122 protein-coding genes and 2 pseudogenes (1 of these 124 cut by a window edge) are annotated in these 112402 nt (G+C 44.7%); 50 read left to right on the top strand and 74 right to left on the bottom strand.

Annotation, left to right across the window (positions count from 1 at the left end; all coding sequences use genetic code 11):
* From ACQCV8_RS10595 to ACQCV8_RS10625, 7 genes and pseudogenes are all read left to right on the top strand, one after another.
* Positions 1-537 (top strand): annotated as a pseudogene (locus ACQCV8_RS10595) (hypothetical protein); the annotation flags it as partial.
* A 505-nt stretch (positions 538-1042) separates the two neighbouring features.
* On the top strand, positions 1043-1522 hold the full coding sequence (locus ACQCV8_RS10600) for a hypothetical protein (RefSeq protein WP_426844899.1): 480 nt from the start codon (positions 1043-1045) through the stop codon (positions 1520-1522).
* Between the two features lie 176 nt (positions 1523-1698).
* Positions 1699-3453: a hypothetical protein gene (locus ACQCV8_RS10605; protein WP_426844601.1), complete on the top strand. Its 1755-nt coding sequence runs from the start codon at positions 1699-1701 to the stop codon at positions 3451-3453.
* Positions 3443-4147: an ABC transporter ATP-binding protein gene (locus ACQCV8_RS10610; protein WP_426844602.1), complete on the top strand. Its 705-nt coding sequence runs from the start codon at positions 3443-3445 to the stop codon at positions 4145-4147. The genes ACQCV8_RS10605 and ACQCV8_RS10610 overlap by 11 nt, the downstream gene beginning before the upstream one ends.
* Positions 4134-5327, top strand: a complete 1194-nt coding sequence (locus ACQCV8_RS10615) for an ABC transporter permease (protein ID WP_426844603.1) — start codon at positions 4134-4136, stop codon at positions 5325-5327. Before ACQCV8_RS10610 ends, ACQCV8_RS10615 begins: the two co-directional genes overlap by 14 nt.
* Entirely contained in the window at positions 5324-6382 is a 1059-nt protein-coding gene (locus tag ACQCV8_RS10620) for a hypothetical protein (protein ID WP_426844604.1), read from the top strand. Before ACQCV8_RS10615 ends, ACQCV8_RS10620 begins: the two co-directional genes overlap by 4 nt.
* A 20-nt stretch (positions 6383-6402) precedes the next feature.
* A complete protein-coding gene (locus ACQCV8_RS10625; protein ID WP_426844605.1) occupies positions 6403-6951 on the top strand; it encodes a DUF4825 domain-containing protein in 549 nt (182 codons plus the stop codon).
* 53 nt (positions 6952-7004) lie between these two features.
* On the opposite strand, the gene ACQCV8_RS10630 is transcribed toward ACQCV8_RS10625, so the two are convergent.
* Together ACQCV8_RS10630 and ACQCV8_RS10635 are read right to left on the bottom strand one after the other, a co-directional pair.
* Entirely contained in the window at positions 7005-7982 is a 978-nt protein-coding gene (locus tag ACQCV8_RS10630) for a ring-cleaving dioxygenase (RefSeq protein WP_426844606.1), read from the bottom strand.
* Between the two features lie 100 nt (positions 7983-8082).
* Positions 8083-8703 carry a hypothetical protein gene (locus ACQCV8_RS10635; protein WP_426844607.1) on the bottom strand — a complete coding sequence of 207 codons (621 nt, stop codon included), beginning with the start codon at positions 8701-8703 and terminating at the stop codon, positions 8083-8085.
* Positions 8704-8912: 209 nt separating this feature from the next.
* Here ACQCV8_RS10635 and ACQCV8_RS10640 point away from each other — a divergent pair, with 209 nt between their 5' ends.
* The 4 genes from ACQCV8_RS10640 to ACQCV8_RS10655 all read left to right on the top strand — a co-directional run bounded on the left by ACQCV8_RS10640 (position 8913) and on the right by ACQCV8_RS10655 (position 12781).
* Positions 8913-9335 (top strand): YfmQ family protein, encoded by a 423-nt coding sequence (locus ACQCV8_RS10640; RefSeq protein WP_426844608.1) that lies wholly within the window; start codon positions 8913-8915, stop codon positions 9333-9335.
* 239 nt (positions 9336-9574) lie between these two features.
* Positions 9575-9898 carry a nucleoside triphosphate pyrophosphohydrolase gene (locus ACQCV8_RS10645; RefSeq protein WP_426844609.1) on the top strand — a complete coding sequence of 108 codons (324 nt, stop codon included), beginning with the start codon at positions 9575-9577 and terminating at the stop codon, positions 9896-9898.
* Positions 9899-12334 (top strand): DEAD/DEAH box helicase family protein, encoded by a 2436-nt coding sequence (locus ACQCV8_RS10650; RefSeq protein WP_426844610.1) that lies wholly within the window; start codon positions 9899-9901, stop codon positions 12332-12334.
* Positions 12335-12523: 189 nt separating this feature from the next.
* Positions 12524-12781: a hypothetical protein gene (locus ACQCV8_RS10655; RefSeq protein ID WP_426844611.1), complete on the top strand. Its 258-nt coding sequence runs from the start codon at positions 12524-12526 to the stop codon at positions 12779-12781.
* 18 nt (positions 12782-12799) lie between these two features.
* On the opposite strand, the gene ACQCV8_RS10660 is transcribed toward ACQCV8_RS10655, so the two are convergent.
* Positions 12800-13618: a class I SAM-dependent methyltransferase gene (locus ACQCV8_RS10660; RefSeq protein ID WP_426844612.1), complete on the bottom strand. Its 819-nt coding sequence runs from the start codon at positions 13616-13618 to the stop codon at positions 12800-12802.
* Positions 13619-13935: 317 nt separating this feature from the next.
* Here ACQCV8_RS10660 and ACQCV8_RS10665 point away from each other — a divergent pair, with 317 nt between their 5' ends.
* From ACQCV8_RS10665 to ACQCV8_RS10675, 3 genes are all read left to right on the top strand, one after another.
* Positions 13936-14403, top strand: coding sequence for an RDD family protein (locus ACQCV8_RS10665; protein ID WP_426844613.1), 468 nt, complete (start codon positions 13936-13938; stop codon positions 14401-14403).
* A gap of 101 nt (positions 14404-14504) precedes the next feature.
* Positions 14505-15533 carry an ion channel gene (locus ACQCV8_RS10670; protein WP_426844614.1) on the top strand — a complete coding sequence of 343 codons (1029 nt, stop codon included), beginning with the start codon at positions 14505-14507 and terminating at the stop codon, positions 15531-15533.
* Positions 15523-15876: a hypothetical protein gene (locus tag ACQCV8_RS10675; protein ID WP_426844615.1), complete on the top strand. Its 354-nt coding sequence runs from the start codon at positions 15523-15525 to the stop codon at positions 15874-15876. The genes ACQCV8_RS10670 and ACQCV8_RS10675 overlap by 11 nt, the downstream gene beginning before the upstream one ends.
* Before the next feature lie 42 nt (positions 15877-15918).
* Here the strand turns inward: ACQCV8_RS10675 and ACQCV8_RS10680 are convergent, their stop codons facing one another.
* The 10 genes from ACQCV8_RS10680 to ACQCV8_RS10725 all read right to left on the bottom strand — a co-directional run bounded on the left by ACQCV8_RS10680 (position 15919) and on the right by ACQCV8_RS10725 (position 28341).
* Positions 15919-16473, bottom strand: coding sequence for a PilZ domain-containing protein (locus ACQCV8_RS10680; protein ID WP_426844616.1), 555 nt, complete (start codon positions 16471-16473; stop codon positions 15919-15921).
* Positions 16474-16483: 10 nt separating this feature from the next.
* Positions 16484-18055: a GAF domain-containing protein gene (locus ACQCV8_RS10685; RefSeq protein WP_426844617.1), complete on the bottom strand. Its 1572-nt coding sequence runs from the start codon at positions 18053-18055 to the stop codon at positions 16484-16486.
* A gap of 12 nt (positions 18056-18067) precedes the next feature.
* The gene (locus ACQCV8_RS10690) at positions 18068-19639 is read right to left on the bottom strand and encodes a DUF342 domain-containing protein (protein WP_426844618.1); all 1572 of its coding nucleotides are present in this window, start codon (positions 19637-19639) and stop codon (positions 18068-18070) included.
* A gap of 208 nt (positions 19640-19847) precedes the next feature.
* Positions 19848-21308, bottom strand: a complete 1461-nt coding sequence (locus ACQCV8_RS10695; RefSeq protein ID WP_426844619.1) for a protein adenylyltransferase SelO — start codon at positions 21306-21308, stop codon at positions 19848-19850.
* A 101-nt stretch (positions 21309-21409) separates the two neighbouring features.
* Positions 21410-21820, bottom strand: coding sequence for a hypothetical protein (locus ACQCV8_RS10700; protein WP_426844620.1), 411 nt, complete (start codon positions 21818-21820; stop codon positions 21410-21412).
* Between the two features lie 1029 nt (positions 21821-22849).
* Positions 22850-24541 carry a methyl-accepting chemotaxis protein gene (locus ACQCV8_RS10705; RefSeq protein ID WP_426844621.1) on the bottom strand — a complete coding sequence of 564 codons (1692 nt, stop codon included), beginning with the start codon at positions 24539-24541 and terminating at the stop codon, positions 22850-22852.
* Between the two features lie 135 nt (positions 24542-24676).
* Entirely contained in the window at positions 24677-25927 is a 1251-nt protein-coding gene (locus tag ACQCV8_RS10710) for an MFS transporter (protein ID WP_426844622.1), read from the bottom strand.
* A 319-nt stretch (positions 25928-26246) separates the two neighbouring features.
* Positions 26247-26966, bottom strand: a complete 720-nt coding sequence (locus tag ACQCV8_RS10715) for a VCBS repeat-containing protein (RefSeq protein WP_426844623.1) — start codon at positions 26964-26966, stop codon at positions 26247-26249.
* A 147-nt stretch (positions 26967-27113) separates the two neighbouring features.
* Positions 27114-27695, bottom strand: coding sequence for a plasmid pRiA4b ORF-3 family protein (locus ACQCV8_RS10720; RefSeq protein WP_426844900.1), 582 nt, complete (start codon positions 27693-27695; stop codon positions 27114-27116).
* 82 nt (positions 27696-27777) lie between these two features.
* Positions 27778-28341: a Uma2 family endonuclease gene (locus tag ACQCV8_RS10725; protein WP_426844624.1), complete on the bottom strand. Its 564-nt coding sequence runs from the start codon at positions 28339-28341 to the stop codon at positions 27778-27780.
* 349 nt (positions 28342-28690) lie between these two features.
* On the opposite strand from ACQCV8_RS10725, the gene helD reads away from it, so the two are divergent.
* Positions 28691-31042 (top strand): RNA polymerase recycling motor HelD, encoded by a 2352-nt coding sequence (gene helD / locus ACQCV8_RS10730; protein ID WP_426844625.1) that lies wholly within the window; start codon positions 28691-28693, stop codon positions 31040-31042.
* Positions 31043-31096: 54 nt separating this feature from the next.
* Here the strand turns inward: helD and ACQCV8_RS10735 are convergent, their stop codons facing one another.
* A complete protein-coding gene (locus ACQCV8_RS10735; protein WP_426844626.1) occupies positions 31097-31750 on the bottom strand; it encodes a hypothetical protein in 654 nt (217 codons plus the stop codon).
* Positions 31751-31802: 52 nt separating this feature from the next.
* Positions 31803-32465 (bottom strand): hypothetical protein, encoded by a 663-nt coding sequence (locus ACQCV8_RS10740; RefSeq protein ID WP_426844627.1) that lies wholly within the window; start codon positions 32463-32465, stop codon positions 31803-31805.
* A gap of 456 nt (positions 32466-32921) precedes the next feature.
* Here ACQCV8_RS10740 and ACQCV8_RS10745 point away from each other — a divergent pair, with 456 nt between their 5' ends.
* The 6 genes from ACQCV8_RS10745 (at position 32922) to ACQCV8_RS10770 (ending at position 38447) form a co-directional block, all read left to right on the top strand.
* Positions 32922-34400, top strand: a complete 1479-nt coding sequence (locus ACQCV8_RS10745) for a methyl-accepting chemotaxis protein (RefSeq protein ID WP_426844628.1) — start codon at positions 32922-32924, stop codon at positions 34398-34400.
* A 297-nt stretch (positions 34401-34697) separates the two neighbouring features.
* Entirely contained in the window at positions 34698-34994 is a 297-nt protein-coding gene (locus ACQCV8_RS10750; RefSeq protein WP_426844629.1) for an HMA2 domain-containing protein, read from the top strand.
* An 18-nt stretch (positions 34995-35012) separates the two neighbouring features.
* Positions 35013-35552, top strand: coding sequence for an HMA2 domain-containing protein (locus ACQCV8_RS10755; RefSeq protein ID WP_426844630.1), 540 nt, complete (start codon positions 35013-35015; stop codon positions 35550-35552).
* Positions 35549-37711: a heavy metal translocating P-type ATPase gene (locus ACQCV8_RS10760; protein WP_426844631.1), complete on the top strand. Its 2163-nt coding sequence runs from the start codon at positions 35549-35551 to the stop codon at positions 37709-37711. Before ACQCV8_RS10755 ends, ACQCV8_RS10760 begins: the two co-directional genes overlap by 4 nt.
* Positions 37617-38189, top strand: a complete 573-nt coding sequence (locus tag ACQCV8_RS10765; protein WP_426844632.1) for an HMA2 domain-containing protein — start codon at positions 37617-37619, stop codon at positions 38187-38189. The genes ACQCV8_RS10760 and ACQCV8_RS10765 overlap by 95 nt, the downstream gene beginning before the upstream one ends.
* Positions 38190-38216: 27 nt before the next feature.
* Positions 38217-38447 carry a hypothetical protein gene (locus ACQCV8_RS10770; RefSeq protein ID WP_426844633.1) on the top strand — a complete coding sequence of 77 codons (231 nt, stop codon included), beginning with the start codon at positions 38217-38219 and terminating at the stop codon, positions 38445-38447.
* Between the two features lie 55 nt (positions 38448-38502).
* On the opposite strand, the gene ACQCV8_RS10775 is transcribed toward ACQCV8_RS10770, so the two are convergent.
* The 5 genes from ACQCV8_RS10775 to ACQCV8_RS10795 all read right to left on the bottom strand — a co-directional run bounded on the left by ACQCV8_RS10775 (position 38503) and on the right by ACQCV8_RS10795 (position 43801).
* Positions 38503-38937: a hypothetical protein gene (locus ACQCV8_RS10775; protein WP_426844634.1), complete on the bottom strand. Its 435-nt coding sequence runs from the start codon at positions 38935-38937 to the stop codon at positions 38503-38505.
* A 32-nt stretch (positions 38938-38969) separates the two neighbouring features.
* Positions 38970-39242, bottom strand: coding sequence for a hypothetical protein (locus ACQCV8_RS10780; RefSeq protein WP_426844635.1), 273 nt, complete (start codon positions 39240-39242; stop codon positions 38970-38972).
* Between the two features lie 195 nt (positions 39243-39437).
* Positions 39438-41012, bottom strand: coding sequence for a limonene hydroxylase (locus tag ACQCV8_RS10785; protein ID WP_426844636.1), 1575 nt, complete (start codon positions 41010-41012; stop codon positions 39438-39440).
* Between the two features lie 270 nt (positions 41013-41282).
* Positions 41283-43091, bottom strand: a complete 1809-nt coding sequence (locus ACQCV8_RS10790) for a sensor histidine kinase (RefSeq protein ID WP_426844637.1) — start codon at positions 43089-43091, stop codon at positions 41283-41285.
* Entirely contained in the window at positions 43091-43801 is a 711-nt protein-coding gene (locus tag ACQCV8_RS10795) for a response regulator transcription factor (RefSeq protein WP_426844638.1), read from the bottom strand. The genes ACQCV8_RS10790 and ACQCV8_RS10795 overlap by 1 nt, the downstream gene beginning before the upstream one ends.
* A gap of 256 nt (positions 43802-44057) precedes the next feature.
* Here ACQCV8_RS10795 and ACQCV8_RS10800 point away from each other — a divergent pair, with 256 nt between their 5' ends.
* Positions 44058-45020, top strand: coding sequence for a CPBP family intramembrane glutamic endopeptidase (locus ACQCV8_RS10800; protein WP_426844639.1), 963 nt, complete (start codon positions 44058-44060; stop codon positions 45018-45020).
* 231 nt (positions 45021-45251) lie between these two features.
* On the top strand, positions 45252-45968 hold the full coding sequence (locus ACQCV8_RS10805; protein ID WP_426844640.1) for a CPBP family intramembrane glutamic endopeptidase: 717 nt from the start codon (positions 45252-45254) through the stop codon (positions 45966-45968).
* A gap of 236 nt (positions 45969-46204) precedes the next feature.
* Here the strand turns inward: ACQCV8_RS10805 and ACQCV8_RS10810 are convergent, their stop codons facing one another.
* The 5 genes and pseudogenes from ACQCV8_RS10810 to ACQCV8_RS10830 form a co-directional block, all read right to left on the bottom strand.
* On the bottom strand, positions 46205-46666 hold the full coding sequence (locus tag ACQCV8_RS10810) for a stress protein (RefSeq protein ID WP_426844641.1): 462 nt from the start codon (positions 46664-46666) through the stop codon (positions 46205-46207).
* 601 nt (positions 46667-47267) lie between these two features.
* Entirely contained in the window at positions 47268-48116 is an 849-nt protein-coding gene (locus tag ACQCV8_RS10815; RefSeq protein ID WP_426844642.1) for a sialate O-acetylesterase, read from the bottom strand.
* A gap of 23 nt (positions 48117-48139) precedes the next feature.
* On the bottom strand, positions 48140-48946 hold the full coding sequence (locus ACQCV8_RS10820; protein WP_426844643.1) for a HEAT repeat domain-containing protein: 807 nt from the start codon (positions 48944-48946) through the stop codon (positions 48140-48142).
* Between the two features lie 22 nt (positions 48947-48968).
* Positions 48969-49730, bottom strand: coding sequence for a hypothetical protein (locus ACQCV8_RS10825; RefSeq protein WP_426844644.1), 762 nt, complete (start codon positions 49728-49730; stop codon positions 48969-48971).
* 77 nt (positions 49731-49807) lie between these two features.
* Positions 49808-50582 (bottom strand): annotated as a pseudogene (locus tag ACQCV8_RS10830) (phosphotransferase).
* Between the two features lie 299 nt (positions 50583-50881).
* Between ACQCV8_RS10830 and ACQCV8_RS10835 the strand changes: the two are divergent.
* The gene (locus tag ACQCV8_RS10835; RefSeq protein WP_426844645.1) at positions 50882-51307 is read left to right on the top strand and encodes a hypothetical protein; all 426 of its coding nucleotides are present in this window, start codon (positions 50882-50884) and stop codon (positions 51305-51307) included.
* A 98-nt stretch (positions 51308-51405) separates the two neighbouring features.
* Positions 51406-51537 (top strand): HAMP domain-containing protein, encoded by a 132-nt coding sequence (locus ACQCV8_RS10840; RefSeq protein WP_426844646.1) that lies wholly within the window; start codon positions 51406-51408, stop codon positions 51535-51537.
* Positions 51538-52209: 672 nt separating this feature from the next.
* Here ACQCV8_RS10840 and ACQCV8_RS10845 read toward each other — a convergent pair.
* Entirely contained in the window at positions 52210-53160 is a 951-nt protein-coding gene (locus ACQCV8_RS10845; protein WP_426844647.1) for an SDR family oxidoreductase, read from the bottom strand.
* 394 nt (positions 53161-53554) lie between these two features.
* Positions 53555-54043 carry a TetR/AcrR family transcriptional regulator gene (locus tag ACQCV8_RS10850; RefSeq protein WP_426844648.1) on the bottom strand — a complete coding sequence of 163 codons (489 nt, stop codon included), beginning with the start codon at positions 54041-54043 and terminating at the stop codon, positions 53555-53557.
* A 309-nt stretch (positions 54044-54352) separates the two neighbouring features.
* On the opposite strand from ACQCV8_RS10850, the gene ACQCV8_RS10855 reads away from it, so the two are divergent.
* Both ACQCV8_RS10855 and ACQCV8_RS10860 read left to right on the top strand, forming a co-directional pair.
* Complete coding sequence (locus tag ACQCV8_RS10855) at positions 54353-54817, top strand: DUF1456 family protein (protein WP_426844649.1); 465 nt, start codon at positions 54353-54355, stop codon at positions 54815-54817.
* An 8-nt stretch (positions 54818-54825) separates the two neighbouring features.
* Positions 54826-55533, top strand: coding sequence for a M48 family metallopeptidase (locus ACQCV8_RS10860; RefSeq protein WP_426844650.1), 708 nt, complete (start codon positions 54826-54828; stop codon positions 55531-55533).
* A gap of 320 nt (positions 55534-55853) precedes the next feature.
* Here ACQCV8_RS10860 and ACQCV8_RS10865 read toward each other — a convergent pair whose 3' ends face one another.
* From ACQCV8_RS10865 to ACQCV8_RS10900, 8 genes are all read right to left on the bottom strand, one after another.
* Positions 55854-56228, bottom strand: coding sequence for a hypothetical protein (locus ACQCV8_RS10865; protein ID WP_426844651.1), 375 nt, complete (start codon positions 56226-56228; stop codon positions 55854-55856).
* A 159-nt stretch (positions 56229-56387) separates the two neighbouring features.
* Entirely contained in the window at positions 56388-57095 is a 708-nt protein-coding gene (gene rluF / locus ACQCV8_RS10870) for a 23S rRNA pseudouridine(2604) synthase RluF (protein ID WP_426844652.1), read from the bottom strand.
* 71 nt (positions 57096-57166) lie between these two features.
* Positions 57167-57907, bottom strand: coding sequence for a type I methionyl aminopeptidase (gene map / locus ACQCV8_RS10875; RefSeq protein WP_426844653.1), 741 nt, complete (start codon positions 57905-57907; stop codon positions 57167-57169).
* A 253-nt stretch (positions 57908-58160) separates the two neighbouring features.
* On the bottom strand, positions 58161-59069 hold the full coding sequence (locus tag ACQCV8_RS10880) for a Gfo/Idh/MocA family protein (RefSeq protein WP_426844654.1): 909 nt from the start codon (positions 59067-59069) through the stop codon (positions 58161-58163).
* 109 nt (positions 59070-59178) lie between these two features.
* Positions 59179-60147: a tRNA dihydrouridine synthase gene (locus ACQCV8_RS10885; RefSeq protein WP_426844655.1), complete on the bottom strand. Its 969-nt coding sequence runs from the start codon at positions 60145-60147 to the stop codon at positions 59179-59181.
* 488 nt (positions 60148-60635) lie between these two features.
* Positions 60636-61421 (bottom strand): ABC transporter ATP-binding protein, encoded by a 786-nt coding sequence (locus ACQCV8_RS10890; RefSeq protein ID WP_426844656.1) that lies wholly within the window; start codon positions 61419-61421, stop codon positions 60636-60638.
* Positions 61418-62443, bottom strand: a complete 1026-nt coding sequence (locus ACQCV8_RS10895) for a FecCD family ABC transporter permease (RefSeq protein WP_426844657.1) — start codon at positions 62441-62443, stop codon at positions 61418-61420. The genes ACQCV8_RS10890 and ACQCV8_RS10895 overlap by 4 nt, the downstream gene beginning before the upstream one ends.
* Before the next feature lie 102 nt (positions 62444-62545).
* Positions 62546-62917, bottom strand: coding sequence for an ABC transporter substrate-binding protein (locus tag ACQCV8_RS10900; RefSeq protein ID WP_426844658.1), 372 nt, complete (start codon positions 62915-62917; stop codon positions 62546-62548).
* Positions 62918-62947: 30 nt separating this feature from the next.
* On the opposite strand from ACQCV8_RS10900, the gene ACQCV8_RS10905 reads away from it, so the two are divergent.
* Entirely contained in the window at positions 62948-63304 is a 357-nt protein-coding gene (locus tag ACQCV8_RS10905) for a DinB family protein (protein WP_426844901.1), read from the top strand.
* Positions 63305-63548: 244 nt separating this feature from the next.
* On the opposite strand, the gene ACQCV8_RS10910 is transcribed toward ACQCV8_RS10905, so the two are convergent.
* From ACQCV8_RS10910 to ACQCV8_RS10930, 5 genes are all read right to left on the bottom strand, one after another.
* A complete protein-coding gene (locus ACQCV8_RS10910; protein ID WP_426844659.1) occupies positions 63549-63761 on the bottom strand; it encodes a hypothetical protein in 213 nt (70 codons plus the stop codon).
* A 26-nt stretch (positions 63762-63787) separates the two neighbouring features.
* Positions 63788-63922, bottom strand: coding sequence for a hypothetical protein (locus ACQCV8_RS10915; RefSeq protein WP_426844660.1), 135 nt, complete (start codon positions 63920-63922; stop codon positions 63788-63790).
* Between the two features lie 189 nt (positions 63923-64111).
* Positions 64112-65803, bottom strand: coding sequence for a DUF262 domain-containing protein (locus ACQCV8_RS10920; RefSeq protein ID WP_426844661.1), 1692 nt, complete (start codon positions 65801-65803; stop codon positions 64112-64114).
* A 275-nt stretch (positions 65804-66078) separates the two neighbouring features.
* Positions 66079-67488: a 23S rRNA (uracil(1939)-C(5))-methyltransferase RlmD gene (gene rlmD / locus ACQCV8_RS10925; RefSeq protein WP_426844662.1), complete on the bottom strand. Its 1410-nt coding sequence runs from the start codon at positions 67486-67488 to the stop codon at positions 66079-66081.
* Position 67489: 1 nt separating this feature from the next.
* A complete protein-coding gene (locus ACQCV8_RS10930; protein ID WP_426844663.1) occupies positions 67490-68374 on the bottom strand; it encodes a DNA-3-methyladenine glycosylase family protein in 885 nt (294 codons plus the stop codon).
* 332 nt (positions 68375-68706) lie between these two features.
* Here ACQCV8_RS10930 and ACQCV8_RS10935 point away from each other — a divergent pair, with 332 nt between their 5' ends.
* Entirely contained in the window at positions 68707-69078 is a 372-nt protein-coding gene (locus tag ACQCV8_RS10935) for a VOC family protein (RefSeq protein WP_426844664.1), read from the top strand.
* A 682-nt stretch (positions 69079-69760) separates the two neighbouring features.
* Here ACQCV8_RS10935 and ACQCV8_RS10940 read toward each other — a convergent pair.
* The 3 genes from ACQCV8_RS10940 to ACQCV8_RS10950 all read right to left on the bottom strand — a co-directional run bounded on the left by ACQCV8_RS10940 (position 69761) and on the right by ACQCV8_RS10950 (position 71106).
* Positions 69761-69925: a hypothetical protein gene (locus ACQCV8_RS10940; protein WP_426844665.1), complete on the bottom strand. Its 165-nt coding sequence runs from the start codon at positions 69923-69925 to the stop codon at positions 69761-69763.
* Between the two features lie 18 nt (positions 69926-69943).
* Entirely contained in the window at positions 69944-70426 is a 483-nt protein-coding gene (locus ACQCV8_RS10945; RefSeq protein ID WP_426844666.1) for a hypothetical protein, read from the bottom strand.
* A 347-nt stretch (positions 70427-70773) separates the two neighbouring features.
* Positions 70774-71106 (bottom strand): hypothetical protein, encoded by a 333-nt coding sequence (locus ACQCV8_RS10950; RefSeq protein WP_426844667.1) that lies wholly within the window; start codon positions 71104-71106, stop codon positions 70774-70776.
* Between the two features lie 117 nt (positions 71107-71223).
* Between ACQCV8_RS10950 and ACQCV8_RS10955 the strand changes: the two genes are divergently transcribed.
* Positions 71224-71766 carry a GNAT family N-acetyltransferase gene (locus ACQCV8_RS10955; RefSeq protein WP_426844668.1) on the top strand — a complete coding sequence of 181 codons (543 nt, stop codon included), beginning with the start codon at positions 71224-71226 and terminating at the stop codon, positions 71764-71766.
* A gap of 31 nt (positions 71767-71797) precedes the next feature.
* On the opposite strand, the gene ACQCV8_RS10960 is transcribed toward ACQCV8_RS10955, so the two are convergent.
* From ACQCV8_RS10960 to ACQCV8_RS10980, 5 genes are all read right to left on the bottom strand, one after another.
* On the bottom strand, positions 71798-72658 hold the full coding sequence (locus ACQCV8_RS10960) for a PPK2 family polyphosphate kinase (protein WP_426844669.1): 861 nt from the start codon (positions 72656-72658) through the stop codon (positions 71798-71800).
* A 555-nt stretch (positions 72659-73213) separates the two neighbouring features.
* Positions 73214-73738: an NAD(P)H-dependent oxidoreductase gene (locus tag ACQCV8_RS10965; protein WP_426844670.1), complete on the bottom strand. Its 525-nt coding sequence runs from the start codon at positions 73736-73738 to the stop codon at positions 73214-73216.
* 2 nt (positions 73739-73740) lie between these two features.
* Complete coding sequence (locus ACQCV8_RS10970) at positions 73741-74391, bottom strand: SDR family NAD(P)-dependent oxidoreductase (protein WP_426844671.1); 651 nt, start codon at positions 74389-74391, stop codon at positions 73741-73743.
* Positions 74392-74439: 48 nt separating this feature from the next.
* On the bottom strand, positions 74440-74874 hold the full coding sequence (locus ACQCV8_RS10975; protein WP_426844672.1) for a MarR family winged helix-turn-helix transcriptional regulator: 435 nt from the start codon (positions 74872-74874) through the stop codon (positions 74440-74442).
* Positions 74875-75037: 163 nt separating this feature from the next.
* Positions 75038-75619 carry a LysE family transporter gene (locus ACQCV8_RS10980; protein WP_426844902.1) on the bottom strand — a complete coding sequence of 194 codons (582 nt, stop codon included), beginning with the start codon at positions 75617-75619 and terminating at the stop codon, positions 75038-75040.
* A 116-nt stretch (positions 75620-75735) separates the two neighbouring features.
* On the opposite strand from ACQCV8_RS10980, the gene ACQCV8_RS10985 reads away from it, so the two are divergent.
* From ACQCV8_RS10985 to ACQCV8_RS10995, 3 genes are all read left to right on the top strand, one after another.
* A complete protein-coding gene (locus ACQCV8_RS10985; RefSeq protein WP_426844673.1) occupies positions 75736-76290 on the top strand; it encodes a helix-turn-helix domain-containing protein in 555 nt (184 codons plus the stop codon).
* 69 nt (positions 76291-76359) lie between these two features.
* Positions 76360-77709, top strand: a complete 1350-nt coding sequence (locus ACQCV8_RS10990; RefSeq protein WP_426844674.1) for an MFS transporter — start codon at positions 76360-76362, stop codon at positions 77707-77709.
* A 47-nt stretch (positions 77710-77756) separates the two neighbouring features.
* Entirely contained in the window at positions 77757-78401 is a 645-nt protein-coding gene (locus ACQCV8_RS10995; RefSeq protein WP_426844675.1) for an ArsR/SmtB family transcription factor, read from the top strand.
* A 30-nt stretch (positions 78402-78431) separates the two neighbouring features.
* Here the strand turns inward: ACQCV8_RS10995 and ACQCV8_RS11000 are convergent, their stop codons facing one another.
* Entirely contained in the window at positions 78432-78755 is a 324-nt protein-coding gene (locus tag ACQCV8_RS11000; protein WP_426844676.1) for a winged helix-turn-helix transcriptional regulator, read from the bottom strand.
* A 114-nt stretch (positions 78756-78869) separates the two neighbouring features.
* On the opposite strand from ACQCV8_RS11000, the gene ACQCV8_RS11005 reads away from it, so the two are divergent.
* Entirely contained in the window at positions 78870-79364 is a 495-nt protein-coding gene (locus ACQCV8_RS11005; protein WP_426844677.1) for a lactoylglutathione lyase family protein, read from the top strand.
* 134 nt (positions 79365-79498) lie between these two features.
* On the opposite strand, the gene ACQCV8_RS11010 is transcribed toward ACQCV8_RS11005, so the two are convergent.
* Genes ACQCV8_RS11010 through ACQCV8_RS11020 form a run of 3 tightly spaced genes read right to left on the bottom strand, consistent with a single transcriptional unit; the run spans position 79499 to position 81706 of the window.
* Positions 79499-80014 carry a GNAT family N-acetyltransferase gene (locus tag ACQCV8_RS11010; RefSeq protein ID WP_426844678.1) on the bottom strand — a complete coding sequence of 172 codons (516 nt, stop codon included), beginning with the start codon at positions 80012-80014 and terminating at the stop codon, positions 79499-79501.
* On the bottom strand, positions 79998-80624 hold the full coding sequence (locus ACQCV8_RS11015; RefSeq protein WP_426844679.1) for a hypothetical protein: 627 nt from the start codon (positions 80622-80624) through the stop codon (positions 79998-80000). The genes ACQCV8_RS11010 and ACQCV8_RS11015 overlap by 17 nt, the downstream gene beginning before the upstream one ends.
* 41 nt (positions 80625-80665) lie before the next feature.
* Positions 80666-81706 (bottom strand): IS1595 family transposase, encoded by a 1041-nt coding sequence (locus ACQCV8_RS11020; protein ID WP_426844680.1) that lies wholly within the window; start codon positions 81704-81706, stop codon positions 80666-80668.
* Positions 81707-81876: 170 nt separating this feature from the next.
* Here ACQCV8_RS11020 and ACQCV8_RS11025 point away from each other — a divergent pair, with 170 nt between their 5' ends.
* Positions 81877-82347, top strand: a complete 471-nt coding sequence (locus ACQCV8_RS11025; protein WP_426844681.1) for an AraC family transcriptional regulator — start codon at positions 81877-81879, stop codon at positions 82345-82347.
* A 49-nt stretch (positions 82348-82396) separates the two neighbouring features.
* Here the strand turns inward: ACQCV8_RS11025 and pdaA are convergent, their stop codons facing one another.
* Positions 82397-83176, bottom strand: a complete 780-nt coding sequence (pdaA, locus tag ACQCV8_RS11030; RefSeq protein WP_426844682.1) for a delta-lactam-biosynthetic de-N-acetylase — start codon at positions 83174-83176, stop codon at positions 82397-82399.
* A gap of 128 nt (positions 83177-83304) precedes the next feature.
* On the opposite strand from pdaA, the gene ACQCV8_RS11035 reads away from it, so the two are divergent.
* The 3 genes from ACQCV8_RS11035 (at position 83305) to nagB (ending at position 85722) form a co-directional block, all read left to right on the top strand.
* On the top strand, positions 83305-83625 hold the full coding sequence (locus ACQCV8_RS11035; protein WP_426844683.1) for a hypothetical protein: 321 nt from the start codon (positions 83305-83307) through the stop codon (positions 83623-83625).
* 161 nt (positions 83626-83786) lie between these two features.
* Positions 83787-84998 (top strand): N-acetylglucosamine-6-phosphate deacetylase, encoded by a 1212-nt coding sequence (gene nagA / locus ACQCV8_RS11040; RefSeq protein ID WP_426844684.1) that lies wholly within the window; start codon positions 83787-83789, stop codon positions 84996-84998.
* On the top strand, positions 84985-85722 hold the full coding sequence (nagB, locus tag ACQCV8_RS11045) for a glucosamine-6-phosphate deaminase (protein ID WP_426844685.1): 738 nt from the start codon (positions 84985-84987) through the stop codon (positions 85720-85722). The genes nagA and nagB overlap by 14 nt, the downstream gene beginning before the upstream one ends.
* A gap of 269 nt (positions 85723-85991) precedes the next feature.
* Here the strand turns inward: nagB and ACQCV8_RS11050 are convergent, their stop codons facing one another.
* From ACQCV8_RS11050 to ACQCV8_RS11060, 3 genes are all read right to left on the bottom strand, one after another.
* Positions 85992-86807, bottom strand: coding sequence for a pentapeptide repeat-containing protein (locus ACQCV8_RS11050; RefSeq protein ID WP_426844686.1), 816 nt, complete (start codon positions 86805-86807; stop codon positions 85992-85994).
* 63 nt (positions 86808-86870) lie between these two features.
* Positions 86871-88406, bottom strand: coding sequence for a fumarate hydratase (locus tag ACQCV8_RS11055; RefSeq protein WP_426844687.1), 1536 nt, complete (start codon positions 88404-88406; stop codon positions 86871-86873).
* Positions 88407-89205: 799 nt separating this feature from the next.
* Positions 89206-89547, bottom strand: a complete 342-nt coding sequence (locus ACQCV8_RS11060; RefSeq protein WP_426844903.1) for a winged helix-turn-helix transcriptional regulator — start codon at positions 89545-89547, stop codon at positions 89206-89208.
* Between the two features lie 108 nt (positions 89548-89655).
* On the opposite strand from ACQCV8_RS11060, the gene ACQCV8_RS11065 reads away from it, so the two are divergent.
* On the top strand, positions 89656-90039 hold the full coding sequence (locus tag ACQCV8_RS11065; protein ID WP_426844688.1) for a RidA family protein: 384 nt from the start codon (positions 89656-89658) through the stop codon (positions 90037-90039).
* A gap of 28 nt (positions 90040-90067) precedes the next feature.
* Here ACQCV8_RS11065 and ACQCV8_RS11070 read toward each other — a convergent pair whose 3' ends face one another.
* From ACQCV8_RS11070 to ACQCV8_RS11095, 6 genes are all read right to left on the bottom strand, one after another.
* Complete coding sequence (locus tag ACQCV8_RS11070) at positions 90068-90214, bottom strand: hypothetical protein (RefSeq protein ID WP_426844689.1); 147 nt, start codon at positions 90212-90214, stop codon at positions 90068-90070.
* Between the two features lies 1 nt (position 90215).
* Positions 90216-90542 carry a hypothetical protein gene (locus tag ACQCV8_RS11075; protein ID WP_426844690.1) on the bottom strand — a complete coding sequence of 109 codons (327 nt, stop codon included), beginning with the start codon at positions 90540-90542 and terminating at the stop codon, positions 90216-90218.
* 2 nt (positions 90543-90544) lie between these two features.
* A complete protein-coding gene (locus tag ACQCV8_RS11080; protein WP_426844691.1) occupies positions 90545-90739 on the bottom strand; it encodes a helix-turn-helix transcriptional regulator in 195 nt (64 codons plus the stop codon).
* A 247-nt stretch (positions 90740-90986) separates the two neighbouring features.
* The gene (locus ACQCV8_RS11085; protein WP_426844692.1) at positions 90987-91868 is read right to left on the bottom strand and encodes an ROK family protein; all 882 of its coding nucleotides are present in this window, start codon (positions 91866-91868) and stop codon (positions 90987-90989) included.
* Positions 91869-91899: 31 nt separating this feature from the next.
* Positions 91900-92847 carry a mannose-6-phosphate isomerase, class I gene (manA, locus tag ACQCV8_RS11090; RefSeq protein WP_426844693.1) on the bottom strand — a complete coding sequence of 316 codons (948 nt, stop codon included), beginning with the start codon at positions 92845-92847 and terminating at the stop codon, positions 91900-91902.
* Positions 92848-92962: 115 nt separating this feature from the next.
* Complete coding sequence (locus ACQCV8_RS11095; protein ID WP_426844694.1) at positions 92963-93160, bottom strand: SE1561 family protein; 198 nt, start codon at positions 93158-93160, stop codon at positions 92963-92965.
* Positions 93161-93287: 127 nt separating this feature from the next.
* On the opposite strand from ACQCV8_RS11095, the gene yfkAB reads away from it, so the two are divergent.
* Both yfkAB and ACQCV8_RS11105 read left to right on the top strand, forming a co-directional pair.
* A complete protein-coding gene (gene yfkAB / locus ACQCV8_RS11100) occupies positions 93288-94409 on the top strand; it encodes a radical SAM/CxCxxxxC motif protein YfkAB (RefSeq protein WP_426844695.1) in 1122 nt (373 codons plus the stop codon).
* A gap of 52 nt (positions 94410-94461) precedes the next feature.
* Positions 94462-94674, top strand: a complete 213-nt coding sequence (locus tag ACQCV8_RS11105) for a hypothetical protein (RefSeq protein WP_426844696.1) — start codon at positions 94462-94464, stop codon at positions 94672-94674.
* Positions 94675-94706: 32 nt separating this feature from the next.
* Here the strand turns inward: ACQCV8_RS11105 and ACQCV8_RS11110 are convergent, their stop codons facing one another.
* A complete protein-coding gene (locus ACQCV8_RS11110) occupies positions 94707-95501 on the bottom strand; it encodes a YfkD family protein (RefSeq protein WP_426844697.1) in 795 nt (264 codons plus the stop codon).
* 169 nt (positions 95502-95670) lie between these two features.
* On the opposite strand from ACQCV8_RS11110, the gene ACQCV8_RS11115 reads away from it, so the two are divergent.
* Positions 95671-96240 (top strand): copper resistance CopC family protein, encoded by a 570-nt coding sequence (locus tag ACQCV8_RS11115; protein ID WP_426844698.1) that lies wholly within the window; start codon positions 95671-95673, stop codon positions 96238-96240.
* A gap of 1 nt (position 96241) precedes the next feature.
* On the top strand, positions 96242-97315 hold the full coding sequence (locus ACQCV8_RS11120) for a copper resistance D family protein (RefSeq protein ID WP_426844699.1): 1074 nt from the start codon (positions 96242-96244) through the stop codon (positions 97313-97315).
* A 154-nt stretch (positions 97316-97469) separates the two neighbouring features.
* Here the strand turns inward: ACQCV8_RS11120 and cax are convergent, their stop codons facing one another.
* A complete protein-coding gene (cax, locus tag ACQCV8_RS11125; protein WP_426844700.1) occupies positions 97470-98525 on the bottom strand; it encodes a calcium/proton exchanger in 1056 nt (351 codons plus the stop codon).
* Positions 98526-98640: 115 nt separating this feature from the next.
* On the opposite strand from cax, the gene ACQCV8_RS11130 reads away from it, so the two are divergent.
* Together ACQCV8_RS11130 and ACQCV8_RS11135 are read left to right on the top strand one after the other, a co-directional pair.
* Complete coding sequence (locus ACQCV8_RS11130; protein WP_426844701.1) at positions 98641-99063, top strand: pyridoxamine 5'-phosphate oxidase family protein; 423 nt, start codon at positions 98641-98643, stop codon at positions 99061-99063.
* Positions 99064-100199: 1136 nt separating this feature from the next.
* Complete coding sequence (locus ACQCV8_RS11135) at positions 100200-101216, top strand: nuclease-related domain-containing protein (protein WP_426844702.1); 1017 nt, start codon at positions 100200-100202, stop codon at positions 101214-101216.
* A gap of 432 nt (positions 101217-101648) precedes the next feature.
* Here the strand turns inward: ACQCV8_RS11135 and ACQCV8_RS11140 are convergent, their stop codons facing one another.
* Positions 101649-102032, bottom strand: coding sequence for an OsmC family protein (locus ACQCV8_RS11140; protein ID WP_426844703.1), 384 nt, complete (start codon positions 102030-102032; stop codon positions 101649-101651).
* Between the two features lie 92 nt (positions 102033-102124).
* On the opposite strand from ACQCV8_RS11140, the gene ACQCV8_RS11145 reads away from it, so the two are divergent.
* The gene (locus tag ACQCV8_RS11145) at positions 102125-103318 is read left to right on the top strand and encodes an MFS transporter (RefSeq protein ID WP_426844704.1); all 1194 of its coding nucleotides are present in this window, start codon (positions 102125-102127) and stop codon (positions 103316-103318) included.
* Between the two features lie 110 nt (positions 103319-103428).
* Positions 103429-103575 carry a BH0509 family protein gene (locus ACQCV8_RS11150; protein WP_426844705.1) on the top strand — a complete coding sequence of 49 codons (147 nt, stop codon included), beginning with the start codon at positions 103429-103431 and terminating at the stop codon, positions 103573-103575.
* Between the two features lie 47 nt (positions 103576-103622).
* On the opposite strand, the gene ACQCV8_RS11155 is transcribed toward ACQCV8_RS11150, so the two are convergent.
* The 5 genes from ACQCV8_RS11155 to ACQCV8_RS11175 form a co-directional block, all read right to left on the bottom strand.
* Complete coding sequence (locus tag ACQCV8_RS11155; protein WP_426844706.1) at positions 103623-103760, bottom strand: hypothetical protein; 138 nt, start codon at positions 103758-103760, stop codon at positions 103623-103625.
* 538 nt (positions 103761-104298) lie between these two features.
* On the bottom strand, positions 104299-105135 hold the full coding sequence (locus tag ACQCV8_RS11160; RefSeq protein ID WP_426844707.1) for a YihY/virulence factor BrkB family protein: 837 nt from the start codon (positions 105133-105135) through the stop codon (positions 104299-104301).
* Between the two features lie 14 nt (positions 105136-105149).
* Complete coding sequence (locus tag ACQCV8_RS11165; protein WP_426844708.1) at positions 105150-105479, bottom strand: hypothetical protein; 330 nt, start codon at positions 105477-105479, stop codon at positions 105150-105152.
* A 19-nt stretch (positions 105480-105498) separates the two neighbouring features.
* Positions 105499-105972 carry a low molecular weight protein-tyrosine-phosphatase gene (locus ACQCV8_RS11170; RefSeq protein WP_426844709.1) on the bottom strand — a complete coding sequence of 158 codons (474 nt, stop codon included), beginning with the start codon at positions 105970-105972 and terminating at the stop codon, positions 105499-105501.
* 75 nt (positions 105973-106047) lie between these two features.
* Positions 106048-106491: an N-acetyltransferase family protein gene (locus tag ACQCV8_RS11175; protein WP_426844710.1), complete on the bottom strand. Its 444-nt coding sequence runs from the start codon at positions 106489-106491 to the stop codon at positions 106048-106050.
* A gap of 118 nt (positions 106492-106609) precedes the next feature.
* Between ACQCV8_RS11175 and ACQCV8_RS11180 the strand changes: the two genes are divergently transcribed.
* Both ACQCV8_RS11180 and ACQCV8_RS11185 read left to right on the top strand, forming a co-directional pair.
* A complete protein-coding gene (locus ACQCV8_RS11180) occupies positions 106610-106831 on the top strand; it encodes a DUF1128 domain-containing protein (protein ID WP_426844711.1) in 222 nt (73 codons plus the stop codon).
* Between the two features lie 57 nt (positions 106832-106888).
* On the top strand, positions 106889-107059 hold the full coding sequence (locus ACQCV8_RS11185) for a hypothetical protein (RefSeq protein ID WP_426844712.1): 171 nt from the start codon (positions 106889-106891) through the stop codon (positions 107057-107059).
* Positions 107060-107106: 47 nt separating this feature from the next.
* Here the strand turns inward: ACQCV8_RS11185 and ACQCV8_RS11190 are convergent, their stop codons facing one another.
* The 3 genes from ACQCV8_RS11190 to ACQCV8_RS11200 all read right to left on the bottom strand — a co-directional run bounded on the left by ACQCV8_RS11190 (position 107107) and on the right by ACQCV8_RS11200 (position 110019).
* A complete protein-coding gene (locus ACQCV8_RS11190) occupies positions 107107-107622 on the bottom strand; it encodes a type 1 glutamine amidotransferase domain-containing protein (protein WP_426844713.1) in 516 nt (171 codons plus the stop codon).
* A 77-nt stretch (positions 107623-107699) separates the two neighbouring features.
* On the bottom strand, positions 107700-108980 hold the full coding sequence (locus tag ACQCV8_RS11195) for a lysine N(6)-hydroxylase/L-ornithine N(5)-oxygenase family protein (protein ID WP_426844714.1): 1281 nt from the start codon (positions 108978-108980) through the stop codon (positions 107700-107702).
* A 103-nt stretch (positions 108981-109083) separates the two neighbouring features.
* Entirely contained in the window at positions 109084-110019 is a 936-nt protein-coding gene (locus tag ACQCV8_RS11200; protein ID WP_426844715.1) for an alpha/beta hydrolase, read from the bottom strand.
* 241 nt (positions 110020-110260) lie between these two features.
* Here ACQCV8_RS11200 and ACQCV8_RS11205 point away from each other — a divergent pair, with 241 nt between their 5' ends.
* The gene (locus ACQCV8_RS11205) at positions 110261-111754 is read left to right on the top strand and encodes an FAD-dependent oxidoreductase (protein WP_426844716.1); all 1494 of its coding nucleotides are present in this window, start codon (positions 110261-110263) and stop codon (positions 111752-111754) included.
* 314 nt (positions 111755-112068) lie between these two features.
* Here the strand turns inward: ACQCV8_RS11205 and treR are convergent, their stop codons facing one another.
* On the bottom strand, positions 112069-112402 hold the end of the coding sequence (gene treR / locus ACQCV8_RS11210) for a trehalose operon repressor (RefSeq protein ID WP_426844717.1). 386 nt of this gene lie beyond the right edge of the window; the window shows 334 of its 720 coding nt (coding positions 387-720); its start codon lies beyond the right edge, outside the window — the gene reads right to left on this strand; its stop codon occupies positions 112069-112071.

Below are 112402 nucleotides of genomic sequence, written 5' to 3' on the forward strand. Positions count from 1 at the left end.
AAAAGAACAAAACATTTCGGATACTTGAAGCACCACAAACCTTACGGTTTTCAGTGGTACTCCGTATCCGACCTCACTTTCATCCCACACCTGAAGGAATGGGCTTTCCCGTTCGGAAAATCTGTAAATGGGAACCAGATCTTTAAGGACGCCGTTATTGTGTCAACAGGTAAAACACGGGACAAAATAGCAGAATCGTTCAGCCTGAAGACCAACGAGGAACAAAAAACCAGTTTGGAAGCTTATATCCAGCAAACGGAAAAGCGCATCGAAACGGAAAAGGACAGACAGCTTCTCCATGATCTGACAATGGATGCTGCTGTCAAACGCATGCTAAAAGGTGCGATGGATATTCTCGAGCCTTCCCTGCCAACCATGATGATAGAGGACCGGCTTGTCCTGGAGTGCAGCGAGCGGAAGGTTGAGCTTCATTGCTTTGGGGGAGGCCATACAGACAGCGATCTCTTCATGTACCTCCCTGAAGAAAAGGTGCTGTTTGCAGGGGACCTCGTTCTCGTGATTCCAAATACTGGATGATGAAATATAACAGTAATGTCATACTAGTACAGCTAGAAATCATTCCTCAGGTAAAGCAGAAGAGCCCTCCTCAACGGAAGGCTCTTTTTATGAGCTGTAAAGTTAAATTTAGGGGGAGTTTTGCACGATTAATTTTTATTCAAGATGTATCGAAATACTCTGTATTTCTTAATATCCAGTCTTATATTCAGAGATTTATTCTATGTTTATGCTTTGTAAATAGTCTATCAGAAACCGCTCTTATTGAATTTTCATTTCAAGGCTTAACACTTCGTTTACATGTCTTTTCCTGCCTCTACCCTATTTCCCCTTTTTAAAAAAATCTTTTTCGATCTGAGTACCAAACGTCCCCCTTAGTCGACTTTAATCTTTCTTTTTTGACAATATACGACAATATTTTCCCTTGGCTGAGACAGCTATTAAAAACTATGGGAAAATAACTGGAAAATTGATGCTATACTTCAAATTGGTTACAGCGAATCAAATAGGAGGAACTAAATTGAAGATGAAGAAAAAGGTTAGTGCATTTATTGGTACATTAGCAGTGGCAGGAGCCCTTACATTCGGCGGAGGAACGAGTGCAAGTGCCTATTCAGATTCCACAACTGAGCCTATTCCTCAATTGTCCGGAAACAGTATTCAATCAAATGCATGGATGAGCAACACTGCTTTCTATCAAAAGCAAAGCTATCAAGTAAGTGCTAAATTTCTTGGTACGAATCCTCCAAACGCTGATTGGGTAAAAACTGCATGGACGATTAAAGCTAACGGTCTGGGAGTTTCAATCGGAGGTATCAGCGGCGGTACTTCTAATGGGAGCACGCTAACCGGAACATGGACAAACAGCAATACATGGATTTCTGACTATGCAGGCTCTTATTCCATCTCAGGTGTTCCAATCAGCGGCGGCACTGACAATACGGCCTCTTTCCTTGCTAAAGGAGTAAAACGTTCAGCGTCCGCTTCTATTTTCCGATTCTATTAAAAAATGTATAGAACATAGATGCAAAGCAGCATGCATGTTCTATACATAATCCCGTACAACTCAATCTAATCTGACTAAACTAAAACACTGATGAGCTGTAACCATATGAAAGTGAATACAACCCACATTGTATTCACTTTCTATTATAACCAATATACCCGGTAGGAGGAAAAATAATGCGGTATAAATGGACGATATTGTTAATATTTTCTCTTGCGGCTATAAGCCTATCCATCTATTTTTCCCTATTTGGGTCGAATATAGAAGGAAAAGATGTAAAAATAGACAAGGAATTATTTACAGAATTACAGGAACAGCAGCTTGAGAGCTCACTCAGAATGATGAAGAGCTGGGGAGACGAAAATCTTTATTCACCTTCCAATGCGATGGAGGGTTCAAAAGATGAGTACGTTTCTTATTATGCCTATCAAACCGCTGATCTTCTAGGTGAAAATCCACATGAGCCCTATTGCCGTACTGTTATTGAATTCCTTAAAAACGATTCCTTTGCAGATGAGGAGGATCAGTTAATCTTTACAGGAATTGAAAGAGTCTACCGGGCAGATCAATCATTGTCCCTTTGCAGTTACGAAGCAAGCCAGTCGAAAGCCTACATGGAGAAGCACGTTCAGCACTTATTGGACACAACGTATATTCCAGATGGATATTTTATATCAAATGAATTCAAAGAATACCGGGACAAGCCCGGCTACGAATTAGTAAAAGTACAGCAAACAAGAATGATGCTAAATATGGCCTCCAAATATGGATTTATGGAAGCACTTGACCAAAAGGCGATCCGCTCATGGGTGAAAAGCCTTGAACTTAACGAACTTCAAACTTTGGAAGCCGCAGCTGAAATGAATCAAATCATGGGGATTGAAACTGCACGAAAGATTCCTTCAGCTGATATCGATAAACTGATTCATAAAAGGACATACGATTTCAATGATTTAATGGATTTAAACAGCCTTGCCGCTCTTCAGAAGCTTCAGCCTGAACTGCTTCAGCCTGATGAGATGGCTGAAATAGCTGAGAAAGTAAAAAAGCAATTCTATGGGCTATCGGACATTCAGAGCGAATATTTAAAGATGAACCTCCTTCATCAGTTCCATTCTCTTCCTGATCCGCAGCACAAGGATATGATTTTAAAAGATTTATCCGTTTACAGGTATGAGGATGGGATGCTGCCGTCATTCAGCACCTATGACAACCAGTTCAGTCCTGTATTAATTGGGAAGGTATCCGAGGAGTATGCGGGAAGATCCAATCCTGCTCATGATGAAGCGATCCTGAAACGGGTGCTTGCTGCAGATATAGATGAACTGATGAAACAGGATCCTTTTGAAGTTTACAGCTTTGTGTCGCTCCTTTCCAAGACGGGCGGAAAGCTTCCCGATGAAAAAAAAGAAGCGCTGAACGCTGCCCTTTTGAAGAAAATGGAGATGCCAATTGTCCGTTCGAGTATGATGGGGTTCACTTTTTATGCAAAAGCTCTTAAACAGCTGAACGGCAGCATCACCAAAGAGATGCTCCCGCCAAATACAGAGGCCATTTTAAATGAAATTATTCAAAAGCAAGCGAGCTATTTCGGGGAAAAGGACCAGGTTTCCTCCCTTGCATTTTTAGAGACGCTAAGCAGCATCGGGCTGTATACAGATCAGGTAAGAAAAGCAAAGCCCTTTGCCGATCAGGTGAAAACGGACCCCGACTCTGAAATCGGTGCCTATCTCATCTATTATAAAGCAGCTCTTATGCACAATTCAGGCATGCCTTACGATCAAAATAAAACAGGACGGAACATCTCGCAATTATATAAACGGACAGGCTATGCGCTTAACAGCAGCAAGTCGTTTCCGGATATCTACTCAACCTATTTTTTAATGGCGATTAACCACAATTTAACGGAGGACTTCCACCATGAATCATAAGCCTTTATTAAGACTGGAGGATGTAGGAAAATGCTACAAAAGCAAAGAATCATCGCTCCGCATTCTTCAAAACATCCATCTGACTGTGAGAGCGGGTGAATTGAATGTGATTATGGGCCCGTCAGGCTCCGGGAAAAGCACACTGCTGAATCTGATGGGACTGCTCGATGATCCAACTGAAGGAACCATCCATCTCGATTCACAGCCTGCAGCACAATTGACTGAGAAAGAGAAATCCCGACTGCGCTCCAAAACAATTGGTTTTGTGTTTCAGGACTTCAACCTGTTTCCTAACCTCTCTGCCCTTGAAAATGTGACGATGCCATTATTGATCCATAAAGACATCAGCGTTCAGGCGAGAGATAAAAAAGCGAAGGAACTTTTGGAACTTGTCGGTCTAACCCACCGGATGGAGCATATGCCGAGCTCCTTATCCGGTGGAGAAAAACAAAGAGTTTCCATAGCCCGGGCGCTTGCCGCTAATCCTAAAATGCTTCTTGCGGATGAACCTACCGGAAACGTAGATGATGAAAACGAAGAAAAAATCATCGAATTGTTCAAAAAGCTCTCCTCATCCGGAGTCGCCTTAATTGTTGTCACTCACAACTCCATTTACAAGCAGCATGCAGATCGCTTTTATACGATGCAAAAAGGAACATTATTGGAGGGAGAGCAAAAATATGAGGCTAAGTGACTACCTGAAATTGGGGGGCAAAAATTTCAAAAGAAATGGATTCAAAACAGCTGCGCCGATTGTCATTATTACAATGGGGATCATCGTTTTTAATGTGGTGGCGGGATTTTTCTCCGGGATCACAAGCAGCATGAACGAGACGGTTATGGAAAATGACAGCCTGAAATTCATTGAAGTCGTCTCTACCCCTGACAAAGCACTTAAGCAAGAAGACTTCAATGAACTGAAGCAAATCGATGGGGTCAGCACGTCCTTCCCCAAAGTCCAGGCATTTGTAGGTCTTGAATACGGAAAAAACAAAATCACCACAAATCTGATTGGAGTCGATGGTCCCGCCCTCTCTTACATGACAGCAGGGAAAGCAAATTCGATAAAAGACGGAGACATCGTCCTGAATTCAGCACTGGCTGATGACCTCAAGCAGGGAGACGAAGTGAATGTCAGCTACACCGTTAAAGTCAAAGAGGGAGAAGGCGTACGTGAATCGACCAAAGGAACGATTCAATCGCTGTACGATCAATTTTACATAACAAATTTTCCAGATGATCTTTCTCTTGCCACCATTGATTATGTAGAAAATTTGAATGCGCAATTTGAAGGACTTACATTGGAGCAGTACCGCAGCGGCTTAACCTATGACTTTGGGACAGTCGTCGTACAAAATGTAGAGGATGTAACGCCAGTCGCCCGGCAAATCGAAGAACTGGGATTGGATACCATTTACTCGCTTAAGTCCTCCCAGTCAATTCCAATGGTCGCTCAGATCATTATGTCAATCGGCGGGGTCATCATTGTACTGCTCTTGATTTTTTCGGGCATCAGCATTGCCTCCATCATTGGCCAATCCCTTCGCGGACGCTATAAGGAAATTGGCATTATGAGAGCCGTCGGCTATGAGAAATCCCATCTTATTAAACTGTTTTCCGTCGAGGTCCTTTTTATATCAGTCCTGTCCTTTGCAGCCTCTATTATATTAAGCTTTCTTATTATCAGCGGGCTGGAATACTTCCTTAACCAGTCGGAAGCCATTGACTACACGTTTACGATTGATATGACCATTCAGCAAGTGCTGCTCAGTCTCATATTAATTCTTGCAGTAAGTTTTCTGGCAAGCTTCCGTCCGATTGTGAAAGCATCATCTGCAACGATTACTGATATTATTAGAGGGAATGCATCATGAAGAAAAAAACAGCCCTGCTCATCGTCCTGCTGCTTATGGCAGCTGGAGGCGGATACTTCATTTTCACTCAATCGAGTGCCGAAACAAGTACGAAAATTGAAGATAATGAAGGAAATTCCATCAGCTATCTGTCTGAAAAATACGGGAAATCCGTATTGAATACCTTTAATTTTGACAAGCAAAAAATAACGAAAAGCTTTAAACTGAATCAAGATCAAGATCTTTATGCTGTTTCCTATTACCATCCCATCGAGAAGAAAACGCTGATTATGAATCAGCAGTCCGAACCTTACGGCTATCAAGTTTACATGCAAAACCCAACTGGTATTCAAAAACTCGGATTCTTGGAAAACAGCATACAGGAGGCTCTCTATACAGATGAATTTGCCTATGTCCTTGTTTATTCAAGGGATGCTGGACAAAGCGTAAAATTGAATCAGTATAAGCTTGATAATTGGGAAAAACCTGTTCAGACTTGGGAAATACCTGGCTCTCCTAAACGGATGCTCGCCAATCACGAAAGCGGTAAGATATTCATTCTTACAGCAGAAGCCGGAACGGCCATGCATACTTTAGACGAAAAATCTGGAGAACTAACCAGTAAAGTGATAGCGGAGGATCCATATGACCTGAACGCATCCGTAATCGATGGGAAGCTTTGGATCCTTCCCAGAGAAAAGCTTGATTCATCCGGGATGAAAAGCAAGAACAACCAAGCCGTACGGTCCGTCATGCAGCTGGACACAGAAACAGGGGAAACTCTCCAAACCGCTAAGACTAAGCATCCTCCCAAATTCATGGCGCAGGATTCAAATTACACCTATATTATTTCAGGGACTCCCAACTCCTCTTATCTGGAGCTGTACGAACACAAAAACATGAACAAGCGAATCGGCACAGTGAAACTCAAAGCCGATGCCATCAATGGATTTGTTTCGACTGAATCCGGTAATTTTCTTTTCACGAACAAGGGAGTGTTTAAAGCAGAGGGCACAAAGGTGCAATCTGCAGCAGATGAAGAGATTTCCCCTAAAACAGACCTGCGTATTCATTAGAGAAGGAAAGGATGAACACCATGAAAAAACCATTGATCGCAGCATTCTTATCAGCAGCCCTCCTCACAGGCTGCAGCACCGATGCCGGCATTAAAACCATCAAGGATGTAAAGATGGATGAATTAAGTTCGCTGAAGAATACATCAGCAGGAAGCAATTCAGATGTCACCTCCATCATCAGCTCCCTTCCTGGAGGGGAAAGCTACAAGGAAGTGGCGATCAACGGGACTTCCATAGGCACAACATATGGCATTAAAGATGGCTCTACTTTGACTGAAGAACAGTTTTCCGATTACTGGCTAAATGATGACGCAATAAAGAGAAACTTCCTTTATAATGCTGCCTCCATCTTTACTCTCATTCCAAACGCAGACAAAGCAGCCTTTACTGTGGAATCTGAGATGAACCAATCGTTTTCCATCTCAAGAGACCAAATGGAAAAAGAGCTGCCCCATTCGTTTGATGAGTATGCCAATGATCAGGAAATGTGGAAAAAAGAATTAACAGAATTTGTGAACTCAGAGGAAAAAAGAACAGCGTTTTTTGAAAAATATCCAATTAGCGAATAAACGGTTAAAAAGGAACCCTGCTCATAAGCCGGGTTCCTTCTATTATGAAGACATTATTCCTTTACGAACTCCTTCGTACTCCTGACCGTATCGATTGGCCGGACCAGCCCTTCAATCTCTGCTCGCTTCGGTTCGAGGAATGGGGGAAGAGATAATTTTTCGCCAAGCGTTTCATATGGTTCGTCCCCCATGAATCCAGGTCCGTCGGTCGCGAATTCAAAGAGAATCTGTGGAGCGACTCTTGCATAAAGGGATTCGAAGAAATGGCGGTTCACATAGCCGGAGTTCGGAAGACGGAAGCTTGAAAGCCTGTCTGTCCATTCATCCAGGACGGTGCGGTCTTCCACCCGGAATGCTGCATGGTGAACCGTACCGAAGCCTTGTACTGCTTCTGGAAGATCCGGGTTTTCCTCAACGATGACCTGAGCTCCGTTTCCGCCCTTTCCGACTTCAAACAGGTGGAATGACTCTTCCTGTGCCACTTCTTTAAATAGAAGAACTTTTTCAAGCATTTGTTTAAAAAAGTCAAACTGTGCAATCCGGACGAAAATCGGTCCGAGTCCGGTGATTGCATACTCCAGTGGAATCGGCCCCTTTTGCCACGGTGTACCAGATTCGATTCCTTCGTTATTCTCATCGGAAATGAGCTGATACTTTTGATCATCAAAATCAGCAAATGAGAGCGTCTTTTTCCCGAATTGCTCCGTAATCCCCTCGTGCTTCACGTCCAGCCGGTCAAAACGCTTCACCCAATAGTCAAGCGCCGCATCCGTTGGCACACGAAACGATGTTTTGGAGATTTCGTTCGTTCCGTGCACACCCTTCCGAATACCCGGGAAATCAAAGAACGTCATATCCGTTCCCGCACTACCTTTATCATCTGCGAAAAACAGATGGTACGTCTGGATGTCATCCTGGTTTACTGTCTTTTTGATCAATCTCATTCCAAGTACATATGTGAAAAACTCATAGTTCTTTTCAGCACTGCTTGTAATAGCCGTAACGTGGTGAATCCCTTTTAGATGGTTCATGATTTACAGCTCCTTTTATTTATCTTGAATTCAAGATAAATTTATCATGAATCTAAACGCACGTCAACAGACTAGCATAAGAGGCAGCAAATCAGCCCTTTTACATACTCTTATTTTTACTCAATAGTTTTCCATCTTGAAATTCAAGAAAAATATTGCGCGATTCTTCTTCACTTTTGTAAACATATATAGTCCCCTTGAATTCTCCCTCCGCTCCTCCACTCTGCTGAGTTATGACTCCTTCACCGCCAAGAATCTCTGTCGTCTCTTCATAGGTCATGCCAATATTCACCTGATTTAGCTTGGCTTCCGTTGCAGTTACTTCAGGATCTGGCTGAATAGTAAATTCTTGAAGATTATCCAGCTTGTCATCAATGAACCCCCCCTGGACGAAACCAAAACCCTCTGAATCTCTCCACGTGTAAATTTCAATCTCTGTTGCCGTACCTTTTTCCCCTTTTGACCCCATGATGTCAGCTATTTCCTCATAACTCATGCCGGCTTTTAACTGAAGAAACTTGTCCAGTGTAGCGGCACCCTCCTCATTCCCGGCCTTAGCTGCATCCTTATTTTCGCTTTCCTGATTCTTCTCTTCCTTAGGCGCTGTTTCTTCCGCGCCGGCAGACTCGGAGCTCTTCCCGCCTTCACTCTCTCCACAGCCCGCTAAAACTGCCATTCCGAGTACAGTTGCTGATACCCATCCTAATTTGCCGAAATTCATCGTATCTCTCCCTTTTCTAACATTTAAGTAAAATAATAACAACAAATTTTCTTTTTCCACAGATTAACTAAACATAAACCAGAATGGATAAACAAATCAGTTCTTCCCAGCACGAAAAGGTTCATCTAATCGACAAACCTTATCGAGCTGCTCTGTGGTACGATAATCATTGTAATCAACCATTTTACAGCACTGGAGATGAATGAAGGATGACGACCGGATTTATCATTTTGCTGATTATCCTCGCCGGCCTTAAAGTTGTGTTAGCCAGTCCTCCCACCTTTGTCGTAGAATGGATGCTCAGCAAATTCGCCATGCATCCGAAGCTGGAAGAACCCGCTACTACTGTAACCTTTGACGGAAAACACCTCGAAGGCCATGATAAAGCTCAATTTATTGATCAGTTTAACGAAGCCATCTATTACGATCAGTATGAAGAACTCCCTTCCAACGACGGAAAGCCCCTGATCATTGACACGAAAAAGGGGAAAAAGGATGTCAGACTGTTCGTCTACATTTACAACGACCGAATCGATGTCATTAAACAATATAAACAGAAAACAGCCGCATACAGCCTGCTATCTGACAGTCTTCAGGAGCGTTCAATGATGATGGCCAAAGAAATTGGGTAAAAAAGACCGTCACGGAGACGGTCTTTTTTTATTGGATGATGGAACCATTGCAGCTGTTGAAGCTCACTCTGTCATTCTTATTACACTCTGTTTCCCAGCAAAACTAACCCTATAAATACCTGAGAACCATAAAATATAGCAATAACCAGATAGGTTAAAAAATTTCTGTAAGAGGCTATTGAAAGCGAGCGTTCAATTAATGGTAAAATAAGAGAAACGATACGAACGGAGGAACCCTGATGCCCATTTACAACAAACTCGTACGCGACAACATACCGCATATCATTGAAGCAACCGGCAAATCCTTTGAAACCCGCATTTTAGAGAACGATGAATACGTTAACGAATTGAAGAAAAAGAGCTTTGAAGAACTCGATGAATACATGACTGCGGAAACGAATGCAGAAGCAGTTGAAGAGCTCGCCGATCTCATGGAAATCATCAAGGCGTTTGCAGAGGTGCACGGCTCAAGCCTGGCCGAAGTAGAAAAGATCCGTCAGGAAAAAGCTGAGAAGCGCGGAGGGTTTGAGGAGAAGGTTTTTTTGGTTCGGGTAGAGGATTAGATGCAGATATCCTTATATACAGAGAAGCTGCTGATTCCAGTTCTTGACCGGATTCAGCAGTCCAGCACGATTTATATTCTGACGGCCTTTGCGATGAAATCAGGAGTATCTTTGCTTAAGTCCGCTTTGGCAGAAGCTGCTGAACGGGGTGCAGATATCAAGCTTCTGACCGGAGACTACTTATATGTTACACAGCCGGATGCGTTAAAAGAATTGGCTTCCATTCATGAAAAAATTGAAGTCCGGCTATGGCGGAGCAGTGGAATCAGCTTTCATCCGAAGGCTTATTTATTTGAGTCAAAAGCGCAGGGCCATTCGATTATCGGCTCTTCCAATCTATCAAGATCCGCTTTAACGAATGGAGTGGAATGGAGTGTCGGCATCTTTGAAAATGAGGAAAAGCTTCTATTTGAAGAAGCAAGCCGAAAATTTATTGATCTGTTTCAAGCTGAAAACACCATTGCGGTTAACCTGGAAACCGCCAAACGGTACGAGGATGAATACATAGATTTTCACCAGCAGCATCCGAACTTAGCCAGAACCTGGACGAAGCAGGAAGAGCAGGAGCTCATGCTTCCAGGGGAAGAGAAGCCTGATCCCGATTCTATGGTGCTGGAAACACAGGAAAACTATTCCGTCCTAGCCCCCCGCTTCGCTCAGATTGAAGCACTTGAACAGCTGCACAGTACAGTGGAGGACGGCTATAAAAAAGCCATGGTCGTTATGGCAACCGGACTGGGGAAAACCTACCTGGCCGGGTTCTTTGCTCAAAATTTTGGGAAGGTTCTTTTTATTGCCCATTTAGAAGAAATCCTTCATCAGTCGGCAGAATCCTTTTTAAACGTCATGCCTGACAAAACCGCCGGCATTTATAACGGGCGCCAAAAAAATCCCGATGCGGATCTGCTGTTTGCTTCCATTCAAACGTTAAGCATGAAACGCCATTTAGAAGTATTCGATCCAGAGGAATTCGACTTAATCGTAGTCGATGAATTCCATCATGCGGCGGCTGCCTCTTATCAGAAGGTGCTGGATTATTTCAAGCCTTCCTTCTTGCTCGGTGTGACAGCTACACCTGACCGAGCCGATAACCGGGATGTTTACGCCTTATGTGAAGGAAATGTCGCCTACAAAATCGATTTTCTTGAAGCCATTCAAAGAACATGGCTCTCCCCCTTTCAGTATTATGGGGTATATGATGAAACAGACTACTCGAAGCTGACATGGCGAGGCACAAAATATGACCAGGAAGAGCTGATGGCCGTTCAGCTGAAGACGGAGCAGGCAGCCCATATTTTGCAGTCATGGAAAACCTACAGGAAAACCAGAACACTCGTCTTTTGCTCCTCCATCCGCCAGGCTGATTTCCTGTCTTCATATTTTGCAGACAATGGCTATCGGACGGTGTCTCTTCACTCCAGGCAAAAGCAAGTCAATCGGAAGGACGCCGCCCAAGCGTTAGCTGATGGTGAACTCGATGCCATATTTACAGTGGATCTTTTCAATGAAGGCGTTGATATCCCAGCCGTGGATACCCTTCTATTCGTAAGACCTACCGAGTCTCTCACCATCTTTACTCAGCAAATCGGCCGTGGCTTGAGGCTGCATCCTGAAAAGGATCACTGTGTCATCATCGACCTCATCGGAAATTACCGGAATGCCGATATTAAGCTGAGCCTGTTTGACACACGTCCTTCAACAGAGAAAAAGGAAAAAATCATAGAGCCGGTTGTCCCTTTATCCTGCTCCGTTGACCTGGATATGCAAGTGATTAATCTGCTGAAAGAATTAACAAAAAAAAGACAGCCACGCAAGGAACAGCTCCTAAACAACTACCAGATGGTGAAAGAAGAGCTGGGCAGAAGACCCTCATATTTGGAGCTTCACTTATATGGAGAGCTTTCGGCTCAAGACTATAAATCCGAGTTTAAAACGCTTTTCAGCTTTCTAAACTGGGCAAATGAACTGACTGCCGCTGAACAGGAGGTATTTCTCCAGCATGAAAATTGGCTGCAGGAAGCAGAGGGCACCGGAATGAGCAAAAGCTATAAAATGATTGTCCTGCTGGCAATGCTGGAACGGGGAATGGATGATTGGTATAAACCGGTAACAGCCCTTGAAATTGCTCAATTCTTCCATACATATCTCATGTCTAAGGAGTATCGAAAGAGAATAGATTTTTCGGATGGGCAAAGCACGAAGCTGTGGGATTACAATCAGCAGAAGACAGCGGGACTAATTGAGCGGATGCCGATGACAAAATGGAGCGGAAGTTCTAAAGGACTTGCAGTATTCAACGAGGGGGAATTCTTCTTTCTTATAAACCCGGATAGCAGTGAAAAAGAAACCCTTTATTCCTGGACGAGGGAAATTTGTGAGTATCGGCTTCATCAGTATTTTGAGAGAAGGACTGCCTTAACCTTTACAGTGAGCTGAAAGTCAAATTCTCACCCCAGCACAAATTCAATTTAAAACTATTAACACATTCCCGCTCTTATTAACGTGTTAAATAGTTTCCCAATCCCAAAAGAAAGGTATAAGTAACATATCAACCCAAAAAGTCAGCACCACTACCCATCAGCCATCTTTCCCTATTACACAGGACACTTCAGGAGGTCATGAACCATGCTGACTGTACAGCTCACTGTTTTTGCCGTGATTCTAGCTATTTTGCTCCTGGCTGCGATCTTTCTTTCGAAAAGGTTAGGGATCAGCAAGGAGATTGTTTTGTTTGGATATTTGATTTTTCTTTTTATTGGTCTCTTGGTTCTGAATTTGCTTCAGGCCGGACCGCTCGTTCTGATTGTGCTGCCGATTCTGCTTACGGCACTTTCGATAGGCGGATTAGTTCGGGCCATTATTAAAACGAAATACGAGGGATGAAAAGGTCAAAGCAATGCCTCATTGCTTTGACCTTTTTTCCGCCTCCTTCATTCCGAGAATTAAATTGAGGCCGATGTGTTCCTGAAATTCGTTTTTCTCGTTTAGCTTTTGCAGCGCACGATGCAGATCTTTTTCGAATGCTCCTTTGAATTCATTCACGTATACTGGTCTGCCGCAGGATGTTGAGTAGAGGTTGCCTATGATGGATTCTATACTCCACTTAACTGTGTGGACGGGCAGGTGGATGACTTCTGTTTGGAATGGTGATTGGTTCATTCTCTCCTCATAGCTGATCGGTGGATGTGCGTATACCGTGTTTCCCGCTTTCCGCTCTTCCCCGTACCATTTCTTCACAATTCGCTCTGTTTCTTCCTGCCAAGGTTCAAGCTGCTGCCCGGGATGATAGGCGTCGATGATCGCTACTCCCCCGCCGGGAGCAATGGCTTCGTAAAGTTGGCCAAGGACCGTCTGCTGGTCCATCCAATGGAAGGCTTTGGCGATCATCACGAGGCGGATCGAATCATGAGAGAGGCTTCTTACATAGTCTTCTGCCCTTCCTCCTATCCATTCACAGTGGCCGATTCTAGCATCCTCGCTTCTGCGCTTCGCTTCTATCAGCATTTCTTCCTCCGGATCAATCCCGGTGATCCGTTCAAACCAATCTGCAAATCGGAGTGTGAGCTGACCGGTGCCGCAGCCGAGGTCCAGCAGCCGGCCGGTCCCATCAAGAGAGTACCGGTTTACAAGGAAGCGGACTAATTCAGGAGGATAGACGGGGCGGTATTTGGCATAATAGGATGCTGTGCCTTTGAACAGGTCTTTTCCATAGTTTTTCACGATAGGGTTTCCTCCCTGAGCATAAGAAAGCATCAGCCTTTTTAGTAGATAGCAGCTGATGCTTCTGTGGTTAGGTATAGTTTACTTTTTTAAGAAAGAATACGTAAAGCATCGTGTTGATTTTTTTACTCTTGTTGATTGGAGTGGAAGGCGTGGGACTCCGGGCTCGCCCTCTAGCTGCAATCAACATCTACGTTTTGTAAAAGAGAACACCTTTTACTTATTTGGACTCAATTGTAATAAATTGGTTTATTCATCATCCGAAAGTGGTAAGGAATCAGAGGCAATAAGACTTAATTTATTGGAGGGAACGGTGTATGTACGCAGGATTTTGGCAGCGGGCGGGTGCCTATTTGCTAGATGGAATTGTTGGTAATCTCATTATCTTCGTTTTTCTATTTTTTATGGCCGGGGTGGACTTGCTGGTCCGTTCTACTGGAATGGATGAGAGCGTGAGGCAGTTTGTCATCGGGTCAATCAGTTTCGTTGTTTATCTTTCTTCTAATTGGCTGTACTACGCTGTGATGGAATCATCGGGAACGCAGGCCACGCTTGGAAAGATGGCTGTCGGAATCGTCGTAACGGACCAGGAGTATAAGCGCATCTCTTTTGGGAGGGCTACTGTCAGGTACTTTGCCTCCCTGTTGTCTATCCTCATTTTCTTCATCGGCTTCATTATTGCAGGCTTTACGGAAAAGAAACAGGCGCTTCATGATTTCCTAGCCGGCACCTATGTTTTGAAAAAGGAAGCCGGTCAGGCGGCAGACAGGCCAGCAGCTTCTTAAGCTATCCAGACTTCGCCTTTGCTGAAGTCTCTTTTTTTCTCTGTAAGATTCACCTAAAAACCTTTATGATAAAGGAGAGATTATCTAAAAGGAGAAAATGCATGATCTTATTTAGAAAACTGTATGTAAAAGCAATGAAGGTCAAATTCCTCACCCTCCTTGCGGTAACGCTCTTATTCCTGATTATCAACACCTGGATCATGAGGGTCCTTGAACCGGAGACATTTGAGAGCAATCTTCACGCTGCCTGGTGGCTGATGACAACGATGACAACGGTAGGCTACGGGGATGTATCCCCTGTTACCGCAGCTGGACGGGTGTGGACGATGCTCGTCATCTATCCGTTCGGGATCGGCATTTTCGGAATCGTAATTGGCATGATCGTCGATTCGTTTTCTAAGCATAAACAAATGAAGGAAGAGGGAAGGCTTATGTATCGGGGACAGCACCACTATGTTTTGATCGGCTGGACACAAAAGTCTAGGGAAGCAGCGAAGGAATTGATGCTGGAGGAGCCGGAAGCGGATCTCGTTTTGATTGACGAGCTTGAAAAGTCACCTATGACTCACGAACGGTTCCATTACATACAGGGAAGTGCCACAGACACGGCCATCCTGGATCAGGCCGGGGCTGCCCGGGCAAAGGCAGTTCTCATCTTTGCCCCTGCCCATGTGGAGGATATGGATCTTGCCGATGGCAGGACACTTCTGATTGCTTCAAGCATTGAGGAGTATGATACAGGTACGGAATCCAATATTTATACGATTGCCGAAATTCTCAATAAACAGCACGTGAAAATGTTTAAGCATGTTAGCGTAGATGAATTCATCCTTTCTGAACATGCCGCCTCCCATCTGATGGCAAGGTCCGCCCGTCATCATGGAACGAGCACGATTTTCGGCAAGCTATTGAACAACGGCCGGGGCGGGGAAGAGCTTCATGAAGTTTCCGCTCTTCCGGAATGGAAAACCTATCGCGACGCGTTTGAAAGCCTAAAGGATAAAAATGCGCTGCTGCTGTCGGATCAGGAGCATATCAACGTGCTGCAAAAGCTTGATCACCCGCTCGCTCCCGGCACAAAGCTGTATGTCGTATGCGATAAAGAGAGCAGGAAACGGATTGGACAATAGGCGGACGCGTTTTGCCATTAAAGCGGGATGGCTTGGATTAACAGGTCTTGTTAACATTTTGGCGGGCTTCCTCTTTCTTTATCTATCCATTCTTTGGATGATCACCTTTATGTATGCCGCAGAGGCATTCGGCTGGACGCTCGACCCGACGCTCGATGAAGGACTGCTCCTTCCTTGCCTTATGCTTTCCGGGACGGCAATCATCTTTTATTTTCCGGCGTTGATTATGGGCAACAGGCATTTGCGGAGTAAAGGGAAGCTCGGAAAACCGTATGATGTGCTGTATTTTGTGATGATGTTTGCGATTGGAATCGGTCTCGCCCTGAAAGAACGCGGATTTTAACAAAGATGGAAAGAGAGGAAAGCGGCTGTTTCCCTCTCTTTGTTATCCATTTTCGTTCAGCTGCTCATTGATTATATATTTTCGTAACAGAAATAGGTTTTCCTTGCTGAGAAATTGGATTTGAGAGCCGCACCGGTAAAGGCTGGACGGCAGCGTCATCGTGTTCTGAATGGAGATCCGGGCATGGATGACTTCTTCTCCGGCGAAGATTTGCAAGGAATAGGCTTCATTCATAGTCAGCGGGCGGGTCGAGATGAACCCGAACCCGTTGAAGCTGAGATCGATGATTGTCACTTTGCGTTCCGGTCCGGCTTCTGAAGTGATTACTCCATTCAGCTGGCACGGATGCCTGTAAAACCTTCTGCGCTCATTCGGTGCTTTCCGTTCCTGAAGCGGCAGGTAAAGGTACAGGTTGAATTCCTCCTGTTTAAGGACATAGGCGTGAAAGGATTGCTGATTGTATTTGCATGTCAGCTTGTCCCCCAGGCTGATTCCGGTCTTATCCTTAACGACCACATTCATCAGCTCGCCTTTAATTTCATGAAGGCCTGCGGTGAGGGTCCTGTGGTCTTTTGTCACGATTGTAATATATTCCATTGAGTTCCCCTTATTTTCCTCCATTTAACACCCTCTGGGAATCCAGATCCTCCAGTGTATCTCTGCGGTCCATGTGGTAGATTAGCGGTGTGATATTCCTCGTGATGGTGTCAATCAAGACAATTTCTTCTTCCTTCAGATTCTCGGTCGTTTCGGTGACAACCAGGTAACCATAAGGAGTATGCTCCCATGTAAGCCCAAAATCCCCCGTGCTCCACTGAATGGGAGAAACGACCACCCCTGATGATTCTCCCAAAATTGCTCGAAAGCGTTCATCAGGAAAATAATAGGATAGGCGGTCCGATTTAAAATCATAGTGGGTTTCGTCCTTCAGCTTTTCCTGCATGGCTTCATCAAATGAAAAGGATTCTCCCGCCATGCCGGATCCAATGGACGCAGCCACCTTGTACGCTTCCCCATTCTTAAAGGCGAAAAAAGCTTTTTTTATCCCGAATCCCAATTCCAGCGTAGTCAGGGAAAGGTTCAAAAGCTCCTCCCTTGTCCGGCATGAATTGATTGTCCTGATCAGCCGGTTATACATTTGAAGGACGCCAAGCTTTGCTTCCGCCTCCTTCTTCTGCTTTTCCTGTTTCTCAAAAAGCTGGGCGTTGCTGAGGGCAATGTACGTAGAGGAAGCCAGGGTTTCAATGAGTTCGATTGTGCCTCCGTCGTAGGTGGACTGCTGGCGGGAGTCGCTCAGCGTTACGAGGCCGATCAGCTTTTCCTTCTGAATGAGAATAACATAGTGTGTTTCAAGCTCTTGAAGTGCAGAAGCGTTCATGAACGCCCGCTCTGCCCAATTATCTTCTTCCTTTAAATGAATGACCGTCCGGCCAGAAAAGCATTCCGGATCGCTGATCTCCAACTCAGCATATAAATTCTGGAAGGAATGGACATTGCGATACCCTTTTATTTTTATTTTTTTGGAGAGAGGGTCATAAATTCCAAAACTCGTGACCCGGCTTCCTGAAATTTCACTGAACACATCGGTGGCCATTTCATACAGCTTTTGGACATTCAGCTCAGAGAGGAGCGCCTTGATGCTTTGATTTAAAACAAAAAGATTAAAGATTTTCCGGTCCAGCTGGGAATTCACTTCCTGAAAGTCAAGGAAACGCTGGTTGTTTTCAAGGGATGAATTCACAAGGCTCATCATGATTGTCGAGCTGATCTGATCATCCTTCGTCATCTCCCCCATCGACTTTCCATCTGTCACAATAAACCCGGCAAGAACGGTGTCATTGATCAGGGGGATTACGTAATGAGCAGAGAAATCCTGAATAAAGCAGTCTGGAAAATAATCCTTCAGCTGCTCGGCTGCAAGCGGCCTGCCATGATAGAGAGGAAGCTCATCAAGCTTTTCGGAAGCCGGAAAAGTATAGTCCGTAAACCCGTAGATTCTCGTATGCACAAGGCTAAAATGGTTGTTTTCCCTTTGAAACAGGGCGGACCGGTTTAAAGTCAAAAGTTCATTGGCAAAATCAAAAGCAAATTTAAGCAGCGAATGAACGTCATATCTCTGTGTAAAAACCTCTATTGCCTGAAGTAAAATTTCATATCGATATGATTTTTCAAAGCTCATCACAAATGCTCCTTATTCATATTTCAATTCCCGTCCGGTAACATAAAAGGTTCCTCTCGTTAAAGACTCCACTTTTTTCTTCATGTTTTTGATCTCGATGTACGTTTCCGGATAGGCGCTGCGGCAAATGGAAATTTCCCCGTCCCCCTTAATTTTCAGCATCTTCATCAATGTTTCCCGGTGCTGATCGTGTGTGGAGATCTCTTTCAGCTTTTCATCATAAGCTTTCTTCAAATTTTGAAGATGGGCCTGCTGCCGGTCATTCAAATTCAAGGAAAAGCTTTCATACACATCTATGTGGCGCTGAATCTCTTCGATCATCTGGACCGACTGCTTGTATTCTGTCAGCAGCGCGACATAGTCCTCCTGCAGGCGGATGCGGTCAAACCCCTCTACTTGAATAATCGTTTTGAGCTCAATTTTATTTCCGATTTCATTCGCAAAGACCCGGCCTTTCGCTTCGATCACCCCGCCGAAGATTTTCCCCTTATGCTCTTCTGTAATAACGTTTTTAGCGATAAGCCGGCTGCCTTTAGAATAGAATCCAATGTGAATGTCCTCCCCTGCTTCCAAGGTGCATTCATTGGCATGCTTAACGAAAATGGTTTTTGCGGCTCTGATGATTCCTTTTCCGAACACACCGCCCTTGATAAAGATATCGCCGTTTAGGGATTCAATCCGTTCCACCTCACGAACCCCCATTTCTGAAAGAATCGCGATATCGACACCTGCCTTAACTGAAAACCCCTCATGCACGGTCCCGTTAACCGTCACAGAACCATCGAATTCAATATTGCCGGTGGCGATCCCTACATCCCCATCGATCCGTAAATGATTGGCGACAGAAATTTTGCCGGCGGCAGACGATACTATACCTCGGATTGCGGCTCTTAAGATGAACCGGCCGTCTTCCTCTGCCACCCTGACCGTCTTCTGGTCGTACAGAAGTTTCTTATCCTTTCCCTTCTTTGCCTTCAGAACTTCACCTAGAACGTTCACTCCATCCGTCCCGTCAGTAGGGGGAATTTTTTCTCCCAGCCATTCTCCCTGCTCGACTTCATCGATAAAATTCAGATGATAAAAATCCGCTTTGCCTGTTTCCTGTATCGTCGGTTTCCTTTCAGAAAGCTCATAATAGCGGACGGATGCGTCTCTTCCGTGGACCGGCGCGATCCCCTTTGCAGCTTCCACCCACTGCATCGGAACAAGGCCGTCCTGAATGGCATTCAAATTCAGCCCTTCTGTAATACCTGCCTGATTTAACGTTTCCAGTGCCTTTTCAGCCAAGTCTGTTTTCAATTGATCAAACTCTGCCGGCGTTGCGAGCACTTTAAGGCTCGCCGTCATTTTATCCTTGCTGATTAAATGGGTAACGAGCGGGAGATATACCCCAATATTTACAGGCTGATTCACAGCTTCAGCGATTGCTTTCTTAAGGTTTTGGAAGGATGTAATGGAGACTCGGGGGAATTGGTCGAGTATTTTGTTGACATCAGAAAGGAGAAAGCCCTTCTGAAACGCACAGAGACTGACCGTCCCTTTTTCTTCTTCCAGCTTGAAAAAGTCATTTTCTATAAGAATCATAAGCACTCCTCTTTCTGTACTTTTTCCGTTAACATTAATAGGTAAAAAGACTTAAATAGTCCGTTTTTTTATTTTAATATACCATTAAATCATGTTAAAAGTCCTGTTTTTACATAACTTTAATATTCATAATGAGACTTTTGACTCACTTCCATTTAATGCAAAAAGGCCAGCCGCACATTGGACGGCTGACCTTTAAACACCCCTTTTACGTACCGCAGTACGTCCGGTAATCACATCCGGACGGTCCAGGTGGCTTCGTGTATTCTTCCTGGTCTGCTGAGTAGGCATAGGGCTCGGATAGGATGGCAAGAAGCTGCTCCACCAAACTGAAATCCCCTTTTCCAGCTGCCTCCAGTGCTTCTTCCACACGATGGTTCCGCGGGATCACCGCAGGGTTGCTTTGGCGCATAAGCTCTCTTGCAGATTTAATGGATGCCTCCTGCTTTTCGAGACGCTCCTGCCAGCGCCCCCTCCAATCTGAAAACTCATCGGATTGAAAGAGCTCTTGCCCATCAAGCTGATCGATGGTTAAGGACCGAAACGTGTTCGTGTAGTCGGCTTCATGCTTTTCCATCAAGCTGAGGAGGTCTTGAAGAAGCGCCTCATCCTCTTTTTCTTCATGGACCAATCCGACCTTGGCTCTCATTCCTTCAAGCCACTGCTTCCGATACAACTCGGGATAGCGGGAAATGGTCTCCTGGGCGAGCTTGACCGCTTCCTCCTGGTCTTCATGAAGGAGCGGCAGCAGGCTTTCAGCAAAACGGGCCAGGTTCCAGCCTCCGATACCCGGCTGATTCCCGTAAGCATAGCGCCCCTGTACATCAATGGAGCTAAAGACCGTTTCACGCTTATAGGTATCCATGAACGCGCACGGTCCATAATCGATCGTTTCCCCGCTGATGGTCATGTTGTCGGTGTTCATCACCCCGTGGATAAATCCGGCTAGCTGCCATTTTGCAATGAGCGCAGCCTGACGCTTAATGACCTCTTCAAGGAAAGAAAGATAACGCTGTTCCCCGTTCTCTTCTATCTCGGGGTAATGCCGCTCAATTGCGTAATCAGCAAGTGCCTGGAGGTTCTCCGCCGCAGTCCAATTCGCTGCATACTGGAACGTCCCGACGCGCAAATGGCTGGCCGCAACCCGGGTCAGAACCGCTCCCGGCAGCGCCGTTTCACGGATCGTTGCTTCCCCGGTTGCCGCTACTGCCAGACTGCGGGTCGTTGGAATACCGAGTCCGTGCATCGCTTCACTGATGATGTATTCACGCAGCATCGGTCCAAGCGCCGCCCGGCCGTCGCCCCTCCGTGAATACGGTGTCGGACCTGAACCCTTCAGCTGGATATCCACCCGTTCACCGCCAGGCGTGATCTGCTCGCCGATCAGCAGCGCCCGTCCGTCCCCAAGCATTGTGAACTGGCCAAATTGATGGCCTGCATAAGCCTGGGCGAGAGGAACGGCTCCATCCGGAAAAGTGTTCCCCGTAAAAATAGCGGCTCCCGCTTCGGTTTGAAGCTCCTGAACATCCAAACCCAGCTCTTTGGCGAGAGGCTCATTAAACATCACCAGCGCCGGGTCATCCGCAGGATCCGCCTCCATCGTTGAGAAAAATGGGGCCGGCAGACGGGAATAGCTGTTTTCTAAGTTCCAACCTGAATTGTGTGCCATTGAATCTCCCTTTCTTACTTAAATTCATCTCGCTTCGAAATAAGTTTCTGCTTTAGTGTCTTCATTATACCTTTTCCACCTTGCCGAAGCGCTGAAAACATCTATCGCCACTCCTCAGCCATCTTTTCATCAGGTTTCCAAGCTGCGATGCTCCCCTTCAAATCCTCAAGCTCCAGCAAGTACCGGTATATTTCAGATGAAAAGCACCCGTCCGAGCCTTCTAATCGATAGTAATCCCAGAACTCACCAATCATCTCATCAATGCTTTCCAGCAAATCCGCTTTTCTGGGAGTTCCGGACCAATACCCTTTGTACAGATCCCGTTCCCAGCCGTTCATCCACCCCAAATATTCAAATCTTACCGACTCATAGTCATCTATGTACGGATGATCGTGATCATTCGGAGACTGATCGAATTCTTCATAGCAGTCATCTGAACAAAACCAAAGCCCCTCATTATTAATCCGCCTTGCCATCCCCGGTTCCTTTTTGCACATTTTGCATTTTTTCACTTGCGTCCCTCTCCCTTCGTGACTCATACGAAGCATACAAAAGGGAATTGGATTTTTCTACGGCTTGGGAAATAGGCTGCTTAGGGGCTATGTTGAAACTAGGTGGTGGTGGTAGAGGTGGTGGTGGTGGTGGTGGTTTTGCCTCTGTTCACGGGACTGTACCATTGGAGTTGAAACTTTGTTTGCTTATGGTTGCCTCTGTTTCCGAGCTCAGCACCTTATATTGGAGAAGGTACTATGTGCGCGTACGCTTGCCTCTGTCCCCCGCTCAGTACCTTAAATTGGAGAAGGTACTATGTGCGCGTACGCTTGCCTCCGTCCCCCGCTCTGCTAAAGCGTTAAACCTTTGGCACCAGCCTAAATGAACCCTTGAAGCACACGGGATTTCCAGGCGTGTGCTCTGTCCCCAATATATGGAAAAAAAGGGTCGGAGGATGCCTCCGTCCCTCATTATGTCTACTAGTTTGCCTCTGTCCCCAGCACCTCAAAAGCGTTGGGGCAGTAGGGGTAAGGGAATTCTGCCTCCTTCCCCCGGTGCTTTACCGTAACGGGGGCCGGTGCATTGCGATCTACTCCACATTGAATCTGTTTTTTTATTGGAAGGCCGTTTAAACTAGAAAAACGGAATATCCGAGACTTGCGAAGACCGTTTTGCTGCATTTATAAGCAGCATCAGCCTACTAACAATCAGGATATTGTCCGTATTCTATCATTTATTGTCCGTATTCTTTTTATATTGTCCGTATTCTATCATTTATTGTCCGTATTTTATTTTTATTGTCCGTACTCACCCACATAAAGACTTTTCGACACAAATCGTCAGAATTCGCAACAAATACGCTGTAAGTTTCACTAGTAAATCCATACACTACCTGCGAAAACACATACAGATTAAAAAGAAAAAAGACCAAGAATGCTGATCTTACAGCATTCTTGGTCTTACCTCACATTTCAGGTCAAAATCAAAAACCTGCTTTTCAGAAGGAATCCCTGTCCTCCACCCTGATAAAGCAGTAAAGCTCCTATCAACTACATCTTAAACTTCGCAACGGCCGTTTGCATTGCTTCGGCCATGGCGGCAAGCATGGTTGATGAGGAGGTGATTTCTTCCATGGATGCCAGCTGTTCTTCAGATGATGCAGCGTTCATTTGCGCTCCTTCGAGTGTTTGCTCGGCTACGAGAGAAATGGCTTTGGCAGCGTCGGCGACTTTTTCCATGCTTTTCACAAGGTCTTTCACTGTGCCGGACATGGCTTCCATTTCATCCGCAACACCTTCTGTAGATTGGATGATGCCTTTGAAGGATTCTCCCGCTTTATTGACGACGGTAATGCCCTCTGAGACTTCCCGGGTCGTGGTATTCATTCCTGACACGGCCATGCTGGTGGATTGCCTGATCAGTTTGATGAGGTTTGAAATCTGATTGGCAGAGGAAGCGGATTGTTCTGCTAGCTTTCGAACCTCGTCTGCTACGACAGCGAAGCCTTTCCCTTGTTCGCCGGCCCTTGCCGCTTCGATCGCCGCGTTTAGAGCCAGAAGGTTGGTCTGGTCGGCGATGCCTGTGATGACATCGACAATTTTGCCGATTTCATGAGAACGGCTCCCCAGTTCTTTGATGACATCTGCAAGCTCAGCGACATTCTCCTGAATGGATTCCATTTGCTGTATAGAGGTGACGATGGATTCGTTCCCCTCCAGGGCCTTGTCAGATGCCGTTCTGGCTGAGGCGGAAACCAAATCTGCCCGGCTTGCAATTTGGATGGCGTTTTCTGCCATTTGATCCTGATAGCCAGAGCTTTCACTAACTGCGTTAAGCTGCTTTTCTGAACCGGATGCAAGCTCCTGGGTCACGCTTGTAATGGCCTCGGCCGCCGTACTGCTTTGCTCGGCGCTCGCTGAAAGCTCTTCAGCACTTGCCGCAACCTGCTCAGAAGTCTGTCCGATTTCTTGAATCAGCGTCCTTAAGTTGTCCACCATGGTATTAAAGGAACGGCCGAGAACCCCGACTTCATCTTTCGTATCGGCCTTCACCTTTCCGGCAGCCAGATTTCCGCCGGATACGCTCTCAGCGATAGCGGTCATTTCTTTCAGCGGACTGATTTTTCTCATAAACAGAAGCAAGCTTGATAAGATAACAAGCATTAGGAGAACCATAGAGACAGACGTCATAATTAAATAGTTCTTCATTGCGATGCTCGTTTCTTCCGTTTGGGCATGAGCCCAGTCAGCCAAATCCTTCTGAAATTTATCAATCGGAACTAAGATTTGCGCTTTCCCCTCCTCGTACTCCTTGCCGAAGACTAGCTCTCTTGCTTTATCAAAATCCTCTTCTTCAACCGCTCTCATTGCCGCATCTTCAAGCTGAATAAGCGTGTCTGACTTCTTCTTTGCTTCTTCTACAAGCGAGAGCAGTTCTTCCGGCGCTCCCAGCTCCTTTAACCGAGTAACCACCCGGTCCCGGGTTTTCGTTTCATTGACTTCTTTCCAATAGTTATCCAGATGCTCCTGCTCTCCAAACTGAACATGATTCCGGACTTCATTTGTTAAATAATCAGAGGCAGATTCAAGCTCTGCAGCAAGCTGCTGATATTCAAGCTGCCGGTCAAATGCTTCTCCCCGTCCAATCATGCCGTTTACTAACAAGGTCAGACAGGCAATGATTCCAAGAGACAGCACCAGCACGGAAGCCAAGACGATTTTTAACAACGATGCAATTTTCATTTCGATTCCCCCACATTTTTCTCTACCCACCTTATATCGGCAAAAATTAGGTGATTTGCAGGGGTCGCGGGCTTGTCAATCAACAAAAATTTTCGGTACGTAAAAAACGTACAGCATCAGCTGTACGCTTCCTGCTTACATTCCCTCTTTTAATCCCCTGCTGGCTGCCGGCTTTTTCATGATTGGCAGGAGCGTAATAATTCCGATAAACAGGAGGATGGCGGATGCCTCATAAATATAGACGATGGAAAGATTCGTTTTGAGCCAGCCTGCCGCTGACATTGTGATGACCATCGCCCCCATGAATAAGGGGTTTAGGATCCCATTCACCCTTCCGATAAAGGCTTCTTCCGTATTTTGCAGAATCATCGTGTTGATTCCAATATGGATGCAGGGCATAAACAATCCGGAAAAGAATTGAAAGCCCAGGGTCAGCCAAAGTTCTGTCGACAATCCCATTCCGACCATTCCGATGGCGCTGGCCGCCATTCCGATGGAAAGGAGCATTTGCGGGAGGACTTTTTTGGCGACCGCAATCGTGATTCCCCCTCCTAGAATCATCCCGATTCCAAAGGCAGCCATCAGCCACTGCAGATTTTCTTTAGGAAGGCCGAGCCTCTCCGTGATGAGGAACACACCAAGCGGCTGTGTGAGGCCAATCGCAAGCCCCGCAGCTGCAAAGCAACCGCCGAGCAGAGTTAAGACACGGCTGTTCAGCACATAGCCGAAGCCTTGCTTCATTTCCTGCATCAGCGTCGTTTTCGGTTTTTCCTTTTCCGGCTCCGGATCCTTAGGGAGCATCAGCAGGATTGCAGCTGAAAGCAGGAAGGCCACCCCCATCACACCGACAGCGGCGAGAATACCGTAACGCTGGAAAACGAAGGTTCCAAGAATCGGGCCGAGGATCATAAATAAGGCAAACATGGTCTGATACATGGACATCCCCATTTGGACGAGCTGTTCCGGTACATGGAGCTTAAAGAGCTTCATACCGGAAGGCTGGGAAAATTGAGAAAGAATCGAGGAGATCAAGGTCGCAAAGAAAATCATTTTCCAGCTTCCGAAAAACAAGGTCAGCAGAACGGCAAATACGGAGATGGCGCTAAGCAGATCACACCAGATCATCGTCCTTTTCGGCCGCCATCTGTCAGCAAATGTACCGCCTATGAACGAAAACAGGAAAATCGGAGCAAACTCAGCTACTGAAATAAGCGATACCGCTACCGGATTTTCATTCGTCTTCTCAATTACATACAAAAGAATGGAATAATTCCTTACCCAAATTCCAATCTGGAGAAAAAACACAGACAGCAGAATCGTCCTGATCACTTGATTCCGGAATAAAGCCCCCATGCCGAAATTCTCCTGTTCAGCTGTTTCTGTCATAAAAAAACCTCCTTTTATCCATTCATTCTGGACAGGAGGTTTTGTTTTGATAACAAAGGAAGACAGAAATACCCTAAGGCATTCTGTATTTCAGCATGTCTCAAAAGGCAAAACTAATCCGATCCAGAAAAATAGCTCGTCATTCCCGTTGATGCGCCCGTTTTTCTAAAAAAGAATTAGCTGATCATCGCCCTTTGATCACCCTTCCAAAAATAAGTACGTTCAGTAAACATTTCCAATATTAGCCTAAAACCCTTTGGAATGCAACATACTTTTAAATCAAGCCGCTGCGTTTTTTCACTGTTTTTATCCTTATTAATTACACACCAAATATAGCAGTATATTGATTTTGCAAAGCAAAACCGTCCGCTCCCCATCCTAAAGTATTCTGCATATAGCCCAGCGAATCAGCGTTAAACCTTCCGGCAATTTTTTGATAGGCCAGCAGCTCATACACGCCATCTGAATCAAAATCAACCGGATACAGCCCGCTTAAGGGATTAACAAAGCCGGTTACAGGCATCTTCAAGCGTCCGTCTGCCTCATAAATCTCATTCAAGTACTCCGGGTCTTTTTGTGAAATATCGATTATATAAGTTAGATTGTTGATTTTGCTGACGACCTTTACTTTGTATTGATTCTGAAAGTCAACGGTGTACAGATAGCGTTCATTGTATACATCCGAATCGAAAAGCAGCCGGGGATGGCTGTTTATGAACGAGTAGACATAATGATACATAATTGCGCCGCTTCCGCCCGTGTTGATGCTGATTAAAATATCTGCCACCCCGTTCCCTGTAAAATCTCCTAAAAATAGTGCCGGATCATATCCGGCATTATTCCGGAGCGGGACATTCGTGACCGCTCCCGTTCTTCCATTCTGTACATGAAGGGCAATGTTCTGAACAAACGGACTGCCGGCCGTCTTCTTACCCGTCAAATACACATTGTCCGGGACCCGGTCCCCAGTGACATCCTTTCTGGCAAATGCAACAATCTCCTGCTGATTTCCATTACTCCTGTACATCGATGTGTGCATAAAAAGCCCCTTTCCGCAAAAACCTGTGATGCATCCATTCTATGGAGAAAAAAAGATCACATATGACTGGATTTCCTAAAAAAGATCAGGAGAGGGATTCAAATAAAAAGACACCTGCACCTTCATTTACGGTGCAAGTGCCTGGTCTTAGCATGTAATTTTCGCTAACTTCCGGTTGGCTGCCTGCCTATAAAAGTATTCAGGATCAAATTTTCTTCCGCCTGTATCCTTTTCTGCCCATAACAGCATGTGGTCATGATCTTCATCCTCCGGATCGCGAATCACTCTTAAAAACTCTTCGTAACCCCCTGGTCCTCCAACATCTTCAGGCGGCCGGTGGCGTTCTCCATCCAAACACACAGGATGATGGACTTCCTCCTCCAGCTGGACGGCTTTCTCAAAAATCATTTCATGCTCCCATCCATCCCCAAAATCGTATTCATATGTAAATTGGCAGTATTCATCTATTACCTGTTCTAATTTAAACTTTTTTGGATTCTTCTCTGTTTCGTGAAATTGAAAATCAGGATTTGGAAGGATGACTAGAAAATCTTCAAATTGAAATGAATATTCGTGATAATCCTGCCAGTCAAAGGCAGCTTGAATTATTTTATGCAGCTTATGAAATGTAATCCCACCTGGTACAAGCATTCTTCTCCAAATGGGCGGCTCGATGTGCTGCAGGGTAATTTGCAGCTGATAGTACGTTCTTTTAGTTTTTATTGGAATCCACTCCTGTTCTTAGAATGATCCTTCATAATAAGGTGAGCCAACCGGCCCTCAAGTTCCGTAATCTAAACTGCTTTATGCCTTAATCCCTAAATAAGCTCTCAGCATTTACCCGGAACTCTTCAAACAAACTCGATTGAATAATCCCTGTTTCTTTTACTACATCTTTTTGAACGTATTGATCAGTATCGGATAAGGTATACACCTGTATGGTATGAATGAGCGGATTAACAATCCAGTATTCCTGGACACCGTACTGCATATACAGATTTAACTTCGTAACCAGGTCATGCGATTGGTTCGATGGACTAATAATTTCGATAATGAGAGCAGGGACACCTATATAGTTGTTCTCCCTTAACCCGGACTTGTCACAGATTACCGAAAGATCTGGAATAACCACTTTATTATCTGAATCATCCTTTTTCAACTCAATATCAAATGGTGCATGAAAGACTTCACTCTCTTTCCCTTCTAAAACCTGGTACATCTGCACAAACAAGCGGCCTGAAATGCGCTGGTGGGCAGCTGATGGAGAGGGGGTCTTGTAGATCGCTCCATCTATGTATTCCATCAGTGCATCACTTTGCCCGCGCCTTTTAAAATACTCTTCAATGGGTATATGGTTTTCTTTTGGCATACTCATACTAAAACCATCTCCCTTTTTCATGAATTTCTTTTACTATCTATTATAGCAGGGTTGCCGGCCTCGAATAAATGATCGTTACACCCCACATGATGCCGACTGTTAATAAGCTGTGGAAAAGCAGTTTGTTAAAGCCGCAAAAAAGCCCGGCTTCTGAGAAACCGGGCTTTGGATCGTATCATGTCATTGAAAAAACCTGTATGCTATGGTAAATTTATATAGATAAATTAAATCGAAATCAAATATTACTCAAAGTATCCCTATTATCATTATATCCCCTAACTCCCTACTCCGTCAAACAATATTTTTCATGTCTGTTCATTGAAATACTTACTTAAGGAGTGACTGTATGAGCACAGAACTTCGACAGGAGCAAGAGCGTGTAAACCGGATCATGGATGCCATTTCAGAGCAGATTTTTAACGTGGAGGACGAGACATCAAGGCGCCGCGAGGAAGTTGTGAACATCCGCAAATATTTTTGGGATGAAGTAAAGGTGAATCTGGATACCTTTGATGATTTTCTTGAAACGATTATTGGCTTACGACAAGAGGCTCAAGCGTTGTCTGTCAGCCAAAGCACTCACAGACATGCCTCCAAAAGATTAGCTGCACTGTACCGCATGCAGGAGATCCCTTATTTCGGACGGATTGATTTTGCGGAAGAAGGAGAACCCCATGCAGAACGAATTTACATCGGCATCTCCACCCTGACGGACCCGAGCGGCGAGAATTTTCTTATATACGACTGGAGGTCTCCGGTCTCAAGTGTCTATTATGACTTCCCCCCTGGACCCGCTTCATATGAAACGCCGGGAGGTCCTGTCCGCGGTAAGCTCGAGAAAAAATGGCAATATCTTATCCGTGGCGGCAAAATTCAATCGATGTTCGATACGAGCCTCACCATCGGGGACGAAATTTTACAGGAAGTGCTGGGCCAGGGTACAGACAAACAAATGCACAGCATTGTGGCCACCATTCAGCAGGAGCAAAACCGGATCATCCGCCATGATCGCGGACGAATGCTGATCGTACATGGCGCTGCCGGAAGCGGCAAGACATCGGCTGCCCTGCAGAGGATTGCTTATTTGCTTTATAAATACCGGGAAAAACTGTCTGCCGATCAAATCATTCTCTTTTCCCCTAACTCCTTGTTTAATCACTACGTTTCGAATGTTTTGCCGGAGCTCGGAGAAGAGAACATGCAGCAGGTCACCTTCCAGGAATACTTGGACCACCGGCTAAAAAAGGAAGTGGAAACGGAGAATCCTTATGATCAGCTGGAATTTGTGCTGACAGAAACAGACCTTCCCTCATATGAATACAGGGTTGCCGGCATTTGTTTGAAGGCTACCACCCGTTTTTTTGAAGCCATACTTGCTTACAGAAAATCGCTTGAGGCCTCTGGAATGATTTTTGATGATATCATCTTCCGGGGAAAACCAATCGTCTCCGGAAAACAGATTACTGAAGCTTTCTATAGCCATGAGCCCTCCCTTCGCTTCCCCAACAGGCTGGAAAAACTAAAGGAGTGGCTCCTGAAAGAAATCGATAAAGCGGGCAAGCATGAATGGAATAAGCCTTGGGTGGAAGAGGAAATCGAACTTCTCAGCAATGAAGATTATCAGAAGGCTTATAAGTACCTGGCGGAAAAGCGCGGCTTTAAAGGGGAGGCGATGCATGACTATGAAATGGAGCCTGAAGCGCTGGCCCGCTTAGTTGTCCGGCAAAAATTAAAACCGGTGCGGAAACGGATTAAAACCCTGGATTTTGTCAGGATAAAAGAAATTTATAATCAGTTTTTCACTAATCCCCTAAGCATTCAGGAATGGCTGGACGGGGAACTTCCAGAAGAGTGGCCGGATATTTGCCGTCTGACCGTGAATCAGCTGAAAGAAGGAAAGCTTTTTTATGAGGATGCAACCCCGTTTCTCTTATTGAAGGAGCTAATCCAGGGCTTCCAGACGAACAGCTCTATCAGGCATATTCTTGTAGACGAGGCCCAGGATTATTCTCCGTTTCAATTCGAGTTTTTGAAGCGATTGTTTCCTTCGGCAAGGATGACGGTGCTGGGAGACTTTAACCAGGCCATATTTGCCCATGCCAGTGAGAAGGCTGACTTTAATACGCTCAGCGGTTTATACGGTGCGGATGAAACGTCCGTCATCAACTTGACCCGCAGCTACCGGTCGACCAAACCGATCGTCGAATTTACACGCGCACTCGTACCTAACGGAGAACAAATCCACGCTTTTGAACGGGACGGGGAAAAACCGGTTCTCACCCAGCTGTCCAGCCGGGATCTTCTGCATCGGGTAATCGCTGCGAAAATTCGGGAGTTTCAAGGCCGGCATTACCGCACCATTGCGGTGATCTGCAAATCCGCTGCGGAAAGCGCCGCTGCCTTTGATTCATTAAAGAACTTTGGCGATTGTACGCTCGTGAAAAGCGGGACAAATGAATACAAGCAAGGTGTAGTTGTACTTCCGGCCTATTTGGCTAAAGGAATCGAATTCGATGCGGTCATCATTTACGACGCCTCTGCACATGTTTATGGAGCTGAAAGTGAGCGCAGGCTGTTTTACACCGCATGCACCCGGGCTATGCATGTTCTGCAGCTCTTTAGTGCCGGGAAACCGAGTCCATTTTTTGAAGATGTTTCTTTGGAGAGGTATGAATTGGTTAAGGAGAGGAGGAGCTAAAACTCCTCCTCTTTTTTAGTGGCCATAGGTCCGGCGAAATCCGGCTCACTTAAGCTATAGTCCAAATCGGGCCTGTTCTTCTTGAGATTTTTCTGTTCCTGCATTTTGAGTGAGTGTTGACTTATAATGACGGATGAGTTCTTCCAGCATTAACGGCCTTTGCGTTGAAATTAAAGGGCATGGATGGTAGAAATCCTTCCTGTTCTTATGTGTTTTTCCGAATGAAGGAATATCTGAATCTAAAATTAATTTTATCCAATTATCCTTAATCGTTTTTAAGTGTCTCCACTTGCTCTTATACATGACACCCCATCCTAGAAGAATCCATGGATGCATTTTCAAATCATCAATAGTTATCAAAGACTCTTCTGGATGATATTCTCCGGATGAAACAAGTTTTTCGAACTTTTCGATAGCCTTTATAGAACTGGCATCGCGAAGATTAAACAAATTGTAGATATGCAGCCTTCCTGAAATAGGCTGCTCCCCCTCATAAACTCTTTGGACAAATGAGACAAGCTGCTTCATTGTAGGATCTATTGTTATTTCTGTTATTTCACCAGTTGAACTTCCTGTTGAAGAACCTGGATTAAGCAACAGACACGCTCCTAAGGATTCCGTTGAACTTCCCCATTGAATATAGGCTGATGTTCGAAAGATGTCATTTCCTTTTTGAGTAAAGGTACCGTAAGCAAGTGGTTGAACCATTTCTATCCCCCCATTAACAATCTCCTTTCCAACAACAGCCTCATTACTTGGATTATATTTCCAGAAAAGACTTTAATGCTTTGGTATCATTGATGGTACCGACTGGTCCTGCATATTCCTCTTCGAAACACATAAACCAATAGCCGAATTCATCCGTTTTGCAGATTGCGGTTCTGACTTGATAAGCCTTATCCGGTTTGAAATTGTATGCCTCCACTTTATTAAGATCACTGACAATATCGTAAAACCGGTAGATCATAAGTACATTCGATTTTTGCTCTTTATTTTTTTCGACAATGAGTGAATTTAAGTATTCAATTCGTTCCTTTGATTCAGCAAACTGGATTCCAATTGCATTGTGCGGAATGTAGCCTTCCTCTGTATCTGAGAATAGTTTATCAATGGTGTCTTCATCCTTATCCCACTGATTTTCTCTTTCTAAATGCAGCGCGAGATAGATGTAATTTTCATGGTCCTTTCTTTTATCCCATTTCCACAGTGCCAAATCCATAGGCCTTGAACGGCCTTTTAATCTATCAAATTTTGAATCCTCTATAAATGCGTCAAAACCCAGCATTTCTCCAAGTTTTGAAAAATACTCGATTTCTCTCTGGGTGAACATTGACCGGTTATGAATCTTCGACAGATTAAATCTCCTGTAATTTCGAACATACCCCTCAAAAAATTGCATTAGGTCCAAATACTGTTTATTCACGGTAATTCTCCTTAATGTCTATAGAAAGCATTTTTTATATACCTATAATAACCATATATTCATTATAATACCATATTATATAAGTGATATTCTTTCAGAGGTATTCCATATGATAATTTCAATGATTTTCTTTAAGTAGCTACGAAATGAGCTCATTCCGACTCGTTGAGTTAATAGGAAACTTCAAATTTTCTCTAGTGTCATCATTGAGCTTTGTTAAATTTGCATCTGGAACATGTAATGTATGACTAATGCTCAATATCCTCCTTTAGCAGTGGTGTGACAAATTTTTATAGACATTTTTCGGTAATTAAGTAGTACTATCCTTATCCTATAAAGGTTCTTATCCGGCCTATACTGCACGTTATCAAACTTAACAATAAGTTATTACCCCCTTAAAAATAGTTCTATATAATTATCTTATTGTCGAAAATTGTATAATAAGAGGAGAACAACATGGAACCAATTACTAACTTAGTTGAACAGGACTTGAAGAGAAAAAGCCTTTTGATGTTTATCTTGACCACTTTGATCGCGGCCCTTGGAGGGATTTTCTTCTTTAGCACAGGCGATGTGGGCAGGGGTGTGGTGTACTCTGTTCAACTGGCAGGAGCTGCAGCTGCTTATATTCTATTGGTAGTCATTTGGAAAAAGTATATAGTCTTTCCTTTTGTCAGCATGATTATTTTCATCGCCTCGGTCTTTAACGGAATTTTGATGTTTGGCGGTTCTGTAACTTACTTAGCCATTATCTTCTTCATCGCCGTTTATGTAGCCATCCCTTTCAAGAGGATCATATTTCTCACAGGATACCCGCTTGGGTTAGCAGCTCTCGTGTGCAATTGGCTGTTTGCGGCGGGCGATGATCGTACAATTCTGGATCAATCCTTTCCCGTAATTGCTGCCGCCTATTTGCTGACAGGTATCACGCTGCTCATTTTAATCCATACGAATGAAGCACAATTTAAGAAGCTTCAGGACTTTGTGACAGAGCTTGATAAAGAAGCCACTAACAAAGCACAGAAGAAAACCGAATTAGAGAGCAATGTCTCGAATATGATCAGCAACCTCCAGCAGGTAAACGCCCAGATGCAGACAAACCTGCAGGCAAGTGAGGAGATGAAAACGGCCATTTCAGAAGTGTCAGCCGGGAGCCTTTCACAAAGCGAGCAAGTCATCGATATCGCTCATCATGCAACGGATACGATGAAAGACATGAAAACCTTGTCTGATGCATCCATCAAGCTGTCTCAAGATTCCAATCATGCCAATGAGCTTTCTACAGACGGGGAAGAAAAAGTGAAACAGCTCAGCACCGAGATCTCAGAGCTTCATCGGGTAAACCATGAGCTGAACAGCACTTTTCATGTGCTAACTTCAAAAATTGAAGAAACCAACTCTTTTACAGCGATGATTTCACAGATTACAGAGCAAACAAATTTGCTGGCATTAAATGCTTCTATTGAAGCAGCGCGAGCCGGGGATGCCGGGAAGGGTTTTGCAGTCGTCGCCGAAGAAATTAGAAAGCTGGCTGAAACAACGAGCCAAATGACAGTAAAAATCAATGACAACCTTGCTGAAGTTAATAACAGCAACACGAACGCCCTGGAGAAAATGAAGATCAGCAGTTTAAAAATTGAGAACAGCGTCGCTACAGCAAATGATGTGTTATCCAGATTCTCCAGATTAACGGCTATCCTTAAAAACAGCAATGAGGAGTTTTATCATTTTCAGGATCTATCAAAAGATGTAACGAATAAATCATCGAAAGTAGAAATGGCCACAAATGAACTGGCCGCTATTCTCGAACAGACGACAGCAGGACTGCAGGAAATGGGCGCCACCATCGAAGCTCTAAGCGATGATTTCAAAAGAATTTCTTATTTTATGAATGACACGACTGAAACAGCAGAAGCACTGAAGAGCACATTTTAACTTTTCAGACTGGGAATGGATTATAGGATAAAACCGTAAAAAAACTCAGTTCAAATCGAACTGAGTTTTCCTGTATTCACTGCTTATTATTCCTGCAAATTGAAAAACACCTGGCCATCCATCATTTCTAGTAATTTCAGCTGGTTTAATTCAACTAGAATCCTAATCTCCTGCAGTCCATTTATTATAAGGCGCAGTGACTTTAGTCACGTTATAACAGGAAAATATTGACTACTAAATGAATTAGATATAAAATTCAGAAAAGTATAAAAAATACATGAAAAAGGGGTATGGAATTTGCTGACTGCCGTTCGGGATTTTTTTTTCGCAAAAAGAATGAACACTGTACTTCAAAGAAATGGAGTTTTCTTAAAACACTTTATACCCGGCAGGATGAGGCTGCTGTTTCCAAATTGGAGAGACTACGAAAAAAGAATGTGGATGCTAATTGAAGAAATGAAGCAGGATCCGGATATTCATTCCATCGATTTTACAAAAGAGACTGGCTCCGCTCTTATCCTATTTAATCCGGAAGCTGCTGCCCAGCCGCTTGCTCTAAAACGATGGCTTCGTGTTATCGAAAAATACACATAAGAGGCGGGGTCAAACCATATGATAAAAACAATGCTTGGAATTGGAGCTTCATTAGCTGCTCCGAAAGTTCTATCAGCCATAAAAGATCAAAAAGTAAATGTCGTCCACGCTATTCCTGGACGAGTGCGCCTTAAATGCGACAGATGGAAGAATGAGGTGACAGCTTCCAATCTTACCCAGGTCTTTACTGAAGTCCCGATTGTAAAGAGAGTCGAAGCCTCTGCTGTTACAGGTACGCTTTTGATCGAATTCCATGAGCCGACTATAACACAGGAGCAATTTGATGAGATTGTACAAGGAGCGGTGAACACATCTGTCGCCTCATATCCTGAGGTTCAGTCTAACCTCGCTCAAATTCTATCAAACTTGTTGAAGACCCTTGACTCAGGACTAAAAAAGCAAACAGCTGGCCGGGTGGATACGGATTCTCTATTATCTGTCCTCCTTATTGTAAGCGGTTTATTAAAATTGCCGGCAAACCCTGTTTATTCAAGCAGCCTGCTTTATTGGGCCTACACTATTATTTCTAAAGACAAAAAGGAAAGGAATGGGACATGAATTCACAGATTGAGATTTTGCACTCCATTCCAGGAAGAACAAGAATCAAATGGAACGGCGTTGAGGATTCAATCTCCAGTATTGAAGCAAAGCTTAGGTCCATTCCCGGAGTCATTTCAGCCTTATATTCTCCCATCTCCCGCTCCGCTGTCCTTCACCATTCTTCCAAAGCCCTAAGCAGAAAACCTGAACTTATCTCTAAAGAATACTCACATAGCCAGGCGCAGACATCCTCTTCAGCTTTACTATCGGTAAGTGGACTCGCAATCGTAGCGTCCGCTTATGCAACTGAAAAATTGCTCGGCTTGCCGCCGTTTTTAACAGGGAAATGGGCAAACCTTTTTACACCCTCTGCACTTGCAGTTATGTATGCTTCCAGAAACATCATTTCTAATGGAATCAAATCATGGAGGAAGCCTAATCCTGATTTACTTACTTCCACTGCCTTAATTGCGTCTATATTAAAGGGAAGCCCCCAGTCCGCTCTTGTTATTTATGTAATGTCGTCCATTAGTGAATGGCTGATGGATTTTACTTTAAACCGGACAAGAGGACACATAAGGGAAATGATGGAAGTTAAAACACCACATGCCTGGCTGGTGACGGAAGATTTACAGGAAATTAAAGTCGAGGCAGATAAGGTTAAAGCGGGAGACCATGTTGCAGTTTTTCAAGGTGAAAAAGTTCCGTTTGACGGTACCGTAGTCAGTCACAACGCACAGGTTGACCAATCATCAATAACTGGCGAATACACACACGTTCATGTATCAGAGGGATGCTATGTTTACGCAGGCAGCATCGTTACCGAAGGAAAAATAGGAATTAAGGTAGATAAAATTGGTGCAGATCTTACTGTGAACCGAATGATTAGGCTAATTGAAGAAGCTCAGGATAACCAAGCACCTATTCAAACGGTATCTGAACGTTTCACTAACAAAATGGTTCCATTTTCATTTATTTTGGCAGGCCTTATCCTCATTATCACGAGGGATTGGAACCGTGTCCTGAACATGCTGGTCATTGATTATGTTTGCGGCGTAAAGCTCTCCACTGCCGCCGCCATCTCAGGAGCCATCGGAAAGGCCGCTCAAAATGGAATTTTAATTAAAGGCGGTCACATTATTGAAAAGCTGGCCAAGACAGATACGGTTATTTTTGATAAGACTGGAACCGTTACAGAAGGCAAACCGGTAGTGACAGAAATTCTAACGGTTAATGGCTTTTCAGAGGAACAGCTGCTGGCTTATGCGGCTTCTGCAGAAGAGCACTCCTCACACCCGATTGCTGAGGCCATCTTAGCGGAAGCGAAAATTCGTGGAATTGCGATTCCTGACCATGAGGACGAGTCCGTAGAAAATTATGTAGGGAAAGGTGTTTCCGTTTCGATCGAGGGAAGACACGTAATTGTTGGCAGCCGAAATTTTATGGATGATCATGGGATTGCATTACCGGGGCAGCTTCAAACTGGTGTGTATGCAGCAATGAACGGTAAGCTGATGGGCGTAATCGAAATAGAGGATAAAATCAGAAGCGGCATGAACCGCTCAATAACCCAGCTGAAGAGAAACGGAATCGACGAATGCATTATGCTTACCGGGGACTACGAACAGGCTGCCAAAAAAGTAGCATCCCGAATCAGTGTAGATGAATACATTGCAGAGGCGATGCCTCAGGACAAAGCAAACATTGTACGGCAGCTGAAAAAAGATTATGAGCGGACAATTATGATGGTTGGCGATGGAATCAATGATGCCCCTGCCCTGGCATACGCAGACATCGGAGTCACCATCGGTTCAAAAAAAACAGACATTGCAATGGAAACGGCAGATGTTGTCATTCACTCTGATAACCCGATGCTGGTAAGCGAAGCCATTAATATTTCAAAAGAAACGATGCAGATCATGAAACAGAACATCGCCGCCACTTTGATTATTAATACAGGCGCCATTTTACTTGGAACCTTTGGGATCATCAGGCCTGTTGCCGGTGCTGCCATCCACAATGCGGCCACAATTGCTGCAGTTCTCAACAGTGCCAAACTTATCTTTTCAGGAGGTAAGCCGAATGTATTTCAAATACCGAATCCTTCATTCCATAGCAGGCAGAATGAGATTGTCGGTTCCGGCACTGGCAGCCGTGGCCGAGCACTCAGCCATTAAAGAGATGTTTGAATCCATTAGAGGGATTGTACAAGTAAGGATTGAACCGGTAATCCAATCACTAATTATCCACTACAACAATCAGATTTTAACTAGCAAACATGTTCTCCGGTATGTTAGTCTCTTCTTCCAAGGTTTTGTTGAATCTAAGGTTCAGACACCAGGCAGCACCAAAAAAACAGCCGCAGATCTTCTTAGATCCTTTATTTCAGGGGCTCTGCTCCTGGCCGCATTTTTACGGAAACATGGGAAACGCCGACCTGATGCCTTTGATTATCTGGTCGTCATCTCAACATCTTACACTGTGTTATCCCACGGAGAGAACAAACTAAGCCACCCCGATGTCCTGACAGGTATTATTTCCATGCTGTCTCTCGGCGCAGAAAATATCCTGCAGGTAGCTATGGTTACCTGGATTGTCAATTTGCTCGAAGTATTTAGTGATATGCGAAGAAGCTCTCTGCTTCTCCAAATATAAAATCAACTTTCAAGGGGATGAAGGAAAATGAATTTTAATCGCGACTTTTTAATGGGATTTATTTCAGGAACTGTAGTTGGAGCAGTCGGCTACCGAGTATATGAACAAAACAATGGCCAGCTTAGAAGTCTTGTTCAGCAGGCACCGCAAGTAAGTTTTTCACCAGGAAAGGCAGAGCTCAGCATTGAAGATCTTGTGTCTCAGAAAGAGCGACTGGAAGACTTGATTGCAGAAAGACAGGCGGTTGGAGCAAGATAATAGTGGGGAAATAAGATAGGACAGGCGTTTTAAGCCTGCCCTATCTTATTTTAGACTATATCTTTTTATCTCTGCTTAGAATCAACTTTCTAAGCTTATTTGTCGTATGAGTAGAGGTGAGAAAAACCGCATCATCGGTAACATAGCTAAACGTACTTGGCGTCTCTTCCTCTCCCAGCCATAAATGGATGCCATGAGGAGGAAATTCCTCTCCATACTCTATAGCCAGATCATAATCAGGCGTCTCCCTTGTTCCTGAGGAGGAGGAATCCTTTACTGCGGTCTTTATAGCTTGTTCGAAAATCCAGGTTTCATCCTGGTCCGTAAAAGAAAACAGAATATCCTGGTTCATTTCCCCTGCTCCTTTTGATACGGAGACATTTACCTCTGAAATTTGTTCATCCAGAAGCACCATTGTCTCCTTTTGCATGCAGGCCGCCGCGAATATCATCATAACTGCAATTGAGGCGGTTGATAATAATGCTTTCATATCGGTCTCCTTATGTAAGTATATAGGGCATTCTATTCAGACTTTATAAATCCTATCTTACTATCCAAGTGGTTGATTTTATTCACTTCAAACTTTTCGCAAATATATTGTATGATGCCCTCATATTCCTCACCAAATGCAAGGATGGGGTTACTCATGAATGATATGGACTGCTCGTCATCATAGATTCTAGCTTTTATTAATTCTTTGTCTCTATAAAAAATAAGATGGATTCCTTTATGGTAATACTCATATAATCCATCTTCGTCCCTCTCACTTTTGTCCTCAAAATCGACCCAATCCATTTTGTAAATATTCCCATTAATATAGATAGATTCCAACCATGTTCAACTCACTTTAAACGATGAATGTGTTCTTGGGTTAGCAGTTATTTGGATACGTTGGATACGTAGCCAATAAATACGAAATGGCCTGCACATCATTCCCTGAAGCATGAATAGTCAGCTGCATGTTAACACTTCTTTCCTTTTCTATTTCGCTTACGCCAGATTCTTCGCCTCTATTAGACTCCCAAATCTTTCTTTAAGGGAAGGGTCAGGCTCGATTTCATAGAGCTTTTTCACATCATCCATTAATTGAGGATTCCAGGAAGAAACTGGCCACTCTTCCAGTGCATTTAGTGCCATATTCCGGTTTCTTACGACTGCGCTGTTTAGACCGGCGGAAATCAATTTGTGGCCTGTGCCTTCAAACCGGTCCAGTTCCTGCAGGATAAAGTCCAAACAGCTGTGAGCTTGCAATTCCTCCCCCAGTCCCATTTCTTCCTGCGGGCCCGCAGCAATTTCATCGAGAGGAAGATGGGCTTCAGCAAAGGCAGCGAGGACTTGGACACGGTCTTGATTGTCCGTTTTCATGAGTTCAAAATACAGCCCTTCATCAAGTGGGCTCGTCTGGAGCTGGCTGAATAGTTCCTCCCATAAATCCACCCCAAGCATTCGGGCAGCATAATAGCCGTGCTGCCGGCCGCTTGAATCAGGAGCCTTCACAGCTAGCCAAATGAGGGCTTCCCAGTGAGCCTGGTTCATGATCCTTTCGCAAATCTGCAGCTGTCTCTTTTGTTCCCCGTTTGACCACTGATTGGAGTGCCTGTCCATCCAGCCTTCCTCGTCACTCAAAAACTGATGCAGATCTAAAATCACAGCCAAATGCTCCAGAGTATGGCACAATCGTTCAGAATGCCGTAAGTATTCACCAGTGACAAAAGGGGCGTGTTCATAGTCATCGATATCTTCTGCAGGTCCGCCGGAGATTAAGGCGGAAAGGATACCGCCGGCCCCTTCGTACAGCGCCGGATCCAAGTCCTTTGATGCAATCGCCTTATGCAGCTCCCCGTTCACGGCACAGGTGTAGGCCAAATACTCATGCATGATATCATTTTTATAGCCTTCTAAAAGCAGCCAGTCCTTTATTTCCTGCGTATTTGGCGAGAGCCGTTCAACTAAATGGATTTTCCCCCACCCATCGACAGACTTAGCTAATTCAAACAGCTTCTCGTTCCCGCTGCTGCTGTTTTGAATAGCCGTCGCAGAAAACAGAGTGAACTCATCATGTTTTCCTAACGTCATAATCAGCTCCAAGTGGTCGTCCGTTTGAAAAAGGCCAAGCAGCGCAATTCCGAACTTTACCGGATTCCGGTGAGCTCCCTTGGAAGCGAACCAATACGCTTCTTCATACAAATTCGAAGGATCTACATCTTCCTTCTTGCGTAACGATTCCAAAACCTCGTCAATCATGCTTAATACATCTTCCTTCATTAATAGAAGATACAGTTTTCTCCTTATGTTTCTGGAAGGATGATGGCTCTGCATTGCAAGGAGATCGACAAGTTCAGCTGCCGCTGCCTGATTTTCATCCGGAGAGGCATGATGACCAAGTGCTCCATCCAATCCGCCCGATACCCAGCGAACCGGCTCCCCCTCCCAAAATTCTTCATCATCCGGTAAAGCTTCATTCTGAAGTTTTCCATTGCCATCCAGATTTGCTTTTACCGCAGTATATAGAGATTTCTTCCCCATCCAGGGGTAGAAGTTACGATTCAGTAACTGGCGAAACATCCTCCTCACCTGACCTTCAGCTAGTTTATTTTATTATACCAATTGTTGGTACTTGTGTTGAGATGGATTTATCCATGCAGAAATTTCCTTCTGAGGAAAATCGTCAATGATAAGTCAAAATGGGGGTGTTATATGATCCTAATGTTTTACCAAACACGGGTAAAGCTGAAAAAATGATAAATGGCGGGATTCGTTACTCTGCCCTAAAAAACACGAAAACAGCGCTTCGTTTTGCTTGGATTTTGATTATTTTGGATCGGTAATCTTACTTCATGAAGAATCTTCCTGATAATTCCTCAGCTCTCCCGTATTTTTGCCTGCCGGACTATTAAAAAACTCCTGCTTCCCTTCCAGAGGAAAATTGAGCCGGAAAACAGTCCCCTTATGCTTAACAGAAGAGACATGAATGCTGCCGCCATGGAGCTCGGCGATGGCGCGGGCGATGCTCATGCCGAGGCCGGCGCCTTCTGTTCGCTCGTTGGTGCTTGTGCCGCGGAAGTAGCGGTCAAAGAGGTGCCGGACCGTTTCTTCGTCCATCCCCGCACCATCGTCAGAGATGGTGACAATGGCGGATCCGCCCTGCCTGCTGACTGAGGCGGTTATGCTTGTGCCTTTTGGGTTATGCTTGATGCCGTTATAGATCAGGTTATCGAGCATCCGCTCAAACCAGCGCCGATCCGCATGGATGTAAAGGTTTGAATCTGTGCTTTTAAAATGAAAGGGAACCTCTTCAAGGGTACGGTCGTTGGCAAATTTAAGAAGGATGTCCCTTACAAGTTCATTCAGTTCGGCTGGCTTCAGCTGATGGGGGAGTGATTGGTTTTTGAGCTGGAAGGCTAGGGAGAAGTCCTCAATCAGGGATGTCATATAATCCCCTTTTTCCCTGATCATCTGTCCCACGTCCTGAAGCTCTTCTTCTGTCCAGCGGTACTGTCCGCTTTCAAGCAAATGGGCATAGCCTTGGATTGTTGAAAGAGGTGTCCTAAGGTCATGGGAAATGCCGGTCATCCACTCTTCACGCGTTTTTTCCAGCCGGTCTCTTTCCTTGTCTGCGGCAGAAAGCTTCTCGGCCATTTCATAAAAAGCCCCGATTACTTCTTGATAAAGCTTGTACCTCAGGCGCACCACCCCATTGCTCTTGAAGACTTTTTTGCGCTCTTTTTCTGTGAGTACTTCCCCGTATATTCCTTGACCCATTCTTTCAAGCCAGCTGGTGAAGAGAAGGAGGGGCTGGCTGTACCTGAAGCCCTGCCAGAAGGAAATGCCTAACGTTAAGGTGAGCAGGACAACTGCTGCGATAATGATGAGCCTTATCATTTCGGAAAAAATGGAGAAGGCCACTGGCTCTGCACCTTGCTTCGGTGTATTTAGAATCCATGTGAGACCGGATTTCGGATCAATGAAGATCGTTGAGTTCGTATCGAATTTCCCCGGTAACGTTGTCCTGACTAGCACGTCCAGCGGCTTGTAGTCCTTTTTCACTTTTCCAGATCCGGTCGACTGAACAACTTTCCCCTCCTCGTTGATCACCTGGATGGAGCCTTCTATTTTTTCTAATTCCTTTTCCAGCTTCACAATGTTTTCACCGGAAATCCTGCCATTGCTTGAATATAGTGAAAACCAGCGCTGGAGGCTTTCCCGCTCCTTGTTTTCATATCCAAGCATATAAAAATAAGGATCTTTAAAGGTGGTGTCAACCTGGGAGTATACGTAGAAACCTTCATAATAGTTCGTTTTTTCAATCTGCAGAATCTCGGCGACTGAGTAGGAGTCTGGAAGGAGTCCAGGTGTATTTTCTGACCCGATGACGTCTCCTTCCATATCAACAACCTGCACCCAGAGATTTCGTTCTCGCAGCTGTTTTTTCCACTCATCACTTATGGTGGCCTTATTTTCCTGTATCTGCGTATCGACTGCAATGTTTTCAAGGGCGCCGGCAGGGAAGTTTTGCTTCATTGTTTCTCTGTTTAAATGCGTCAGAAGCACAAATAGAAGTACGAGAGAAATAATTGAGACAAAAACAATGATGGAAATGAACTGAAGAGAGAAGTGTAGAGCCAGCCTCCGCCTTAGTGACATCAGCCCTTTTTCCCCTTGATGAGCTTGTAGCCCAGTCCGCGCACGGTCACGAGCAATTCAGGATTGCCCGGGTCTTTCTCGATTCTTTCCCGGATCCGCCGAATATGTACAGTAACGGTATTGTCATCCACATAGCTGTCAAACCCCCATACCGCTTCAAGCATCTTCATCTTTGAGATGACGGTATTCGGGTGCTGGCAAAGATACTGCAGCAGGAGGAATACCTGGGCAGGTGTCTGCACGGCCTTGCCCTCGACCATCAATTCCCCTGCCCCTTCGTCCAGGATAAAGCGCCCGAAATCATGCTTCCTGCCGGGCTCTTTTAAGGAAGAAGAGGGAGCCTGGTTCCGCCGGAGCCTCGCCTTGATCCTCGCTGCGATTTCAAGCGGGTTGAAGGGCTTGGTTATGTAATCGTCCCCGCCGATCGCAAATCCTGTCAGCACATCAAGGTCGGACACGCGTGCTGTCAAAAAGAGAATATAAGCATCGGAGATTTCCCTGATTTTCGGACAAATCGTGAAACCGCTCTGTCCGGGAAGCGTAACATCAAGCACCACGATATCGATCGGATGACGGGACACGCACTCAAGCGCCTCTTCTGCAGTATAAGCTGTATGTATATGGCTGTATCCTTCTTTTCTCAGAATGGTTTCCATTAATTTTACGATTGATTTTTCATCGTCTACTAACAAAATTTCCGCATTCTCCACTTTTATCCACCTCGGTATTATGGTAGCACACGAACCTTACCGGCATATTAACAACTTTCCAAATAGTTTATCAGAAAGTAAACTTCTGTTTCTTCAAGGGAAATAGAGGCGAACTATACTGAGTAATAGAATGTAAACTTCCTAATGGTTAGGAAGGAGTTTGAAAAATGAACAATTCACTAAATAAGTCCACGGTCCCCTACTGCATGATGGAGTCTTTAGAAAAGGAAAAATACTAAACCAGAGGATGAATACGATGTCACAAGAAAAAAGAAATGAAGTAGAAAACAATGCAGCTGAAGGGGCAGTTTTGAAGAATGCCCGGCCGGCCTATGACAGCACGAGGCCATTCGGTGCCCACATCCGTATGAGCTGGTGGAAGCCACTCGCAATCATCGTGGTCCCGTCGGTGCTGCTGATTGTCGTGCAAGTCTTGTTCCGCATGGTCGTCGGCCTCATTGAAGGCAGCGACGAACCGCTGTCAGCTGCCTATACACCGTTGAGGTATCTATCCGACAGCTTGAGTATAGGGGTCACAGGAGTACTTGCGGTCTTGCTCTTCGTCTGGATGGCCAAAGTGCCTTGGCGCAGCCTGCTCAGCTCACCGCGGGGATGGGACAGAAAACGCTTTGTGCAGTACCTGATCGGCGCGGCACTGCTGGTCGGTGCCGGGAATGGTGTAGTCGCGCTCGTCGCACCCGAAGCTACGGGATGGACGACCTTCGGTTTCACTGGCACAACGATGGCCATGCTTGTCGTCACCCTCTTTTTCACTCCGATCCAATCCGCGGGTGAAGAGCTGATGTATCGAAGCGCCGTCATGCCGGCCGCTGCGTCGTGGGTTCGTCCAGTCCTCCCTGCCTTGGCATTCGGGCTCTTGATCTCCAGCCTTCACTTCGCGGTCATGCACGGCTCGACCGACCCTTGGCTGTTTGGCTACCTCTTCGTTTTCGGTGCCTCAACAGCGTTAATAGCGATCATCAGCCGCGGCATGGAAGCGTCGATTGCGTTCCACATCGCCAACAATGTCATGGCCTCGACCGTCAACTCGCTCATGGCGGGCGGCGAGGTATTTACTCTGGACCGTTCCACTGAAACAGGGGGTCCCTTCCTGCTCATCCTAGTCGCAGTCAATGTCGCTATGGTCGCACTTGTGTGGATACGCGAACGGCGGGCTGGTGCTGCAGAGCAGACGGGATTGACGAATGATATGAAATAGATACTTAAAATGTACCCTTATTACAATCCACATACTAGGTATGGAGCAGGTATTTTTAAGAGTAACAGCCTTTCCGTTCAATCGAGTGTAACCTTTCCCGGGAGTGTTGCGTTTCATTCATGAAGTGAAATGAGATGATCAATCCATTTATGAAAGAATAAGAGTTTTACCATGCCATTGTTTTACAGGATTGCAGCATACTAGCGCTTTTCCATGAAGGGGTGACCGTCTATGTTAACGTCCAATCCGTTACATACATCAGGAAAAACTGTAAGGAAAAGCAAAGAGCCCGGATGGCCTGAAATCAGTGTAATGGGCCTTGCCTATTTTCTACTAGTGCTGGGGATTGCCCAAATCATTAACATGACCACAGAGGATGCTTCGGTTATAAGCGGGATTAGTTTTGCTGCATTATCAGCCCTAGCCGGACTAGGTGCTTTCCTTGCGGCTTATGTTTTACGTATTCGCTCAAGGGAAGCTTTTGGCATCCGGGGGACATCTGTAAGGTGGCTGCTGGCTGGCATCGGCTTCGGGATCGGTGTCTTATTCGTCACTCGTATTTTCGCTCTGGTTATGTTTTATACAGGAGTCAGCGGCAATGACACCCAGGCGTCTTATGAATCCGCAGCGAGCGGAGGAACCCTTGCATTTATCGCTCAATTTCTGATGATTGCTGTACTGACACCGCTTGGTGAAGAATTTGCTTTCCGCGCTGTTTTAACCAATGCGCTGAAAAAGTATGGTCCATGGATCAGCATTATTGGCAGTGCTCTTATTTTTGCTGCGGTCCACGGTTTGAATGAAGTATGGGTTTCTGCGTTTGTGACTGGTTTGGCCGCCGGTTATTTGTTTTACCGGACGGGCTCCGTCTGGCCCGGGGTTATCGTCCATGCGACCTACAATGGATCAATTACCATCCTGACTGCAGTTGTGGCGAATTATCTTTGATTTAGAACTTAGTTGTTGATTGCAGCTGGCAGACTTTCGCTTTACACAGGGAGGACGTCTTCCGCTCCAATCAACGAGTGTTACTAATCAATATAGTGCTTTTAAAGCAGGCTTTTATGAATTCGCGAAACGTAAATAGCAGGTGCTGATTCAATAACTAATCCAGGCCGAATCTGTACAAAGGAGAAAAGAAGCGAAGACGATTGTCCGCGCTTCTCTTCCTCTATTCATACTTTTTAAGGTTTGGAAAATTTAACGGTCATATCGTCCCGTTCAAACCAGCCTCTAAACGCCCAGTTGATATATCCTCCATCGCCTTCATTCGTGAATTCTCCATCTTCGAACACCCAGACACCGAAGGTCACCCCGTCATATTCTACCGTTTCGAAGAATTCAACACCGTTTAGTTGCTCATCATATCCCTGGCTTAAGTTCATCACCATTACATTGTAGTTCTCATCTGCAGCATAAAACGCATTTTCCATGGCGCCTTTCACAAATCCGTCGCGGTTTTCCGCTGTTTTAACAGCGTTTGCAATCGCTTCTCCGATGGCTACTGGATCAACAGGAATTTCGGCACTGGCTTCTGCTGATTGAGCAGGAGCGGCGGAAGTGCCATTAGCTGGAAGAGCTAATGGAGCAACCAGTACAGATAATCCCAAAGCAGAGGTGACAACAGTACGTTTTAGGTTTTTCATAAAATCTCCTCCAATTCATTGTTTTGTATTACATTGATTTTCTACCCTTTAGGCAGAGAAGAAAACAAAATTTTTAGATTGTTAAAATAATTTTATATTATATTAGAAGCAATTTTATAATCCGATAATACTAGTTTTCAAAGGAAATCGTTGCGATTATACACTATATTCCTTATTCTATGAGAATAACTTTATTATCTAGTTGATAAGGCAGGAATGAAATATGGACATATTTCCTAAAAATAGAAAGTAAAACCAGTAAGTAAGCAGGTTTCTCGTTCCATGCTGAAAAATTTGATCTCCTTTCATGCAAAACAGTTATATAGTTGGATAACTGGAAAGGAACATGAGGGCAGACGTATTCTAAGCGTCTGCCTGTTTACGTGTAAAGTCCGCTGCTCCCTCAAGAGTCTCTCGCTTTCCGCTTCAATCTTCAGGCGTTAAATCAACATCACTAACAAAGTTGATGGTTTCCTTGCTATTAAAGCAGCAGAACTGTACGTGTGCATCCTTTTGTCCAGAATAAATAAACATTGAAAACGGAACATAAAAAAGAAGTGCAAACCATTATGGCTTGCACTTCTCCAGTATGATCCGGACTTCACTTTCTTTCATCCAAAGTGGAGAGATTACTGGAAAACTCCTCAAAGCTCATTTGCCCTAAGGCAAACTTCGTACTTTGGACAAATAGATACTCATTTTTAGTGAGTTCACGTTTCGCTGCCTTTTCCATCCATGCATGCTCACTGTCTAAAGGATCAAAAACGTGCTTTTGTTTTGAAAAAGCTTCATAGTATCTTATTCCAAATTTTCTCTGAGAGAGACTATTAATATGGATTCCATCCGGATTTGCTGTTAAGTCTTTTGAGGTTACAAAATAGCAATTCCTTTCAGTACGGGCCACTTCAGATAATACCTGATTGATTTGCTTATACTCCACAGCACTTTTTCCAAATCCCGTCTCTCCAAGGAAATGTCCCAGCTCACCAATCATGATAGGGACATCCGGAGTCTTGAGTTCTTCTCTCAAGTGTTTAAATAAAGTAAGCAATTTATCTTTATACGTCTTGTACCGTTCTCCGTAACTGTCGCTTTCCCCTTGATGCCATAGTATTCCCGCTAGTTCACTTGTTTCCATAGCAAATTTGGCTTCTGAGATCGTATGCCTTGTTAAAAGTCCATCAATGGACCACTCATCAATCGAGCTTCCACCTTCGGCACATGGTATGAGCCCAATGGACTCTCCAGGATGATCCTCTGACCAAGCCTGTGCGAATGAAGCTGCAGGACCAACCCCAGCTACGTGACGGTCAATATTGATGGGCTCCGACATCATTTGCCATCTGCCATTTCTCAGCATATTTATTTTTTCATTATAAATCGGTGGAACATCTTCAATAAATCCTCTGCCTGCCATATTTGACTGTCCGATTAATAATATTGATTTCATAGAAAAACCTCTTTCTGCTATATTTAAAACCCCTTCAAACAAAACTCAAGCTGCTCCCTTTCCCATTTCCTCAGTCCGCTTCCATATTTGCTTAGCGCGGTTCGGACGGAGACCGCCTGCTCTTTGCTTGGGACGGAGAAGGATCGGTTATAGCCCGCAAGCCACTTTGATGCTTGCTGTTGGCCTAACCTGCTGATTGCATGGTTTTCCTCGTTTACATAGAGTTCAGGAATATACCGGATGGACACCCATTTTGATAGCGAGCACAGTAAGACAGCGGCCTGATATCTGCTGTGAGGAGCCTCGGCCTCTTTATAAATTCTGTATAGATCTTCTGCTTTGTCCTCATAACGTGCTGCCTGCAAGGACCGTCCCGCTTCTTTTGAAACTCCCGGATGATCATGGCTCAGCAGGCTGATGAAGACCTCCCGATTAGGGTCTGGATCGAGCATAGCGAGCGCACGGGCTGCTGCTTTGATGATTCCCGCTTCATCCCACTTTACTAGCGGCAGGACCAGCTCCGTATGTACTTTGCCGCCGGTCTCTCCAATCCCTAACAGGGCTCCCCGGAGGTTTCCGACGGACTGTTTCATAATGGCTTCCGTATAATAGGATGCAAAATCCGTGATGTTCTTTTTACTTAGCAGATATCTTGCAAGAGATCTGACCGTTTCGCTTTTATCAAAGAGAGCTGCTTCAAGCTCAATGATGCTTTGATTCGGAAAAACCACAACAGCTTTATGCAAAACTGCAGCCCGGATTCTAGTAAACTTATCTTTTTTTAACTCGCAGTAGAAACGCTGAAACGCTGATTCACTGATTTCATTCATGAACTCCTGGAATAAAATCAGCCTAACATGAGGTTCCTTTTCCCGCCTGAAGTAATACATCAAAGTTTCTATCGACCTGCCTGGATCGAATGATCATCTCATAATAGAACAACCTTGTTTTATGCTCTTTGGATTGTGTGCCTTCATGCAAAAACGGGATCGCCTCCGGCCGGGAAAGCAGCGCTGATATTTTTTCAAAAAGCAGATCATGATCTGCGCGATTGGAGTTCTTCAGTTTGAATACGACCGGTAAATTCGCAGCAAACGCCTCTACCTGGCTGTCCTCAATCCGCTCCTCTGCCAGCCGCTTATCCAGTCTCCTAATCTCTGAGACCCAATCATTGCACCGCATAAGCAAAAATGGAAGTTCTCTTCCTGTATGGAAGGAAGCTAAGATGGTCATGGCTTCTTCCCGAACATATCCATTTGGATGAAACGTGCACAGCCCTAAAATCGAGATTTTCTCTTCAGCTGGCCGATCAGCAAAATGTAAATTGTGGAGCAACTCATTTCTCCAACTGTCATGACTATCAAAATACATCTCCCGGAAAAGCGGATCCAGCAGCAATAACTCCGCATTTGTCAGTTTGGATACACATGAATGGATCGCCTCAGCTGTTCTTGTCCTGTATTCAGCGGAGCTCGCCAGGAGCATGGGGAACGCAGCAGGAAGCTTTGTATAATCACGTTCTGTAAAAAGGGATTGCAGCAGATCTTCTTTATCCTGATAGGAGATGTGATCATCCGGGGAAGTGTTATTTTTTCTGAATGGGCTCCAGTTCAAGCTGATACCTTCTTTCTAGAGGAGGCGTGAAGCCGGAATAATTCCTGCTCCTGCTTTCAAACCCACTCTCTCCCATGTTAGCGGATAAAGCGCAGGTCCTCTTGATAGTGATCATAATGTCCTTCATCGATCATTTTTTAAAAGGCTTTATCGCCCTCTTTTGCCTTCCTTTGCAACGTTTTGCATAATCCTTCCACCCGCAGCAGCACCATCTCCAGAAAGCCACTTTTCATTCCTTGGATCCCATAAGAATTAAAGAACAAATTTACTCTTTGCCTTATCCGGACGGCATCTTTTGTTCGATCGTAATAGCTGCTTCACCTGATTCCTTATAATAGAGCCTGCTCAGCGCCACACAGGTGTACAGCGTATAAGCGATATCCCAAAGCCTTGGGCCCGGAGCAGCCATGTCAAAATCAATGATGCCTGCGGGCACTTCTTCATTGAAGATCAGGTTGTAAATCGCAAAATCATTGTGGCAAATCACTTCCAGCAGCTTTGGGGTGTTATCAATCGGCTTACAGCCCGAATCAAGGGGCAAATCACTTACCGCATCATGATAGGTGCGGAGCATTCCCGCAATTTTTTTAGCGCCTCATCCGACCGCATGTATGTCTTCAATGGATAATTTCCTGCTTCTCCTTCTATAAAAGACAGAATCTCTCTATCTTTCCCGTCAATGCCAAGAAATCTTGGCACACCTTCCACATCCTTCATTTCAAGATGCTTGAGTAAAGCATGAATCTGATCACGATCCGGCTTTCGCCCGCGCCGGACCGTATCTCCCACCCTACAAACGCTCGACACATTTCCTCCTGTAAGGCTTTCCTCTTGATCATACTGACTTGACATCAAAATTCCCCTTATATGTGCGTTTGATACAAGCGAAAAACAAATTCTTACAGATTCCTGCATCCTTATTTTTCATATTACCAGAAATTCCATAGCCTGAATTCATTATTCTATCAATCTCCCTTTAACCATCCTGCATTCCGGCGGCCTTTAAGGATGCAGCATGTCCCCGGCAGCTTTCGTAAAGAAATTCATAATCAGTTCATAATTCTCTAGTAGTTTTAACTCATCACATAATTGGAGGGATAAAACATGAGTGTAAAAAAGAAGAAAATGAAATCAGATTGGGTGGAGAAAAAATGAGAAATTCAAAATGGTTTTTTATCAGTTTAATTGGATTGTCCGTAACGGTCATAATTCTATCTGCACTTCCTTTCTTCATGAAACCCGATGCTGCAGGTCCCGCTTCAATACCGAAAGGCTTACCTCTAATCGGAGAGATGACTGGGGCGGCATTACCCCAAAATATTAATATCGCTGAAGTAAAGCGGTTCATGGAAGAAGTTAATAAAAACGGAGGGCTGACTCCGGAGCTTGAACAGCAGGCAAAAGAAAGAGGAATACCTGAGCCAATGCTCCAGAGGCTGGGGTCCGCACCACCACCCAAAGGGTGGAATTATGCAACAGCAAGCGCTATGATAATCGCAGCAATTGTCATCGCAGTTAGTTCATTCCGGCTTTATCAGCTGAGAAAACAAAAGCGGGACAGGAAAAACGTGTACTAGGCGGCTGAATCATGGCAAACTCCTGACGCCCATCATCTTAGGCTCTCTTCTTAATTTTCCAGCTGTAACAATGTAAGCCGATTCAGGTTGCCAATGGAATGTTCGACGTCCACATCCATCATAAAGGAAAAGATGAGAACGGAGAACTCGTAAAGAATTTCAACATAATGGTTCAGGAGCTCAAAGTGAATGAATACCTCCATGAAGGGTATGTGGGTCTTCTCGCCTAAGATGATAAAAAGCAGGCTATTCTTTTTACATGAGTTTTGTAAAAAGAATAGCCTGCTCCCCCTTAAAACCTCCCATCCCCCCAAAAATTACTCACCACATGCTGCTTCAGATTATACGGCATCAGCGTGTATTCCCTGCCCTTCAAATAATTAATAATTTGAGGCAGTGGCTTAAAGGGTCATCAAACGTGATGTAGGCAGCTTTTCGGGTTTTGGCGGCTGGCTTTTCCGCCTGTGGGCCGGCTTTGCCTTCATGGCCAGCGTTTTTACTGATTGCAGGAACATGATGAACAGCTTCAAGATTTGCTTTAATGACAGAATGGAAGGTATATAGATGTGAACGTTGAACGTTCTGTTATTCATCTGCGGTGGCACGGCTTACTGAAGTGGAGAGCAGGACTGACAGCCAAAAGAAGCATACGAGGATCCGGACAAGTTTCATGCTTTTCCTTTTTTCAAAGCTATCATTAAACTAAAAAATATAAAAAAAGCCTTTTAGACTTTATCAATTTAGCCGCTATATTACAATCCTGACTTCTTAGATTAGAAGGGTGCGATTTTCTTCTAGCTATAGGCGGACCTTCTGTACAGTCAATTGTCCATACAGAGGGTCCGGCTTCCTAAACAGAAAATTTCCAGATGGGATACATGCAGGTAAAGAGCCCTGTGCAGTTATTCTTTACGCATTAATATTGCTAACGTTTCTTCAAGTCCTTTTTTGAAAGCGGTTTTTGGAATGGGACCGATTCGTTTTTCATATTTTTCGCCGCTCAAAATAAATCCTTCTTTAGTGAGGTACATAATTTCAACAATTTCTCTCATAAATAGATCGAATAAGCCAATAAAACGAATGGCACTTTTAGTCAATGGAATGATTGGCTTTTGACTTCCTGTTATTTGACGGGCTATGTGGATAATTTCTTTTCCCGAAATCAATCCTGCACCTGGTACATTCCAGTTCTCGCCATAAGAGTCTTCTCTTTCCGCTATGTTTACAATCATTTTAGCCGCATCGGGCAAGTAAACGTATTCCCGGGGTGTTTTCAGATTTCCAATAAAAATAGAAGGTTTATTGGCTGCTATTCCTTCTAAAGTGGGTTGCAGATAAGAGTTTTGCGATGTAGGACCATAATAATCCGGTAACCGGACGATTAATGCTTTAGCTCTTTTCCATTCAGGACTAAATATCAGTTGCTCGAATTCCACTCTGGTCTTACCTTTTTTTGTATGTGGATGATGTGGATGACTTTCATCTCCTTTTGCAACTTGACGCCCATATACATAAATTCCATCAACTATAACAATCTTCTTGCCTAGACTATCTGCTGCTTTCATCACACTCTCACCAAGTAGCAGAAGTTTATCCTTCATCTCTTGATACTTCACATTTGCGCATTGAAAAATGATTTCCGCCTCTTTTGCCGCTTCTATAATCGTCTGATGATCAAATATATCCCCCAGTTTATATGTTAAGTTGGGATTATGATCATGTTCCTCCATTAAAGCATTCAATTTACGTTGAGAACGTCCGAAAGCAATCACTTCTATTCCTCTGTTCAATAATTCCGAAACAATGACCTGACCTGACCCGCCGGTTGCACCTAATACTATAGCTTTATTCATTTATAACACCTCATTTATTTAGTGATTAATCAATAACTAAAATTTTTAAAAAAATAATTGTCATTGTCCTATATTACATACGAAACATGATGCTCAAGTCCCCATGCCTGATCCAACTTAATCCCATAATGTGAATAAAACAATTACAACGGCGATCATACCTAATACAATGGACAATGAGAAAATAGAATCCTCCTTACTTTTATTCATCTGCAACAGCCCCCTTTAAAGCAATTAGTCATATAAATTAGTCGAGCCAACTTAACGCACAAACAGCAATTACCGCGATTGAAGCATAGTCAATTGCAGCTAATCTCATCATTTCACCTCCTTGCACTTGTTAGTAATCAATTAATAAATTATATTTTAAAAATAAATAATCAAACTTGATTATTCACTTTTTTCCATCAATCAGCTCAGGGGTGTCGATGAAGTAAGCTATATTACATAATATTCCTCTCGCTAAAAAGGTAGTCACTTCATTCTCTGCGTTCTTTATCCCTGCTGCTTTAAACCGCTCTAAAGTGTAGCTCTGGATACTCGACAACCCTTTTTGAGTTGCACTTCGCACATCGTTTTCTGTTACGGATATGCCTATCACCTGCAAGGCAATTTCATTGGGATATAATTCAGAAAGTTCTTCATATGCAGCGATCATTTTTGAAACGAGTTGATCCGGACCAGCATCCAAATTTTTAAAAGTTTGAAGAATTCTTTCGAACGCTCGCTCCAAAGCTGCAATGAACAACTGTTCCTTTGTTTTAAAAAATCGAAAAACATAAGGCTGTGATATGCCAGCTTTTTCTGCAATATGTGCGGTAGTTGTATTATAATAACCTTTTTTTGCAAACACTTCTAATCCAGCTTCAAGAATTTCATCCATACGATTTTCTTTAGTAGACCTAGCTATGACAAACACCTACTTGTAGTTATTTATTGATCAATTACATTATAAATAAACTAATATTTAAAATCAAGTGTGGAAAATACCTGTGGACCGTTTTTTACGGAAGAATACTTCGACGTTTATCATTGGGGGTAACAGTCGTTTCATCTATAGCTGTGAGGCGCTAACTATCCAGCAGATTTAGCTAAGGTGGCAGCAGGCTGAAGAGGGGCAGGACGCGGCTGTATAAATGGTTACCAACGTGTTATTCTAAAAGAACGAAAAATGCGTAACCAGGAGATGACTATGGATAATAATGACCGGTTAATACGGCTGAGATATGCACTTGATTTGAGGAATTCAGAGATGGAAGAGATTTTTAAATATGGCGGCGTGAACGTTTCCAGAGAAGAGGTCGGCATGCTGCTGACAAAAGAGGATGAGGAAAACCACCTCAGCTGCAGTCCTCTCCTATATGAGTCCTTTTTGAATGGGCTCATTGTATTTAGAAGAGGAAAGCAGGAGGAGCAGCCGGTTCAGCCTGCCATCTCCCACGGACATCCCAACAACGTTTTACTTAAAAAAGTGAAAATCGCTTTATCTCTTACAACCGAGGAAATGCTGGACGTTTTGGAGCTTGCCGGAGTGACCGTCACAAAGGGAGAGCTCGGTGCTTTGCTTAGAAAAGAAGGCCAGAAAAACTATAAGGAATGCGGAGACAGATATGCCCGCAATTTTCTAAAAGGACTGGCAATCAAGTATCGGGGATAGTGAAAAAAATGATTCATAAGTATTCAGGGGAGACCATCAGCTTCGACGTTCAATATAAGAAGCGTTCGGCCATCGGTATCTATGTAGATGTTTACGGAAACATAGAGGTCCACGCTCCAAAAGGGACACTGGACGCTGCAGTGCTGTATGTCATCGAGGAAAATTGGGAGCTCATTCAGCAAAAAGTGAAAGAAAACAAGGAACGGCTGCTCGGGCCTCAGGTCAAGCAGTATGAACAGGGAGAAACCTTTCTTTATCTGGGAAAGGCCTGCCCCTTGAACGTTCACCACGATCCTCAGGCCAAGCAGGATTCTGTCCGCATGAAAGGAAACGAACTGCACGTTGTGGTAGCGCAGCTTGAAGAGGAAAAAATCAAACAGGCGCTAAAGCGGTTCTATTACCGGCAATGCAAGGCACTGGTGGAAAAAAGAATCTCCGTCCATCAAAAGCATTTTAAAACAAAACCGCGCTCCATCCGCATCACAGACAGCAAAACAACGTGGGGAACATGCGACTCCGGGCTCCGGCTAACCTTTAACTGGCGCCTCGCCATGGCCCCGCCGCGAGTGATCGACTACGTGGTCGTGCACGAAATGTGCCACATGGTCCACCTCAACCACGACCGCTCCTTCTGGCGGCTTGTTGGAAAAATGGTTCCGGATTATAAGGAAGATGAGGGGTGGCTTGCGCGGTCGAGATGGAAGATGACGGTATAACAACTGGAAAATCCATTAGGAGTTTAACAGGTTCACTTAATCGGCATTGAAGCGGGCTTCAGGAACCATACGGATTATTTATTCAGGCTGATTTCAAATGCCGTATTTAATCAAAAATAGACAAGAAAGAGCCCCGGATACCGGGGCTCTTTTTTCAGTACATATCATTAAGTACACTGGAATTTCCTTAAAACACGTTTCGACTTTATCCGGTTATTAAGGAGTTCGGGGACTTGCAGAGTGAGAATAAATTTTCATTTGATCCTTAAAGTGGTCATTTATGTCTAAAGAATAATAGAAAGAATTAGTCCAAAAATTGATTAATTTTCAAAAGTGGTGTTTTTAGTCTTCCATTTTTCCATTGCAATAAAAACCCAGAAACTATATATTCCTAAAGTGATGATTGTAAAGAACCACCATTTAATCCAATTTCCAAAAAGTCCTACTGCTGAGCCTGTAAATTTTAGTCTTTTACCATTGATTACAGTGTGACGTGCTTTCCAGCCAAGAATCATCGTGATTGACCAAGGATAGCAAATACCCAATGTACATACTGTTACTAGTAAGCCCAATAAAGTCCAACCAATGAATTGAAACAATCCCCCATCAAAATAAGAACGTGCTTCTGTGTCTGTAAATGAATGATTTTGATTAATGATGGCGTTATGATCGGCTAATGCTGCATTATTTTCCATTACTTTTAACCCACTCCTTTATACCCTATATTACACTATTAATAGGGACTAATTCCACCATATTCCACTTAAAGTTTTGTTCTTCTTTAATTTATTATTTGAAACATACACTCCATATCTACATATAAAAAAGGATGGGCCCCGGCCCATCCTTTCTGTTTACCACTCATTCGGATAATAATCCAACTCACTGAACAGCTGATTCTTTTCCTTCTTGGACAGATCTCTCCATTGCCCCGGTGGAAGGTTTCCGAGATGGATGTTCATGATCCGGACCCGCTGCAGCCTGAACACCTCATAGCCAAGCTCCTCGCACATGCGGCGGATCTGACGGTTGAGTCCCTGCTTCAGGATGATCTTGAAGTCGAATTTTGAAAGCTGCTCCACTTCACATGGGAGGGTTTTCGTTCCAAGGATTTTGACGCCGCTCCCCATCTTTTCAACAAACTCCGGTGTGATCGGCTTATCCACGGAAACGATGTATTCCTTCTCATGCTCGTTTTCGGCACGCAGAATCTCGTTGACGATATCGCCGTCATTCGTCAGAAGAATCAAGCCTTCGGACTCCTTATCCAGGCGTCCGATGTTATAAATTCTCAAAGGGTGATTGACGAGATCGACAATGTTTCCTTTGACATTTTTCTCGGTGGTACTTGTAATGCCAACCGGTTTATTCAATGCGATGTACACATTGTTCCGGGACACTTGAATCTGATCGCCGCTCACCCGAACATCATCCCCGGGCTTCACCTGATCCCCGATCTTCGCTTTCTTGCCGTTAATCATGACCCGGCCTTCTTCGATCAGCCGGTCGGCCCCGCGCCGGGACGCCTTCCCGGACTCGCTTATAAATTTATTAATACGCATGTTCATCACAGCCTTACGTTGGAATGGTATGTCTAAGCATACCGCACAATTTGTCTCGTTTTCAAGGTCTCCTACTGGGTTAAAATAAGCGGACCGTTTTTTGTGAGGATGATCGTATGTTCGATCTGAGCAACAAAGCTCTTTTTCGTGGCAAAAGTCCAGCCGTCATCCAGTTGGAACACTTCTTCCTCTGAGGTGGAGATAAACGGTTCAAAGGCGATGACCATTCCTTCTTTTAAAATCTCATTATCCCACGGGTCATTGTAATTTAAAATATGGTCAGGAGCTTCGTGGATCGTGCGTCCAATCCCGTGGCCGGTAAGGTTTTTGATAACGGTGAACCCATGCTCTCTCGCTGTTTCGAAGACCGCTTTTCCGATCCTGCTTTTTTTGGAACCAGGCTTTGCCTTTTCAAGGCCCGCTTCGAATGCCTTTTTCGCCACGTCACATATTCTCGTTAAAACTTCTTCGCCTTTTCCCACGACAAACGAGATTCCCGTATCCGCGAAATAACCGTTCTTGGAAGCAGATACGTCGATATTGACGATGTCTCCTTCCTGGATGACCCGGTTACCCGGAATCCCGTGCGCCACTTCTTCATTCACACTGATGCACGTAAACCCCGGGAAATCATATTCGCCTTTTGGTGCTGAAATGGCCCCTGCTTTTTCAAAGCGCTCTCCTGCCAGATCATCAAGCTCTTTCGTCGTGATGCCGGGAACCGTTTTTTGGACCAGTTCGTCCCGAATGGACGCGATAATTTTGCCAATTTCCTTTAAACCGTTAAAATCTTCTTCTGTTTTCGCAATCATGTTTTCTCCCTCTTTTTCTTTTTAATAACGCTCTTATGAACTTAGTTGTTGATTTGCGCTGCAGGCATTCACTTATCCTTGGGCGGTGAGCCTCCTCGCCGCTGCGCGAATGCGGGGTCTCACCTGTCCCGCTGCTCTCAGCACGGAGTCTCACGCCTTCCGCTCCAATCAACAGGTGTTAAAATCAATGTCATCCTCTAAAAAAGCTTATTATAAAAGTAATTATTCCATTGTTTCACCGAAAATACCCCGCTCACGCTTCAGGATCAATCTGCCGGACAATCCTCTCGCAAATTTCATGGGTAATGAGGGAGTCCTGGATGGATGGATCCGGTGTGCGGCTTTCTCTTACACATTCTATGAAATGATCCATGATCTGATAAAACCCGCGCTTCAGCAGGGTCGGTTCCCAGTCTCCAAATTTCGTGACACTGTTCTCTTTATTATGGTAGTGAGTCGTTTCAACCAGACTATTCACCACATATTTATGGGTGCCTGCTGAGTATTCGATGATTTCCTCCGTCACCCCGCCGTTCCGGTTCATGATCCCGATGGCCGTGCATCCGTCCCCATTCAGCTGGACGACGATATGATCCAGCAGCTCTCCATTTTTCAAAAACTGCGTTTTGACATCCGTCACTTCTGTATCCATCAGGAACCGGAGCGTATCCACTACATGAATAAAATCCTCGACAACAAACCTCCGGACATGATCCGGTGCAGCAAACCGGTTTTTCTGCATCAGAATCAGGCTCGACTTCCCGTGTTCTCTAAGCTCCTGAACCCGCGGTATAAAACGCCTGTTAAAGCCGGTCATCGCTACTTTCCCGCTGCTTTCAGAAAGCTCCGCGATTCTCTTCGTCTCCCTGTAATTCAAAGAAACAGGCTTATCTATGTAAACGCTGATCCCGTTTTCCAGCAGCTTTTCAGCGATCTCCGCATGCGCTTCTGTCGCTGTACTGATGACCGCAGCATCGATCTTCTTCGTTACCAGCTCGTCAACTGTCTGAACCGTTTCGTTCAGCCGGTACTTTTGCGCCAGCTGCTTTAATGTATCCGGATTTCGCGTACAAAGGACAAGCTCGATATCCTCCCTTTCAGACAGAACGGGCAGGTAAGCTTTTTTAGCGATGTCACCGAGTCCGATGATTGCGAGTCTCATATGCCTTCCTCCTTTGGCGGTGTGGTAGGGTAAGTATAGCACGTGTGTTTCCTTGCTCTCCAATATAAAAACCCCCGGGATTCATTGTCCCAAGGGTAAACGTGCTAGTTTAAGCAGTACCTTCCTGTTTAAACCCATCCAGCAAAGCCCGCACTTCATCTGTCGACTTCGTGTTCATCAGCCGGCTCCGCAGTTCAGCAGCTCCAGGGAAGCCTTTGACGTAAATTTTGAAAAAGCGGTGAAGGCCCGTTACGGAACGCGGCACGGTCTCGGCGTATTGATCCTGAAGATCGAGCTGCAATCTCAGCAGATCCAGGTACTCCTCACTGGTGTGCTCCTTCGGCTCTTTTTCAAAGGCAAACGGGTTTTTAAAGATCCCCCGTCCGATCATCACGCCATCAATGCCATACTTCTCAGCAAGCTCTAATCCTTTTTGACGGTCAGGAATGTCTCCATTGATCGTAAGCAGCGTATCCGGAGCGATCTCGTCACGCAGTGCTTTGATCTCAGGAATGAGCTCCCAGTGAGCATCCACCTGGCTCATTTCGTCTCTTGTCCGCAGATGGATGGACAGGTTCGCGATATCCTGCTTCAGAATATGCGCGAGCCACTCCTTCCACTCATCAATTTCCTTAAAACCAAGCCTTGTTTTCACACTGACAGGCAGTCCGCCGGCCTTCGCAGCCTGAATCAGCTCTGCTGCCGTATCGGGACGAAGGATCAAGCCGCTGCCCTTCCCTCTTTGTGCCACATTCGGAACCGGACAGCCCATATTGATGTCGATGCCCTTAAAGCCCATCTCAGCCATGCCGATGCTCATCTGGCGGAAATAATCAGGACGGTCTCCCCAAATATGCGCCACCATGGGCTGCTCATCCTCCGTGAACGTCAAACGCCCGCGCACACTTTCGATGCCATCCGGATGACAATAGCTATCCGAATTCGTAAACTCCGTGAAAAACACATCCGGCCGCCCCGCCGCACTCACCACATGACGAAACACCACATCCGTCACATCCTCCATCGGAGCCAGCACAAAAAACGGCCGCGGCAATTCACGCCAAAAATTAGTACTCATTTGCTCTTCCATTCCTCTCTATATGGGTGAATCATAAAGATCAATTAATAGGAACAAACAATTTTTTGCTCCTTTACACTTATATCATGGTTTGGGGGTGGTTATCAATTATAGCAGATAAGTCATATGGATAAATTCCAATGTAAATACCTGCCGCCATATCCAATCCAAAATGAATAGCCGAAAAAAGCTTTTTAACGCCTATCACATTTTTTTGAGTTCAAATTAAATTATCGGTTTTTTATTCCAAGCATCAAGTTTGTAAGGTGGTTTTCAAAGTAACTGACTCCCATCTTGTTTTCAAAGTCCATAACTACGTCAATTATGCACAGTTAATCAGGCTCATCCATGGAAAGATTCGCAATCAGAAAAGATTCAGTTTTATACAAGCAGGAAAGAATTCCAAATCTTTCTGCGGGATAAAGCTTCCCAGTCTTCCACCTATTCCTTCGATAGGAAAAACCTCTGATTTTCAGAGGTTTTGTGTGTTATTTTTCCAGAAGATGAAAATTGCTGATAGAAATTGATTCACGATCAGATGAAAAATTTATTTCAGCATGGACTTTAAAAACATCACGCAGCATCTTCTTTGTAATCACATTCTCTGGAATTCCACTATCATAAAGTTTTCCTGATTGAAGCACAACCAATTGATCTGAAATCATGGCTGCTTGATTAATATCATGGAGGACTAGAATGACCGTAATGCCATGAGCCATATTTAATTGTTTAATCAGTTCAATTATCTCAAGCTGGTGGTGGATGTCTAAATAAGACGTAGGCTCATCCAGTAATAATACAGCAGGCTTTTGAGCTAGTGCCATTGCAATCCATGCCCTCTGACGCTCCCCTCCAGACAGCCGATCTACTGCTCTCTCAGCTAAATCTTCTAAATGAGTCAGGTTGATCGCTTGCTCCACAATTGCCTGATCTTCTTGATTTAGCCGTTCAAATTTCCTTTTGTGAGGGAAACGTCCATATTCGACTAACTGTCTTACCGTAATCTCGGGGTTATTCTCATGGGCTTGCATTAAGAAAGCAAGCTCTCTGGCAAAGGCTTTCCTGCTCCATTTATTGATTTCACTATTCTTAAAATAAATCTCTCCAGCAGTCGTCTGAATTTGCTTTCCAAGTGCTTTTAAAAGCGTGCTTTTGCCGCAGCCGTTCGGTCCAAGAATACTGTGGATTTTTCCTGTTTCAAACTGAAGAGATAAACTTGAAATGACTTCGTTCTCACCATATCCAATATGCACATTCTTTGCCTCAATAGTCATATCGTTCTCTTCTTTCGTAACAGATATAGGAAAAATGGAGCCCCTATAACCCCCATAATAATACCGACAGGAAGCTCGATTGGTGCAAAGGCAACACGGCCAATGGTGTCAGATAAGCATAGAACGCTTACACCCAGCAAGGCTGAAGCCGGAAGCAATATCCGATAATCATTCCCGACGAGAAGCCTTGCAGCATGTGGGACAATTAATCCAACAAAACCCAAAAGACCAACGATACTCACTGCACTGGCAGCAAGCAGGGCGCTAATAGCAATAAACCACAAACGATAGCCTTCCGTGTTTAGTCCAAGAGACTTTGATTCAGCATCACCAAGCAATAGTACATTCATCCGCTGCGCGCTTAGCAATGCCAGTGCTAAGCCAATCAGACTATAAGGAACGATGATTTCGACATGCCCCCAGCTTTTGGCTGACAGGTTTCCAACCATAAAAGAAACAGCCCCCTGAATCCGATCACTATAGAATGTATACAGGGCTGAAACGCCTGAGTTTAAAAAAGCAGAGGCCGCAACACCGGCAAGGATAATCCTCATTGGAGAGACTCCCTTGTCCCATGCGAGCAGATAGATGAGCAGGGCCGAGGCCAGCGCTCCGACAAATGCAACAGGAATGAGCAAATACGAATAAGCCGGGAAAACCAGGAGCATGGTGATACCAAATAAACCTGCACCAGAGGAAACACCGATAATATGAGGATCAGCCATAGGATTCCGCATAACCCCTTGCAGCAAGGCACCCGATAGTGCCAGGTTTATACCCGCAAAGACGGCGACAAGCGTGCGGGGCAGCCTTATATTCCAAATGATTGTATAAAATGGCGATTCCGTGCTGCCCAGTAAAATACTTAAGATCGATTGAACATCCACTGAAACTGCTCCAAAACCCAAGCTAATCATCACACTGAACATAGCCAGGATGAAAAAGAGGCCAATGATAAAGACCTTCCAGCTTATCTTTTTTCTAATCCCTATCTTCACTTCGTTACTCAAAACGTTTGTCATATACTTCCGGATAGACCCCTTCCGTATTCTCTTAAGCACATTTGGAATAAATGCCCAGATTTAAAGATGATGGATAACCTCCATCATCCATAAAACAAGAGGTTACTTGGATTGATTTGAATAGACTAAATCTGCCATATATTTATAAGAATCCACTACTTTAACACCAGGTGCCATGACGAATTGACCCTTCGGCAGAAAATGAATTCGGTTATTGGCAACAGCTGAAAGGGAGTTCCAGGCCGGATTCTTTTTATAGTTGTTCTCAATCATCTTTTCAGCGTCCTCATTCGTTGTATGAGAAAGGACAAACAGATAATCAGGATCAATCTTGACCATCTCTTCCATACTGAATGGGATATAGCCAGCCATAACTTCTCCCTCCAACGATTCTGTTACATTGCGAAGCTTCAATTGGTTTGCCATATCAACCGATATTGTCGGACCCTGCTCAACATATGCAGCATCACCCATTACCGTTAGGATGGCATAACCAGCAATTCAATCTGGCAGATCGTCAACCATTTGGTTTTTTGGAATGAAGACGTCATCCATCGAATCAAAGGCACTGAAAATCCTCATAAACCAAAGGATAATGAAGAAACCTTCGCAAATCCAGGGAATCCGGAAGACGAAAATGGCTGGAACCTAACCGTAAAGCGCCTAAACGAAGTTATGAATGAATTAAAAGCCGTGATCGCGGAACTAAATGATGAAAAGCTAAAAGAACCGTATGCAGCAGACAGGTACTCCATTGAGCGTTTACTAAGCAATGCAATGAAGCACGCTGTGTATCATATTGGGCAAATTGTTCTGCTTCGGAAGCTGCAATCCTCTTGGGGTGGGGTGGATTGGTCCTAAGGACAGCAACTCCATATTTTGAAAGATGATTTATCAAGCAAGTAAATAAAGGGACGGTTCTGATGCTTCTGAAGCAGCAGAACCGTCCCCGTGTTTTTTGTGGATACTACTCAGACAACGGTAAGCTGAAAATTTTAATACACCGGAAATTGGTAGACGGATCTTTAGAGAATACCTCGATGGAAAAGGAATGGATTCAATTGCAAAAACTTTGACAGCTGAAAGAACTGCATTTGTTGTTATCTCATCCAATCTGATTCTCAAACAGGGAATTGCGATTATTAAACTTCATAATCCAGTAAAACAGAAAACCATTAAGCAGCAGGACAGCAGCCGAGATCATCAGCATGAGCTCTATTCCAAGCAGGAAAAGTCCGCTTAGTTGCCCGATGAGCATTCCTATGACGGGAAGCACAATGATTCCGCCGATATTTTGTGCCTCGGTAATTCTCTCCAATCGCAATTGCGCTAATCATTATTTTTTTAAAAGCGTGGTTTATTGAAAAATAAACCGATAACAAAGAATGCAAGTCCAAGTATCAAACCCCAAAAATGCTTATCTAAGAATCCAAATAGGCCAACACTTAATACTGCAAGCAAAAACATAATTTTCATCATTTTTATCACCCTGACTGTTTAGTAAATCAACCACAATCTTGGAATCAGCTGAGAAATGTTTTAGATCCGAGAATACCAGCAGTCCTCCGGGATTTCTAACTTTAAAATGACAGCTCGCTATTAAACTTGATGACTCATTTAATTTAGAATGCCTATCAGAAATAGATTACCTATCGTTAAAGCAATCTCTTACCCCAGTAATTCACGTATCCTTTTCGCGAGTAATGATTTTCTGGCCTCATATAATTTTTCAAAGTCTTCTATTTCTAATGAAAGATCTTGTGGAATTATAGCTTGTTTAATAAATTTCGCCTTTTGTTCATCGTTCATATCATTGTAATAATCAACGAGTCGCATAGCGTTTTTGCTGCCGTTGCTTCTGCCTTCCAGCAGATGTAGATTAGGCAGTCGATTACGTACTCCACGCCATTTTTTCCACTCTTCCATAGATACAGATACTGGCTTACTCTCGCTGAATCTATTATCTGGGTGAAGATGATCTTGTTCATATTTAAAGCTTTTGTTTGTCCAGGAAAGATTTAAATAATACAGTACTTCACCAGCAACTCTGCTTCCTTTTTCCGAATTGAGTACATCTTCAATTTTACCATCTGTAACGCTCAGGTCATTCATCTGATCGAGCATTTCAATTGTTATATCATAATCAAAACTAATGATATTGCTCTTCATCTGCTGAAGTTTGCTCGTAGTACCGGATTGGAAATATGTAAAGAATATCGCCCTCAATAAATATGCCTGAATACCTTTGATGTTATTGACGTAATCAGAACTATAATATATGTAATAGATAATCGGCAGCAGTACGTTCCAGCTGCTTGAAAAACGGCTTACATCAATTTTCATTTCCTTGAGCAGACTTTCTAGATTTGACAGTGCCTGCTTAAATCCATTCCAATCGTTTTTCAAATCTTCTGCAATCTTTTTGTTAATATTGGATTTAACCACATCACCATACAACATTAAAGCTGAACGGATAATAAAGTCCGTTCCAAAGCCAGCATATGAATCAACGAGTATTTTCCCAAACTCTGTTTTTGCACTAGGCCAGTATGCCTCTAGAATTGACATTGTTATTTCGGATTTACGAAGTGCTTTGCCACCACTATTAAACCTTACAAACATCTCTAGAGCATCATCTTGTTTCATTTCCTTAATTCCTGTGTATCTAACTAGCTTTTCGACAAAAATTTTATTATACAACTTTGTTAAAATGCTCCGTGCATAGTCCTTACTATCTCCCGGAACATTAACGATCGCTTCTTCAATTGCTGTTTCTCTTGTAGCTTCATTCTGAAATTTATCATCAAGGATATTTTTTATTTCAAACTGGGTTGGACTTAATCTTCCAATTTTTTCACTAAATTTAATATCATATTTTTTGCTGTTGTACTCTTCCTCATCTACAGTTATCTTATTTTTATTCAGTTCTATAAGAAGTTTAGTAACAATCTTATCACCGGACTTCTTTCTGGAATTTTTGGGACGTATGTATGCCTGCCCCAACAATGACAAATACATTGATGTCAGCCTTTGCTGTCCATCTAACACTGCAATATTAGTATTCTTAACATTTATACTCGTCAGCTCGTAATTAACAGTGTCAGCCTGCTTTCTGCTATCAAATGTGACCTCTGATAAAAAACTGCAAAAATAGGTGTCCCAAGACACATTGGAGTCATCTACATGCCAAAATAGAAATGTTGCAATTGGATAATCCAATAAAATCGAATCCCATAGTTTTTCAATTTGCTCCGTACCCCAAACAAATTGTCTTTGGAAAGCAGGCATTACATATCTTCCATCTTTAATATTTTGTAAAGCCTCATATATTGTTATGCTGTTATCTATCAATCTGCTCATTTAATACTCCTCATCAGTTACAAATTTGTCTATTGGTCTCATTAAGTCTAGTTATATAATCCTGATATTATTATACCATTTTTCTGCCAATATTTATCTATCAATTATTTAGAAACGGTTACACTTCTTTTTATCGCTAAAACATCGTAGAAAGGCTCTCAAAACATTAACACAACCGCTACGTTACTTTATAATTCTAAACTGAATGGCAGTAATAAAATAACCTGCAAGTTAGTAAATTCATTATAAATATAAAAAAGCAACCACCACTAGGGTTAGTTGCCTTTCCTTAAAGTCATCTGCACTACACACTCCACATGCGCCGTCTGCGGAAACATATCCACCGGCTGCATATACTCCACCTTATACTCCTTAGCCAAGTACTCCAGATCCTTCGCAAGTGTGGACGGATTACAGCTCACATAGATAAATTTCTTCGGCTTTACTTTCTTGATCGTATCCAGCAGTGTCCGGTCACAGCCGGTTCTTGGCGGATCGACGACGACTACGTCTGGTTTCCAGCCTTCCTTCGTCCACTTTGGAAGCCAGTGTTCGGCGGTTCCGGTTACGTAGGTGGCGTTGATGTTGTGGGTTTTGGCGTTTTGGTTGGCGTCCTGGATGGAGGCTTCGATGACGTCCATGCCTCGGATTTCTTTGGCGCCGTCGGCGAGCCAGAGGCCGATTGTTCCGACTCCGCAGTAGGCGTCGGCGATTTTTTCTTTACCGGTCAAGGCGGCTGCGTTTTTGACTTCATTGTAGAGCTTGTTTGTCTGTTCCGGGTTCAGCTGGAAGAACGCTCTTGGCGACAGGCCGAAGGAGAGGGCGCCGAGTTTTTCGTCAATCGTGTCTTTCCCTTTCAGCTTGACGGACTTGTCTCCGAAGATCATCGAGTTTTTGCCCGGGTTGATGTTTTGGACGATCGATTTGACGTCCGGGTGGCGCTTCATGATCTCATCGGCAATCAGGTCTTTCTTCGGGAAGGCCTCTTTTTCCGTGACGATGACGACCTGCACCTCGCCTGTCTCGATGCCGGCACGGGTGACAATGTTTTTCACGAGCCCTTGGCGCTTCCGTTCATCATATGGCTCGATCTTGAAATCCTGCAGAATCTGCTTCACGCCCTGAGTGGCGCGGTCGGTGGCCGGTGTCTGCACCATGCAGTGGTCGATGGCGACGAGCTGGTGGGTGTTCAAGCCGTACAGTCCTGCGACCACCTTGCCGTTCTGTTTGCCGACCTGGAACTGGCTCTTGTTCCGGTATTCCCACGGGTTGTCCATGCCGATTGTCTGGCGGATCTCAAGCTTAGACAGGTCAAATTTTGTATGGCGTTCGAGTGCCTGGATCAGGATATCGCGCTTTTCCTTCAGCTGCTGCTGATAGTCGAGATGCTGCAGCTGGCAGCCGCCGCATTTGCCGAAATACGGGCACGGTGCTTTGACCCGGTGAGGGGATGCCTTCCGGATTTTCTTGATTTCCGCTTCGGCGAACTTCGCATGAAGCTTCGTTACTCTAGCTACGACCTCTTCGCCGGGAAGGGCCCCGTATACGAAGACGACCTGCTTTTTGAAATAGCCGACTCCCTCGCCGTTGATGCCGAGCCGTTTGATCGTCAGTGGAAAGGTCTGTCCCATTTCCATCGTGATGCCGGACTGCTGTTTTGGTTGATGTGTACGCTTGTTGTTCATGCTAACGCTCCGTTCTTTTTTCGATGCTGCGCCACAGGTATAGGGACGCATAGCTTAAATAAGGCTCCCACTCCCTGCTGAAGGCGAGCATTTCTTCCTTGGTTGGCTTCGCATCCATCTGAAAATGCTGCTTTAGTGCATTCTGGATGCCGATATCGGCGAGTGGAAACAGATTCGGGCGGCCGAGGCCGAACAGCAGGATGTTCTGCACGGTCCATGGCCCGATCCCTTTTATTTTAATGAGCTGCTCATAAATTTCGTCGTCAGTTTGGTTGTGCATGTTATCGAGATCAATTTCACCGTTTGCGACAAGCGCGGATATGGAGGTGATATACTCCGCCTTGCGTCCGCTGAACTGCAGCTCGCGAAGCTCCGTCACCGGGATGGCGGCAGCTTTTTCCGGATGGGGGTAAAACCAGACCCCGTCCACCTCTTCCCCGTATGTCTGCACGAACCGCTTCGTCAGCGTCATCGCGAACGCCATGTTAAGCTGCTGGTGGATGATGCATTTAATGAGGCTTCCGTACAGGCTGAAATCCAGAACGAGCGGCGTGCCCTCGTGCTCGGCGAATATATCAGCGATCGTGGACGGCTTAAAATGCTCCGCCACTGCATAGAGCTGTAAGTCCCATTGGAAGATCCGGCGAACCTCTGCCATCGCTTCCTCTTTGACCGCCTCGGTCCTGCCGGTCACGGTAAAAGCAGGCTCCTGCTTCGTCCCCGTTGCCTGAACGGTAACCACATGCGGCTCAAAGCCGTTCAGCCGCAGCGGAACCTTCACATACCGCTCCGCCAAATCCAGCACATTCATCGAATCAATCGAAAGCCGCTCCAGCACCCGGTCAAAATCATAAGGCGCCGCCACCTGAACCTGTTCCTGCCACATCTTAAACCCCTCTTTTCGCACGTGAAATGGTGATTGTATTATAGCATAGTTGGGAGGGTGGCTAAAAACTCTGGCGCCAGCTTGTCGAATTCTTTCTAAAAATTGATATTCGGGGATTATCGGAAATATATCTGGGTTTTCGAGGATATAGGAGATCCTGCGGGACGGGGTGCCCCGTTATCTTATTAAATCATCCTCCGCATCATTTCAAACACTTTCCCCCTTAAAGGCTTTAACTTTTCACCAAATCGAAAAATTCCGTCCAAGTTAATGAAGTTTGATCAAAATCATTTTATACTGGATATAGAACGTTAATTGAGGAGGAAACAGGGATGAAACTTGGCTCATTTTCAGTAAGCTTAAGCGTGAAGGATATTCAAAAGTCCAAAGAATTCTATGAAAAGCTCGGCTTTGATTCAATGGGCGGGAACATTGAACATAATTGGCTGATCATGAAAAACGAAGATACTGTTATCGGACTGTTTCAAGGAATGTTTGAAGAGAACATTCTCACATTCAATCCTGGCTGGGATCAGAAGGCTGAGAACCTTGAATCATTTACGGATGTACGCGACCTCCAGCACGAGCTGAAATCAAAGGGAATCTCCTTGCTTTCGGAAGCCGATGCGGACTCTGAAGGTCCTGCTAGTTTCACCCTCAAAGATCCGGATGGTAACATCATTCTTGTGGATCAGCATAGATAAATACCGAATGAAGAGCTAATGACCAAGGGGGGCTGTCGAGTCCTCCCAAAAAAATTTCGAGCGATGAACATAGAAGAACATTTCCCGAATTTCTATAAATAGCCTCTCCAAGGACCCGCTCCTTTTAAGCTTTACGAACTGCGCTGCAGGGTTAAATCACAATACGCTCTATCACAATTTTGCCCTCACCAGCTAAGAAAAATCTATGAAGAAAGTAATTCATCAAATGAAAACCTCAAGTACCTGCCTGCAGGGGTTCACGAACCCTATGAGACCCCCTGCAGGAGGTACGCTACTCTAGGGAGAGTTTCATTTAAGAAATATCGATCACGTTCGTATTACCGTCACCAAAGAAAGCGAGCCGTTAACCGGAAACTGGGAATTCTGAAACAGGTTTGGGGATTGGATGAAAGCGCCGCTATGCTTCACCCCTGCCTGAAACCCCCGGGAAATTATCTAAGACCCATTTAAATTGTTCCTGCGAGATGTGTAAATATGAGAACCATTACAGGATTCCGAAACCAGCTGTCAAGTCAAAGACAGATGCAATGCAACAGGAGCTAAACGACTCCTTTTTATAAAAATATGTAAGACCCTTCTCTCATACAGGAAGGGTCTATCCTTATTGGCAAAAACAAAAAACTCCTTCGCGGTCGCGGGAGCTTATCTGACAAGCCTTTATCTAATTGGACGCTAAAGATTTTTCAAACCCGCACTTTGTATCTCCGCTGAAAAATTCATCACTGGGAAGTAAAATCACTCCTGCTATTATCTGATTAGATAGTTTATCTTCATCTGGATCATATGCTGCATCCGAGAGAGCACTATATGACTTATCAGTAATCATGATAATTTCATCTCCTGTTTATTCTACTTTAGATAGTTTGAGAGCATCCGCGGTCATTTCTCGATAATTTTCTGTATTGAAAGAAATTTGAACTGTTCGTTTTTTAGGTTTTTCCCCTTCATAGTGTCCTCGAACAAACAGAAGGCCACCACCCATCTTAGAGGAAAATTCGTATTCATCAATAATGAATTTTTTACCATCCATTTCTTTTGCAAATTCAACCGCTATAGGGGCAGCATACTCTTTAATTTTCTCCTGGTTTTTCTTCTCCTCTTCACTTTTCCCACATCCTGCAGCTACCACAATAAACACCACCGTTGTTATAATTAAAAAAATAGCTTTTTCACTATCAGTACCTCCCTTTTTCTTCTTGGAAAATTTTACTTCTTTAAAACTAGTAGATAATGTGTGTTTATAACAAGAGAAAAAGGAACTATTAATCACTACCCTGTAAATTATTGTAATAAACCATTTATTTGGATGCTGTTGATTCTTTTCCACTCTTGGTATTCTCCTCTTATTTTGGGACAAACTTTTTAGTCTTATTGTCATCTCGATAGGCTTGTTTCAGATAAATAACTATATAAATAATCTGATCCCTACTATTCTCCATTTAATTTTCTGACTCGTTCATACCTCTAGCTTCCATATCCTGAATGTTCTCTGGGTTATAGACTACTTGTACAGAACGAGAGTTAGGTTCTTCACCTTCATAATGACCGTCTACAAAAATTGTACCACCGCCAACTTTAGATGAGAATTCATAGCAGTTAATAATGAATTCCTTATCATCTTTATCCTTAGCAAGTTCAACTGCAGGCTGTTATATGATAGATCTCTTCCCCCTCCTAATCTAGCTTCGACTTTTTCATAGCATCTGCTGTCATTTCTTTATAATTTTCAGGATTATAGGATATTTGCACAGTTCTCTGGTTTGGCTTTTCACCTTCAAAGTGTCCACGAACAAATAAAACCCCTCCTCCAATTTGTGATGAAAATTCAAATCCATCAATTATAAATTCTTTATGATAGAATTTCATTGCATAATCAACTGCAATTGGTGCAGCATGATCCTTAATTTTTTCCTGCTCTTCCTTCTCTTCAACACTCGCACCACAGCCCGCAGCTGTCATTGCAAACACCCCCAATATTAAAATGTACATGCACATTTTTCTCATCATTTAGACCTCCGGCTTGTTTTTTTGTACGTGTTTGTAAGGGTGTTCAGGAAAAAATATCCATCCGTTCTTATTTTAAGGTAGAATAATAGATGACTAAATAACCGGCTAGGAGAAAACATGATGACTATTTTTTCAATAGACTTGGGAGAAATTCTTCTTCGTGAATTCACTGTTGAGGATGCGGACGAGATTTACCGTATTTCCAACGAGCCCGAGGTTTCCACTTTTCTTCCAGATTGGAAATCTACGAGGGAACAGCGACGAGATTGGGTGACGAATTATGAAATCCCTGCAAACAAGGAGTTTTTGGGTGCGGCTGAACTGGCAGACCGGCGTCTTAAGCTTGGGATCATCCATAAAGAAAGCGGACGTTTGATCGGCTGGTGCTGTACGGGCATAAAAGAAGAGCTGCCTGCTCCTAACCGGGAAATTATGTATGCGGTTTCTGCTGGTTTTACAGGACGCGGCTATGCGACGCTTGCTGTAGAAGGACTGAGCCGCTACCTTTTTGAAGAAAAACAAGCGGATATCCTGAATGCGATTGCACGGGAGGATAATCCTGCATCCAACCGGGTGATTAGGAAAAGCGGTTATCTTTTTCTGCGGAAGGTTTTCTTGGATGGGGAGACATTCAATCATTATGTTCTGAAGAGAACGTAAAACGGAGGAACGAATTTCGTTCCTCCTCTTTTTATTCGTTTTCCAGCTTTTCAATATATTCATCGAGCTTTTTCCGGTTTTCATCTGAAATCTGCGGAAATTGCGGGTCGATTTTTTCCAGGCATTCGATCATGGTTTTGGTAATGATATAACGGGAGTGCCATTCATCATCTGCCGGAAGGATATACCACGGGGCATATTCTGTAGATGTTTCATTCAGCATGTCTTCAAAGATATTCTGGTAGCTGTCCCAATGCTCTCGTTCTTCCACATCGCTGAAGGAAAACTCCCAGTTCTTTTTCGGGTTTTTCATTCGCTCCAGCAGTCTGTTTTTCTGCTCTTCTTTTGACATGTTAAAGAAGAATTTAACGACTTCAAATCCGTTTTCCACAAGGTATCGCTCAAAGTCATTGATTTGCCGGTAGCGCATGGACCAGATTTCTTCCTCGTCCTTATCTTCCGGAACGGTTCCTTCCTCCAGCAGATCGTGGACTCTCGGGGCAATGACATCTTCGTAATGCGACCGGTTTAGAATACCGATCTGTCCTCTTTCCGGAAGGCCTTCACGAATTCTCCATAAGTAATCATGGTTAAGCTCAGTTTCTGATGGCTTCTGAAACGAAGTCGTCTTTAGGCCCTGGGCATTCAAGTTGGAAAAAATGTAGCTGATCGCCTCATCCTTTCCGGCTGCGTCCATCGCCTGCAAAACAACGACAATCCCTTTTTTCCCTTCCGCATGAAGGCGCCAGTGTAAATCCTTCAGCTTATTCACACTCTCAGGAATGAGCTGAGGCCGCAGCTCCTCTTCACTGTATCCGTGGTCCTCCACAGTGGCATAATGAGGCAATCTGATTTTTTTATCGCCTTGAATTTGATATCGGTTAACGTTCATTGGCCCCTCCTGCTCGTTCGTACTTATCTTCTCATTTTTACCCATGTCCCGGGGGGCGCAAACTAAATGGGGTGAGCGTAATCCTTGTCGAATCCTGTTGAAAAGTCGATATATTGGATTTTCGGCCGATTTATTGCAATCTTAACCGATATCCTGTGATTTCGGTCGATATATTGAAATCTTGACCGATATCCTGTAATTTCGGTCGATATATCAAAATCTCGGCTGATTTACTAGAATTTCGGCCGATAAACTCAACTCTTTTCATCCCCAAACAAATCTGGGCACCTTCAGAGAAAGGTACCCAGTTACATTCTTCTATTTTTTTAAACTAGCATCAGATAACGACTGAATAGAGTCCATTAAACTGCTCCGCAATGCTTTTTTCAGGATGGCCTTGCGGCTGCGCTTACCTTTCCGCTTTTGATAGGCCCATTTTAAAACGCCGAAACACATGAACACGCCCTCCTTCTACTAAATACTATATGATATGAGGGTTGTACCATTTTTGTTCAGGCTATGAGTGGAATTTGCCATTTTAACTGAAATTTCCTCTTATCTTGCAGCCGTCAAGTAGGCAGCCAGCTGATCTGCACTCTCTTTAATCTGCTCTGGCGACATCGTCCGGACCCCTTGCGCGAGGAAGGCCGGCAGGATTTTCATGCCGGTCAGATTCGCCATCGCTTCGAACGGCTTGAGCAATTCGTTCATGCTGTATTTGTTGTAGCCGCCTGCCTGATACGCTTCCCTCGGTCCGCCGGTTGAGGTGGCAATGGCGAATTCTTTCCCGTGCAGCTTTGTCCCTTTTGCTCCATAAGCCCAGCCGTATGTCAGGACCACATCCTGCCACTCTTTTAAGATGGCCGGACTGCTATACCAGTAGAAAGGGAACTGGAAGATGATCCGGTCGTGCTTCAGCAGAAGCTCCTGTTCTTTTTCTACATCGATCTTGAAATCCGGATACGCTTCATATAGATCGTGAACGGTAATGTCTTTCTCTTGGCTAAGCCTGTTTTTCCAAGCGCGGTTGACAGTTGAAGCCTCTAGATTTGGATGTGAAGAGATGACTAATGTTTTCATCTTTATTGCTCCTTTTCATACATGATTTCAAGATCTTTCCGGCTTTCATACATGCTGTAGATGGCTTGGGCAATATTTTCAGCGGAGAAGCCGGTTCCTTCCTCTACAAAACCTTTAATGGTCAGCGTGCCGACATAGATCCCTTTTGGGCTCAGCTCTTCATGAAGGCTGTAGGCCAGGCTGCGGGTTCCTGCTTTTCCGATAGCCAATGATGAATAGTCCGCGTAAGGGTAAAGCGCCAAGCCTCCGCCTGTAAGCAATAGTGCTCCTTTTTCCATGTGCGGCAAGATTTCCTGCACGCTGGCAAGGGCCCCGGCTACGTTCACTTTAAAATCCTGAATGAGCTGATCGCCGGTTAATGTGGTTGGTTTGCCAGGTGTTCCTTTCGCAGCGTTGTATAAAAGGACATCGATTGCTCCAAACGTATTTACCGCTTCATTTATAGCCGATTTTAGAGAGGCAGCTGAAGAAACGTCTCCCGCAAATCCTCTCGCTTTTATCCCCTCATTATTCAGTTGATTCTCATATTTGAGCAGCGATTCCGCATTACGGGAAATCATCGCAACGTTAAAGCCTTCTTTGCCGAATTTCTTTGCTGCAGCTAAGCTGATCCCCGGTCCGGCACCAACAATTAGTATCGTTTTTTGTATCAAAATAATTCCTCCAAACATTTGTATATGCAAATGAAACAACAAAAAAATTTATTTCTCTTTTTCAAGCTTTAAGCTGGATTCATGCAGCATCCGGCTCAAATCAAGGCTGAATTCTTTTCCGAGCAGGCCGGAGTACGATTCAAAAAGCTCTTTCAGTGAAGTCCTGAACTGTTTGTAAACTTCCTCTCCATCCTCAGTTAAAGAAATCATCGATTGCTTTCCTTCCATTTTTCTCAGAACAAGCTTTTGTTTCTCAAGCTTGTCGATGAATCTCGTGCTCGTGGAAGGGGCAATGGATAATTTTTTGCACAGCTCTTTTTGAGTAATTTCAGGATGAAATTTAATCGTCATGATCATATACAGATAAGAAGGAGCCAGATCGCCAAAATCAAAGATCTCCTCTGCAAGCTTATTCATGTTTCTCGCAAAGCGGCTCGCCGTAAAGTACAGACAGTGAATGAGTACCTCTTCTTCTTGATTCATTGCATCATTCCTCTTTTCATTTGCATATACAAATTAACATGCTGGGTACTAAAAGTCAATCCTTATGGATGGTGAAAAACAGACCTCAAGACTTGCCGGAACGTGCGAAAAATCGCCTATCGTTTTACACCATTCCACTGAAAAAAGGAGCCGATCAGGTCCTTTAGATAAGGATGGTTACCGCACTATACATCAGCAGCAGTGCCATCAGAACATTGAACTGCATGCGGTATTGATGCAGCACCTTCTGGAAAACGGCACCGAAAAAGGCCCAGAGGATGGTTGCCAGAAAACCGAGAAAGGCGAGGAACAGCGAGAAAAACAGATAGCTTGCCGGTGATGCATAATAGGGAAGAATAAAGGTCGAAATGACAGTAATTCCGTAAAGAATCAGCTTTGGATTGATGAATTGCAGCATCATTCCCGCTGTAAAGGAAATGTTTTTCGGGTTGGAGTTGTCCTTGCCGCCGGGTTTGCTTTTCAGGATCTGAAAGGCGAGGAACAGCATGTAAGCGGCACCAAGGATGGTCATAAAAAATTCGACCTTCGGCAGGTATGTACCAAGCAGCATGTTAAAAGAACTGCAGGCGAGCAAAATCAGGAAACAGCCAGCACCAACACCGAGACAAAATTTGAAGGTCCGCTTAAATCCGTACTGATTGGCGAACGCCATCGCCATGATGTTGTTGGGGCCCGGGGTAAAGGACGTTACGAACGCAAAAACGAGAAAAGAAACGACTGACAAAATCTTCATCCCCCTCAAGTTGTGTGTTAAAATGACTAAAACGGTCTATATAACGATTTATATTATATTGTACATTATGGACGTTATATTGTACATCAGAAAATAGGAGTGTTTTTGTGGAGGAATTAAATCTTATTCTCGCAAGAAATCTGAAAGCCATTAGAGATGAGAAGAAATTAAGTCTGGAGAGGGTGGCAGAGCTTACGGGTGTGAGCAAAACGATGATCGGCCAGATTGAGCGTGGTGGATCGAGCCCGACTATCACGACCGTTTGGAAAATCGCAAACGGCCTGAAAATCTCTTTTTCCTCCTTAATTCACGAAAAGCAGCCGGACACGGAAGTGGTCCAGAAAAATCGCGTGAACATGCTTTCCATCGATAACGGCAGATACCGGGTCTTCCCCTACTTCCCATTTGAGGATGAGCGGCGCTTTGAAATGTACAGCGTGGAAATCGATCCGGAAGGAAATTTGGATTCAGAATCCCACAATCCCGGAACGGAAGAGTTCATCACGGTCTTTGACGGCGAGCTTACAATCCGGATTAAACAGCAGGAACACACCATCAAGTCAGGCGATTCCATTCGTTTCAAAGCTGATGTTCCACACAGTTATCACAATCTGGGTGAACAAAAAATCCGGTTGAGCATGGTGATTTATTACCCAGAGTGAGGATTGTCTGCACGTAATAATGCTTGTATATGTAAGATTTGAAAAAGCTGTCCGGTGCTGGCAGCTTTTTTGTTTTTTTGTCGAACGAAAAAGTGCAGGAAATCCTTTCCTAAAATTCAGCTTACCGTTAAAATTAATTTTAACGGTAAATATTATTTAAACGGGGTGGTTATTCTGCAAAATGCCAAAGTAAACGAAAGCATCGTTTCTGTACAGCCTAAACTTTTTACGCATCGTCCATTTGTAATTGTCTGGATGACAAGTATTCTAACGGGACTCGCTTTTTCCATGTTCCTCATTTCTCAAACATGGTTCGTCATCAGCGAACTGAATGCTCCTTCCAGGCTCGGTGCAGTCATGCTGCTGATGGTCATTCCCCGGGTGCTTCTCATGGTGGTTGGAGGGGTTCTATCCGACCGGTTCAGCCGTACACGATTAATCTCGATGGTGAACGGGACCCGCGGCATCATGATCGCGGGGATGGTGGTGCTTCTCATCACCGGCCATTTGAGTTTTCTTCTGCTTTGCCTGTTTGCAGTTATTTATGGGATTCTCGACGCCTTCTATTGGCCTGCCAATCAATCGCTGCTGCCGGTAATCCTTGAAAAAGAACAGCTTCAAAGAGCCAACTCCCTCGTTCAGACATCGAACCAGCTCTCCTTATTCCTAGGTCCTGCCACGGCCGGTTTTATGATCAAATGGGGTTCCTTCCCACTCGTTTTCGGTTCGGTTTCCCTGCTTCTTGTTGCAGGAAGCCTGCTGATTAGGAGGGTTTCAGAACCGGGGAACCACCTGCCTGAACCAAAAAAATCTCCATCAGCAGATCTGAAGGAGGGCATTGCTTATGTAAAAAGTGTTCCTTATCTCACTCTTGCGATGTTTATGTCCGTCTCTATTAATTTCTTTCTCACGGGACCGCTTACCATCGGGATTCCGCTGCTGGTCGATCAGAGTCTGAATGGTGATGTACTCTATTTGAGCTTTCTCGAAAGCTCCCTAGCAGCCGGAATGATTACCGGGGCTCTGCTGGTTGGGAGCCTGAATATACGGAAAAAGCGTCCCATCGTTTTCCTGTGGATGATTTTCCTTCTTTCTTTAAGCAATATGCTGTTGAGTGTAATGACGGAACTGTGGCATGGAATGGCAGTTCTTCTAGTCAGTGGAGTGACACTTTCCATCTGCAACATCCTATCCCCATCACTTGTGCAGGAAATGACAGAAAATCAGATGATGGGCCGTGTTCAAAGCCTGATGGCTACTGCTTCGATGGGATTTGTCCCGCTTTCTCTTGGCACTGTAACTATCCTGCTTGGCTTCGGCTTTTCCATCCAGTCTTTAATTGTAGTCTCTGCCATTTTTATGGCTCTGTTTGCCTTGATCATTCTTTGGAAAAGCAAAACCATCCGCCTCATTGATTAAGAAACTATGGTATTCTTTTTACAACAGACTGATAGGTGGGATGGTACGTGGCGGAAATTCGATCACTTTCACTGGAAATGATGAAAATTTTATCCGATCCGCGCAGACTGCGGATTTTAAATGCAGCGTCAGAAAGACCGATGACGGTAAAACAGCTGGCAAGCCTTCTTGGGGAACAGCCTTCCCGGCTTTATTATCACGTTAAGAAGCTTGAAGAAGCAGAACTGCTTGAGATGACCGAGACAAAACAGCTCGGCAACCTTGTTGAAAAATACTACAAGACGATTAACTCAGAGAACATCATTTACCGGGGAGATCTGCAGGCGCAGGCGAGTGAGCCGGAGCTTTCCCTCGCCCTTAAGCACCAGCTCCTCTCTCCAGCCTTACAGCTTTATGAAAAATCGCTTGCTAAAATCAGGGAAGAAAAGAGAAATGGGCGTGAACTCACTGAAATGCCCTATCACGTCAATTTCAGTTCGTCCAGCCGCCGGATGACCGCGAAGCAATGGAGGGAAACCACAGCTGGCCTCATCTCGGCACTTGGGGTAAAAAGAGAATCCGAAGAACCGATCCATCAGCCGTTTAAAAGCGATGAAGAAGCGGAAAAGTCCGGAACCTACCAATACGTTTTGATCAGCTACCGGATTGAAGATGCGGAGGAGCTGGGATTCATTGAAGAAAAGGAAGACTAAAAAACCCAAGCATCCGCTTGGGTTTTCCCTTTATCCGCCATTCTCTGTCCCCCACCGGTGCATCTCCTTTAAGACCGGCATCAGCGTTCTCCCTTGCTCCGTCATCGTGTACTCAACTCTTGGCGGAACGGTTTCATACGGCGTCCGGCTGATAAACCCGTCTTCCTCCAGCTCCTTTAACTGCCGGCTCATTACTTTATCGGCGACCCCGGGAAGGAGCGTGCGGATTTCACCGTACCGCATGGTGCCATCCACTCCAAGATGCCATAGGATGACTGTCTTCCACTTTCCGCCGATTTTCCTCAGTGTATATTCAATCGAGCATTTCAGCTTGCCCTCTTCATTTACCTGCATACTCTCACGTCCTTCCTTACCTTAAGGTAAGTTTCCCACAAAAAAGTGCCTTCTTACTAATTTTTTAGCGGCTGTCTATAATAAAACCATACTCATTCAAAAGGAGGAAATACAATGCTTCCATATCCAAAATCTTTTTCACATATCGGTCTTTCCGTCCCTGACCTGGACAAGGCTGTTCAATTTTACACCGAGGTTCTCGGCTGGTATGTCATCATGGAGCCGTCTGATGTAGAAAACGACGACTCTCCAGTAGGACAGATGTGCCGCGACGTGTTCGGCAATGACTGGGACAAGTTCCGCATCGCCCATCTCGCAACCGGTGATAAGATTGGCGTCGAGCTGTTTGAATTCCCGCAAAACGAAAAGCCCGAGAACAACTTCGAATTCTGGAAAACCGGCATCTTCCACTTCTGCGTACAGGACCCTGATATTGAAGGGCTTGTCGAAAAAATTAAAGCACACGGCGGCAAACAGCGCATGCCGATTCGTGAATACTATCCTGGAGACAAGCCGTACAAAATGGTCTACGTTGAGGATCCATTCGGCAATATTTTTGAGATCTATACACACAGCTACGAGCTGACATATTCCCAAGGTGCCTATTAAGCAATCAGCAGTCCTTTTCCATTTGGAATCGGGCTTTTTTTTATAGCTCTGTTAATCTTTGATGTTGATATTTAGTAAAAAAAAAGAGAACTTTCCTGGATGAAGAAGTTCTCTTTTTTTTATATAAACGACCGTTATATTTTACGGCGATATCTGAATGAAATATAGTCTTCATCTTCATTATTATCAAAGCTGTCTTGCTCTGTTTCAAACTGAAAGCCTCTTGCCTCATAAAAAGGAATGCCTTTCATATTCCCTTTTGAGACAGATACCCACTGTTCAGTTGCTCCTTTGCTTTTTTGTAATTCAGTAAGGACTTGTAAAAGCTGAGTTCCTATTCCTTCTCCTCGCCGATTAGGGTCTAAATAAAGTACGAATACCTCGCCCTTATCTTTATCAATTAATCCTCCACCTATCGCTCCAACTACTTTTTCACCTTCTAAAGCTATAAAATAACCATTCCAACCATCATTAGAGTGTAAAACCTCTTTATGGACTCTATCATAATTATAAAATTCACTTATAATTCTTTCTATGTATTCTAATGAATGTGTATTTATATAAGTAGCCCTATAACCGTCTGAACAAACTTTAATGATACCTTCAATATGTTGTATATCTGCTTTTTTTACTTCAATCAAAAATTGCACCCTCTTTCTGAGTATTTCTGAATATTGGCATTGCACTATTTTGAACAAAGTTACAAAGCTCGGGGTTAGAAAGCAAATTTGACAATTCCAATAAATATAAGTAATGGTCATCACTTGAATATTCATCAATAGGAATACCTTTATCAATCATTTCTAACAAAAAAGATGAAAGAAGAATTTCAACGGTGAGATTTTCCATTTCTTCAAAATACTTTACGTTAAAACCAGCAAAAACTTTTTGCTTGATATCTTTAACATTCTGTATGACGTGTTGTAATTTTGACATTGGAATATTAATCTCCATTAATTTATGGCAGTATTGATCAGGGTTTTCTACTATCTTTCTACCCTTATAATCATAAACGTAGTAGTAGTTTTCCTGTTCGTCTAAATTTTGTAACACCTTGGTCAATAAGTAATATTTATCAGTAAGTTCTGTTGTTAATTGCGACTTTTCCTTTCCTACTAACAGTGTTAGATTAATCGGATTAGGAATGGTGATAGAGTGAATAGAGAGAGATAAAGATGTTATTTTTGTTTTAATAATCGGATTGTTTAAATAATCATCTTGTAGTACGCCTTTATAAATGGCAATAAGAAAATGATTCATTCGTAAAAACTCCTTTCCCTTTTAAGGTAAACCAAAACGAATTATTTGGTAAATTCTGATAATCTAAGTTTATCATAGGTCGCATTCATCGAGAATAAACAACTTTCAACAATCATTTTACTTACCGTTGTATCATCATTTTTATGCTTAATTTGATCCAGAAATTGAAACCAACTCAAATAATGGTCGAGGTACTTCGTTGCCACACCATTAAATCGGTTTAACCAACCCTTTAGACGACTGTGATAACTATTTACATTTTGAATATGATAAACCCCTCGAACTCGTTCCTTACCATCTGATTTAAATCGGTAATGCTCAAGTCCTTTTTCTTTTGCATAAGTCATAAATGCCCGCCAAGCATCTGTACAGAGAACATTGGTAGGAGTAAGTTTAGAACCGATTGCTTCTTCCAACCGAGTTTTTACGATCCGTCCCTGACCAACCACTTTCGAGTATGTAGCCTTCTGGCGGTCTCTTGCCACAAGAACACAGACTTGTTCTTTACTGATGCCTCGTTGTGAAGACGATCCACCTCGTTTTCGAGCTTTTCGACCTTCCACTTTACGTTTTCCTTTTTCAGAGTACAGAAAATAAGTCTCGTCCATTTCTACGATACCTTCAAATTGCTCAAAGTCCATCTCTTTAATTGCTGATAAGAGTTTATGCCTCCAATAGAACAAAGTTACATAGTGAACCTTTAAAAGCTCTGCTGACTTACGTAATGAATAGCCTTCAATCATACATTGAACGAACTCCAACCATTTGTGAGGATGGTGAGTACGATATAGGGGGGTGTTTGTCACATCAGTAAACGTCTTCCTGCACTCTTTGCAACGATAACGTTGACGTTCAAGAGTGCGGCTACCCATTTTGACATAATATTTACCGAAACGAACGGCTTTATTGGAATGACAATGAGAACAAGTAAGCCCATCTTTATGTTTTCGTTCAGATACCTCTTTAAATACAGGTTCACTTGTAGAATAGGATGCAAGAGATTTAGTGAAGAACTCTTTTAGACGGTATTGGTCTGCTGTACTTAACTTAGCAATTTCTTGGATGATATCCTTCAGTGCCATTCTTAACAACTCACTCTCATTCTAATTTGTATCCATTATAGAACAAGGGTTCGCTTTTTTCAAATAACAACATAGCTGTTTAACATAGCTTTTTTTATAAAAAAAAGGGATGGCAAGAGCCGGTGTCAAAAAGATACAATGGGACCATTTTCATTTTAGGAGGCAAAGGGATGGACATCGCAATAAAAGAACTGCCTGAATATGAAGTTGCTTTTATAAGGAGGACCGGAAGCTATTTTGAGCCGCAAGAGCATTGGGGGCAGCTGATCGATTGGGCAATCAGCAATGGTTTATATCCCCCTGAACAGTCATTCATAGGAATATCATTGGACAATCCGGATACGGTTGAAAGGAATAACTGCCGCCACGACGCCTGTGTGACGATTCCGGATGGATTCGAAAAGGAGAAGCATCCTGAAATGCAATTCAAGCGGATGAATGGAGGAGATTATGCCCTCTACCCTTTTTATGACATCCCTCCAAAATTGAAGGATGCCTATCAGTTTATGTACGGAGAATGGCTGGTAAAAAGTGATTACAAGGCAGATCCTGACCGGTACAATCTAGAATTTAATTTGAATAACCCATCCGAAGATCCAGAGGGAAAATGCAGAGTGGATTTATATATACCGATAAAATAAAAATGCTCGGCCCGAATTTGGCGCCAAGCATTTTTTTAATCGTCCATTTTCACATCGGCAGCTCCGATTTCTCCACCATCAAATCATCCAGGCTCTTAAACCGGTAGCCCTCTTTCTTTAAATCCTGGATTACCTTCTCAAGTGCATCGGCGTTATCCTTTGAAACCGTATGCAGCAGCAGGACTGCCCCCGGATGGATCTGGCTCATAATGCTGTCATAGGAATAACGCCAGCCGCGCTGCGCATCGGTGTGCCAGTCTACGAATGCAAGGGACCAAAATACCGTTTGATAGCCATACTCACTCGCAAGCGAAAGGACTCTCTCACTGAAAACACCGCGGGGAGGACGCAGATAATGCGCTTCCTGTCCAGTCAGTTTTTTCACCCGCTTGCTTACGTTGTCAAGCTCTGCTTTCAAACGAGCATCCCCGACTGCGGTAAGGTCCGGATGAAACCACGAATGATTGCCGACGATATGGCCTTCCTTCGCCATCCGCTGCACTAAATCCGGCTGGCTTTCAAGAAAATGGCCGGTGACAAAAAAAGTCGCCGGAACATGCTCCTTTTTCAGCACATCGAGTACCTTCGGGGTATACCCATTTTCATAGCCGTTATCAAATGTGAGATAAATGTCTTTTTTATTCGGATTTCCCATGTAGAAGGAACCGTATTTTTCCAATAGATCCTCCCGATCCTTTTCGATCCTGGCCGGCATGTGGTTCTTGCTTTTTTCAAAGCCCCAGTTGATTGGAGCATTGGAGACGGCATAGGCAGAATTCGGGAACAGCAGCAAAATGGCGAGCACCGCACTCCACATTCTTTTGCCCATTCTGATCACTCCTTTTTAAACGCTTTGTCCTATAGGGTGTACAACCTTTTCCTAAAACATTTACATAAAAAAAGATAAATGTTGTCCCATTCTCTGCATAAAATGATGGGGAAAAGGAAAGAACGAAGATGGAGCGAAATCTAAAAGCGAGGTGCAGCATGGAGAATCTTCACTTTGATCTTCCCATTGGTTTGTTGGGAGTATGCGGAATTGCTGGTTTCCTTCTGATAATGGCAGGAGTTCGTCTTTACTCAAAAGCGGAGCGGACAAACGCCATCCCCGTTGCGTACATCGGTTTGTACCTAGCGTCTATTCCAATCCTGGACGCCGCCTCCATTGTCAAAAGGACATCAACCTTCTGGGATTTAACACAACTCGTGCTGCTGAGCGCAGCCGTCATGTGGCTTTCGTTTTATAAACCAAAAGAAAGAAGCGGCAAGGATGCCTGAATGGGGCATGCTTGCTTTTTTTTTGGCAAAAACCTTGGTCCTATATAGTTGTCTAAACCACCTAATCCTCTCTCTTTTCAAAACCTTTTCCCGAACAGGTCTAGACCAGCTATCCGACGAATGCTAAAATATGGGTAAGATCCTTTACAAGGAGGCCATCCATGGAAACGAATAAACCGCTCCTTCTTACAAACCTCACAATTTACGCTGAAGACCGCACAATTGAAAATGGCTATCTCCGCCTGAAGAATGAAAAAATAGCAGATTATGGCTCGCTTGACGGTTACTTTTTTGACGAGGCTGAATATGAGAGAGTGATTAAGCTGTCCCCGTCCTTTTCCCTCATTCCCGGCATGATTGATGTCCATGTTCACGGGGCTGGCGGGTGCGATACGATGGATGCTGTTCCCGATGCACTCAAAACCATCGCTGAGACACTCGCTCAGGAGGGAACGACCGGATTTTTAGCAACGACGATTACGCAGGATTCCCATTTGATTGAGAAAGCGTTGTGCAATGCAGCGGAGTACATAGGGGCTGGACAGGAGCCCGGGAAAGCAGAAGTTCTCGGCGTCCATCTGGAAGGGCCGTTTATTTCCCGGAAACGGGCAGGGGCCCAGCCGCTTTCGCATATTAAAGAGCCGGATACCGAAGTGTTTAAAAACTGGCAGGAGCTTTCGAAGGGGCATATTAAGCTGGTGACTCTTGCACCTGAAGAGCCGGGAGCTCATGAGCTGATCAGACATCTGAAAGCATCAGGAGCAGTCGCCTCCATCGGTCACTCTGATGCAACATATGAACAGGTGGAGGAAGCTATTAATGCCGGTGCAGCCCATGTGACGCATCTTTTTAACGGCATGAGGGGCATTCACCACAGAGAGCCGGGGGTAATGGGAGCTGCACTGTTAAGAGATGAACTGACAGTCGAGCTGATTACAGACGGTATTCACGCCCGCCCTGAGATGATTCTGCTTGCCTACAAGCAAAAACCGAAGGAAAACGTGATTCTTATCACCGATTCGCTTCGGGCAAAATGCATGGCTCCCGGAACGTATGACCTCGGCGGGCAACATGTTACCGTTACCGAAACGAAGGCAGCTCTTGAGGATGGGACGCTGGCCGGAAGCATGTTAAAAATGAAGGATGCCCTGGTCAATTATTCGAGGTTCACCAACTGCACAATGGAAGAGCTGATCCTCGCGGTCTCCACCAATCCTGCGAGACAGCTGAATGTGCTGGACCGGAAAGGATCAATTGCTGAAGGGAAAGACGCAGATCTTGTTATATTAAACAAGGAAAAAGAAGTCGTGATGACCATTTGCCGCGGAAAAATTGCTTTTGAAAAAGGGGGAGTGGATCATGGAGATCATTGAGGTACAGGATTACGAAGAAATGAGTCAGAAAGCCGCTCAAATCATAATCAGCAAGGTGATTCATAATCCGGAAATGGTGATCGGCTTCGCTACCGGCGGCACTCCTAAAGGAACCTACCGGCATTTGATTGAGGATCATCAAAAAAACGGAACCTCCTACAGCCGGATTTCCTCGGTGAATTTGGATGAATATGCAGGACTTGAAGCCAACAGCCCAAACAGCTACCGCTATTATATGAATCATTCTCTTTTTAACCACCTTGACATCAACATGAACCAAACTCATGTCCCGAATGGAACGGCAAAACAGCTGGAAGAGGAATGCCGCCGCTATGACGGACTCATAGACGAGCTCGGAGGGGTGGATCTGCAGATTCTCGGTATGGGGGTAAACGGCCATATCGGTTTTAATGAACCGGGGACGTCATTCACCTCCCCTACTCATGTTGTGGAGCTTGCGGAATCCACGCGTAAAGCAAACGCGCGTTACTTTGAGTCGCTTGAAGACGTCCCGACTCATGCAGTAACGATGGGAATCGGAACGATTATGAAAAGCAAACACATTCTTCTGCTCGTTTCAGGAAATGAAAAAGCAGAAGCCCTCGCAAACCTGCAAAAAGGAGCGGTTACCGAGGAGGTTCCGGCGACCATCCTGAACCACCATCCACAGGTTACAGTCATTGCAGACAAACAAGCCCTATCCCAGACCTGGACACGCCGGTGAATAGAACGGGCCGTTCCCTGAGATTAAAACAGGGGACGGCTTTTTTCATGGGATGAGTTCATGTTTCGCAGGCTTTGATTCCTCCAGATATTCCCGGGAGGATTCATAAAAAAAGAACCCTAACCAGGGTTCAATCAATCATCCTTATCATCAGAAAGCTTGCCGGCTGCAAATGATGTGGCGATGGCGCTTACTAGATCTGCAAAAAAACTGAGTAATGCAATCATCCTGCACACCGCTTTTATTACCTATTATATCCTAACAGCCTTTTATCGGGTATGATTTTTGACCTTATTTTTCCAATGATCCGGTTTTTGAAGATGCTCCGGCAGTTTTGTGTTCACATCTCCTTTAGCGGAGTTCACCTGGGCCTGTGTTAGAAAAATGCTTCCGCTCAGGTTTGCACCGCTTAAATCCGCATCTCTAATATCGGCTCCGATCCAATCGATTTTTCTTAAATCGGCATCTCGCAGGTCCGCTGCAATGAGCAGGGCGCCACGATAATCGGTCCCGCTCAAGGCAGCTCCTTTAAGCTTTGCCCCTAAGCCTTCATAGCGGCGCTTTGTTTGCCTTCCTTTTCCCCGAACGAGCTGACTCGTTTTAATGAGGCTCAGATTCGCTTCTGCTCTTAATGCCTCCACGTCTGCAGCCAGAAGGTCTTTTGGAGGCAGAAAGGTCAGCTCTTCTATTTTGCGGATTACGCGCTGCAAATCAAGATATAGAGGCTCTGCTTCCCTGCGCTGCATGGCTTCTTCCACGTAGTTCAGAATTTCGTGGAGCTGCTGCATGACAGGAAATACGGCAAACATTTCCTCCATGAGGGCTGTGTCTTCCCGCCAGGACTTTCCACCATAGGTAACACTTGAAACCTTTTGTCCGGCTCCGAAGCACTCATAAACCGCACATCCGCGGAATTGCTTTTCCCTTAAATTCTGATGAATGCCGCACCGGTAATCTTCCTTTAAATGATGGCAAGGAATTCCGCCGGGTTTATCAATCGGGAAATCTGCCGATGCAGCATAAGGCAGAGCCACACAGCATAAACCGAAGCAGCTTTCGCAATCTGCTTTTAGCTGTTCATCCATCTAATGTGTCTCCTCTCAGCAAAAGGCAGGAACGCTTTCGCATCCTCGCCTTTTTTAAACACTTTATTTAAAAACCGGCTCCTTGAATTGCGCCAGTCTTTCAAGGGAGCTTTGCTCAACGTCTTTATGAAGGCTATTCCCGTGGGAGTCCATCGTGACGACCGCTTTAAAATCTTTCACCTTCAAATGCCACATCGCTTCAGGAATCCCGAACTGCATCAGGTCAACTCCTTCAACGGATTGGATGCAGTCTGCATAATATTGTGCAGCTCCGCCGATTGCGTTTAAATATACGCCTCCGTGTTCTTCCAGGGCTTTAAGCGTTTTTGCACCCATTCCGCCCTTGCCGATCACGGCCCTGATTCCGAAGCGTTTCATAATGTCTCCCTGGTATGGCTCCTCGCGGATGCTGGTCGTCGGGCCCGCAGCCTTAACATGCCACTGTTCATTTTCGTCCTTCAGCATGACCGGTCCGCAATGGTAAATGATTTGCCCGTTTAAATCAATCGGCGCCTCATTTTCAGAAAGGTATTTGTGGATCGCATCACGGCCTGTATACATCATGCCTGAAATTTTGACCACGTCCCCGACTTTGAGAGAGCGGATTTTTTCTTCTGTAATCGGTGCCTGCAGGATCATTTCTTCTGCCGGAATGATTTCCTCCACAGCTGCCGCTGCCTCTTTGGCAAAGTCAATTTCTTCTCCTTCTTGGTACAGCCATTCCTGAACTTCGCCGGTTTCCGGATTGATTTTCATGCCGAGCCGTCTGAAGGCCCAGCAGTTATAGGCAACGGAAACGAAAAAGCTTGCGGGAATACGGTTGATGGCGCCAGCCTTGCAGCCCAGCAGCGTCGTTTCGCCGCCAAAGCCCATCGTGCCGATTCCAAGCTTATTGGCATTTTCCATCACATACTCCTCAAGCTCGCGAAGCTCTGGAATCGGGTTTACATCCTCATTGCTTCGGAACAGCTGCTCTTTGGCAAGCTCATACCCGCTCGTCCGGTCCCCGCCGATGCCGACGCCGATAAATCCTGCACTGCAGCCCTGGCCTTGAGCCTGATAGACAGAGTGCATGACACACTTTCGGATCCCGTCCAGGTCACGGCCGGCACGGCCCAGTCCATCCAGCTCACATGGCAGGCTGTATTGGATGTTCTTGTTTTCACATCCTCCGCCTTTCAGGATCAGGCGCGCATCAATATAATCCTTCTCCCATTGCTCGAACTTGATGACAGGAGTCCCGTCACCCAGGTTGTCCCCCGTGTTATCGCCTGTAAGCGAATCAACAGAATTCGGACGCAGCTTCCCGGTCCTCGTCGCTTGCGCAATCGCCTTTTTGATGGCTTCCTTCATTTTGATCTGGTTTGCGCCAACCGGTACTTTTAATTTGAATGTCGGCAGTCCGGTATCCTGGCAGATTGGCGAAACATTTTCATCCGCCATCGCGATATTGTCCGTGATCGTGTCAAGCGACATCGCAGCGCGCGTTCCGGCGTTCTCCCCCAGTTTTGCTTTTTGAATCGCTCTTCTTACGTCCTTCGGAAGCCTTGTGGATGTCTCCACAATCAGCTCCACCATGCTCTCATAAAATCTCTCCAACCGTACTCTCCCCTTTGTGCATATGTATAGAATTCTCTAAATTTATTATACTCCTTCAGATTTAGAATTGTAAGGGGATACATTTCGGTCGGCCTGATTCATTATTTTCATAGAATTGGACAGGTATCCTCTCCTCTTTTCAGCAGCTTCATAAGATAGTGTAAAAGATTGAAGGAAGTGAAGAGATGTTCTTTCCTGACGAAAAAGAAAAAAAGCCCTCCCTCTGCATTTTTCCGGGATACAAATGGTGCGGACCAGGCTGCAGCGGACCAGGTGCCCCCATCAATGCCGTCGACTCCTGCTGTATGCGGCACGACCGATGCTTAAGCAGAGGGACCTCCAAATGCCGATGTGACCAGGCATTCCTCCACTGTCTGCGCCCTCATGCGAACAGCCGCAGCCAAAGCGGACGGACAGCCGCTCTGATTTCAGATGCAATGCGGTTTAGAACGTTTTTTTCGTGCGGAGGATGGACGGGAAGGGATTAACGAGGTGCCGGAGCTTTACTGCTGTAAAGGAAGAGGGGCCAGAGACAAGATGCTGTCAGCCCCGGTGCATTAAGGCCTGGCAGATCAGGTGCCGGAGCTTTAGTACATCAGCGAAAGTGGGGCCAGGCACCGTGCCTGGCCCCTGCTGCTTTAACGCAGAGCGGGCCAGAAGGCCTGTGCTTCTGAAATCAGGCAGGAGAATGGATTGGCGAGATGGTGCCGGAGCTTTAATCCTTTATCAGAGCGAGGGACAGACCCCTTGCCAAAACACGTTATACGGACTAATCCTTTCTCATCCGCTATACAAAAAGTCAATCCGTACTGCGGTTATTTCTCCCCCACTCACATAACTGTTCCAAAACAGGCAATAGACTTTCTGCTTTAGGCTTGAGACTGTACTCAACTTTAGGGGGAATTTGAGGATACTCTTTCCGCATGATCAGACCCTCTGCTTCCAATTCTTTAAGCTGTGAGCTCAGGGTTTTAAAGGTAATAGAACCTATTTGTCTTTTCATGTCATTAAAGCGAACGGGCTGATTTTCAGCCAGCAAGTAAAGAATAAGCATTTTCCACTTGCCGCCAACGACTGACATCGTATACCCAAAAGGGGTCTCCTGGATATTCCCCTTTTCTTTATAGTCGTCCATCCCCATATTGGCACTATCCTCTCTGATAGTAGCTATCATTAATGTGCGTACTGTTTTTTTCTTTTTTTCCATTCTATACTTACCTTGCATTGAAATAAAGGAGGAGAAAAATTAATGGCTACTGTCAAAACCTACAATCATAATCTTTGGGATCATGGCATATCTCAAGGGTACAACGTCAACGACACGATCTACATTTCAGGGCAATTTTCCCACAATAACGAAGGGAATTTCGTTGGTGAAGGGAATATTGAAGCACAAACTCTTCAGACGCTTAAAAATCTAGACCGGGTACTGGAAGGATTCGGTGTAACGAAGTCCAATCTCGCTTATGTGGAGATCTTTTTGACCAATCCGCAAGAACATTTCGAGCCAGTCCTGGAACGGTTTAAGGAATACATTGGAGAACATCGTCCTGCCGGCAGCTGTATAGGTGTGACCTACTTGGCCTTCCCGGAGCAATTGATTGAAATCAGTGCTGTCGCGCACACCGATTAAAGAGCTACACTCCCGGCTGACGGCTCTTTCACTCCTCTTCCTCCAGTTCCCGGTTCATTCTATAAGAGCGTTTCAGCGAAATATAGCTTGAGAAGGACATGAGGAGCGAAGCGCTAACAAGGATGACGGCAATATCTGTCCATTCTTCCATTGTGTCCGGAATACCGATGAACACACTATAGATTCCTAGAAAAATAAAGACGAAGATAAAAAGTTTTTTTGAGGATCAGCATTTTTTCCTTTGCAAACCGTTTTTCGGTCGTAACGTCGGTGTATTCGATGCCGGATAAGATGTATCTGCCACACACATAGAAGGAGAAAATCCCGATGCCTCCTCCTGCTGCCAGCTCCATGTCTGGATTCCAGCCAGGAAAGATTTGGGCTGCGGCTATAAGCGCAATCAAATAGAACAAAAGCAGAATTGAAGATTCTGATAAAAATTGCATGATTTTTCTCTCTTTGTACTCGTCATCCGGCAGCAGAAAAGAAATCCATGATTTCACTGTTATTCAACCTCCCAAAATAAATCATCCAGCGTTTTGCCTAATGCTTTGGCAATGGCCATGCAAAGCTGGAGGCTTGGATTGTATTTTCCTTTTTCAATCAGACCGATTGTCTGGCGGGTCGCTTGAACTTTTTTGGCTAATTGCTCCTGGGTTATCCCGAGAGCTGCCCTTTCTCTTTTAATATGATTTTTCATCGCTCCACCTAACGTAAGATATATTTTGCATTTCGCAATTTATATCTTACATCTTCAAAGATGATTTGTAAATTAAAAGCCGCTGTAAGTCAGCGGCTTTTTCTGCACGGGTTTTGGCAAACTTCAGCTTTGCCAGCGTGGATGAAGATGGATACTAAAAAAGATGGCCCCCCTTTACAATAAAGAAACATCATCGTACTTGACAAAGGGGACAGATAGAATTGGCACTGATCTTTTCTATTTTTATCTAAAGCGAATGCACTTTGCTTGCCAAAACAGCAAGGGCAATCGAACCTTTTAATCCGGCAAAGTCATTTAGCGCCGGCGGGACGATATACGTTTCGAGATCATCCAGGAAGCTGTTTTGTAAATAACCGTTCATATAAATTTTGAATTTCTCTCGGATGAGCGGGAACAGCTGCTGCTGCTTCATGACGCCGCCTCCCAAGATCATTCGTTTCGGGCCGAATATTAAAGCATAGTTTACTAGAGCCTGAGCGATGTAATCTGCTTCGAGTTCCCATACTTCCAGGCGGTCAGCAAGCTCGGTTCCCTTCTTTCCCCACCTTTTTTCAATAGCAGGGCCTGCAGCCAGGCCTTCAAGGCAATCTCCATGGTACGGACAAAGCCCTTGGAAGGAGTCAGATGGATGGCGACGGACCAGGATATGGCCCATTTCCGGATGGTTCATGCCATGAAGGACTTTACCGTCCACGACAGCTCCAACCCCGATTCCTGTTCCGACAGTCATGTACATGCAGCTGTCCAGCCCTCTAGCTGCACCCCATGTAAGCTCCCCCAGTGCGGCTGCGTTTACATCTGTGTCAAATGCCGCCGGCACATTTAATTCCTTTTGCAGGGTTGAAAGAAGCGGAAAATCAGCCCATTTTACTTTAGGGGTTGTTGTAATGTTTCCATAAGATGCACTGGCCGGGTTTAAGTCAGCCGGACCGAATGTCCCAACTCCCAATGCATTAATTGTAAATTTCGAAAAAAATGCAAATACCTGTTCAAGCGTCTCTTCCGGTGTGGACGTCGGAATCGAGCAATGTTCGATGATTTCCCCTTCTCTTGAACCGACTCCGCAAACAAATTTCGTTCCTCCTGCTTCAATAGCACCGATCAGCATTCCAGCTCAATCCCCCTTAATTATCAATCTTTTACACGTGAGAAACGATCAGCTCCAGCTTCCCGCTCATCTGAAACTCCCCAAACCCGTTCGGAAGAAGAATGTGATCCCCCTTCTTTACTTCATACGTTTCTCCTGCATGAACAAGGCTTCCTTCCCCTTCAATGACGCTGCAAAGCAGAAAGGGCTGGTCCTGGATAAAATCAGCTGTTCCATCAATCTCCCATTTATAAACAGTGAAATAGTTTTCCTTAACGTATTGGATGATTTTTTTCCCGGCTGACTCCTCGGTTTTCATGGTTACAGAAGCAGAATCATGCGGAACGGTAATGACGTCCTTTGATTTTTCCAAATGCAGCTCGCGCAGATTTCCTTCTGCATCCTTCCGGTCATAATCATACAAACGGTAGGTTGTGTCCGAATTTTGCTGGGTTTCAAGGACCAGTGTTCCTTTGCACAGGGCATGAACGGTTCCGCTTGGAACGTAGAAGAAATCGCCTTTTTTGATTTTAACGCGGCGGAGAAGCTCGTCCCACTTCCCTTCATCAATCATTGTGTCAAGCTCGCCTTTTGTCTGGGCATGGTGGCCGAATATGAGTTCCGCGTCCTCATCACAATCAATGATGTACCAGCATTCAGTTTTTCCAAGCTCCCCGTTTTCGTGCTCTTTCGCGTAAGCGTCATTCGGATGAACCTGAACAGACAGGTCGTTGTTTGCATCCAGAATTTTTGTCAATAAAGGAAAGCGGTCTCCTTCAAAGTTCCCGAAGATTTCGCGGTTGTGCTCCCATAGCTCTCCCAGTGATTTTCCTTTATACTGCCCGTTCGCCGCGACACTTTGACCGTTTGGATGAGCGGAAAAGGCCCAGCATTCTCCCGTTTCTTCCGAGGGCAGGTTATAGCCGAACGAAGAAAGGCTTGTCCCGCCCCAAATTCGCTCTTTAAAAACCGGTGTAAAATAAATTGGCTGCATGGCCATTATGTAACTCTCCTATCATTGATGCTGTGTATTTCTTCCCTTATTTTACACATTTATCCGCTAAACTGGTAGACTTCTTCCTCTATCAAAAAAAGATCACCTCAGCAGATGATCTTTACTCTTCTTCTTTATCCCAATCCTTTTTAAACCGGTCAAATTTCACTTCCAGATCGTCGAGCATTTGGATCAGGCGGTCTACGTCTTCTACATCTGTCGACTCCGGATCCATGGAATCGATGACCTCCATGAACATATTCAGGCGGTTTTTTAAATAGTTTATTTGTGAGTCTTTATCTTTTGCTGCATTTCCCATCTCGGCTCTCTCCTTTCACCGTTATCATGGTAGCGGATTTAAGCGGAATTGACAACTTTCCTTTATGCACGTATTCATGGATTCATGATAAGATGGAGATTGTGATTTTATTTAAGGAGTTTTGTTGATGAGTACTACTCACAGTTTACCCCCTATTACCCCTTCCTACGACCCGTGGGAAGCTTATATGGACATAGAACAATATGGAAAGCCGATGCTGACAAACATAGAATTTACGACAACAACGCTTTGCAACATGCGCTGCGAGCATTGCGCGGTAGGCTACACGCTGACACCGAAGGATCCGAATGCTCTTCCGCTTGATCTGCTCATCCGCAGGCTGGATGAGATTCCGAATTTGCGTTCATTCAGCATTACCGGCGGAGAGCCGATGATGTCGATGAAGTCCGTGAATAACTATGTAGTTCCGCTCTTAAAGTATGCACATGAACGCGGTGTGCGCACTCAGATTAATTCAAACCTGACGCTTGATTTGGCGAGATATGAGAAAATCATTCCGTATCTGGACGTTCTGCACATTTCCCACAACTGGGGAACGATGGAGGACTTTGCGGAGGGCGGTTTTGCCATGATGGAAAAAAAACCGACCTTTGAACAGAGGGCAAAATATTTTGACCGGATGGTTGAAAACAGCCGGGCGCTTGTTACTGCAGGCGTCACCGTATCCGCTGAAACGATGCTGAATAAACGGACCCTTCCTCATCTGGAAAAAATCCATAAGCAGATTACAGAGGAAATGCATTGCCAAAGGCATGAAGTGCATCCCATGTACCCAAGTGACTTTGCGAGCGCACTTGAAACTCTTTCATTGGAGGAGACACGCCAGGCCATCCATCATCTGCTGGATGTACGGAATGAAGATGTGTGGATGCTGTTTGGAACCCTTCCTTTTTACGCCTGCAGTGATTCAGAGGAGGACCTTGAATTAATGCGGAAGCTTCGTTCATCTAAAAATGTGACGGTTCGGAATGACCCTGACGGACGCTCCCGTCTGAACGTGAACATCTTCACGGGGGAAGTCATAGTAACCGATTTCGGCGATACACCGCCGCTCGGCAATATACAGACAGCTACACTTGAAAGTGCCTATGAGAAGTGGTCTGAATCCACAGTCGCAAAGTCACTTAGCTGCCATTGCCCAAGTGTGCAGTGCCTCGGGCCGAACATTTTGGTCAAAAACAGCTACTATGCGAATGAAGATTTCACGAAAAAGAAAGCGAAACTGTAGAGCCAAGAGGCTCTGCAGTTTTTTGTTGGCCGCATGCGGGCGAAAGGGCGTTATGGCGAATAAAGTCGACTGGATCATATTCGACCATAACTGGATTGCAATCGACAAAGTCTGGATCGTATTCGACAATAACTTGATTGCAATCGGCAAAGTCTGGATCGTATTCGACAATAACTGGATTGCAATGCAAAGTCCGGATCGTATTAGACATAGCCCTTTGTCAATCGGCAGAATCCCGCTTGTATACGGCAAAAACTACGCCTAGCCCGCACAGCAATTCAAGTCTTGATCAGCCAGTTATCTTGGCACGTCCGAGACCATGTATCCAAATGACAGGTGATCCTGTACCGGGATCCACGCTCCAATTCCCTGGGACGTAATGTTTTTCACATTGATTTTCCGCTTGTTGCCCTTCAGCTCAAGGTAGACCTCCCCATACGTGACCTTTCCTTTTTCACTGATCGCTGGAGCGTAGGCGTAGAGGTATCCCATCTTTTTCACCGGCACATTGTAAACCTGATCTTTTTTCGTTCCGGCCCCGACAATCGTTTCAAATGACAGCGGCAGGTTGGTTTTCTTCATAGCCTCAAGAAGCATCATATTCTTTACATCTTCCATTTCCGGTACATTGGCGGTAAGGCCGCCTTTTATTTTTTTCTGGTCGTTTTGCTTGTAATGGATTTGCGCTGCTGCTTTGCCGCCGCGGTTGTCTGACAGGTTAGAGTTGATGCGCTGATATTCCCAGTTAGGGGTAGTCTCCCTTGATTCATAGTTCAGCGCCCAGTGGCCAAGGTAAATTGTCGCCCGATAGCCGACGGCAAGCGGTGAATCAGAAATGGCAGTTTCGTTCAGCTGCTTGATTAGATTCGGGTTCTCAATAGGAACGGCCGAAGATTCCGCAAGCTCCCTTGCCAGCTCGCTCGGCTGCAGGTAGGGAAGATCTTGAGCAGGATTCGGGTATGTGTTCTCCTTTGAAATGTCCAGGACTGAGGAAGGGATTTTCGTTTTCGCTGCAGTTGAGGTCATATAGATGCTCGAAAAACACACGGATAATAGCACAGCGATACAAATTGAAAGTTGTTTTCTTTTCATGGATAAATCTCCTTCCGGCTTTGTTTCCCATAGTTTTTTCTGGCAACCACCCGTTTATCCGTGTTTCGAGAAAAAATGATCATTTTCAACAAATCCTCACACTTCCGTCTCGTACATTTCCGGATTCTTGGTAAAATAAAAGGGAGTCGCTGTGAAAGGAGATTTTCAGATGAAAAAACTTATGATGCTTCTCGTCTTTGCATTGGTTGCATTTAATCAGACGAGTGCGCTTGCCCATTCCAAGCTCATTCAATCCAATCCGGAGCAGGGCGCAACAGTTGCAGAAAAGCTTGAGACCGTTTCTTTGACGTTCAATACATCCATTGAACAATCCAGCACGTTTAAGGTGCTGAAGGATGGTAAAACAGAAGTAGCTGTAGAGAACATACAGTTGGAGGGAGATACTTTAACAGGTACACTTCCTGAAGATATGGAGAACGGTTCCTATACCGTCAGCTGGGATATTATCGGCGCGGATGGACATGTGATTAAGGATTCCTTTGAGTTTAGCCTGAATGCACCTGTCGAAGAAAAGCCGGCAGAAGAAGAGACGGAGGAAAGTGAGGAAACGCCTGCCGAAGAGAGCCAGCCTGCTGAGGAAACAGAGGAAGCACCTGCCGAAGAGACTCAGTCCGCCGAGGAAACCGGCAGCAATAATTCCCTGATCATCATCGGAGTACTCCTTGCTGCAGCCGCACTTGCTGCGATTTTCTTTTCAATGAGAAAAGGCCGGGGTTAAGATGATTCTCATTATGCTATCCGAGGTTGGACTTTATTTAAGCTTCGCTATATTAATGGGTGCCTTTTTTATGTCCTATATTCCGGATGCGAGGAAACCGGAAATTCAAATGTCGAAGCGATGGATGCAGCTTGCCGCATTAGGAGCAGCTGTCTTTTCAGCCTCTCCTGTGCTCCAGCTTGCTTCCCGTTTTTATGAATCAGAAGGCTATTTCGGCAGCATAGTCCGGGTCATTAAAGATTTTCAAATCGGCCAGATGTGGGCGCTGTCTCTCGTACTCATCATCATGTTCTACTTATTTATTTCATTTGCGCCGGTGTTTGAAGACGTACAATATAAGACAATTTCTCTATTCTTTGTCATTTCCCTCATTTTTCTAATCAGCGTTAACAGCCATGCTGCTTCTTTAAGCGGCGCAGGCATTTTGTATCACGCTTTTCATTTCATGGCTATGAGTGTATGGGGAGGAATATTGCTTCAGGTTAGCTGGTTTTCTAAAAACAGCCGGAATTGGCTCGCGTTTCTTAAATGGTTTACACCTGTAGCAATGGTAATGATGGGAATCATCGTTTTCACAGGATTCCTGCTTATGACCCTGTTAATGAATGTCGCCGAATATCCGCAAACATGGTCTCTGAACTACGGACAATATTTGCTGATTAAGCATTTGGTAGTCATTCCGATTTTGCTGTTCGCCTTTTTAAACAGCTTTTTCATGAAAGGAATGCTGAAAAAAGGGAAGCAGCTTGATCCAAGGAAATGGACAAAAGCGGAAAGTCTGTACTTGCTGATCGTCTTCCCGGTGACCGGTGTACTCGGCCAGCAGGAGCCTCCGCATAACATTGAAGTGACCAAAGCTTCTGACGGCTTGTCCCCGCTGTTTACTCTTTTTTCAGCGGATAATGAAATCGGCTTTGCCGCCGGCGGACTCAGCATCCTTTTTGGCATCCTTTCGTTCCTGTTCATTACGCTGCTTATTATACAGTTCAAGAAGAACGCTTCAGGTCTGTCAGCCTTCCTAATGGGCCTTATGTTCGTGACTTCGGCCTACTTATTCATCATGACAAGCATCTAAAGTATGATAGCAGAAAATATTTATCTGAATATTTACAAATTTAATTTAAAATTATATGATAGCAGTAAGCAACCTCAACTGTGATTGTGGTTTCGTCCTACAAATTTAGCTGGCCCCTTTAATGGGACCAGCCGTTTTTTATGAAAAATATTCGCTACAGCAGGTAAAACCCAATTCCCATAATCACATAGGCAGCAAGCAGGGTCGCTCCTTCAAACCAGTTCGTATCCCCATCATTGGTGAGAATAATCGTCAGGAAGGCAGCGGTAACCATCGAAATCAGCTCTGGCATAGTGAAAACGAGTGGCATCGTCGTTTCAAACATGAGAGATAAAAGAACAAGCAGCGGCGCAACGAACATCGCAATCTGAAGCGTAGAGCCGACCGCAATTTCAACGGCAATGTTCATTTTATTTTTATACGCCATAACGATTGCTGAAGCGTGCTCTGCGGCATTTCCAACAACAGCAACGATGATAACCCCAATAAACAATTCGCTCCATCCAAGCGTTTCGCCAACCGTTTCAAACGTATGCACCAGACTTTCTGATACATAAGCAACCGCCGCTGTCGCAAGCAGAAGAACAATAGTCGCTTTTTTCGCGCCCCATTCCGGTTCTTCGTGCTCCCCCTCTTCATCCGTTTTGTGTTTATACACACCGCGGTGTGTGACCAGCCGGAAGAAAAGCGCGAACAGATACAGGACAATCAAAATGACAGAGATCCCGATACTGAACGTTAAGGTCTTAGCCTCATTCATGTCTACCGCAAATACCTCCGGAATAACAAACGCGACAATGATAGAAAAAATAAGAAGTCCTGAATTGTGTCTCGCATCATAAACACTGAATTCCTGCCTTTTATGCTTCAGTCCGCCGACAAGAAAGGAAAGCCCCCCGACTAAAAGCAGGTTCCCGATAACCGAGCCTGTCAGAGAGGCAAGCACCACTCCGGTTAATCCGGCCTGAAGAGCAAAAATAGAGATAATCAGCTCAACGGCATTTCCAAATGTTGCGTTAAGCAGCCCGCCAATACGGGGACCAGCTACAATAGCAAGACTTTCTGTAGCTCTTCCCATGTATCCCGCAAGCGCCACGATCGTCAAACAGTAGACGACGAACATGATCAGCGGAGGCCAGTGAAGCAAACTGCCAATTACAGAAAGCGGAAGCCCAGCAATGACTGCAATAAGAAATATACGATTAACCATACCTTCACCTAGCTTTCCTGAATCTTAAGTATGTATTTCCAGATAGCGGAACACATGTATGTTTCCCCGCTTTTGTTGCAAATTAACCTTGAAAGCAAGGAGGAGTGAATAAAATATGGCTAATTCTCTGGAAGATAAGATCATCAAGCTTCTTGACCACCATCAAATCGGTTCGATGGCGACAGTCCGCAACGGAAAACCCTATTCCCGGTTTATGCTATTTTTCCACGAAGGTCTGACCCTTTATACCGCTACAAGCAAAAAAGCACATAAAGCAGAAGACATCGAAAAAAATCCATCTGTTCATCTGCTGCTCGGCTATGAAGGAAAAGGGTTCCAGGATGAATACGCAGAGGTGGAAGCGACCGCATCTGTAGAGGGATCCACAGAACTGAAAAAAAAGTTCTGGAACGAAAACCTGAAGGACTGGATCGCCGGGCCGGATGATCCGGACTATATGCTGCTTAAACTTGAGCCATCCGTCTTCTGCTACTTTTCAAAAGCCGGAGAAGGTCCGGAAACGCTGAATATGAAATAAGAGGAACGGTCAAGTGTGACCGTTCTTTTTTTATTTTTGATGGGATTTACTTTGTGCGGTGGGGGGGCTGGTTGGGGTATGGCGGGAAGCGTGGCGGGACATGGTATGCGTACACTTGAAAGCCTAGTGGGAACATGGTTGGGGTAAGTTGGAAAGTGTGGTGCGAATATGGTTGGGGTATGACGGGAAGCGTGGTGGGAACATGGTAGAGGTACGCTGGAAAGTGTGGTGGGAACATGGTCGGCATACTCCGGTAGGGTGGTAGGAACATGGTTGGCGTACGCTGGAAAGTGTGGCGGGAACATGGCTGGCGTACTCTGGAAAGTGTGGTCGAAACATGGCTGACGTACTCCGGAGAACGTGGTGCGAACATGCTCGAATGACGTCAAAAAGTCTTTATATCAAAAGTACGGACAATATATCAAAAGTTGGGACAATAAACCAGTGAGTACGGACAATAAAACCAAAGTACGGACAATATATATGTTTCACCCGGACACTACCGCAAAATCCGAACAGAAGTCCTAGGGAATCTGGCTCCTTTTATACATACCACCGAGCGAATATGCTCGAATCATGCCGAAAAGTCTTTATATCAAAAGTACGGACAATATATATGTTTCACCCGGACACTACCGCAAAATCCGAACAGAATTCCTAGGGAATCTGGCTCCTTTTATACATACCACCGAGCGAATATGCTCGAATCATGCCGAAAAGTCTTTATATCAAAAGTACGGACAATAAATCAAAAGTTGGGACAATAAACCAGTGAGTACGGACAATAAAATCAGATTTCGGACAATAAAAACAAAGTACGGACAATACATATGTTTCACCTCGGACACTACCTTCAAATCTGAACAGAATTTCTATTGAATCTGGCTCCTTTTATACATACCACCGCGCGAATATGCTCGAATCATGCCGAAAAGTCTTTATATCAAAAGTACGGACAATAAATCAAAAGTTAGGACAATAAAATCACAAATACGGACAATAAAATCAGATTTCGGACAATAAAACCAAAGTACGGACAATATCGGACATCCCCGCACAACATCTCAAGTTTTGCAGAAGGGAATCCGGGGCTGTTTGCAGAATAACCATAGTATCACAAAGAAAGGAGCGACAAAATGATCGCTAAACCGCGTAAAACCCCTCTCTATATCCTCAAACTGCAGGCTCTGCTCAGGAGGTTGCCGCCGAATCATCCTAAATTCCCTCAAGTTGCCGAAGATTTAGCCAAACGAATGGCGGGGTTCAAAGGTGAACTCGCGGCTGACTATCAGCTCACCCTATTCGGCCGCAAGGACTGGGTGATGCTTGCAGATCTCAGGCTGCCGCACGGTTCGACACACTTCCAGCTGGACACGGTCCTGCTCACTCCCGCTTTTGCCCTGATTTTAGAGGTGAAAAATATTGCTGGTACGCTTTATTTTGATCCTGAATTCAATCAGCTGATACGAAAGAAGGATGGCTTGGAGACTGCCTTTCCAGACCCTATTCTCCAGTCTCACAGATTAGAGTTCCAATTCGCTGAATGGCTTGAGAGAAACCGCTTTCCCGCTTTACCAATCCACTCCCTAATTGTGGTCAGCAGCCACCGAAGCATGATTGAAGCACCTCCTGCCCATATAAAAAGTTTATCCAGAAAAATCGTTCGCGCAGAAAAGCTGCCTTTTGAACTGAAACAATTAGAGACACAGCATAAGAAAGTATATTTGACAGAAAAAGAGGTCAAGAAGCTGGCAAGGAGCTTAAACAAATCTCATATGGAAGCAGATACCCGGATTACAGACAAATTCTCCATTCCGCAAACAGACTTAATAACGGGCGTTTTTTGTCCAAATTGCAGCTGCCACCTGCAGCGGTATAAAGGGGGCTGGCTATGCGGAAGCTGCAGGGAAAAAAATAACCTGGCACATGTAGAGGCGTTAAAAGACTACCGGCTGCTAATAGGTTCAACCATTACAAACAAAGAAATCAGAGGATTTTTAAACCTTGAGAGCACATCAGCTGCGTCCAAGCTCCTGCACTCCCTCAACCTGAAATCCTCCGGTCAAAAGAAAGGCCGAATTTACGGACTTGAGCTCCACGAGCCATTGTCAGACAAACCCTCTGCAGAAAACTCCATTCAATCTCTAAACTAAATCACCGTTCAATTCCTAAACTAAAACACCGTCCAATCTCTAAACTAAAACACCATTCAATTCCTAAACTAAAACTCCATACAATCCCTAAACTGAGCACGAAGACAAACCCTCTGCAGAGAACAGCATTCAATCCCTAAACTGAACAAAAAAAGGAACTCCACCTTTTAATGGAGTTCCTTCTGTACTACTCAAAAACACTTTTATACAATCGAAAAATGACTTTTGGGATAAAAAATAAGATATTCCATATCAATTCAAAGAATAATTCACTTCCCACATCTCTGAACGTGCTACTGGAAAATCTCCTGTTGCCTCTTTTTCTTCTTCTCATTCTTTCTCCTGTTCATCGCCTTCATTGATGTCAGGAAACAGCCGCCCCTGATTATTCCATTTTATTACATAATATGGATGAGTCAGGGCCTATTTTCTTCACTCCGATATCTCAAACGTCTCTGCAATATCGATGCTGCTCTCCACCGAGCGGACCATGGAGCAGTTTTTCCGGGTTAGTTCGAGTGCCTTTTTTATTTGATCTTCCTTCAGGCTGTTTCCTTTTATAACAAAATGAACGGTTATGCGTTCAATCCGGTTTGCCTCTTCTTCATTTCTTTCAGCATTGGCTTCGATCCGGATGTCCTCTACGTCCATGCGTTTTTTCTCGAGTATTTTGCGCAGCACTCCGCCGCTGCAGACTGCAATAGAGGCTGTCATTAGCTGATAGGGGCGGAATCCGTATTCCTCGTCTCCTGATACCTGCAGGTTTCCAAATTCCAAATCGGAAGAAAATCCTTTTTCTGTCATGGTAAATTGCATTTCGATTCCTCCTTTTTTTCTTATCTTATCCTTTTTATTTGAAAACCGAAAATTTGTTGCCTATCCTCAGGGCCGGTGATACGCTAAAAAAAGTGCAGAACTTTACAACAGCGGGGTATGAATTCATGAACAAATTGCGCTTTGCCATTCTTATCAGTATTGTCACGGTGTCCGGTTTTTCTCAGGGGATGCTTCTTCCCGTTATTGCGATACTTTTTGAACAGCAGGGCTATCCTTCTTCCCTGAATGGGATGCATGCTACCGGATTGTACATCGGTGTTCTGCTTGCCTCTCCCTTTATGGAAAAGCCTCTGCAAAAATTCGGATATAAAAATATGATTATCACCGGCGGCTTCCTGGTGATGGCCAGTCTATTTGCCTTTCCCGTCCTTCAGTCCTTTTGGATTTGGTTTGTTTTAAGGCTTTTAGTCGGGGTTGGAGATCATATGCTTCATTTTTCGACTCAGACTTGGATTACCTCCCTTTCCACAGAGCAAAACAGAGGGAAAAACATATCCCTTTACGGATTATGCTTCGGGCTCGGGTTCGCTGCGGGACCATTGCTTACGGCTGTTGCACAAACCAATCCCAATCTTCCGTTCATCATCAGCGGTGCCATTAGTCTGGTTATCTGGGGGCTGGCTTTCATTTTAAGAAACGATTTTCCGGAACAGACTGCGGCCGGTTCATCGGGGAGCACGGCGCGCTTTAAGGATGCTTGGAAGCTTTCGTGGATTGCGTTTTTGCCTCCGTTTATCTATGGGTTTCTTGAATCCTCCCTGAACGGCAATTACCCGGTCTATGCCTTAAGACAAGGTTTGACTGCTGATCATGTAGCCCTTCTTCTTCCGGCATTTGCAGTCGGCGGAATTGTTTTTCAGCTGCCCCTTGGGATCATCAGCGATAAAATCGGGCGCATGCGGACGATTCTGGTTGTGCTGTTTTTAGGATTTCTGGCTTTTGCTGCAGCAAGCTTCACACAGTCCTTTTCTATGCTGCTTCTCTGTTTCTTTTTTGCAGGGATGGTACTTGGGTCCACTTTTTCCTTAGGCCTTACTTTCATGGCAGATTTGCTGCCAAAGCAGCTCCTTCCGGCCGGGAACCTTTTGTGCGGCATTTGCTTTAGCCTCGGCAGTATTAGCGGACCCGTTATCGGCGGTCTTTACATGGAATTTGTACCTGGAAGCAGCTTCTTCCATATCGTTGCATTTCTCCTTGCAGCCGTTTTAGCTGTCTATTTAGCGAAAGGAAGAACCTATGAGAAATCAGTCGCCTATAAACAATAGGCGGCTTTTTTAAAAAATTCTGAAAAAACTATTGAACCTTTCTGCTCCTCTGTTATATAATACAAATATAAAATATAGACTGTATCATAACAAAAAAGGAGAGATAAGAAATGAGCAGACAGGAACGCAAAAATATGGTGGAGTACATTGCAGCGATGAGGGATTTGGATCGGGAAATGTTTATGTATATGACAGACGAAGAAGTTGAGCATATTTATTCAAGTGTATACACCCGCAGTATCGCAATGGGCGAATAATCCAGCCAGACAAAGAAAAAATCACCCGTCTGTGGAAGGGTGATTTTTTATGGTTTTAAAGCCGCTACATTTTTGGTTTCATCGGACCATTCTGTTCGGGATTTTGCAATTTCAATTCTCATGCCCAGTTTTTTGTACTTTTCAACAAAAGCTTCAAGTCTTTTTAATCTGTTCCCTGTACTCATAATTGATCGCCTCTCCATTTCACAAATTTCCGTGACATATTGCGGAAGACTATGCTGATTGGACAAGGGAAGCCTCACCGCTTACAGGCTGGTTCATCTATCTAAACTTTACTTATTTATGACAGCCTTGTCCAGATGCCAATGGCTGTACTTTTTTCATAAATAAACGCCGTTTTTATATTCTGTTCAAGCAGCAGCAATACTTTCGACTACTCTAATGTATGTATACCCGCTTTATTTATTTTTAAATACCTAAATTTTAATTTAATGTGTTTCTTTATTATAGAACATTTGTTCCTAAGGCGCAAAGCTTTTTTTCGCACAAAAAGCCGATCCCTTGGGATCAGCTTTGTTTCTGTTTAGTGGTATCCATTTTGGCCGTTCGCACTGCCGCTTGTTTTATGGGACGGCTTTTGCTTGGAGTTTTGCTTAGTGTGGCTTCCGCCTTTTTTCGTTTGCTTTGCCATGGTGCATTCCCTCCTGTGCCTTATTGGATGAAGCTTGTATCGCTTCTCGGTTTAGGTTGCCCAGGAGGGGATTACGTATCCGCTTTATCTGCTCTTCTTTTTACCAGGATGGCATTCAGTTCACCGCTCATGATGATGACCATTCCTGTAAGGTAGAACCAAATCATAAACACAATGATGCCGCCAATGCTTCCATAGGTAGCGCTGTAGTTGCCGAAGTTGCTCACATAGCCCGAGAACAAATAGGAGACAGCAATCCAGCCCACCGTCGAAAACAGGGCGCCGGGAAAAGCCTGTTTCCAGGATATTTTTCTATTGGGTGCAAGTTTATGGAGGAGGATAAAAATAAAAAAAATAATAATGGCGCTTGCAGCCCAGCGGATGACATTCCATACAGTAAAAAATAAATCCGGAATCCCAAAAGCGCTGAAGATGAACAGGCCGATCTCCTGCCCGAAAACAGGAAAAAGCAGCGCAATGACAATTACGGCCATCATTACGATGGCAAGAAGGAGGGCGATTGCTCTCGATTTAATAAAAGAGCGGTTCTCCCGCACATCAAACGCTTTATTAAATGCGCGCATAATGGAATCGATGCCATTTGAAGCGGACCAGATGGATGCTAATATTCCGACTGTAAACAAAATAGCGTTTTTCTGGCCGAGAAGCTGGTTCAAAGCTCCCTCCATGACAACGATTGTATCCGCAGGGGCATACTGTCTGATAAACTTCAGCAAATCCTCAACGGATAAGGGGATGAAAGCAATCAATGTAATGAGCGCAATCATAAAAGGAAACAGAGAAAGCAGAAAAAAGTAGGCCAGTTCTGCAGACAGACCGGCCACTTCATCTCTTGAGAATCTTCTAAGCAGTTCAACAATGATAGTAGAATGTTTTCTGCTTCTCATACGCATCACCTATTTCAGTCGGTTTTGCTGGAAATGATCCGCTCCTTCGCCTCTTTAATCACATCAAGGATGACCGGAGTGGTTTCCTTCAGCTCATTCACTTTCTGATTCACAAATTTTAAATCATCTGTTACATTTTGAACGACAAATTTAGCGTCATTCAGCTTATCTTTCAAATCCTCGGACAGCAGAGACGGATTCCGGTAATAGTACCCGGCTTTTTCCCCGATCTCTTTTGCTTCCTCCACCAGTGATTCCCTCGTTGGCTTATGAAACATAGACAGTACAAAGCCTGCTGCTGCCCCAATCGCTACATTGCGAAGTAGTACGGATTTGTCTCCCATTTAGCATGCCCCTTTTCCTTTAATAAAGTTTTTCATTTTCCTTTATTTCTTCCAAAAGTCCCCTGCACCCACTGCTGACAAGCTCATATACCTCATCAAAATTCCCTGTGAAATACGGATCAGGCACGTCAAGCACTTCCGCCTCTTCAACAAAGTCAAGAAGGCGGCCAATATGGCCGGTCTGACTATAGCCGGCCATCCGGCGGACATTTCCAAGATTTTCAGCATCCATGCAAATGATGTAATCAAACTTCGGCAAGTCCTCTTTGATGAACTGTCTGGCAGCAAGCCCCTCAAAGCTAATCCCATTCCTTGTTAAAATTTCCTGCGTTCCTTCGTGCGGTGCTTTTCCGATGTGCCAATCCCCAGTCCCGGCAGAATCTGCTGTGATTTTATTCTCCAGCCCTTCTTTTTTCACCATTTCCCTGAATACTGCCTCTGCCATTGGAGAACGGCAAATGTTCCCGAGACATACAAATAGGACATGTATCAATAAAAGGCCTCCTTTCAAACATATTTTGCTACTCAAAACTTTACCTCAACTTTTGAAAAGAATCCAATCTGAACCTCAAATTTGCCGTGTATAGAAAAACGTATCTTCCACCTTCACAAATTGATTTTTCTCGTAGAGCCTTTGTGCGCTTGAATTATCAGCAGCGGTTTCAAGATTAAGGAATTTCGCGCCTGTCTTCCTGCACAGATCAGCAGCCCGTTCGAGCAATTGTCCGGCTGTCCCTCTTTTCCTTTCCTGTTCTGTTACAAATAAATCATTTACTATCCAGATTTTTCTCATGGAGACCGAGGAAAAGGAAGGGTAAAGCTGGGCAAACCCTGCGGCTGTGCCGTGTTCATCCTTTGCTAAGTAGATCACCGACTCTTTTTTCTCAAGCCGTTCTAAAATGAATTGCCGCGCTCCTTCGAGATCGGAAGGCTGGCGATAAAACATCCGGTACTCATTGAACAGGTGTGCCGCTGCCTCTGCATCCTCTATGCTTGCTTCATATACATTCATGTTATTCACCTCGATTATTTGTCATAAGAAGCTGTCTCTAAAATTTAGACAAGCCATCTCTTTTTTCCTTCCCCCGTGATACAATAAGAAAAACTGGCCTCAAGAAAGGAAGAGAGCGTTGAATTTACGTGAAAAATCAACAGAAAATGTACAATATATGGTGGATCAGATCACCACTAAGCTCCGAATGATCAATATCGGTGCAATCCGCCCGGATCATTTTGATGGAGAAATGTACGAAGAGTTAAGAGACCTATATGAGTATGTTATGAAAAAAGAAAACATCAGCCCAAGTGAAATGCAGTCCATCACGGAGGAGCTTGGAAAGCTTAAAAAGTAAACCCTCTGCATGACTCCCCCTTCCATTGCATATATGTAGGCAAAGGGGGAATTGCATATGCTCACAAATTGGTGGCTGCTCACAGGTACCCTGGTTTTATTTTTACTTGCTGCAATCTGGCTTATCTTTTTTGCACTAAAAACAGGGATTGGCACAGAAGACGCAGAACGAATAGACCCTCTGCCGGAAAATGAGACGGCAGGAAACGAATCGGATGGACAAAAATAGGCTTCCCGCATGATACGGGAAGCCTATTTCTATTTTGCCCTAAGCGATTATTTTAAAAGATTCAGCGATTCGCGGTTGAAAGCAGGAATATCATCCGGTGTACGGCTTGTCACAAGCTGATTGCCGCATACAACAACTTCTTTGTCGTGGAAGTTCGCTCCTGCGTACTCCATATCCACTCTGATTGACGTAAAGCCGGTAGCATCGCGGCCTTCCAGTGCTTTTGCCGTAATCAGCAGCTGAGGTCCATGGCAAATGGCGAAAACTGGTTTTTTATCATCCATAAAGGATTTCGTAAACTGAACGAAACGGTCATCTGCGCGAAGCTGATCTGGAGAAAATCCGCCTGGAAGCAGCAGTGCATCAAAGTCTCCCGGCTTTACATCATCAATCGATGCATCAACTGTTACAGAAGCTTGTCCTTGTTTGCCTTTTACTGTTTTTCCTTTTTCCATTTCGATAACGGTTAGTTCATGTCCCGCTTCTTTAAAGGCTTTCTCCGGATCCGTGTACTCTACGTCCTCAAAATAATCGGTTAGCAATACAGCAACTTTCTTACCCATTGATTAAAACCTCCAAAGTTTTCTTTGTATCTTGCACTACTTAAAATGTACCCGCTTTGTTTAGAAGCAAACATTGCTTATGTGCTTTCGGGCATAAACTGCTGAAAAATCGGGTGGCCTGAAGCCTTATACCGGTCTTCTCCAAGAACCCGGTTGATGATTTTTTTATTGCGGTAAACAGAGAGTCCGAGGTTCGTCGCCCCCGTTCCGTGGGAATGGGCGATATTGGTCAGTGTAAACAGGTGATTCTCCCGTTTATCCTTGAAGGCAATCCGCAGATCCTCATATACCTTGAACCGTTTTTCATCCTCCCATTCGATCTCTTCCCTCATCTTTTCAAGCCAATCCGGCATGTACGGTTTAAATCCTGTCGCCAATACAACTTTGGCACTCCTGTGTGTAAAATTCTGCTCCGCCTGCCATTGCCGGCACGAAAGCTGATAACCGTCATCGATTCGGGCAATTTCCTGTACTTCAGTCAGCGGCTGGATCGTCACCTTCTGCTGCTGGCCTGATACGGATCGATGATACAAAAGCTCATAAATATTGGTCAGCGTCTTTTGATCTATGCCGTTCCGGAGCTGGCCAAGATCCTCCTGGGCACTGAGGCGCTTCTCAAAATCGAGCTTGTGAAAGTATTCCACATACTCCGGACTGAACACTTCCTGGGCCAGCTTAGCTGCTTCAAGCTGTAAAAATTCCGGAGACCGTGTGAACCAGGTCAGTTCAAATTTTTTCTCCTTCTGCGCTTTCAGCAGGTCATGGAAAATTTCCGCCGCACTCTGGCCGGATCCGATCACGGTAATGGAATCTGCTTCCTTCAAAGCCTGTTCTTTAAACATATATTCCATCGAGTGGAACACATCATCCTCCCGAACGCTGTCAAGCTTCATTGGCACAAGCGGCACACTCCCCGTTCCCAATAGAATATGCTTTGCCTGCACCGTTTCCCTCCCGCCATTGCTTGCGACAGTCAATTCATAATAATCACCGTTATATACAACAGACTCCACTTCATTCCCATACCGGCATGATTCAAGCTTCCTGGAAGCCCAACTTGCATAGTCGTTGTATTCTCTTCTCGGGATGGAAAAGTTCCGAAAGAAGAAAAACTGGTACAGCCTGTCCTGTTCATGCAGGTAATTTAAAAATGTATACTGGCTTTTTGGGTTCCAGAAGGTCACTAAATCAGCCAGGAACGGTACTTGAAGATCCGTGCCTTCAATCAGCATTCCCGGGTGCCAGACAAACTCCTGATTTTTATCAAAGAAAACGGCGCTGATTTCCGGAACATCTTCAAGCATCGCCGCCATGCTTAAGTTAAATGGGCCAATTCCAATCCCTGCTATATCATACATAAAAATTCTCCTCGCCTGGTATGCTAACCTCACTTTACCCAAACGAGGACAGAGTTAACCTGATGAACTTTATTGTATGCGCTTACATTTTTTTAAATGGGGATCACTGGGCGGGATCCCTTTTAATGTGCAGAACTTCAATCTCTTTTAGAAAGTCGAATACACGCTCTTCATACTTAATACGGTCCGTCAGAAAGGCCTGGGCATGACCTGCTTTCGGTACGAGATAAAGGCGCTTTTTCCCCTTTTTCTTTTTTCTGAATAAATCCAGCGACATTTGCAGAGGGATAAACGGGTCTTCTTTTCCATGAATGAACAGGATGGGGGTTTCCACTTTTTCCATTTCTGAAATGGGGGATATCTCCCTGAATCCCCATCCATAGCGGAGCTTCGTCACGAAACTCGTCAGCAGAATAAGCGGGGAAAACCGAATCTTAAAGTCCAGAGCAAGCCTCAGGCGCATAAGTGCGGTTAAATCACTGAACGGACAATCGGCGATACAGAACCCCACCCGGCTGTCATCCTTAATATATTGTATAGAGGAGGCGGCACCGAGTGATTCCCCAAGAAGTCCGATAAATGCCTGGCTTCCAAGCCTTTCATACAGGTAGTCAACCCAGGAGCGCAGATCATCTTTCTCGAAAAAACCGAAAGATGTATGATTTCCGCCGCTAAGTCCATGATAGCGGTGGTCACAGAGCAGGACATGGTATCCTCTCTTATGGAACATCTCAACATATTTAAAACTGCCGAACAGCGACCACGTTATGCCGTGAGCAATAATGACAGCCTTTTGGCTGTTTTCCACGGGGAAAAACATGCCGTGAATTTGATAGCCATGCTTTGAATCAATAAAGAGTTCTTCCTTTTCCGTCTGCTCGAAGTGATCTGCATTGATCTCACCGCTTCTTACTCCCATTGCAAAGGTCTCCTTATACTCGACTTTGCGCGGATAGATTATGAGATTGCTAAAGTAAAATGGAATCACAGCAGCAGCCAGAAACAGGATTATTACAGCTGTTATTACCCCAATCCACATCCTGTCCCACCTTCTTTATTTGCAATTTTTATATCCTATTAGCCAACTGAATTATATGTGATGAATGTTAATCCAAATGAAATTTTATGTAAAATTTCCCTAAAAGCTGCACCTATTAAAAATTTACAGCCTTCCAATTCTTATTTATAGTTATCACAAAATAACGGCAAATCTGCTATAACAGATATTCCCGATTTAGCACAGAGTACAAACCAAAATGTCTACTGAAAGAGGGATAAAGATGAAAAGCGATATTCTCATCATTGGAGGCGGCATCAGCGGACTGACCGCTGCGGCATTTCTTGCAGAAAGGGGATTGGACATAACCGTGGCAGAGGCCTCTAATGAATGGGGCGGATGCGCAGGCAAATTTAATCGCGGCTCTTTTCTCTTCCCTGCAGGTGCGACACTCGGAATGGGCTTTGAAGGGGGCGGCATCCATCATCGCCTTTTAGAAAAGCTGCACATACCATTTCCGAATGCCAAGCCTTTAAGCACCGTTATGGGAATTCATACCCCGTCCGGCTACCTGGAATATAAGCAGGACCGTCAGCAGCACCTACACAGCCTCAGTGAGGCCTTTCCGGAGTCTGCTGCCAGGATACGTTCTTTTTATAAAGAGATTTGGAAAATAGGCGCAGAGGTTAAAAAGCTGCTGGGGACACTTCCGGCGCTCCCTCCCTCTGCTTTCATGGATATCGCTGACCTGATGGCATCACTTAAACCCGGCACCCTCACCCTTCTTCCCTATCTTGCAAAAACCGTTGGCCACCTTGTTAAAAAACATGGCTTGCACGGAGACCCGTTTGTTCAATTGCTTGATGCTCAGCTCATTGATTCCATGCAGACCGATTCGGCCGGCTGTTCGGCCATCATGGGCGCCTACGCCCTGACAATCTATCACGAAGGCGCTTTTTACATTGAAGGGGGGCTGAATCAGCTTGGTGAGGCTATGGCCATTTCGGCAGAAAAATATGGGGCTGTACTGAAAAAGCGCACATGGATCAAGTCCGTCCGGAAACACAATGGCCTGTTTGAAGCTGAAGATCAAAAAGGCCGGATTTTGACGGCGGATCATGTCGTTTCGACTGTGCCCGTCCAAAATTTCCTGGAGCTTCTTAATGAACCTCTCATACGTAAGATGGGCAGGCGCTATGTGCAAAAAGGCGAAAAAAAACAGTGGGGAACCATGACCCTTTATCTTGCCATTCGGGAAGAAATCATACCGGAAAATGCCCCGCTTTTCCAGCAGGTGCTGACTGATAAGAATGGTGCCATGGCAGAAGGCGCCCACCTCTTTCTTTCCCTATCCGCCCCCGGTGACCTGATTCGAGCACCAAAAGGCTTCCGCACCCTGAATGTAAGCACCCATACCGACCTTTCGCTATGGGATACAAAGGAAAAGTACGATACCTATAAAAAGACGCTGAGGGACAGGATGATAAGCGGGGTCAAAAAAGCCATCCCCCGAATTGAAGAAGGAATAGAAAAAGAGGAAATCGGGGCACCAAAAGCGTGGGAGCGGTTTACGAAACGAAAAAACGGAATGGTCGGCGGAATTCCCCAAACCCTGGAGCATGCCCTGTTCAACAGCCTCTCCCACCGCACGGGCGTAAAAGGATTATGGGTTTGCGGAGACAGCGTTTTCCCAGGCGCCGGCACCGCAGGCGTCTCAGTCAGCGGCTACCACGTATACCGCTCGATAATGAGAATGATGGGGAAGAAGTATCTGTAGCGGTTCCCCGTTTTGTGGAGGGACGGGCCGACTTTGATCGTTTACGGGCCAACTTCTGTCGAATGCGGGCCAACTTTTGTCGTTTACGGGCCAATTTCCGTCGAATACGGGCCAACTCCTGGCGAATGCGGACCAACTTCTGTCGAATGCGGGCCAATTTCCGTCGAATACGGGCCAACTCCTGGCGAATACGGACCAACTCCTGTCGAATGCGCACCAGCTCCTGTCGAATACGGGCCAACTCCTGTCGAATACGGGCCAGCTCCAATATCCGTTCCACACAAAAAGCCGGCGAGTGATCGCCGGCTTTCCTTTTATACCTGACCCCTCCGTGCAAAATCGACAAACCGGAATTTGTCGAGCCGGTGACGGGATTCGGTGTACTGAAACAAGGTGGTATCTTCCAGATAAACATAGTTCTTGACGACTACGACGTGCGCGTAGTCATACAAATCCAGATAGGCGCGGTCCTCACTTGTGCATTCCTCTACCGTGATTTCCTTCTCGGCATACCCGATTTTAAGGCCGAGCTCGCCCTCCAGGTATTCATAAATGCTATTTTCACAGATTTCCTTTGATAAAAAAGGGACGGTTTTTTTGTCCAGATAATCTTTATCCAGGATGATTTTTTCCCCTGAGATTTCCCTT

Source organism: Metabacillus sp. 84 (assembly GCF_050107715.1).
Lineage (GTDB): Bacteria > Bacillota > Bacilli > Bacillales > Bacillaceae > Metabacillus_B.

Bases quoted from the DNA above. Each gene is read 5' to 3' on its own strand.
- ACQCV8_RS10600 (WP_426844899.1), top strand. From the start codon at position 1,043: ATGAAGAAAAAGGTTAGTGCATTTATTGGTACATTAGCAGTGGCAGGA.
- ACQCV8_RS10605 (WP_426844601.1), top strand. From the start codon at position 1,699: ATGCGGTATAAATGGACGATATTGTTAATATTTTCTCTTGCGGCTATA.
- ACQCV8_RS10610 (WP_426844602.1), top strand. From the start codon at position 3,443: ATGAATCATAAGCCTTTATTAAGACTGGAGGATGTAGGAAAATGCTAC.
- ACQCV8_RS10615 (WP_426844603.1), top strand. From the start codon at position 4,134: ATGAGGCTAAGTGACTACCTGAAATTGGGGGGCAAAAATTTCAAAAGA.
- ACQCV8_RS10620 (WP_426844604.1), top strand. From the start codon at position 5,324: ATGAAGAAAAAAACAGCCCTGCTCATCGTCCTGCTGCTTATGGCAGCT.
- ACQCV8_RS10625 (WP_426844605.1), top strand. From the start codon at position 6,403: ATGAAAAAACCATTGATCGCAGCATTCTTATCAGCAGCCCTCCTCACA.
- ACQCV8_RS10630 (WP_426844606.1), bottom strand. From the start codon at position 7,982: ATGAACCATCTAAAAGGGATTCACCACGTTACGGCTATTACAAGCAGT.
- ACQCV8_RS10635 (WP_426844607.1), bottom strand. From the start codon at position 8,703: ATGAATTTCGGCAAATTAGGATGGGTATCAGCAACTGTACTCGGAATG.
- ACQCV8_RS10640 (WP_426844608.1), top strand. From the start codon at position 8,913: ATGACGACCGGATTTATCATTTTGCTGATTATCCTCGCCGGCCTTAAA.
- ACQCV8_RS10645 (WP_426844609.1), top strand. From the start codon at position 9,575: ATGCCCATTTACAACAAACTCGTACGCGACAACATACCGCATATCATT.
- ACQCV8_RS10650 (WP_426844610.1), top strand. From the start codon at position 9,899: ATGCAGATATCCTTATATACAGAGAAGCTGCTGATTCCAGTTCTTGAC.
- ACQCV8_RS10655 (WP_426844611.1), top strand. From the start codon at position 12,524: ATGCTGACTGTACAGCTCACTGTTTTTGCCGTGATTCTAGCTATTTTG.
- ACQCV8_RS10665 (WP_426844613.1), top strand. From the start codon at position 13,936: ATGTACGCAGGATTTTGGCAGCGGGCGGGTGCCTATTTGCTAGATGGA.
- ACQCV8_RS10670 (WP_426844614.1), top strand. From the start codon at position 14,505: ATGATCTTATTTAGAAAACTGTATGTAAAAGCAATGAAGGTCAAATTC.
- ACQCV8_RS10680 (WP_426844616.1), bottom strand. From the start codon at position 16,473: ATGGAATATATTACAATCGTGACAAAAGACCACAGGACCCTCACCGCA.
- ACQCV8_RS10685 (WP_426844617.1), bottom strand. From the start codon at position 18,055: ATGAGCTTTGAAAAATCATATCGATATGAAATTTTACTTCAGGCAATA.
- ACQCV8_RS10690 (WP_426844618.1), bottom strand. From the start codon at position 19,639: ATGATTCTTATAGAAAATGACTTTTTCAAGCTGGAAGAAGAAAAAGGG.
- ACQCV8_RS10695 (WP_426844619.1), bottom strand. From the start codon at position 21,308: ATGGCACACAATTCAGGTTGGAACTTAGAAAACAGCTATTCCCGTCTG.
- ACQCV8_RS10705 (WP_426844621.1), bottom strand. From the start codon at position 24,541: ATGAAAATTGCATCGTTGTTAAAAATCGTCTTGGCTTCCGTGCTGGTG.
- ACQCV8_RS10710 (WP_426844622.1), bottom strand. From the start codon at position 25,927: ATGACAGAAACAGCTGAACAGGAGAATTTCGGCATGGGGGCTTTATTC.
- ACQCV8_RS10715 (WP_426844623.1), bottom strand. From the start codon at position 26,966: ATGCACACATCGATGTACAGGAGTAATGGAAATCAGCAGGAGATTGTT.
- ACQCV8_RS10725 (WP_426844624.1), bottom strand. From the start codon at position 28,341: ATGAGTATGCCAAAAGAAAACCATATACCCATTGAAGAGTATTTTAAA.
- helD (WP_426844625.1), top strand. From the start codon at position 28,691: ATGAGCACAGAACTTCGACAGGAGCAAGAGCGTGTAAACCGGATCATG.
- ACQCV8_RS10735 (WP_426844626.1), bottom strand. From the start codon at position 31,750: ATGGTTCAACCACTTGCTTACGGTACCTTTACTCAAAAAGGAAATGAC.
- ACQCV8_RS10745 (WP_426844628.1), top strand. From the start codon at position 32,922: ATGGAACCAATTACTAACTTAGTTGAACAGGACTTGAAGAGAAAAAGC.
- ACQCV8_RS10755 (WP_426844630.1), top strand. From the start codon at position 35,013: ATGATAAAAACAATGCTTGGAATTGGAGCTTCATTAGCTGCTCCGAAA.
- ACQCV8_RS10760 (WP_426844631.1), top strand. From the start codon at position 35,549: ATGAATTCACAGATTGAGATTTTGCACTCCATTCCAGGAAGAACAAGA.
- ACQCV8_RS10765 (WP_426844632.1), top strand. From the start codon at position 37,617: ATGTATTTCAAATACCGAATCCTTCATTCCATAGCAGGCAGAATGAGA.
- ACQCV8_RS10770 (WP_426844633.1), top strand. From the start codon at position 38,217: ATGAATTTTAATCGCGACTTTTTAATGGGATTTATTTCAGGAACTGTA.
- ACQCV8_RS10775 (WP_426844634.1), bottom strand. From the start codon at position 38,937: ATGAAAGCATTATTATCAACCGCCTCAATTGCAGTTATGATGATATTC.
- ACQCV8_RS10780 (WP_426844635.1), bottom strand. From the start codon at position 39,242: ATGGATTGGGTCGATTTTGAGGACAAAAGTGAGAGGGACGAAGATGGA.
- ACQCV8_RS10785 (WP_426844636.1), bottom strand. From the start codon at position 41,012: ATGTTTCGCCAGTTACTGAATCGTAACTTCTACCCCTGGATGGGGAAG.
- ACQCV8_RS10790 (WP_426844637.1), bottom strand. From the start codon at position 43,091: ATGTCACTAAGGCGGAGGCTGGCTCTACACTTCTCTCTTCAGTTCATT.
- ACQCV8_RS10800 (WP_426844639.1), top strand. From the start codon at position 44,058: ATGTCACAAGAAAAAAGAAATGAAGTAGAAAACAATGCAGCTGAAGGG.
- ACQCV8_RS10805 (WP_426844640.1), top strand. From the start codon at position 45,252: ATGTTAACGTCCAATCCGTTACATACATCAGGAAAAACTGTAAGGAAA.
- ACQCV8_RS10810 (WP_426844641.1), bottom strand. From the start codon at position 46,666: ATGAAAAACCTAAAACGTACTGTTGTCACCTCTGCTTTGGGATTATCT.
- ACQCV8_RS10815 (WP_426844642.1), bottom strand. From the start codon at position 48,116: ATGAAATCAATATTATTAATCGGACAGTCAAATATGGCAGGCAGAGGA.
- ACQCV8_RS10820 (WP_426844643.1), bottom strand. From the start codon at position 48,946: ATGAATGAAATCAGTGAATCAGCGTTTCAGCGTTTCTACTGCGAGTTA.
- ACQCV8_RS10835 (WP_426844645.1), top strand. From the start codon at position 50,882: ATGAGAAATTCAAAATGGTTTTTTATCAGTTTAATTGGATTGTCCGTA.
- ACQCV8_RS10840 (WP_426844646.1), top strand. From the start codon at position 51,406: ATGTTCGACGTCCACATCCATCATAAAGGAAAAGATGAGAACGGAGAA.
- ACQCV8_RS10845 (WP_426844647.1), bottom strand. From the start codon at position 53,160: ATGAATAAAGCTATAGTATTAGGTGCAACCGGCGGGTCAGGTCAGGTC.
- ACQCV8_RS10850 (WP_426844648.1), bottom strand. From the start codon at position 54,043: ATGGATGAAATTCTTGAAGCTGGATTAGAAGTGTTTGCAAAAAAAGGT.
- ACQCV8_RS10855 (WP_426844649.1), top strand. From the start codon at position 54,353: ATGGATAATAATGACCGGTTAATACGGCTGAGATATGCACTTGATTTG.
- ACQCV8_RS10860 (WP_426844650.1), top strand. From the start codon at position 54,826: ATGATTCATAAGTATTCAGGGGAGACCATCAGCTTCGACGTTCAATAT.
- ACQCV8_RS10865 (WP_426844651.1), bottom strand. From the start codon at position 56,228: ATGGAAAATAATGCAGCATTAGCCGATCATAACGCCATCATTAATCAA.
- rluF (WP_426844652.1), bottom strand. From the start codon at position 57,095: ATGCGTATTAATAAATTTATAAGCGAGTCCGGGAAGGCGTCCCGGCGC.
- map (WP_426844653.1), bottom strand. From the start codon at position 57,907: ATGATTGCGAAAACAGAAGAAGATTTTAACGGTTTAAAGGAAATTGGC.
- ACQCV8_RS10880 (WP_426844654.1), bottom strand. From the start codon at position 59,069: ATGAGACTCGCAATCATCGGACTCGGTGACATCGCTAAAAAAGCTTAC.
- ACQCV8_RS10885 (WP_426844655.1), bottom strand. From the start codon at position 60,147: ATGAGTACTAATTTTTGGCGTGAATTGCCGCGGCCGTTTTTTGTGCTG.
- ACQCV8_RS10890 (WP_426844656.1), bottom strand. From the start codon at position 61,421: ATGACTATTGAGGCAAAGAATGTGCATATTGGATATGGTGAGAACGAA.
- ACQCV8_RS10895 (WP_426844657.1), bottom strand. From the start codon at position 62,443: ATGACAAACGTTTTGAGTAACGAAGTGAAGATAGGGATTAGAAAAAAG.
- ACQCV8_RS10900 (WP_426844658.1), bottom strand. From the start codon at position 62,917: ATGGGTGATGCTGCATATGTTGAGCAGGGTCCGACAATATCGGTTGAT.
- ACQCV8_RS10915 (WP_426844660.1), bottom strand. From the start codon at position 63,922: ATGATGAAAATTATGTTTTTGCTTGCAGTATTAAGTGTTGGCCTATTT.
- ACQCV8_RS10920 (WP_426844661.1), bottom strand. From the start codon at position 65,803: ATGAGCAGATTGATAGATAACAGCATAACAATATATGAGGCTTTACAA.
- rlmD (WP_426844662.1), bottom strand. From the start codon at position 67,488: ATGAACAACAAGCGTACACATCAACCAAAACAGCAGTCCGGCATCACG.
- ACQCV8_RS10930 (WP_426844663.1), bottom strand. From the start codon at position 68,374: ATGTGGCAGGAACAGGTTCAGGTGGCGGCGCCTTATGATTTTGACCGG.
- ACQCV8_RS10935 (WP_426844664.1), top strand. From the start codon at position 68,707: ATGAAACTTGGCTCATTTTCAGTAAGCTTAAGCGTGAAGGATATTCAA.
- ACQCV8_RS10940 (WP_426844665.1), bottom strand. From the start codon at position 69,925: ATGATTACTGATAAGTCATATAGTGCTCTCTCGGATGCAGCATATGAT.
- ACQCV8_RS10950 (WP_426844667.1), bottom strand. From the start codon at position 71,106: ATGATGAGAAAAATGTGCATGTACATTTTAATATTGGGGGTGTTTGCA.
- ACQCV8_RS10955 (WP_426844668.1), top strand. From the start codon at position 71,224: ATGATGACTATTTTTTCAATAGACTTGGGAGAAATTCTTCTTCGTGAA.
- ACQCV8_RS10960 (WP_426844669.1), bottom strand. From the start codon at position 72,658: ATGAACGTTAACCGATATCAAATTCAAGGCGATAAAAAAATCAGATTG.
- ACQCV8_RS10965 (WP_426844670.1), bottom strand. From the start codon at position 73,738: ATGAAAACATTAGTCATCTCTTCACATCCAAATCTAGAGGCTTCAACT.
- ACQCV8_RS10975 (WP_426844672.1), bottom strand. From the start codon at position 74,874: ATGAATCAAGAAGAAGAGGTACTCATTCACTGTCTGTACTTTACGGCG.
- ACQCV8_RS11000 (WP_426844676.1), bottom strand. From the start codon at position 78,755: ATGCAGGTAAATGAAGAGGGCAAGCTGAAATGCTCGATTGAATATACA.
- ACQCV8_RS11005 (WP_426844677.1), top strand. From the start codon at position 78,870: ATGCTTCCATATCCAAAATCTTTTTCACATATCGGTCTTTCCGTCCCT.
- ACQCV8_RS11015 (WP_426844679.1), bottom strand. From the start codon at position 80,624: ATGAATCATTTTCTTATTGCCATTTATAAAGGCGTACTACAAGATGAT.
- ACQCV8_RS11020 (WP_426844680.1), bottom strand. From the start codon at position 81,706: ATGGCACTGAAGGATATCATCCAAGAAATTGCTAAGTTAAGTACAGCA.
- ACQCV8_RS11025 (WP_426844681.1), top strand. From the start codon at position 81,877: ATGGACATCGCAATAAAAGAACTGCCTGAATATGAAGTTGCTTTTATA.
- pdaA (WP_426844682.1), bottom strand. From the start codon at position 83,176: ATGGGCAAAAGAATGTGGAGTGCGGTGCTCGCCATTTTGCTGCTGTTC.
- ACQCV8_RS11035 (WP_426844683.1), top strand. From the start codon at position 83,305: ATGGAGCGAAATCTAAAAGCGAGGTGCAGCATGGAGAATCTTCACTTT.
- nagA (WP_426844684.1), top strand. From the start codon at position 83,787: ATGGAAACGAATAAACCGCTCCTTCTTACAAACCTCACAATTTACGCT.
- nagB (WP_426844685.1), top strand. From the start codon at position 84,985: ATGGAGATCATTGAGGTACAGGATTACGAAGAAATGAGTCAGAAAGCC.
- ACQCV8_RS11050 (WP_426844686.1), bottom strand. From the start codon at position 86,807: ATGGATGAACAGCTAAAAGCAGATTGCGAAAGCTGCTTCGGTTTATGC.
- ACQCV8_RS11060 (WP_426844903.1), bottom strand. From the start codon at position 89,547: ATGGGGATGGACGACTATAAAGAAAAGGGGAATATCCAGGAGACCCCT.
- ACQCV8_RS11065 (WP_426844688.1), top strand. From the start codon at position 89,656: ATGGCTACTGTCAAAACCTACAATCATAATCTTTGGGATCATGGCATA.
- ACQCV8_RS11080 (WP_426844691.1), bottom strand. From the start codon at position 90,739: ATGAAAAATCATATTAAAAGAGAAAGGGCAGCTCTCGGGATAACCCAG.
- ACQCV8_RS11085 (WP_426844692.1), bottom strand. From the start codon at position 91,868: ATGCTGATCGGTGCTATTGAAGCAGGAGGAACGAAATTTGTTTGCGGA.
- manA (WP_426844693.1), bottom strand. From the start codon at position 92,847: ATGGCCATGCAGCCAATTTATTTTACACCGGTTTTTAAAGAGCGAATT.
- ACQCV8_RS11095 (WP_426844694.1), bottom strand. From the start codon at position 93,160: ATGGGAAATGCAGCAAAAGATAAAGACTCACAAATAAACTATTTAAAA.
- yfkAB (WP_426844695.1), top strand. From the start codon at position 93,288: ATGAGTACTACTCACAGTTTACCCCCTATTACCCCTTCCTACGACCCG.
- ACQCV8_RS11105 (WP_426844696.1), top strand. From the start codon at position 94,462: ATGGCGAATAAAGTCGACTGGATCATATTCGACCATAACTGGATTGCA.
- ACQCV8_RS11110 (WP_426844697.1), bottom strand. From the start codon at position 95,501: ATGAAAAGAAAACAACTTTCAATTTGTATCGCTGTGCTATTATCCGTG.
- ACQCV8_RS11115 (WP_426844698.1), top strand. From the start codon at position 95,671: ATGAAAAAACTTATGATGCTTCTCGTCTTTGCATTGGTTGCATTTAAT.
- ACQCV8_RS11120 (WP_426844699.1), top strand. From the start codon at position 96,242: ATGATTCTCATTATGCTATCCGAGGTTGGACTTTATTTAAGCTTCGCT.
- cax (WP_426844700.1), bottom strand. From the start codon at position 98,525: ATGGTTAATCGTATATTTCTTATTGCAGTCATTGCTGGGCTTCCGCTT.
- ACQCV8_RS11130 (WP_426844701.1), top strand. From the start codon at position 98,641: ATGGCTAATTCTCTGGAAGATAAGATCATCAAGCTTCTTGACCACCAT.
- ACQCV8_RS11135 (WP_426844702.1), top strand. From the start codon at position 100,200: ATGATCGCTAAACCGCGTAAAACCCCTCTCTATATCCTCAAACTGCAG.
- ACQCV8_RS11140 (WP_426844703.1), bottom strand. From the start codon at position 102,032: ATGCAATTTACCATGACAGAAAAAGGATTTTCTTCCGATTTGGAATTT.
- ACQCV8_RS11150 (WP_426844705.1), top strand. From the start codon at position 103,429: ATGAGCAGACAGGAACGCAAAAATATGGTGGAGTACATTGCAGCGATG.
- ACQCV8_RS11155 (WP_426844706.1), bottom strand. From the start codon at position 103,760: ATGAGTACAGGGAACAGATTAAAAAGACTTGAAGCTTTTGTTGAAAAG.
- ACQCV8_RS11160 (WP_426844707.1), bottom strand. From the start codon at position 105,135: ATGAGAAGCAGAAAACATTCTACTATCATTGTTGAACTGCTTAGAAGA.
- ACQCV8_RS11165 (WP_426844708.1), bottom strand. From the start codon at position 105,479: ATGGGAGACAAATCCGTACTACTTCGCAATGTAGCGATTGGGGCAGCA.
- ACQCV8_RS11175 (WP_426844710.1), bottom strand. From the start codon at position 106,491: ATGAATGTATATGAAGCAAGCATAGAGGATGCAGAGGCAGCGGCACAC.
- ACQCV8_RS11185 (WP_426844712.1), top strand. From the start codon at position 106,889: ATGCTCACAAATTGGTGGCTGCTCACAGGTACCCTGGTTTTATTTTTA.
- ACQCV8_RS11190 (WP_426844713.1), bottom strand. From the start codon at position 107,622: ATGGGTAAGAAAGTTGCTGTATTGCTAACCGATTATTTTGAGGACGTA.
- ACQCV8_RS11195 (WP_426844714.1), bottom strand. From the start codon at position 108,980: ATGTATGATATAGCAGGGATTGGAATTGGCCCATTTAACTTAAGCATG.
- ACQCV8_RS11200 (WP_426844715.1), bottom strand. From the start codon at position 110,019: ATGTGGATTGGGGTAATAACAGCTGTAATAATCCTGTTTCTGGCTGCT.
- ACQCV8_RS11205 (WP_426844716.1), top strand. From the start codon at position 110,261: ATGAAAAGCGATATTCTCATCATTGGAGGCGGCATCAGCGGACTGACC.